General features: G+C 44.7%; 119 protein-coding genes, 1 pseudogene, 2 riboswitches and 1 other annotated feature (2 of these 123 running past the window's edge). Of the genes and pseudogenes, 29 read left to right on the forward strand and 91 right to left on the reverse strand.

Annotated elements, in window-relative coordinates:
- The 7 genes from M1J35_RS19895 to M1J35_RS19925 form a co-directional block, all read right to left on the reverse strand.
- Nucleotides 1–1262 carry the 5' portion of an FAD-dependent monooxygenase gene (locus M1J35_RS19895; protein WP_254652087.1) on the reverse strand. Its footprint begins 250 nt before the window's first position, so 1262 of the gene's 1512 nt are visible here — the first part of the coding sequence; it begins with the start codon at nt 1260–1262; the stop codon falls past the left edge of the window.
- A 506-nt stretch (nt 1263–1768) separates the two neighbouring features.
- Nucleotides 1769–2215 carry a hypothetical protein gene (locus M1J35_RS19900; protein ID WP_224522270.1) on the reverse strand — a complete coding sequence of 149 codons (447 nt, stop codon included), beginning with the start codon at nt 2213–2215 and terminating at the stop codon, nt 1769–1771.
- Nucleotides 2216–2342: 127 nt separating this feature from the next.
- Complete coding sequence (locus M1J35_RS19905) at nt 2343–2615, reverse strand: hypothetical protein (protein WP_254652088.1); 273 nt, start codon at nt 2613–2615, stop codon at nt 2343–2345.
- Nucleotides 2616–2618: 3 nt separating this feature from the next.
- Nucleotides 2619–4097, reverse strand: coding sequence for a PH domain-containing protein (locus M1J35_RS19910; protein ID WP_254652089.1), 1479 nt, complete (start codon nt 4095–4097; stop codon nt 2619–2621).
- Nucleotides 4094–4576, reverse strand: a complete 483-nt coding sequence (locus M1J35_RS19915; protein ID WP_254652090.1) for a PH domain-containing protein — start codon at nt 4574–4576, stop codon at nt 4094–4096. The genes M1J35_RS19910 and M1J35_RS19915 overlap by 4 nt, the downstream gene beginning before the upstream one ends.
- An 11-nt stretch (nt 4577–4587) precedes the next feature.
- On the reverse strand, nt 4588–5514 hold the full coding sequence (locus M1J35_RS19920; RefSeq protein WP_034756392.1) for an ABC transporter ATP-binding protein: 927 nt from the start codon (nt 5512–5514) through the stop codon (nt 4588–4590).
- A complete protein-coding gene (locus tag M1J35_RS19925) occupies nt 5514–6200 on the reverse strand; it encodes an ABC transporter permease subunit (protein WP_079533339.1) in 687 nt (228 codons plus the stop codon). Before M1J35_RS19925 ends, M1J35_RS19920 begins: the two co-directional genes overlap by 1 nt.
- Before the next feature lie 168 nt (nt 6201–6368).
- Between M1J35_RS19925 and M1J35_RS19930 the strand changes: the two genes are divergently transcribed.
- From M1J35_RS19930 to M1J35_RS19940, 3 genes are all read left to right on the forward strand, one after another.
- Nucleotides 6369–7088: a response regulator transcription factor gene (locus tag M1J35_RS19930; RefSeq protein ID WP_254652091.1), complete on the forward strand. Its 720-nt coding sequence runs from the start codon at nt 6369–6371 to the stop codon at nt 7086–7088.
- Nucleotides 7075–8799, forward strand: coding sequence for a sensor histidine kinase (locus M1J35_RS19935; protein ID WP_254652092.1), 1725 nt, complete (start codon nt 7075–7077; stop codon nt 8797–8799). Before M1J35_RS19930 ends, M1J35_RS19935 begins: the two co-directional genes overlap by 14 nt.
- A 253-nt stretch (nt 8800–9052) precedes the next feature.
- Complete coding sequence (locus tag M1J35_RS19940) at nt 9053–9622, forward strand: glycerol-3-phosphate responsive antiterminator (RefSeq protein WP_034756381.1); 570 nt, start codon at nt 9053–9055, stop codon at nt 9620–9622.
- A gap of 37 nt (nt 9623–9659) precedes the next feature.
- Here the strand turns inward: M1J35_RS19940 and M1J35_RS19945 are convergent, their stop codons facing one another.
- Nucleotides 9660–10187: an MgtC/SapB family protein gene (locus M1J35_RS19945; protein ID WP_371928766.1), complete on the reverse strand. Its 528-nt coding sequence runs from the start codon at nt 10185–10187 to the stop codon at nt 9660–9662.
- Between the two features lie 391 nt (nt 10188–10578).
- Here M1J35_RS19945 and M1J35_RS19950 point away from each other — a divergent pair, with 391 nt between their 5' ends.
- A complete protein-coding gene (locus M1J35_RS19950; protein WP_254652094.1) occupies nt 10579–13569 on the forward strand; it encodes a lamin tail domain-containing protein in 2991 nt (996 codons plus the stop codon).
- A gap of 90 nt (nt 13570–13659) precedes the next feature.
- On the opposite strand, the gene M1J35_RS19955 is transcribed toward M1J35_RS19950, so the two are convergent.
- From M1J35_RS19955 to M1J35_RS19965, 3 genes are all read right to left on the reverse strand, one after another.
- Nucleotides 13660–14205: a GNAT family N-acetyltransferase gene (locus M1J35_RS19955; RefSeq protein WP_254652095.1), complete on the reverse strand. Its 546-nt coding sequence runs from the start codon at nt 14203–14205 to the stop codon at nt 13660–13662.
- 61 nt (nt 14206–14266) lie between these two features.
- A complete protein-coding gene (locus M1J35_RS19960) occupies nt 14267–14497 on the reverse strand; it encodes a hypothetical protein (protein ID WP_254652096.1) in 231 nt (76 codons plus the stop codon).
- 93 nt (nt 14498–14590) lie between these two features.
- Nucleotides 14591–15097, reverse strand: coding sequence for a GNAT family N-acetyltransferase (locus M1J35_RS19965; protein WP_254652097.1), 507 nt, complete (start codon nt 15095–15097; stop codon nt 14591–14593).
- 518 nt (nt 15098–15615) lie between these two features.
- Here M1J35_RS19965 and M1J35_RS19970 point away from each other — a divergent pair.
- Entirely contained in the window at nt 15616–16104 is a 489-nt protein-coding gene (locus M1J35_RS19970) for a DinB family protein (RefSeq protein WP_254652098.1), read from the forward strand.
- Between the two features lie 295 nt (nt 16105–16399).
- Here the strand turns inward: M1J35_RS19970 and M1J35_RS19975 are convergent, their stop codons facing one another.
- From M1J35_RS19975 to M1J35_RS19985, 3 genes are all read right to left on the reverse strand, one after another.
- Complete coding sequence (locus tag M1J35_RS19975; protein WP_254652099.1) at nt 16400–17692, reverse strand: PucR family transcriptional regulator; 1293 nt, start codon at nt 17690–17692, stop codon at nt 16400–16402.
- An 85-nt stretch (nt 17693–17777) separates the two neighbouring features.
- Nucleotides 17778–19409, reverse strand: coding sequence for an L-glutamate gamma-semialdehyde dehydrogenase (pruA, locus tag M1J35_RS19980; protein ID WP_254652100.1), 1632 nt, complete (start codon nt 19407–19409; stop codon nt 17778–17780).
- Between the two features lie 39 nt (nt 19410–19448).
- The gene (locus M1J35_RS19985; protein WP_254652101.1) at nt 19449–20366 is read right to left on the reverse strand and encodes a proline dehydrogenase family protein; all 918 of its coding nucleotides are present in this window, start codon (nt 20364–20366) and stop codon (nt 19449–19451) included.
- A gap of 233 nt (nt 20367–20599) precedes the next feature.
- Between M1J35_RS19985 and M1J35_RS19990 the strand changes: the two genes are divergently transcribed.
- Together M1J35_RS19990 and M1J35_RS19995 are read left to right on the forward strand one after the other, a co-directional pair.
- A complete protein-coding gene (locus M1J35_RS19990; protein ID WP_254652102.1) occupies nt 20600–20752 on the forward strand; it encodes a hypothetical protein in 153 nt (50 codons plus the stop codon).
- A gap of 27 nt (nt 20753–20779) precedes the next feature.
- Nucleotides 20780–21070 (forward strand): 3-isopropylmalate dehydrogenase, encoded by a 291-nt coding sequence (locus tag M1J35_RS19995; RefSeq protein ID WP_254652103.1) that lies wholly within the window; start codon nt 20780–20782, stop codon nt 21068–21070.
- Nucleotides 21071–21454: 384 nt separating this feature from the next.
- Here the strand turns inward: M1J35_RS19995 and M1J35_RS20000 are convergent, their stop codons facing one another.
- The 11 genes from M1J35_RS20000 to M1J35_RS20045 all read right to left on the reverse strand — a co-directional run bounded on the left by M1J35_RS20000 (nt 21455) and on the right by M1J35_RS20045 (nt 31620).
- Nucleotides 21455–22240, reverse strand: a complete 786-nt coding sequence (locus tag M1J35_RS20000; protein WP_254652104.1) for an HAD-IIA family hydrolase — start codon at nt 22238–22240, stop codon at nt 21455–21457.
- A gap of 117 nt (nt 22241–22357) precedes the next feature.
- On the reverse strand, nt 22358–23098 hold the full coding sequence (locus tag M1J35_RS20005) for an MBL fold metallo-hydrolase (RefSeq protein ID WP_254652105.1): 741 nt from the start codon (nt 23096–23098) through the stop codon (nt 22358–22360).
- An 11-nt stretch (nt 23099–23109) separates the two neighbouring features.
- Nucleotides 23110–23919, reverse strand: a complete 810-nt coding sequence (locus M1J35_RS20010) for a carbohydrate ABC transporter permease (RefSeq protein WP_034756365.1) — start codon at nt 23917–23919, stop codon at nt 23110–23112.
- A gap of 14 nt (nt 23920–23933) precedes the next feature.
- Nucleotides 23934–24824, reverse strand: coding sequence for a carbohydrate ABC transporter permease (locus M1J35_RS20015; protein ID WP_254652106.1), 891 nt, complete (start codon nt 24822–24824; stop codon nt 23934–23936).
- Nucleotides 24825–24906: 82 nt separating this feature from the next.
- On the reverse strand, nt 24907–26181 hold the full coding sequence (locus M1J35_RS20020; RefSeq protein WP_254652107.1) for an ABC transporter substrate-binding protein: 1275 nt from the start codon (nt 26179–26181) through the stop codon (nt 24907–24909).
- A gap of 250 nt (nt 26182–26431) precedes the next feature.
- Nucleotides 26432–26947, reverse strand: coding sequence for an MgtC/SapB family protein (locus M1J35_RS20025; RefSeq protein WP_079533309.1), 516 nt, complete (start codon nt 26945–26947; stop codon nt 26432–26434).
- 222 nt (nt 26948–27169) lie between these two features.
- Nucleotides 27170–27643 (reverse strand): toxin-antitoxin system TumE family protein, encoded by a 474-nt coding sequence (locus tag M1J35_RS20030; protein WP_159362543.1) that lies wholly within the window; start codon nt 27641–27643, stop codon nt 27170–27172.
- On the reverse strand, nt 27624–28358 hold the full coding sequence (locus M1J35_RS20035; RefSeq protein WP_254652108.1) for a hypothetical protein: 735 nt from the start codon (nt 28356–28358) through the stop codon (nt 27624–27626). The genes M1J35_RS20030 and M1J35_RS20035 overlap by 20 nt, the downstream gene beginning before the upstream one ends.
- A gap of 147 nt (nt 28359–28505) precedes the next feature.
- Entirely contained in the window at nt 28506–28634 is a 129-nt protein-coding gene (locus tag M1J35_RS22740) for a hypothetical protein (protein ID WP_256503923.1), read from the reverse strand.
- Nucleotides 28635–28728: 94 nt separating this feature from the next.
- Nucleotides 28729–30384: a MutS-related protein gene (locus M1J35_RS20040; protein ID WP_254652109.1), complete on the reverse strand. Its 1656-nt coding sequence runs from the start codon at nt 30382–30384 to the stop codon at nt 28729–28731.
- Nucleotides 30385–31140: 756 nt separating this feature from the next.
- On the reverse strand, nt 31141–31620 hold the full coding sequence (locus M1J35_RS20045; protein ID WP_254652110.1) for an Lrp/AsnC family transcriptional regulator: 480 nt from the start codon (nt 31618–31620) through the stop codon (nt 31141–31143).
- 211 nt (nt 31621–31831) lie between these two features.
- On the opposite strand from M1J35_RS20045, the gene M1J35_RS20050 reads away from it, so the two are divergent.
- Nucleotides 31832–32758: a DMT family transporter gene (locus M1J35_RS20050; RefSeq protein WP_254652111.1), complete on the forward strand. Its 927-nt coding sequence runs from the start codon at nt 31832–31834 to the stop codon at nt 32756–32758.
- A gap of 344 nt (nt 32759–33102) precedes the next feature.
- Here M1J35_RS20050 and M1J35_RS20055 read toward each other — a convergent pair whose 3' ends face one another.
- The gene (locus tag M1J35_RS20055) at nt 33103–33816 is read right to left on the reverse strand and encodes a GNAT family N-acetyltransferase (protein ID WP_254652112.1); all 714 of its coding nucleotides are present in this window, start codon (nt 33814–33816) and stop codon (nt 33103–33105) included.
- A 13-nt stretch (nt 33817–33829) separates the two neighbouring features.
- Complete coding sequence (locus M1J35_RS20060) at nt 33830–34939, reverse strand: mandelate racemase/muconate lactonizing enzyme family protein (RefSeq protein ID WP_254652113.1); 1110 nt, start codon at nt 34937–34939, stop codon at nt 33830–33832.
- Nucleotides 34940–35025: 86 nt separating this feature from the next.
- Here M1J35_RS20060 and M1J35_RS20065 point away from each other — a divergent pair, with 86 nt between their 5' ends.
- Complete coding sequence (locus tag M1J35_RS20065; protein WP_254652114.1) at nt 35026–36276, forward strand: transcriptional regulator; 1251 nt, start codon at nt 35026–35028, stop codon at nt 36274–36276.
- A 5-nt stretch (nt 36277–36281) separates the two neighbouring features.
- On the opposite strand, the gene nhaC is transcribed toward M1J35_RS20065, so the two are convergent.
- From nhaC to M1J35_RS20095, 6 genes are all read right to left on the reverse strand, one after another.
- Nucleotides 36282–37700 (reverse strand): Na+/H+ antiporter NhaC, encoded by a 1419-nt coding sequence (gene nhaC, locus M1J35_RS20070; RefSeq protein WP_254652115.1) that lies wholly within the window; start codon nt 37698–37700, stop codon nt 36282–36284.
- A 123-nt stretch (nt 37701–37823) separates the two neighbouring features.
- The gene (locus tag M1J35_RS20075) at nt 37824–38924 is read right to left on the reverse strand and encodes an amidohydrolase (protein WP_254652116.1); all 1101 of its coding nucleotides are present in this window, start codon (nt 38922–38924) and stop codon (nt 37824–37826) included.
- A gap of 97 nt (nt 38925–39021) precedes the next feature.
- The gene (locus tag M1J35_RS20080; RefSeq protein WP_254652117.1) at nt 39022–39549 is read right to left on the reverse strand and encodes a P-loop nucleotide/nucleoside kinase family protein; all 528 of its coding nucleotides are present in this window, start codon (nt 39547–39549) and stop codon (nt 39022–39024) included.
- Between the two features lie 29 nt (nt 39550–39578).
- The gene (locus M1J35_RS20085; protein ID WP_254652118.1) at nt 39579–40391 is read right to left on the reverse strand and encodes a sugar nucleotide-binding protein; all 813 of its coding nucleotides are present in this window, start codon (nt 40389–40391) and stop codon (nt 39579–39581) included.
- 120 nt (nt 40392–40511) lie between these two features.
- On the reverse strand, nt 40512–42611 hold the full coding sequence (locus M1J35_RS20090) for a heavy metal translocating P-type ATPase (protein ID WP_254652119.1): 2100 nt from the start codon (nt 42609–42611) through the stop codon (nt 40512–40514).
- A 21-nt stretch (nt 42612–42632) separates the two neighbouring features.
- Nucleotides 42633–42965, reverse strand: a complete 333-nt coding sequence (locus M1J35_RS20095) for an ArsR/SmtB family transcription factor (protein WP_079533374.1) — start codon at nt 42963–42965, stop codon at nt 42633–42635.
- A gap of 531 nt (nt 42966–43496) precedes the next feature.
- Here M1J35_RS20095 and M1J35_RS20100 point away from each other — a divergent pair.
- The 3 genes from M1J35_RS20100 (at nt 43497) to M1J35_RS20110 (ending at nt 45582) form a co-directional block, all read left to right on the forward strand.
- On the forward strand, nt 43497–44351 hold the full coding sequence (locus M1J35_RS20100) for a COX15/CtaA family protein (RefSeq protein WP_079533285.1): 855 nt from the start codon (nt 43497–43499) through the stop codon (nt 44349–44351).
- A gap of 100 nt (nt 44352–44451) precedes the next feature.
- Entirely contained in the window at nt 44452–45369 is a 918-nt protein-coding gene (locus tag M1J35_RS20105; RefSeq protein ID WP_254652120.1) for a YIEGIA family protein, read from the forward strand.
- Between the two features lie 24 nt (nt 45370–45393).
- Nucleotides 45394–45582 carry a capping complex subunit for YIEGIA gene (locus M1J35_RS20110; RefSeq protein WP_034760392.1) on the forward strand — a complete coding sequence of 63 codons (189 nt, stop codon included), beginning with the start codon at nt 45394–45396 and terminating at the stop codon, nt 45580–45582.
- Between the two features lie 41 nt (nt 45583–45623).
- Here M1J35_RS20110 and M1J35_RS20115 read toward each other — a convergent pair whose 3' ends face one another.
- The 5 genes from M1J35_RS20115 to M1J35_RS20135 all read right to left on the reverse strand — a co-directional run bounded on the left by M1J35_RS20115 (nt 45624) and on the right by M1J35_RS20135 (nt 50951).
- On the reverse strand, nt 45624–46781 hold the full coding sequence (locus tag M1J35_RS20115; protein WP_254652121.1) for an ABC transporter permease: 1158 nt from the start codon (nt 46779–46781) through the stop codon (nt 45624–45626).
- Between the two features lie 13 nt (nt 46782–46794).
- Nucleotides 46795–48009, reverse strand: a complete 1215-nt coding sequence (locus tag M1J35_RS20120) for an ABC transporter permease (RefSeq protein ID WP_079533279.1) — start codon at nt 48007–48009, stop codon at nt 46795–46797.
- 12 nt (nt 48010–48021) lie between these two features.
- The gene (locus M1J35_RS20125) at nt 48022–48957 is read right to left on the reverse strand and encodes an ABC transporter ATP-binding protein (RefSeq protein ID WP_254652122.1); all 936 of its coding nucleotides are present in this window, start codon (nt 48955–48957) and stop codon (nt 48022–48024) included.
- Between the two features lie 146 nt (nt 48958–49103).
- Complete coding sequence (locus tag M1J35_RS20130; protein ID WP_254652123.1) at nt 49104–49760, reverse strand: response regulator; 657 nt, start codon at nt 49758–49760, stop codon at nt 49104–49106.
- Nucleotides 49761–50951: a sensor histidine kinase gene (locus M1J35_RS20135; protein WP_254652124.1), complete on the reverse strand. Its 1191-nt coding sequence runs from the start codon at nt 50949–50951 to the stop codon at nt 49761–49763. It lies immediately after the preceding gene.
- A 197-nt stretch (nt 50952–51148) separates the two neighbouring features.
- On the opposite strand from M1J35_RS20135, the gene M1J35_RS20140 reads away from it, so the two are divergent.
- Complete coding sequence (locus M1J35_RS20140; RefSeq protein ID WP_156029919.1) at nt 51149–51322, forward strand: hypothetical protein; 174 nt, start codon at nt 51149–51151, stop codon at nt 51320–51322.
- Nucleotides 51323–51613: 291 nt separating this feature from the next.
- Here M1J35_RS20140 and M1J35_RS20145 read toward each other — a convergent pair whose 3' ends face one another.
- Entirely contained in the window at nt 51614–52441 is an 828-nt protein-coding gene (locus M1J35_RS20145) for a nucleotidyltransferase domain-containing protein (protein WP_254652125.1), read from the reverse strand.
- 187 nt (nt 52442–52628) lie between these two features.
- Between M1J35_RS20145 and M1J35_RS20150 the strand changes: the two genes are divergently transcribed.
- On the forward strand, nt 52629–53375 hold the full coding sequence (locus tag M1J35_RS20150; protein ID WP_254652126.1) for a DUF2087 domain-containing protein: 747 nt from the start codon (nt 52629–52631) through the stop codon (nt 53373–53375).
- Between the two features lie 16 nt (nt 53376–53391).
- On the forward strand, nt 53392–53751 hold the full coding sequence (locus M1J35_RS20155; protein ID WP_254652127.1) for a GIY-YIG nuclease family protein: 360 nt from the start codon (nt 53392–53394) through the stop codon (nt 53749–53751).
- A 37-nt stretch (nt 53752–53788) separates the two neighbouring features.
- On the opposite strand, the gene M1J35_RS20160 is transcribed toward M1J35_RS20155, so the two are convergent.
- From M1J35_RS20160 to M1J35_RS20185, 6 genes and pseudogenes are all read right to left on the reverse strand, one after another.
- Nucleotides 53789–54238, reverse strand: a complete 450-nt coding sequence (locus M1J35_RS20160) for a hypothetical protein (protein ID WP_254652128.1) — start codon at nt 54236–54238, stop codon at nt 53789–53791.
- Between the two features lie 20 nt (nt 54239–54258).
- On the reverse strand, nt 54259–54930 hold the full coding sequence (locus M1J35_RS20165; RefSeq protein ID WP_254652129.1) for a CPBP family intramembrane glutamic endopeptidase: 672 nt from the start codon (nt 54928–54930) through the stop codon (nt 54259–54261).
- Nucleotides 54931–54948: 18 nt separating this feature from the next.
- Nucleotides 54949–55056 (reverse strand): annotated as a pseudogene (locus M1J35_RS20170) (GNAT family N-acetyltransferase); the annotation flags it as partial.
- Nucleotides 55057–55740, reverse strand: coding sequence for an HAD family hydrolase (locus M1J35_RS20175; protein WP_254652130.1), 684 nt, complete (start codon nt 55738–55740; stop codon nt 55057–55059).
- Nucleotides 55741–55845: 105 nt separating this feature from the next.
- Nucleotides 55846–58938 carry an isoleucine--tRNA ligase gene (gene ileS / locus M1J35_RS20180; protein WP_254652131.1) on the reverse strand — a complete coding sequence of 1031 codons (3093 nt, stop codon included), beginning with the start codon at nt 58936–58938 and terminating at the stop codon, nt 55846–55848.
- A gap of 49 nt (nt 58939–58987) precedes the next feature.
- Nucleotides 58988–59244: a binding site (T-box leader), on the reverse strand.
- Nucleotides 59245–59516: 272 nt separating this feature from the next.
- Nucleotides 59517–59606: a putative holin-like toxin gene (locus tag M1J35_RS20185; protein WP_219927342.1), complete on the reverse strand. Its 90-nt coding sequence runs from the start codon at nt 59604–59606 to the stop codon at nt 59517–59519.
- 317 nt (nt 59607–59923) lie between these two features.
- Here M1J35_RS20185 and M1J35_RS20190 point away from each other — a divergent pair, with 317 nt between their 5' ends.
- Nucleotides 59924–60076 (forward strand): hypothetical protein, encoded by a 153-nt coding sequence (locus M1J35_RS20190; RefSeq protein ID WP_254652132.1) that lies wholly within the window; start codon nt 59924–59926, stop codon nt 60074–60076.
- A gap of 223 nt (nt 60077–60299) precedes the next feature.
- Here M1J35_RS20190 and M1J35_RS20195 read toward each other — a convergent pair whose 3' ends face one another.
- The 9 genes from M1J35_RS20195 to M1J35_RS20230 all read right to left on the reverse strand — a co-directional run bounded on the left by M1J35_RS20195 (nt 60300) and on the right by M1J35_RS20230 (nt 69077).
- Nucleotides 60300–61622 carry a TrkH family potassium uptake protein gene (locus tag M1J35_RS20195; protein ID WP_254652133.1) on the reverse strand — a complete coding sequence of 441 codons (1323 nt, stop codon included), beginning with the start codon at nt 61620–61622 and terminating at the stop codon, nt 60300–60302.
- Between the two features lies 1 nt (nt 61623).
- A complete protein-coding gene (locus M1J35_RS20200; RefSeq protein WP_254652134.1) occupies nt 61624–62280 on the reverse strand; it encodes a potassium channel family protein in 657 nt (218 codons plus the stop codon).
- 95 nt (nt 62281–62375) lie between these two features.
- The gene (locus tag M1J35_RS20205) at nt 62376–62792 is read right to left on the reverse strand and encodes a CBS domain-containing protein (protein ID WP_254652135.1); all 417 of its coding nucleotides are present in this window, start codon (nt 62790–62792) and stop codon (nt 62376–62378) included.
- Nucleotides 62793–62804: 12 nt separating this feature from the next.
- Complete coding sequence (gene kdpDN / locus M1J35_RS20210; protein WP_254652136.1) at nt 62805–63956, reverse strand: KdpD-like non-kinase potassium sensor; 1152 nt, start codon at nt 63954–63956, stop codon at nt 62805–62807.
- 72 nt (nt 63957–64028) lie between these two features.
- Nucleotides 64029–64604: a potassium-transporting ATPase subunit KdpC gene (gene kdpC / locus M1J35_RS20215; RefSeq protein WP_254652137.1), complete on the reverse strand. Its 576-nt coding sequence runs from the start codon at nt 64602–64604 to the stop codon at nt 64029–64031.
- 24 nt (nt 64605–64628) lie between these two features.
- Entirely contained in the window at nt 64629–66644 is a 2016-nt protein-coding gene (kdpB, locus tag M1J35_RS20220) for a potassium-transporting ATPase subunit KdpB (protein ID WP_254653813.1), read from the reverse strand.
- A 129-nt stretch (nt 66645–66773) separates the two neighbouring features.
- Nucleotides 66774–68405: a potassium-transporting ATPase subunit KdpA gene (gene kdpA / locus M1J35_RS20225; protein WP_254653814.1), complete on the reverse strand. Its 1632-nt coding sequence runs from the start codon at nt 68403–68405 to the stop codon at nt 66774–66776.
- 61 nt (nt 68406–68466) lie between these two features.
- A complete protein-coding gene (locus M1J35_RS22870) occupies nt 68467–68544 on the reverse strand; it encodes a potassium-transporting ATPase subunit F (RefSeq protein WP_371928767.1) in 78 nt (25 codons plus the stop codon).
- A gap of 122 nt (nt 68545–68666) precedes the next feature.
- A complete protein-coding gene (locus M1J35_RS20230) occupies nt 68667–69077 on the reverse strand; it encodes a hypothetical protein (protein WP_254652138.1) in 411 nt (136 codons plus the stop codon).
- Between the two features lie 412 nt (nt 69078–69489).
- Nucleotides 69490–69631, reverse strand: a riboswitch (cyclic di-AMP (ydaO/yuaA leader).
- 241 nt (nt 69632–69872) lie between these two features.
- Here M1J35_RS20230 and M1J35_RS20235 point away from each other — a divergent pair.
- Complete coding sequence (locus M1J35_RS20235) at nt 69873–70241, forward strand: Na-translocating system protein MpsC family protein (protein WP_254652139.1); 369 nt, start codon at nt 69873–69875, stop codon at nt 70239–70241.
- Nucleotides 70242–70292: 51 nt separating this feature from the next.
- Nucleotides 70293–70432: riboswitch (cyclic di-AMP (ydaO/yuaA leader) on the forward strand.
- A gap of 295 nt (nt 70433–70727) precedes the next feature.
- Here M1J35_RS20235 and M1J35_RS20240 read toward each other — a convergent pair.
- The 13 genes from M1J35_RS20240 to M1J35_RS20300 all read right to left on the reverse strand — a co-directional run bounded on the left by M1J35_RS20240 (nt 70728) and on the right by M1J35_RS20300 (nt 78617).
- Nucleotides 70728–71807 (reverse strand): DUF3626 domain-containing protein, encoded by a 1080-nt coding sequence (locus tag M1J35_RS20240; RefSeq protein WP_254652140.1) that lies wholly within the window; start codon nt 71805–71807, stop codon nt 70728–70730.
- A gap of 36 nt (nt 71808–71843) precedes the next feature.
- Nucleotides 71844–72191 carry a VOC family protein gene (locus M1J35_RS20245; RefSeq protein WP_254652141.1) on the reverse strand — a complete coding sequence of 116 codons (348 nt, stop codon included), beginning with the start codon at nt 72189–72191 and terminating at the stop codon, nt 71844–71846.
- A 29-nt stretch (nt 72192–72220) separates the two neighbouring features.
- A complete protein-coding gene (locus M1J35_RS20250) occupies nt 72221–72772 on the reverse strand; it encodes a dihydrofolate reductase family protein (RefSeq protein ID WP_254652142.1) in 552 nt (183 codons plus the stop codon).
- Between the two features lie 36 nt (nt 72773–72808).
- Nucleotides 72809–73156 (reverse strand): YciI family protein, encoded by a 348-nt coding sequence (locus M1J35_RS20255; protein ID WP_224522215.1) that lies wholly within the window; start codon nt 73154–73156, stop codon nt 72809–72811.
- Nucleotides 73157–73183: 27 nt separating this feature from the next.
- The gene (locus M1J35_RS20260; RefSeq protein WP_254652143.1) at nt 73184–73651 is read right to left on the reverse strand and encodes a DUF3291 domain-containing protein; all 468 of its coding nucleotides are present in this window, start codon (nt 73649–73651) and stop codon (nt 73184–73186) included.
- A gap of 204 nt (nt 73652–73855) precedes the next feature.
- Complete coding sequence (locus tag M1J35_RS20265; protein ID WP_254652144.1) at nt 73856–74605, reverse strand: ABC transporter permease; 750 nt, start codon at nt 74603–74605, stop codon at nt 73856–73858.
- On the reverse strand, nt 74595–75368 hold the full coding sequence (locus tag M1J35_RS20270; RefSeq protein WP_254652145.1) for an ABC transporter ATP-binding protein: 774 nt from the start codon (nt 75366–75368) through the stop codon (nt 74595–74597). The genes M1J35_RS20265 and M1J35_RS20270 overlap by 11 nt, the downstream gene beginning before the upstream one ends.
- A 138-nt stretch (nt 75369–75506) precedes the next feature.
- On the reverse strand, nt 75507–75851 hold the full coding sequence (locus M1J35_RS20275) for a DUF1048 domain-containing protein (protein ID WP_254652146.1): 345 nt from the start codon (nt 75849–75851) through the stop codon (nt 75507–75509).
- A 1-nt stretch (nt 75852) separates the two neighbouring features.
- Nucleotides 75853–76191 (reverse strand): PadR family transcriptional regulator, encoded by a 339-nt coding sequence (locus M1J35_RS20280; RefSeq protein WP_224522210.1) that lies wholly within the window; start codon nt 76189–76191, stop codon nt 75853–75855.
- 138 nt (nt 76192–76329) lie between these two features.
- A complete protein-coding gene (locus M1J35_RS20285; RefSeq protein ID WP_254652147.1) occupies nt 76330–76758 on the reverse strand; it encodes an SMI1/KNR4 family protein in 429 nt (142 codons plus the stop codon).
- A gap of 22 nt (nt 76759–76780) precedes the next feature.
- The gene (locus M1J35_RS20290; protein ID WP_254652148.1) at nt 76781–77284 is read right to left on the reverse strand and encodes a hypothetical protein; all 504 of its coding nucleotides are present in this window, start codon (nt 77282–77284) and stop codon (nt 76781–76783) included.
- Nucleotides 77285–77327: 43 nt separating this feature from the next.
- Nucleotides 77328–77993, reverse strand: coding sequence for a Type 1 glutamine amidotransferase-like domain-containing protein (locus tag M1J35_RS20295; RefSeq protein WP_254652149.1), 666 nt, complete (start codon nt 77991–77993; stop codon nt 77328–77330).
- A gap of 156 nt (nt 77994–78149) precedes the next feature.
- Nucleotides 78150–78617, reverse strand: coding sequence for an NUDIX hydrolase (locus M1J35_RS20300; RefSeq protein WP_254653815.1), 468 nt, complete (start codon nt 78615–78617; stop codon nt 78150–78152).
- A 231-nt stretch (nt 78618–78848) separates the two neighbouring features.
- On the opposite strand from M1J35_RS20300, the gene M1J35_RS20305 reads away from it, so the two are divergent.
- On the forward strand, nt 78849–79193 hold the full coding sequence (locus M1J35_RS20305; protein ID WP_254652150.1) for a PadR family transcriptional regulator: 345 nt from the start codon (nt 78849–78851) through the stop codon (nt 79191–79193).
- Nucleotides 79184–80437, forward strand: coding sequence for an FtsW/RodA/SpoVE family cell cycle protein (locus tag M1J35_RS20310; RefSeq protein ID WP_254652151.1), 1254 nt, complete (start codon nt 79184–79186; stop codon nt 80435–80437). Before M1J35_RS20305 ends, M1J35_RS20310 begins: the two co-directional genes overlap by 10 nt.
- A 162-nt stretch (nt 80438–80599) precedes the next feature.
- Here M1J35_RS20310 and M1J35_RS20315 read toward each other — a convergent pair whose 3' ends face one another.
- Nucleotides 80600–81565 (reverse strand): quinone oxidoreductase family protein, encoded by a 966-nt coding sequence (locus M1J35_RS20315; RefSeq protein ID WP_254652152.1) that lies wholly within the window; start codon nt 81563–81565, stop codon nt 80600–80602.
- Between the two features lie 159 nt (nt 81566–81724).
- Between M1J35_RS20315 and M1J35_RS20320 the strand changes: the two genes are divergently transcribed.
- A complete protein-coding gene (locus M1J35_RS20320; RefSeq protein ID WP_254652153.1) occupies nt 81725–82156 on the forward strand; it encodes a MarR family winged helix-turn-helix transcriptional regulator in 432 nt (143 codons plus the stop codon).
- A gap of 65 nt (nt 82157–82221) precedes the next feature.
- A complete protein-coding gene (locus M1J35_RS20325; protein ID WP_254652154.1) occupies nt 82222–82878 on the forward strand; it encodes an SDR family NAD(P)-dependent oxidoreductase in 657 nt (218 codons plus the stop codon).
- Between the two features lie 42 nt (nt 82879–82920).
- On the opposite strand, the gene M1J35_RS20330 is transcribed toward M1J35_RS20325, so the two are convergent.
- Together M1J35_RS20330 and M1J35_RS20335 are read right to left on the reverse strand one after the other, a co-directional pair.
- On the reverse strand, nt 82921–84018 hold the full coding sequence (locus M1J35_RS20330) for a flavin monoamine oxidase family protein (protein ID WP_254652155.1): 1098 nt from the start codon (nt 84016–84018) through the stop codon (nt 82921–82923).
- A gap of 133 nt (nt 84019–84151) precedes the next feature.
- Nucleotides 84152–84301 carry a hypothetical protein gene (locus tag M1J35_RS20335; RefSeq protein WP_224522202.1) on the reverse strand — a complete coding sequence of 50 codons (150 nt, stop codon included), beginning with the start codon at nt 84299–84301 and terminating at the stop codon, nt 84152–84154.
- 108 nt (nt 84302–84409) lie between these two features.
- Here M1J35_RS20335 and M1J35_RS20340 point away from each other — a divergent pair, with 108 nt between their 5' ends.
- Nucleotides 84410–84862, forward strand: a complete 453-nt coding sequence (locus tag M1J35_RS20340) for a universal stress protein (RefSeq protein WP_034756224.1) — start codon at nt 84410–84412, stop codon at nt 84860–84862.
- 101 nt (nt 84863–84963) lie between these two features.
- Here M1J35_RS20340 and argH read toward each other — a convergent pair whose 3' ends face one another.
- Nucleotides 84964–86358, reverse strand: coding sequence for an argininosuccinate lyase (gene argH / locus M1J35_RS20345; protein ID WP_254652156.1), 1395 nt, complete (start codon nt 86356–86358; stop codon nt 84964–84966).
- A complete protein-coding gene (locus tag M1J35_RS20350) occupies nt 86355–87566 on the reverse strand; it encodes an argininosuccinate synthase (protein ID WP_254652157.1) in 1212 nt (403 codons plus the stop codon). Before M1J35_RS20350 ends, argH begins: the two co-directional genes overlap by 4 nt.
- Before the next feature lie 211 nt (nt 87567–87777).
- Here M1J35_RS20350 and M1J35_RS20355 point away from each other — a divergent pair, with 211 nt between their 5' ends.
- The gene (locus M1J35_RS20355) at nt 87778–88089 is read left to right on the forward strand and encodes a hypothetical protein (RefSeq protein WP_254652158.1); all 312 of its coding nucleotides are present in this window, start codon (nt 87778–87780) and stop codon (nt 88087–88089) included.
- A 27-nt stretch (nt 88090–88116) separates the two neighbouring features.
- Here M1J35_RS20355 and M1J35_RS20360 read toward each other — a convergent pair whose 3' ends face one another.
- From M1J35_RS20360 to sppA, 8 genes are all read right to left on the reverse strand, one after another.
- On the reverse strand, nt 88117–88956 hold the full coding sequence (locus tag M1J35_RS20360; protein ID WP_224522198.1) for an EcsC family protein: 840 nt from the start codon (nt 88954–88956) through the stop codon (nt 88117–88119).
- Between the two features lie 315 nt (nt 88957–89271).
- Entirely contained in the window at nt 89272–90507 is a 1236-nt protein-coding gene (locus M1J35_RS20365; protein ID WP_051758302.1) for an acetate kinase, read from the reverse strand.
- 296 nt (nt 90508–90803) lie between these two features.
- A complete protein-coding gene (locus M1J35_RS20370) occupies nt 90804–91790 on the reverse strand; it encodes a class I SAM-dependent methyltransferase (RefSeq protein ID WP_371928690.1) in 987 nt (328 codons plus the stop codon).
- Between the two features lie 131 nt (nt 91791–91921).
- A complete protein-coding gene (tpx, locus tag M1J35_RS20375; protein WP_034756208.1) occupies nt 91922–92422 on the reverse strand; it encodes a thiol peroxidase in 501 nt (166 codons plus the stop codon).
- 128 nt (nt 92423–92550) lie between these two features.
- Nucleotides 92551–93027, reverse strand: a complete 477-nt coding sequence (gene ytfJ, locus M1J35_RS20380; RefSeq protein ID WP_224522194.1) for a GerW family sporulation protein — start codon at nt 93025–93027, stop codon at nt 92551–92553.
- Between the two features lie 15 nt (nt 93028–93042).
- Nucleotides 93043–93753, reverse strand: coding sequence for a DUF2953 domain-containing protein (locus tag M1J35_RS20385; protein ID WP_254652159.1), 711 nt, complete (start codon nt 93751–93753; stop codon nt 93043–93045).
- Between the two features lie 328 nt (nt 93754–94081).
- The gene (locus tag M1J35_RS20390; RefSeq protein WP_254653816.1) at nt 94082–94534 is read right to left on the reverse strand and encodes an RDD family protein; all 453 of its coding nucleotides are present in this window, start codon (nt 94532–94534) and stop codon (nt 94082–94084) included.
- A gap of 92 nt (nt 94535–94626) precedes the next feature.
- Nucleotides 94627–95637, reverse strand: a complete 1011-nt coding sequence (sppA, locus tag M1J35_RS20395) for a signal peptide peptidase SppA (RefSeq protein ID WP_254652160.1) — start codon at nt 95635–95637, stop codon at nt 94627–94629.
- 150 nt (nt 95638–95787) lie between these two features.
- Between sppA and M1J35_RS20400 the strand changes: the two genes are divergently transcribed.
- Entirely contained in the window at nt 95788–96588 is an 801-nt protein-coding gene (locus M1J35_RS20400) for an NAD kinase (protein WP_034756196.1), read from the forward strand.
- 87 nt (nt 96589–96675) lie between these two features.
- Here M1J35_RS20400 and rarD read toward each other — a convergent pair whose 3' ends face one another.
- The 6 genes from rarD to M1J35_RS20430 form a co-directional block, all read right to left on the reverse strand.
- Nucleotides 96676–97590: an EamA family transporter RarD gene (gene rarD / locus M1J35_RS20405; RefSeq protein WP_254652161.1), complete on the reverse strand. Its 915-nt coding sequence runs from the start codon at nt 97588–97590 to the stop codon at nt 96676–96678.
- Nucleotides 97591–97663: 73 nt separating this feature from the next.
- Nucleotides 97664–99259: an amidohydrolase gene (locus M1J35_RS20410; RefSeq protein ID WP_254652162.1), complete on the reverse strand. Its 1596-nt coding sequence runs from the start codon at nt 99257–99259 to the stop codon at nt 97664–97666.
- A gap of 114 nt (nt 99260–99373) precedes the next feature.
- A complete protein-coding gene (gene mbcS / locus M1J35_RS20415; RefSeq protein ID WP_254652163.1) occupies nt 99374–100957 on the reverse strand; it encodes an acyl-CoA synthetase MbcS in 1584 nt (527 codons plus the stop codon).
- A 722-nt stretch (nt 100958–101679) separates the two neighbouring features.
- The gene (locus M1J35_RS20420) at nt 101680–101883 is read right to left on the reverse strand and encodes an alpha/beta-type small acid-soluble spore protein (RefSeq protein WP_034765764.1); all 204 of its coding nucleotides are present in this window, start codon (nt 101881–101883) and stop codon (nt 101680–101682) included.
- An 86-nt stretch (nt 101884–101969) separates the two neighbouring features.
- Nucleotides 101970–103181, reverse strand: coding sequence for a tRNA uracil 4-sulfurtransferase ThiI (gene thiI / locus M1J35_RS20425; protein ID WP_224522187.1), 1212 nt, complete (start codon nt 103179–103181; stop codon nt 101970–101972).
- Nucleotides 103178–104329, reverse strand: coding sequence for a cysteine desulfurase family protein (locus M1J35_RS20430; RefSeq protein WP_224522186.1), 1152 nt, complete (start codon nt 104327–104329; stop codon nt 103178–103180). The genes thiI and M1J35_RS20430 overlap by 4 nt, the downstream gene beginning before the upstream one ends.
- A gap of 325 nt (nt 104330–104654) precedes the next feature.
- Between M1J35_RS20430 and brnQ the strand changes: the two genes are divergently transcribed.
- Nucleotides 104655–105995 carry a branched-chain amino acid transport system II carrier protein gene (gene brnQ, locus M1J35_RS20435; protein WP_224522185.1) on the forward strand — a complete coding sequence of 447 codons (1341 nt, stop codon included), beginning with the start codon at nt 104655–104657 and terminating at the stop codon, nt 105993–105995.
- 62 nt (nt 105996–106057) lie between these two features.
- Here brnQ and ezrA read toward each other — a convergent pair whose 3' ends face one another.
- Nucleotides 106058–107755: a septation ring formation regulator EzrA gene (gene ezrA, locus M1J35_RS20440; protein WP_254652164.1), complete on the reverse strand. Its 1698-nt coding sequence runs from the start codon at nt 107753–107755 to the stop codon at nt 106058–106060.
- Nucleotides 107756–108246: 491 nt separating this feature from the next.
- Here ezrA and hisJ point away from each other — a divergent pair, with 491 nt between their 5' ends.
- Nucleotides 108247–109038, forward strand: a complete 792-nt coding sequence (gene hisJ / locus M1J35_RS20445) for a histidinol-phosphatase HisJ (RefSeq protein ID WP_254652165.1) — start codon at nt 108247–108249, stop codon at nt 109036–109038.
- 41 nt (nt 109039–109079) lie between these two features.
- Here the strand turns inward: hisJ and refZ are convergent, their stop codons facing one another.
- The gene (gene refZ / locus M1J35_RS20450) at nt 109080–109733 is read right to left on the reverse strand and encodes a forespore capture DNA-binding protein RefZ (protein ID WP_224522182.1); all 654 of its coding nucleotides are present in this window, start codon (nt 109731–109733) and stop codon (nt 109080–109082) included.
- Between the two features lie 280 nt (nt 109734–110013).
- Here refZ and M1J35_RS20455 point away from each other — a divergent pair, with 280 nt between their 5' ends.
- Both M1J35_RS20455 and M1J35_RS20460 read left to right on the forward strand, forming a co-directional pair.
- Nucleotides 110014–110499, forward strand: a complete 486-nt coding sequence (locus M1J35_RS20455) for a GAF domain-containing protein (RefSeq protein ID WP_254653817.1) — start codon at nt 110014–110016, stop codon at nt 110497–110499.
- A gap of 205 nt (nt 110500–110704) precedes the next feature.
- Nucleotides 110705–111346 carry a phosphatase PAP2 family protein gene (locus M1J35_RS20460; protein ID WP_224522181.1) on the forward strand — a complete coding sequence of 214 codons (642 nt, stop codon included), beginning with the start codon at nt 110705–110707 and terminating at the stop codon, nt 111344–111346.
- Between the two features lie 66 nt (nt 111347–111412).
- Here the strand turns inward: M1J35_RS20460 and M1J35_RS20465 are convergent, their stop codons facing one another.
- From M1J35_RS20465 to M1J35_RS20475, 3 genes are all read right to left on the reverse strand, one after another.
- The gene (locus tag M1J35_RS20465; RefSeq protein WP_254652166.1) at nt 111413–112312 is read right to left on the reverse strand and encodes a TIGR03943 family putative permease subunit; all 900 of its coding nucleotides are present in this window, start codon (nt 112310–112312) and stop codon (nt 111413–111415) included.
- Nucleotides 112313–112326: 14 nt separating this feature from the next.
- Nucleotides 112327–113337, reverse strand: coding sequence for a permease (locus tag M1J35_RS20470; RefSeq protein WP_254652167.1), 1011 nt, complete (start codon nt 113335–113337; stop codon nt 112327–112329).
- 216 nt (nt 113338–113553) lie between these two features.
- On the reverse strand, nt 113554–114735 hold the full coding sequence (locus M1J35_RS20475) for a GTP-binding protein (protein ID WP_254652168.1): 1182 nt from the start codon (nt 114733–114735) through the stop codon (nt 113554–113556).
- Nucleotides 114736–115100: 365 nt separating this feature from the next.
- On the opposite strand from M1J35_RS20475, the gene M1J35_RS20480 reads away from it, so the two are divergent.
- A protein-coding gene (locus M1J35_RS20480) for a metal ABC transporter solute-binding protein, Zn/Mn family (protein WP_254652169.1) crosses the window boundary here: on the forward strand, nt 115101–115343 show its 5' portion. 768 nt of this gene lie beyond the right edge of the window; only the first 243 of its 1011 coding nucleotides appear in the window; it begins with the start codon at nt 115101–115103; its stop codon lies beyond the right edge, outside the window.

Below are 115343 nucleotides of genomic sequence, written 5' to 3' on the forward strand. Positions count from 1 at the left end.
TCATAATTATCCATAGGACCATTCTGGTAATAAGGAAGCCGGTCACCACCGGTAATCTTACCTGAAGTCCCTTTACTCAAGCGACTATCGTGATAATGAATTCTCGTTTGTGATATCACTTTGAATGCGGCCTTCCTGGTAGTCGAGAATCCGAGGAGGAATGGAGCAATATAAGGCATGATGACCGTTCGAATCACTTTACTTTTGAAGGTTTCTCCCACAATGTTCTGAAATGCTTTATCGGTTGTATCCACAAGGGTCCTTGCAAAAGTGATTCTTTCTGTTTCATAAGTATCCAAGATATCAGGATGTGCCTTTTCCTTAAGCACCTCTGCCAGTTTCCATGACAGATTTACTGCATCCCCAATCCCCGTGTTCATTCCCTGTCCTCCTGCAGGACTGTGTAAGTGCCCTGCATCCCCTGCAATAAAGACCCTTCCCTTTCGAAAATGATCACTTACACGATGATGAACTTTATAGGTTGAGAACCAGTTTTCTTTTTTCACATCCAACCCGACCTTTTCTTTTACAAAACCGCTGATGGATGAGAACGTAATATGTTCTGCTTGAGCGAGCTTCTCAGGAATGATCCCGATCACCCTGACCATCCCGGAACTTCTTACAGGCATGTAGGCACAAAAGCCCTCTGCGTCCAGATAAAGGTTCATAGAAGCATCATGTAGTGTTTCTGCTTCCACATCAGCTACATAAAAGAGCTTATCATATGTTCCACCGGAAAAACCCAGGCCCAGGGTTTTACGAACAGGACTGTGAGCACCATCGCATCCGCAAAGATAAGCGGTACGGAGGGATGTTTCATGTCCATCCTTTGAAAGGACGGCTTCAACATAATCCCCTTTATCTTCAAACGAAAGAAGCTCCGTATTCCACTCAATCTCTATTCCAGCCCGCTTTAACTTTTCACCGAGAAACTGTTCATGATCATCTTGTGGATAGCTAAGCATATACGGGTATGGACTCAAGTCCTCTCCTAAATCCTTAAAGGTCAAGTGGGCTTTTTCTCTGGAACCTTCACGAATATGAAGGGATTCCAGTTTAATCCCTAACTCTGATATCTCATCGCCAAACCCAAGCTGGCGATAGAACTCCATCGTTCTTGCATGGAGCACCAGTGCTCTGGAGGCTTCCCCATGACCGCTGTTTTTGTCTATAATGCGGAAAGAAACATTGTGTTTCAACAACCTTAGAGCCATGACCAGACCAGTCGGACCAGCTCCTACTATCAGAATATCCGGGTTCATTATGATTCCTCCCTTAATTTGAACTGCTTATTATGGTTAAAACTATCACACCGGTCGGACTTTCCCTTACACCCTTCATGATCGTCCAAGCTAAAATCAACAATCCTTTTCTTCACACTGTCTAAATGCTTGTCTTTACTTAAAGTATTTCCAACTTATTGAAATACATCATTGTATACTTTTTTTAAAAATATTTATCCTTTCGTACATTTAAACCATAATAAAAAAGTGAGTAATCACTCACTAAAAATTTTAGCATAGATATTTCATGGTCGCAACTGATTGAAGACCAACCTACTATTTTATTAAATATATCTGTAATAAATGGAAATCTGGGACCACACCTACAAAGGGCGATTAATTATGAAGCTAAACAACTGTTAAATTTAATGCATTAACCTGCCCTTCAATCAATTAACTTCATAGGAAAAAGCGTTGATCCTTTTTAGATCAACGCTTCCTTTCATTTATCTATTTATTATTGGATTACGCCTGGTATGGACCGTTTACTCACTCATATCTTCTTCCATATCCTTTTCATTCAAGTGATCCTCGACCTCCTGCATGGTTTTGAAGCTTGAAACGTCTGTTACTTCAAGACCATCCGTTTCAACTGCGACAAACCCGTCTGAGGATTGGAGGATTTGTGCTTTAATTTCTTCATTCCCGGTCAAGTTGTACTTTTTAACGAGGGTGGTTTCTCCTTTTTCCTCCATTGCTGTCAATTCAGCAGAATAGGAATCAAGATCCATCCCCTTTTGAATTCGTTCCTGCAGCTTTTCACTGCTGAACAGGTCTGCTGTGGGCTCCTCCATTTCCTGGGTATCCTGCTGATCATTCATTTCTGCCGTATCATTTGAAGTGTTTTCTTCGGGTTCGGCCTCGTCAGAACCGCACGCTCCCAGGATCGAGAGGGCGAAAAAAAGATTTCCTGCTATCAGTAGTTTTTTCATGTCGTTCTCCTTTCTTGGGTTTCTACGATACTAGCTCTCATTTATTCATTATCCTCTCAGGGTTTTTGTTAAACATTGGAACATTCTCCATCAACAGAAAAAAGACAGCCTTGATCTGGCTGTCTTCTCATCCTTCATTGCCTGAACCGAACTCTTTCCATAGTTCTTCTAAAATCCCCTTATCCGTTAGCAGTTCATATTCCGTCAGCGCAAGTGCCTTTGCCCCGATCACCAGGGCACGGTCACCCTCGGTGGATTTCACCGATTCCCTGAATTCGTTCGTGTGGATGACAAAGGAATTCAGTGCCAATTTTGTTGTAGGGATGGATGGTCGACCACCCGGCTGACGTTTCCGTTGATGGATGAACCGAGTCCCTTCCCCTTGTACACCCTGTTCCACCTGTCACACCTTCCGTCCCAAATACCAACGATAAAACTCTTCCCCCACAGAAAAAGGAATATCCCTGATATCCTCGACCCGGATCGGTTTGGCCCGATTGATGGTCGATATGGATGCGGCTCCGATCAGTTTCTGCAGCCGAGACTGGCTCACTTCGACTTCAATCACTTTTTCCCGCTTCGTATAGAAAATCGACGATTCAAAGAAGCCTTTTTTGAATTGGACAAAGTTGTCGCGCAGGAGATAGCCGGTGTGAAGGAAATTGAGCCATCTCCACACCAAGATCGCAATCAGCAGGGAGATCGATACGTAGATCCAGGAGGCGGCTATCCCAAAGACCGCCGGCTTGAACCAAAAGAGTGCCCCTGTAGCGATGACCCAGATCCAGCTGGGCTGGATCATTCGGATCGCCAGTGATTTTAACGGCAGCGGGTTCATCTTCTTCTCCACCTGATAGCCTGGCAGAAGTTCCTCTACCAATTCATACGCGAGGTCGGTCGGGAGAAATGGATAGAGCGACTTAATATCAGGGCTGTCTTCTGAAATCACACCTTGCCCGATACTGATCAGCTCGACCTCGGTCATGCCGAACATCCGCTTAATCAAGGACTGCTTCAACTCCACTGCTTGCACTCTTTCCTTTAAAATCGAGAAACTCTGCAGCTCGATGACGCCGTTTGTGATGTAGATCCGGTCCTTGTCGGAGGAAAGCTCGTACGCTCCATATTTCAGATACGTCCGGACCACCCCCAGGACGGCGGATACAATCAGAAGCCCTGCCAATACGATGATGAAGGTCAGCGGAGACTGGGCAATCCAAGAAAAGATGCCCTTTGCCTCTTCGTCCACATTCCAGATGTCACTGATATTCGAGTAAAAAGAGAACAGCAACGGAACCAGGAAGAGAAAGCCCAGCGAAATGAAAGACGCTTTGATGGTATCCTTTTTTGTCGGCCGGAAGTGCAAGGTCCTTTCGCTCGGTAGAACGGGGGCAGCATCCTGCCCTTCCTCTGTTTCCTCAAGGACAGCTTCCTTTTCTTCCTTGTTCGCTGCCAGCTCCTCCAGCTTTTCCGCTTCCTGGAGAGTCAAAGCCTCAAACGTAACGGATGCATCTTCCCCTGCCGCCGCCGTATCGAAATGGAGGGCCGTCAAGCCGAACAGCCGGTGAATGACCGATACGTGGCGATTCACATTTTGAATCTTTGAAAAAGCTATCGTTTGTTCTGATTTGAACAAAATTCCTTTATTCAGATAGAATGCCTTTTTATCATAAGCGTAAGTCTCAAACAACCACTTCAATGGAATCGCCAGAAGGGAAATTCCGATGACGGCCAGCAATCCCCACCTCGCATAATAGACGATGGTCGAGTCGGACCCTGCCTTGATGACAAATAGAAATAGTAAGAAGAAGAAAGAACCGCGGACCAAGCCCCAGAGCTTGAGGACCATCATGAGTGGATGATAGCGCTTTGGGGAACTCATTGTTCCACTTCCTTGACCTTGGCAAAATGAGCGATGGTGTCCCTGATTTCAATGGCCAATTCCTCTGACAAGGCGGGTATCTCGTGAGTAGATCCCATCGTTTCGATCCCGATGGAACGCAGCCCGAATTTACGGAGCAGCGGTCCTTGTGAAGTCGACACCGCCTGGATTTTCGTCATCGGCACGAGGTGATGCTGTTCCTGCCAGAAACCCGATTTCAATTGTAAAAATTCTTCATCAAAATCAAACCGCCAGCTTCTGTACAGAAATCCGGGCTGAAAAAACGACCAAATGAAATCGATGACGGAATAGACAGCCAGTGCGATCAGGATCCAGCCTATCCACTCTGTCCATTGGAACCGGTGATCAAGGTAAAACAGCATTCCAAGGACGGCAAACCCGACAACACATGAAATGATGTTACTGGCCAGCCAGACCTGGACAACCTTTTTTGCTAATTTTTTCTGTGGCATTTCCATACTTCTTTCTCCTAACCGTGATGTGTATTTTGTTGTTCATCGAGGAAGATTTCCTCCAGGGATGGTTCCTCAACCTCCACCCGATAGACATCCACCTTGCACTCATTGCAGGCCCGGATGATTTCCGCAATCTTCTTCTCCTGTTCGACAGTGATGTGTATATACCCATCCTGAATCTCCACGTCTTCCCCCGCACCTTCAAGCCATTGTGTTAACCGACCTTCTTCTGTTGCCGGGATGTTTCCGTGCTTTATTTTCACAACGATCCTGGATTGATAGAAGGATCTGAGTTCATCCATCGAGCCTATTTTTACGATCTGCCCCTCTTTCATGATGGCGATCCGGGAGCAGAGCTTTTCCACTTCATCTAAATTGTGTGACGTCATGAACAACGTTTTTCCCTTTTGGTGCAGTTCGCGGATCAAGGTATGTATGTGAACGACCGATTCTGCATCCAGTCCGGAGGTAGGCTCATCCAGGAAGATCAATTCGGGATCATGGATGATGGCTTGGGCAATGCCAAGCTTCTTTTTCATCCCGAACGAATATTTTGCTACCTTTTTAGCGGCATCGGTTTCCAGTCCCACCTTTTTCAGGACTTCCAGGCACCTTTCAGTCGATGCTTTTTTCCCCGACACCTCTGATAAAAATTTTAAATAACTGATCCCGGTCATGGCGCCGTCAAAGCTTGTATAGTCGGGCATGACCCCAATTCGTTTTTTGACGTCATCCGTGACTCCAGCCGTCCCCAGCAGGGAGAACGAACCCCCGCTCGGATGGATGATCCCTGTCAGCGTATTGATGAAGGTTGATTTTCCTGCTCCGTTCCTTCCGAGGAACCCAAAGATTTCCCCTTTATGGACAGACAGATCAATTCCTTTTACGACCTTCACTCTTCCATACGATTTAACAAGTTGTTTCGTTTCAATCGCAGCCATCAGCACTCTCTCCTTTTAAATACAAGATGGGATAGTATGAACATGACAGCGGCCAGCGGCAAGATCAACAAGAACATATAATCCTCTTCCAAGTAATAGAATGGGGTTAGAAATTTCAGCCAGCTCACATAGGAATTGCTGGTGAATGATAACCACAGACTTACAATCGGAAACGCCAGGCCAATGACAATGCTGAGAAACATTGTGAATGCCGGCTTCGGGATCAAAGTTGACAATAGGATGGTCAGCGCAATTTGATAGATCAATAAACTCATCGTCTGAAAAAAACTGAGAGGGTCCATGGTCCCTGTCATGAAAAAGATGATCAGGTAAGATACAGCGACACATACCAGCCAAAACAGCACAATGCCGGAAAATTTTCCGAGCAAGATCGACAGCCTCGATGTCCTTGTAACCAGAAACCGTATCGTCCGGTCATGGGTTTCCCTGTTCATCGCATCATGTGACAGCCCCATCACAAATAGCTGCCCCAGGAAAAGCAGCAGGATCAATAACCCCGCATATTCAATCTTATCGGAATCCTCAGTTGAGAACTCTTCCAGCGAGAGCAACAGATTTGAAAACTTAGCAGAATAGTAGGACGTTGCAACCAAAATCATAATGATGATCATCGACTTGATTCCTTTAAATAGTTTTAGAAATTCTCTCTTTCCAATGGCAAACATACCTTATCTCCCTTCAATATGAACACTTTTTTCTGTGATATCCTGATCATACATCGGGTATCTTAAGGTCCGTGAACCTCTTCCTTAATTTTACCTTAATTCCTACTTTTTCATAAAAATAATTGATATGATGGAGCTATGAATTCAGTAAGAATAGGAGATTACAAGATGCATGACAGCAAGATTCTGATTGTCGATGATGAAGTGTCCATTGTCCAGATGCTTACGACCATATTAAAAAAAGAACAGTTCACATACATAGATTCCGCCCATAACGCGGAAGATGCGTTAGCCCGCAGCCGTGATAAAAGATATGATTTGATCCTGCTGGATGTCATGCTGCCGGACCGGAGCGGCTTTGAGATCTGTCCGCTGATCAGGGAAACAACCGACGCCCCCATTTTCTTCCTGACTGCCCGCACCACCGATTTGGATAAGCTGTCAGGCTTTGCTTTAGGAGCCGATGACTATATCACCAAACCGTTCAATCCGCTGGAAGTCGTCGCCCGGATCAAGGCACACCTCAGGCGAAAGACCGTCGCTCCTTCCATGAAGCCTAAGATAAAAACGTATCAATTCGGCGGTCTTATCGTCAATACCTCTTCCGGGGAGGTAACGGTAAAAGGAAGGAAGGTCGAGCTGCCGGCACAGGTTTATCAGCTGTTGATTTTCTTTTGCAAACATCCCAACCAGCTGTTCAGCAAAAATCAGCTGTATGAACAAGTGTGGGGCGAGGAATTCCTTGGCGAGGACAATACGGTGATGGTGCATATCCGGAAACTCCGGGAAAAGATCGAGGAAAACCCAAGCGATCCCCGGTATATCCTGACGGTTAGAGGCCTGGGATACAAATTCATCCCGCACGGAGCGCAGCATGAACATTCATAAACGGTTTGTCGTCCAGCTCTTTCTGCAGCTCATGCTCATCTTCTTCCTAAGCGGAGTGCTGCTGTTCTTCCTTTTCGGAATCATCGGCTACTTCCTTTCCGACAGTGAAGCAGAAAACGATTTGTCCTTGGCGGAAGACTATTTTATTTCGCAAAATATTACGGTTGAAGATGGAAAAGCCGGCATTTCCGACCGTTTGAAAAAGCTGGTGGGAGAACAGCACGGCCGCCTGCTGGTCGTGTCTGCGGATGGAAAGCTCCTCGGAGGATATCCCGAGCTTGACGACACCCCTTCCACTTTTAATGAGGGAGAACTCGCCGGACTCTTATTGGAGAATGACCCAACGCTCGACTACTCCTACTGGCGGTTGAATGAAACCGAACCTGATGCCCCGCTGGTCTTCTTCAGAGAAGAAAATGGAGAATCACTTCTCCTGGATTCTGTGAAACAGCACGTCAATTGGAAGAAGGGAAAATTAGACTTTCGGAAAGGAGTCCTTTCAGAACTTCAGACCACTAACGCCTGGGTCCAGCTCGTGGACAGTTCTGGAAAAGTGATAGACAGCTATAATGCCGGGAACAAGCCCAAGACATACTCTCATCAAGAAATCCTCACCATGACCCAAACCAAGGAAGAATCCGTTTCTTCCTATTATAATGAGGGTACGCAGCAAACGATTTTGATGGGAATGCCTCTCAAGGACATGGCAGCTACATTGGAAGAGAAAATCGACAGCAAGGTTGGAAACAGCATCATCCTTGTTTCTGTCCTGCTCATTCTACTGCTCCTTCTCATCACCTTTTGGTATGCCCGCAAATTCGGCAAACCCCTGATGACCATGATGCAGTGGATCGAGAAGCTCGGGAACGGCGTCTATGAGCAGCCCGTCAATCACGTCGAACAGCCCCTCCTTTTTAAAAAGAACGGAAAGATCAAACGAAAATACAAGCTGTATCAAGAGCTGATCACGAACCTTTCACAATTAACGGACACCTTGAAAGACAACCAGGATCAACGAAAAAAAATCAAAGTGACCCGCGAGGAATGGATCAGCGGCATTTCTCATGACCTGAAAACACCCCTCTCCTCCATCGCAGGCTACTCCAAGATGCTGGAGTCAAAGGAATATCACTGGTCCGAGGAGGAAGTGAGGGAATTCGCTGAAATCATCGGAAACAAATCGGCGTATATGAAGGATTTACTCGATGACCTGACGCTGACCTACCGCATCAAAAACGGTGCATTGCCGATCGTCCGTGAAAAAAAGAATATCACCGAACTCATACGGCGGACCATCATCGGTTATATGAACAACCCGGACTACCAAGAAATGAACATTGATTTCCAGGCAGAGGACGAAACCGTCACAGCATCCGTCGACCCCAAATGGTTTCAACGAATCATCGACAACATCGTCGAAAACGCACTGAAATACAACCCGGTAGGAACGACGATCACCGTCTCCCTTGATGTCATCGAACATCACCTGTGCCAAATCACCATCACTGACGAAGGAATCGGCATGGACCCAAAAACCGTCAACAGCCTTTTCCAACGCTACTACCGCGGCACCAACACAAGCGACTCAGGAAGCGGAACCGGCTTGGGGATGGCCATTACGAAGCAGTTGATCCAGCTTCACCAGGGAAGCATCAGCGTGAAGAGCACGCCTGGGGAAGGGACTTCGATTCGGATTTTGATGCCGGTGTGAGGATCGTCTTTCCAAACAAAAAACGCTTTGATATCTTTGTATCGAAGCGTTTTTTCTCTTTTCTATCATTACTATTTGTTCATGATTAATGACCATTCTCATGCATTATGACGAATTAAGCGGAATGCTTCCGTCTATTGATCAGCTCTGGTTCTTTACCGGTTCTTACAACCGATAATTGTATGAGGCATCTTTTACAACTATGCTATACTAAAAGAAAAAATATTCAGACTTTTCAAAGGGGGCCAATTTCATGAAACCAAATATTATCGACATCGTCCAATCCCAGGTCATCGCTTCCATCAAAGAAGAAAAGGACCTGGATAAAGCCATACAGTCAAACGCCAACATCGTCTTCATCCTTACGGGCAATTTGATTACGATGAACGGCTATCTGAAAAAGCTGAAGGAAGCCGGTAAAACTACGTTTATCCATATTGATTTCATCGACGGGCTGTCTAATACGAAGAGTGCCATTAAATACATAGCAGAAATATGGAAGCCCGCTGGCATCATTACGACAAGGAGTAATCTGATCAAGTATGCGAAGGAAGAAGGCTTGATGACAATCCAGCGTCTCTTTCTGATCGATCGCAATGCCCTTGAGAAGGGGATTGACATCTCCCATAACTGCAAGCCCGATGCCATTGAAGTCCTACCTGGTCTCATGCCTTCTATTATTGATAAACTCACGACTATGACAACCCTCCCCATCATTGCTGGTGGCTTGATCAGTAATAAGCAGGATATTCTGAATGGGTTGAGTGCCGGCGCCCTCGCCATTTCTTCGGGGGATCCGAAGCTTTGGAATCTGGATGTTTGACTAGAAAGGACTGAAACTCCTCTGAGTTCCAGTCCTTTTAGGTCCCTACCTTTTTTTCTGCATCGTCTTCTTTTCTTTTTTTCCCGACCCACGGGAGGCGAACTCGTACGATTGTGATCTCACGCTCTTCAAAGATGTTTCCTATTTTCGTAATAATGAAGGTTACCAGTGTGGCAAAGATGACGATGGAATAGAATCCCGCTCCAATGCCGATACCGACTCCCCCCACGTAGAAAATCATCGCTGCTGAAGTGAGTCCCTTTACCCTCAAACCGTCCTTCAGGATTACGCCTGCCCCAAGGAATCCCAAACCGGATACGATCTGAGCTGCAAGACGGAAAGGATCCATCATCTTACCACTGCCCGGTTGACTGAGCATCTCGGCGCCTTCGATCGAGACGATTGTGATCAAGGTACAAGCCACTGATACATACGTGTATGTTTTCAAACCCGCGGGCTTATTTTTGGATGTCCGGTCCCAGCCTATGATGAACCCCAATATTGCGCTCACGACAATCCGAAAATAAATATCATGCTGCCAGAAGAATCTCGTTACTTCATTCATGTAATGCGCCATGCCCTCTTCCTCCTTAAATGAAAAAAAGACCGCGCCACAAAACGAATACATGATTTCTCCACATTTTGTGAAAAAAATCATACCATTCGCTTCATAGGGGATCTCTTCTACTCTTCCTACCAAGCTTCTTCTTATTCCTTTCATCATACACCAATTCCCTCTTCATTTCAATAATATATCTAAAAATTCAAAATATACACTAAATTAAATCTAAATGCCCATTTCCTCAATCGCGGGTCTATTGTATGATGGAATTAAACAGTGAATATAGCGGGTAGAGATGAGGAGAACCCTGTGTCAATCGTGTGTACGGTCATCGTGCACCCCATTGCCATGGGGTTCTTTTCTTTTTTACATAAACAATAGAAAAAAGGAGGAAATGATGTTGAAAAACCACTCAATCACCCGGATAGCCGCCCTTCTTGCTTTCGCCATTACTGGACTCTTATTGCTTCAGGCCCACAACGCAAGTGCGCAAGAAACCAATCCGCCCCTTATCATTACGGAAATCGTCACCAAATCTGCAGGGTCAGGACAGCCCTATGAGTACGTCGAAATCTATAATACCACCACAGAAGCCATCAACCTGCAAGACTATCAGCTTCAATACTTCACAAGTAACTTCTCAAGCCCGGCCAACCGCTGGCCCATCGAAGATAAAATCATCCAGCCAAAAGATTCCCTCGTCCTTTGGTTAAAGAAATTAGCCTATCCTGATGTACCCCTTTGGGACTTCAACTCCAACTATGAGATGTACCTCACACCTGAGGATGTATACGAAGTCAAGCTGACCTCAACTGGTCAAGGATTGCATGACAGCAGCCTGCGTCAGGTAGGAATTGCGGACGCCGATGGCACGATCCTCAGCACCGCTCTCATCAATGATGGCGAAGTAGATGGCATCACGAACCGGAGCATCACCTATCAGGCCACCGGCTCTGCTGCGATGACCAAGATGAAAAACGATGAACAGCCGACTCCAGGCGTCGTTCTGACCGGACAGGTAGCTGGTCCCTCGACACCTGCAAACCTGACCGCAACTCCTTCCAACCAGTCGGTTACCCTTGAGTGGGAAGCGACAGATGGTGCTGTTTCTTATCAAATCTACCATTCTGACGGATCGATTACTTCCACGGACGCTGCCACATCAATCATAAACGGGTTGGAGAATGGAAAGACCTATACATTCCGGGTGACATCCGTGGACGCAGAAGGAAATGAATCCCCGGCAACTAAAGAAGTCCGTGCTGTCCCACAAGAGGTCGTGGACAGCGTAGCCCCAGCCACGCCTTCCGGATTGAAAGCAACTCCAGGCAAGGATCATGTCAAGCTGCTTTGGAATGCCAATCCTGAAAGAGACCTTAGCGGATACCGCGTCTACATCAACGGGACGCTTTACGGGACAGTTGATGCTGACCAAAATAGCCTGAACGTATCCCCTCTGGAATTGAACAGGGAGTATTCTTTCAAAGTAACGGCAATCGACCACGTCGGAAACGAATCGGAACCGACCAAACCACTCGTCACAGGCCCGAGTGAAAATGTCCCGACACCAAACCTGCTGATCACGGAATTGATTCCGAATACAGATAACTATGCAGGTTATGATGCATTTGAATACTTCGAGCTTTATAACAACAGCCCCGACCCAATCGATTTAAAAGGATATCGGTTCGCGTCCTACAACTGGGATGAAGAAATCGGGGACACTCATATCTTAAAGCCTTGGGATACGGTGGTGATCTGGACCAGGAACACTGCCATCAGCCCTATCTCCCTTGAAGCGTTCAACTATAACTATTTTTATTCTTATAGTAGTAAGTATCTTCAGGAAGAGGATATCATTGTCATCGGTGATATCGCCGGCCTGGTCAACGGCGGCAATACACTGACCGTTTACGACCCTGATGGACGTGAAGTTGTAAGGGCCGATTATTCAGGAGAGGACGTTTCCCTAAAACAAACCGTCACCTATTCCTATCCAAAGGATAATACCCGGACGATGGAAAAATTGGCAGCGGGTCAAAGTCCGACACCTGGATGGGTCATAGAAGATCAAGCACCGGATCGTCCCGTGTCAGATGAAGCAGCACCGCAAACACCGACCAACGTGAAAGCCACTGCAGGCAACGGGGAAGCCGTTTTAACATGGGACGCTTCCAGTGAAACCGATCTATATCGCTATCACATTTACAAAGATGGAGAACTTGAATATTCCGTCGATCCATCCCAGACCGACTTTACTCTTTACACGCTAGTCGGTCATCAAACATACACGTTACAAGTAAGCGCTGAGGATACATCAGGAAACATATCAGAGAAATCAGATCCCGTAACCGTCACACCGGATCATCAGATCATCACCCAGGTGGAACGGTCCCAGCATGAAAAAGATCCCGCCTATCAGGACCTTTGGGATATCAGTACCGACGGCCCGGTGATCGCCGGACTATCAGAAGGTCTTGTTCCACAAGGATTGTCCTATTACAAGAAAAAAGACTGGCTCCTTACCATCGGCTACATCGATGATGGGATCCGACCGGGTACCATAACCGTTACAGACCGCACAACCGGAGCACTAGTGAAATCCGTTGTCCTCTACAACAGGGACGGCACACCTTACACCGGGCATGCAGGCGGTGTAACCGTCAGTCGTGATCACGGCTGGGTCGCATCAGAGAATCACTTATTCAGCTTCAATTTAAGCGACCTGGTCAATGCACCAAACAACGGCGAAATCCAGTTCACCAAACAGATCCCCATCCCCGTCGAAGCGGCATACACCGTCTATGATGAAGGCATCCTTTGGGTCGGGGAATTCTATGAAGCAAGCTCATACCCGACCGATCCCTCCCATCACATCGAGAACAGGGACGGAGACATGCACTACGCATGGATGATCGGATACGATCTAGAACGAAACAACGACATGCTGAGTAAAGAGCAGTGGAATGGCTCACCTGACGTCAACGCCGTACCGGATTACGTGTTATCAACGACAGGAAAAGTCCAGGGAGCCATCATGCAGAAGGCAGCAAGAAACGGTGTCACTCTCAGCACTTCTTACGGCAGGGCAAACGACAGTGTTCTGTATCGCTATGAATATCCGTTGAAGGAAGAACCACATGCCTATGCCACTGTAGAAGGAAAACAAGTTCCATTATGGTTCCTGGATGGTCACACGGCCAAACCACGCCAGAGTGTCGAAGCCATCCCAATGCCTGAGGGAATAGTGGAAATACAGAAAGAACTGTACGTCGTATTCGAATCCGGCGCCAACAAATACCGCTACACCACCACCTACCCGATGGACCGGATGCTTAAGATTGATATGAAGAAGTTGATGAAGGATGATAAGGGGATTGAGTAGCTTAAAGGCGTCATAGAAGAGAAGGATCTCAGTAAGTGAAAAAACCAGACCTAAATGGATCTGGTTTTTTCTTATGCGGTTAAAGCCCCGTTACTTGAATAACTTATACCAATACAAAGTGGTTTCAATATTAGGATTATAGGACTGCTTCAATGTATCAACTCCACCTAGTATGAATCCTTGTTTTAGATAAAATCTGCATGCACCAAGATTATCATCTTGTGCTTCCAAGGACATTCCTATAAGTCCTCTTTGTTTCGCCCAGTCCTCAGCTTTATTTAATAGCAGCTTTCCGACTCCACTGCCTCTATACTCTTTTTTAGTCGCTATGTTTTCAATATAGCAGAAGCGATTCCAATCCTTCACGACTCTAATTTGCCCAATGCATTCATTATTCTTATATGCTAAAAATAGAGCTTTATCTTCACTGTTTATATATTGGCTCCAATCAAGTTTGTCATCCGGGAAACGGATATCTTTGGTTTTATCAAATAGTTTCTCTTCAAAAGACCATTTTCCTGATTGAAAACTGGGTACAAGCTTACCAAACACTTTAAAAGAATCATTTGTTTGATTGATGTCATCAATTAATTCATCCTTTAATGGAGAAATAATGAGTTTACCTTCACTACCCAATCATACGCACTTCCTTTATTGATGTTTTGAAACTGCATTATTTAATGATCATTCAACCCTATCATCCAAAGTGATGATGAAAATACCAAACAACAAGAATCATACAAACAATTCCCCAAACAGTCGTACTCGCTATCCACCAAATAATGGATCTAGCCTTCCGTGGGCTCTCCTCATCTTCGTAATTTGCTGATATAGAAGCAAGCTTATTTTCCATGCTTGTTTTCATAGAAAGCAGCACAATAAATCCAATTATGATGAAGCCAATAGTGATCCAGAGTAATAAGTCCACTCGATATACCTCACTTTGTTTAGGAAATAGTTTTCTCTTCCATTATCCAGCCCAACAATTTAATAAGGGCAAAAGTCGGATCAAATAATTGATCTAAAGATCACGCATGTTCCAAACAACTTCTTCTCCATCTTCTTTCCAGGTACTATGGTGGCGTATGAAACCAATCTTTTCAAGAACTCGAAAGGAAGCAATATTCCAAGACCCAACAGTAGCCCACAGACGTTTACGTCCAGTTGCGCCCGCAGCTTCTATAATTGCTGATGCAGCTTCTGTTGCATAGCCTTTCCCGTGGACACTTTTGAACAGTTCATAAGCAATTTCCGGCTCTTCTATAGTAGAACGACCAATAATTAATCCACAATACCCAATCATATCTCCTTCCTCTTTGCGTCGGATTGTAAGTGCACCTATACCACTTTCCAGTGCTCTATCACGTAAACTGATAACATGTTTGCGAGCATCTTCAAGAGTTGGCCTATCAACTCCACGTTCCCCAACAAGTTCCCTATACCAAGATGCATCCGATTCCTCCCATATACTCAAGTAAAGCCGTTTAGTCATTATTTCAAAATCCATTATTGAGAATCCACTTGTCATCTGATAACCTCCTTGTCTATTTTTTGGGGGACGGGCGATAGGAAAAGGTAGAGTAAAAACCGTCTCCACTCTACTCTTAAATCACATCAAAATTAGCAGCAGATATAGCAGTGTAAATATCTCTTCACTTTACAGTAAAAAGTTTTAAAATCAGACCTAAAATGAATCTGGTCTTTTTGTCTATATTCCTTCTTATGCTGTTAAAACCCTCTATAACCTAAAAACAATTTTCAATCATATGTTTTCTTTTTTCGGTATATTTCACTTCATACGCCTCAATAAGTTAATTCCATTATTTTCAAAAGGGGTCATCACTCTACTCTGCGCCGTAGCTCAATCTTAAAACAGTTGTTCTTTTTCATTAATACAACATATGGTAAAATATTATTAGAATATTTTGAATAATGTTGCCTTCATTGTTCTAGTGAAGAACAGATTAATTGCTATATACATCACGTCAAAATAAATTTTGAACTAGGGATTATCTATTTAAGGAATTACATTGGAGGGAATAGAAAATGGATGTAAGGACAGTTTTGTTACAGCAATGGGCAAGCTGCTTAGATCGAGAAGACTGGTTTCCACCACTTGAAAAAGTTCTGGAGGATATCACCTTAGAACATGCCATTTGGAAACCAGCTGAAGGGGCCCATTCCATTTGGGAATTAGTGTGTCATTTGCTTTTCTTTGAAAAACGAATTCTGTTACGATTTCTTGGTGAAACAGCCAATGAACCACAGGCAGAAAATAATGACCCTACATATCAATTACCAACTGAAACATCTCAAAATTGGCAGAAAACAAAACAAGAATACTTCCATGTTCATCGTGAACTAGAAAAAATTCTAGCAACATCAGAACTAGAAGATTTGTATAGAGAAATTCCTGATGACAATCCATTAATGATTGAACTGAAGAGTTTAGCGATGCACGACGCCTATCATATTGGACAAATTGTATTCCTCAGTAAAATGCAGGGAGTTTGGGCAGCAAAACGCAGTTTTTAGGGCACCCCGGGGACGGTTGTCACTCTATTCTTTGAGATGAATATGATGCGATGATCGACAGGAGATCTCCTTAAACAAAACGCGTTTTTTTTAGATTTTTACGACTTACGCTAATCAGTTGATTGGAACGGAAGGTGCTCGACTCCTGCGGGAATTGCGGGAAAGTTGAGACCCCACAGGGCAAAGCCAGAGGAGGCTCAACTCACGCCCCGCGGAAAGCGAGCACCTGGAGTGGAAATCAACCAGCACTAGCTTCGTTAATACAAAAGTGTTTTTAAAAACTCAATAAGCTCAATCAAATCCCCTTCAAAGCATCCTTATACCTCTGATAATAAGCCTCCACATTATTCAACAGCAACAACTCTGTATACAAATACACCTTCATATTAAAATCATTAAAATCAATCGCAGTCAGTTCCTGTATCTTCTTGATCCGGTAATTCAACGTATTCGGATGGATAAACAGTTCGCTTGCCGTCTGTTTCCCCTTCCCATCATTCGCCAGGTACACCTCAAGTGTTTTAAGCAAATCTGTCTGCTTCTTTACATCATTCTTGATCAATACCAACAGATCATCACTGTAATAATCCTTTGACGTGTTCTTCTCATAGAGCGTCGGCAAGTACCGGTAAATACCAAGATGAGCGAATTCCCGGGGCATGGATTCAGGACGCGGGCTGATGAAGTTAGCCGTTTCAATGACTTCTGATGCTTCCAGGAAGCTTTTTCTCATTTGATATAACGTGGTGTATTCCTTCCCGATCCCGATCAGGAAATTGTAGAATTCTTTCTCACCAGTTTGTTCTTTTACTTTTTCAACAAGGTCTCTCGCTAGTTCGAGGGAAGACGACGGTGTGTCTGCCTTTCCGTAGAGAACGAGGATCACCTGATATTCCGTCCGTAGTGAATAAACCTTTGTGTTGAAGCTGGATTCCTGGACCAGTTTCTCCAGTTGGTCCAGCATAGGCTTATAGTCCGACGATGCAATCGAGTACACCGCTACCGTGAACCGTTCCGGCAGGGTCAACTTGACGAGGGACGCATCATGGCGGAGCTGGCTTTCACTTCCGTATTCGTGCTGTAGGAGATGCCACAGTACTTCTTCTTTTCTGTCTTTTTTGATATTGACCTTCGCGTACATATCATTGATCAGGTTTCCAAGATGTGCGGAGATTTCTTCAAGGAAACCGAGCTCTTCATTTTCGAGAAGGCGGTTGGATTCCTGAACCCAGATGTATCCCATCGTGTTTCCCAGATATTTTGCGGCGATGACGACGCGCTGGTGGAATCCTAACTCTTCCATCGCCTGCACCCGGATCGGATCCGTATGTTTTTCGAGCTGGTGGACGATGCCCTCTTTTTTCAGTCGATCAATAATGAAGACCGGACATTTTTTCGTGAGGATTGTCTTTAGCTGTGTTTGATCGAATTTATTAGAAGAGGAACTATATGAAATCAGCTCGAAATTTTTGTTTTCGATGATGACGGGATTGCCCAGTTTTGAGCTGATCAATTCCGTCGCTTTATGAATATCTTCTGTTTGGAGGATGATATCTATTGCTTCCATAGGAATCGTACCTTTCCACAAATGTTTGTGACTCCTATTATAGCGTTAAATCCCCCAATAAAAAATGAAAAGCTCCCCCATGTCGGGAGAGCTTGTCGTATTCGGTTTATTCCTCATCCATAAACGGATAAGTAATATCGGTTGTTGGCGCGAAGTTTTCTTTGATGATACGAGGACTGGTCCAGCGAATCATGTTGAAAACAGAGCCTGCTTTATCGTTTGTACCAGAACCGCGTGAACCGCCGAATGGTTGTTGGTTGATCACGGCACCAGTTGGTTTATCGTTGATGTAGAAGTTACCAGCTGCACCGGATAGACGGCGTTCTAAGTGCATGATCGCTTCACGATCCTGTGCAAAGATCGCACCCGTTAATGCGTACATGGAAGCTGTATCCACTGAAGTAAGGGTTTCTTCTAATTGATCGTTTTCATATACATAAATCGTTAAGACCGGTCCAAAGATTTCTTCGGTCATCGTTTTGAAGTTTGGATTCGTTGTCACGATGACAGTCGGTTGAATGAAGTATCCAACAGAATCATCATACGTACCGCCGGCAATGATTTCAGCTTCTTCTGAATCAGCCGCGTAGTCGATGTAGCTTGTGATGGAATCAAAGGCAGGTTTATCAATAACCGCACCCATGAAGTTCCTGAAGTCACGCACATCCCCTACTTTAAGCTTCGACGTTTCTTCCACAACTCCATTTTTCACTTCTTCCCACATGCTTGCTGGGATGTAAGCACGGGAAGCTGCTGAACATTTTTGACCTTGGTATTCGAATGCACCACGAACAAGTGCAGCGACTACTTTGTCTGCTTGAGCGGTTTCGTGAGCGAAGACAAAGTCTTTACCGCCTGTTTCCCCAACTAGACGAGGATACGATTTGTAGTTAGTGATGTTTTCTCCTACTGTTTTCCAGATCGTCTGGAACACGCTTGTTGATCCAGTGAAGTGGAATCCTGACATACGTGGATCTGTTAATACCACTTCAGAAACTTGAGAACCGCGAGATGGGACGAAGTTGATAACGCCCTTAGGCAGTCCAGCTTCTTCCAGGATACGCATGAAGTAGTAGTTTGATAGTAAAGCCGTTGTTGCCGGTTTCCACACAACTACGTTCCCCATGATGGCAGGAGCTGATGGCAGGTTACCACCGATTGCTGTGAAGTTGAATGGAGAGATTGCTAGTACGAAACCATCTAATGCACGGTATTCTAAACGATTCCAAATGTTTTTCATGCTGTCCGGCTGCATTTGATAGATTTGGTTGGCATAATCAACGCCAAAGCGTAGGAAGTCAGCTAATTCTTGTGCTGCATCGATTTCCGTTTGGTATGCTGTTTTAGATTGCCCCAACATCGTAGCAGCGTTGATAACATCACGGTATGGACCAGAGATTAAGTCAGCCGCTTTCAGGAAGATGGATGCTCTGTGCTCCCATGGCATATTGGACCATGATTCCTTCGCAGCCATTGCTGCTTCTACTGCATCACGAAGCTCTTTTTCACCTGCTTGTGAATAGGTAGCCAATACATGTTTGTGATCATGTGGCATGACCACTTGCTTCACTGTATCTGTCTTGATTTCCTCGCCATTGATGATGACCGGGATCTCAACCTCAAGACCAGCTTGACGCTCTAATTCAGCTTTTAGCGTTTCTCTTTCTTTCGTACCTGGGGCATATGTATTACCAGGCTCATTTGTAGGTGTTGGGATGTTGTAAATTCCGTTACTCATTCTCTTCACGTTCCTTTCTGATTTCATTCTGTCTGGATGTTACTTGCTGAAGATTCCTTTTAATGCGAATGCGATGTTCGCCGGCCGTTCCGCCAGACGTCGCATGAAATACCCGAACCAGTCCTCGCCATATGGCAGGTAAATGCGAACGGTATATCCTTTTTTCAATAAGTCGGTTTGCAGTTGGTTCCGCATTCCGTAAAGCATTTGAAACTCGAAGCGATCATTCGGGATATTATGTTCTTTCACTAATCCGATTGTGTAATCGATGATCGCTTCGTCATGGCTTGCGATCGCTGTATAATGGCCGTTCAAGAGCTGCTTCTTGATGAGATGCTTCAGGTTCTCATCCACCTTTTTCTTCTCCTGGAACGCCACTTTACCCGATTCGTTATATGCACCCTTCACAAGCCTCAAATAAGGGGAGAACTGATTGAGATCATCCACATCCTTATCTGAAACATATAGATAGGATTGGATCACCGTCCCCACATTGTCGTACTTTTGACGGAGCTTCTTGTAAACATCAAGGATGGCATGGCACCTCGAGGAATCCTCCATATCGAGAGTGACCGTGATTCCGCTTTCTTTTGCCTTCGACAGAATCAACTCCATGTTTTCCATGACAAGATCTTGACTGATATCCAACCCCAGGGAAGTCAGTTTGACAGAGATTTCAGTGTTTAGCCCATGATAGGCGATGGCACTGATACTCTGGATACATCCTTGGACATTCTCCCGCACCACCTCTGTGGAATCGACGAACTCACCAAGATGATCGACCGTTACCTGGAATCCCTCCTCGTTCAATTGCGTAATCAATGGAATCGCTTGTAAAAAGGTTTCTCCCCCTACAAGATTGTTAGCCCCAAATTTCGATCCCCACCGTTTGGCCATCTTATCCAATGCCTTATTGTGAGAAAGAAACATGAAAAAACGCTTACTGATTGCTTCCATGATTACAACACCTCCTTATAGTGACTGTTACCTCAAGTGTGAGGTGATTAAACGAAGAAATGTAAATCTTAAGAAAATTATAACGGGAAAAGTGGCTCTGAAACAACGTGCTCCGGACACAAATATTTGTGGGTTGAGTTATGGTGGGAGCACAAAAGAGGGGCGAATAAATTGAAACTATCTGTTATCGGTTTCCGTCTAATTAATAAACATATGATAAGGGGAAGTTGGAAATGAAAAAGGGCATGATACCGTCCATCATCTTCGGTTTTATTATTTTGTTGTCTATTCTGGCATTGACCTTCTTTATCTTTAATGGAGAATCCTTTATTGAAAGTATTAAAGACGGATTCACGGACGAGGGATCCATATCAGTTCAAGATTAATTTATATTAGTTAAAAGGGAGGATGTAATGACAAATTTCTTCATCATACTTATAGGATTTTTTATTGTAATTTCAAATGTTATTGGATTTATTTCATACAAGAAAAAGAAGAGTCTATATTCTGTTGCCTTTACTATACTTCTTCTAGCAGCTTTATTTGCGTCCATAGGAGGAATATTGGCTCTGTTCATCATTCGAGATCCTTTTGCCATATTTTATGGTCTGCAAGTTGGGTACTATTTACTGATTAATAGTCTGATTGTTTTATTGATTGCAATTGGAGTAAGTGTCGTAAAAAAATACAACATTGAAAATTGAGTCTGTGCAAAACCCATTGAACATTCAGTGCGCAAGATTAATTTCTATTATTTTCCAAAAGACGCAAATACGAACGAAAATGACGCAATAAACAAAAAATCGACGCAATTATCCGGAAAATGACGCATTCCCCAATGAAAATGACGCAATTATTGAGAGTGGGAGGTTCCATCTCTACCATTTCCATTCGATCTTCTTCTGAAATCACTCGAAAAGCAGAGTAAGAAACCGCCCCCCTCCCAAATACGACACTGACTTCCCCTGTTAGGGACACAAAAAGAGGGTGTGGAGCACAAAAAGGGCGTGTGGAGCACAAAAAACCAACGAATTTGACGTTCAAACTCGTTGGTTGCTAGGTGCCCAGCGAAACAGTTTCCCTATTTCTTATATCATCTTTTCCGACAACAACCCCTTAACCGACTCCAACACATAATCCGGCGTCCAAACCGTCCCCCTCAAATCCTCCTCCGTTGTGATCCCGCTCAGCACAAGGGCCGTTCTCATCCCGGCTTCGATCCCCATCCGGATATCGGTCTCCAGGCGATCACCGATCATGACGCATTCTTCCGGCTCCAATTGTAATATTTTCAATGCTGCTTTAATGGTCAGGATGGACGGTTTTCCAACCTGCACATCAATCTTTCTCCCGACCACAGCTTCCACAGCGCCGATCATCCCCGCACAGTCCGGCACATCCCCCATCTCTACCGGACAGGTTCTATCAGGATTGGTCGCAATCATCTTCGCACCGAGCTTGATTGACTGATAGGCAAAATTCAAATGGTCATAATGAAAATCCCGATCCCATGACAGTACGACGATATCCACCTCGGCAGGTGTCATTCCTTCCCTGAATCCCGCAAGTGTCAGCTCATCCTTGATGGGCTGCTCCCCGATCACATACAACGTCGCTTGGGGATGATGTTCCTTTAAATAGTCAATCAGCGTAACCGTCGGATTCAAAATGTTCTCAAGGTTAGCCTGTATATTGAATCCATGCAATTTTTCCACATAGCGCTGACGAGACTCAATGGTCTTATTAGTAAGGAACAACACCTTTTTCCCTTCAGCGAGAAGTGAGTTGATGGTGGTGTCTGCTCCCTCTATCAACTGTTTACCGAGATACACGGTCCCATCCAAGTCGAAAATATACCCCTTTAAATTCTTCATTTGTACCCCCTCCAACAAATAAAAAATTCCTTGAGCATGACGATTTCTCCAATTGAATAATTGGATTTTTCGTCATACCCAAGGAATCTCCTCATCTTTATCCTTGTACCTATTCATTTACAAGTGCTGCGTCATCAAATCTTCGCCGATGATGACCTTTGAAGTCTTGAGCTTCTCCACCTCTTCCTCATACGGTTCGCCGTCGGATAGGTGGACAAGAACAATTTTCCCGATTCTATCCACGTCATACTTTTCAACGATTTCAACAAGACTGCTATGATTACCTGCCACTTTTCTCGCAGACGTTGCTTCATGGATTAACACATCTATATGGTCATACCCACCAATACGTGCGTTGATTTCCGAATCGCTGGAATATACGAGCACCCGTCCGGCACAACGTACTTCAAGCCCGACTGTGGGAACAGAATGTAAGGCCTTAAAGCAGGAAAACGTCATTCCCCCTCCAGACAGAATTTCCGTTTCCCGATTACCATCAAATGTCTCGATTTCAATCGGAAAAGCAATCGGCCATTGATCGGCTTCCATCGTCTGTAGCCATTCCTGAAGCTTCCTCTCATTCCGCACGTCACACAGAATCCTTAAAGGCTTTCTCCGATCCTCAAGCCACATCCCCCATAGCAGGGATGGCAGGCCGTAAATGTGATCAATATGAAAATGGGTGAACACGACTGCATCAAGTTCCTTTAAATCCACCTGCAGCTGCTTCAGTTTCCTGCAAGGATTGCCGCTGACATCGACCAGCACATGATACTCATCATTCGAGAAGCAGATGGAGGTATTGTCGCGTTCCGAGCCGGGATACGCACTCCCCGTTCCTAAAAAGTGAATGTCCATCAGATCCCCTCCTATTTAATTCCTGAGTGCATAAAGCTCGATACGAATTGTTTTTGAAAAAGGAAGAAGGCAATGACCAATGGCATGATGACCATGACCGTACCTGCGGCAACCATCCCCCACTGTGCCCCTGTTTCATAGGATTGTGCAAATAACGCCAGTCCGACGGTCAATGGGCGGGACTCCACGGAATCCGTGATGATCAACGGCCACATGAAGTTGCTCCAATGGTGACTGACCGAGACCAGGGCAAAGGCTATATACGTCGGTTTCGCAGATGGGATATAGACATGCCACAGGGTTTGATACCATTTACATCCGTCCATTCTTGCCGCTTCATCCAGATCAAATGGAACCTGCTTGAACGTCTGGCGCATCAGGAATACCCCGAACGCCGATGCCCAATACGGCATCATGACGGCAAGCTTTGTGTTGACGAGTCCCAGCTGGCTGATGACCTGGTAGTTTGGGAACAGCAGGATTTCAGGCTGAATCATGAGCTGTAGCAGGAACAGGATGAACAAGACATTCTTTCCTGTGAAGTTCACCCGTGCAAACGCATAGGCTGCAAGGGTAACCGTGACGATCTGGACGATCAACACGCCAAATACGATCACGAACGTATTGAAATAGTATTGCAAAAATGGTGCCGTCTCCCACGCCTGGATGTAGTTTTCAAACGTCGGATTGGTGACCCAGAACGGAAAGCCTCCATTAATCACTTGATTCCCCGGAGAGAAAGAAGTGACGACCACCCAAAGCAGGGGGATGAATGAAAGAATCCCTAGAACAATAATGATGCCATAGTTCAATTTTTTCATCGTTGCTTCCCCTCCTAGTAATGGATTTTCCGATCAAGGTATAGATAGTTGAAGGCAGTGATACCGAGCATGATGACGATTAGGATCACGGTCAGCACCGCGGCTTTCCCATGATCCCAGTTCGTAAATGCCGCTTCGTAAATATGGTAGAGTAATAGATTACTGGCATTATCCGGTCCACCTTTGGTCATTATGTACAGGTGGTCGACGTTTTTGAATGAATTCGTGATCGCCACGATCATGACGAACAACGTCGTCGGCATCAACAGTGGGAACGTGATATGCCGGAACATCTGGAACGGTTTCGCCCCTTCCATCTCAGCCGCTTCGTACACGTCACTAGGCAAATTCTGCAATCCTGCCAGATAGAAGATCATAAAGAAACCTGCATCTTTCCAGATGATCATGACAATCATCGCAACCATGACGGTACTCGGGTCCCCCAACCAGCTTGTATCACCGCGGCCGAACGTATGGAGAAAGTTATCAAGCAATCCATACTGAGGCGTGTAGATGAATAGCCAAATATTTGCTACTGCGATGAGCGGTACAATGGTCGGGTAAAAAAAGGACGTACGGAGCAAAGCGCTTCCGGCCATTTTCTTATTCAACCAGATGGCAAGATACATCGCCAGGAACAGACTCGTGGGTACGGTGCCGATCATGAAGAGGATGTTATTCAATATAACCTTCCTGAAAATTTCATCTCCGAAGACTTCCTTATACTGTTCCAATCCGGAAAATTGGAGCCTCGTCATCGGACCGCTGTAGAAGCTTAACTGAATCGACTTGAGCGTCGGATAAAACGTAAACAAGGTTAAAAAGATAAATGAAGGTAACAGCAACCCGTAGGCGAACAGATTATTCCTTGCCCGGGAACTGAATTTTCTATGCTTCGTTGACATCGATCAGTCCCACCTTTCTTGTGAAAGGAGCCCAAGGTCGGCGCTTGAGCTCCACTTCTTTCAATGCTCCACCTGTTGCCCTTTACTGAAATGGCTCCAACACGTCTTCTGCTTTCTTCTGTGCGTTATCCAATCCTTCATCCACAGGGCTTTGACCCGTTAAGATCGATTGAATGTTATCATTGAATATCTTCTGTACTTCACCATTTTGATAGGTGGCGAGTTCACTTTCTGCATATTCCAGCTGCTCACGAGCAACCAGTGCAGGAGGGAATTCTTCTACATACTTCTTCAACACGTCTGTCTCATAAGCCGATTCCGTGGTGGCGACATATCCTGTATCGATGGACCACTGAGCCACACGCTCCGGTTCGGTCAGGAACTTCATGAACTTGACGGCCGCTTCCTTGTTTGCTTTAGGCAGGTCTTTGAACAAGTAGATGTTTCCGCCTCCTGTAGGGGAACCGTACTGCTCATTCGCCGGCAAAAATGACACACCGAAATCAAAGTCCGCATTGTTCTTCACATTCGTCAAGTTCCCCGTCGTATGGTACATCATCGCCGTTTTTCCACTCAGGAAGTCAGAAGGAACCGTCGCCCATTCAATGACACCCTCCGGCATGATTTTATGTTCCTTCCCAAGGGATAGCCAGAAATCCATTGCTTCTTTTGCATATGGGGCATTGAAATATACTTCTTTTCCATCCTGGGACATGATATTCTTTTCTGTCTGAAGAGCCAGCGCCTGGAACATCCAGTACTGATAGCCGGTACTCGGAATTTCAAGACCCCACTGGTCCTTTCCGCCATTCTTCGTCAGCTTCTTCCCGTATTCCACGAGCTGATCCCAGTTTTCAGGTGGAGCTTCCGGATCAAGACCGGCTTCCTTGAATGCATCTTTATTGTAGTAAAGGACGATCGTACTGCGCTGGAACGGCAAGCTGTACACTTTATCACCGATGGAAGAGTTCGCCATGAATCCATCATAGAAATCATCCAGATACTTTTCATCGAACATCGGCGTCAATTCCTCAATCAGGTCATTCTCAAGCAATGTGAAAAGGTCGATGGAGAATAATACGGCAAGCTCAGGTGAATTTCCTGCCTGTGCCGATGCCATTACCTGGGTCATCGTCTCGGCATAACTGCCTCCGTATTTCGCATTCACCTTGATGTCAGGATTCTCTTTCTCGAAATCCGCCACAAACCCATCCACGATCTTCGCTACATCCCCGCCAACCGCTACCGGAAACCAGAAATCAATTTCAGTCGTTTCGCCTCCAGCGGTATCACTGCTGCTGCATCCGGCAAACACAACCATCAACACTAAAACGAATGATAAAAGCCTGATCTTCATGTCATTTCCTCCCCTTTTCTTCATAAAAAAACCCATGAACAATAAACTGCAGCACAAAAATGTGGCATGCATTTTATTGGTCACAGGGATTCTCCGCATCTCTACCCTTAGACTAAAACCTGTCTAATATATATGTCTGATTATTCACAATAATACAACATTAACTAAAAGTTGGCAATTAAATTATTCTTATTTACATATCTTTTACAAAATAAAAAGCGGGAACAGATCATCTGTTCCCACCTTTCATTTAGTCGTCTTTCTCATCGCTTTTCTTCCGCAGCTTAGGCAGACTCATCGCCTTGATCTCCCGTTCTTCAAAGAAGTTACCGATCCTCGTCATGATGAAGGTGACAAGGGTGGCGAAGATGACAATCGAATAAAACCCTGCTCCGATGCCGATTCCGATACCCCCAACGTAAAAAATCATCGCAGCCGACGTGAGCCCTTTCACCCGCAGTCCATCTTTCAGGATCACCCCTGCACCCAAGAACCCGAGCCCCGATACGATCTGGGCAGCGAGACGGAGTGGATCCATCATCTTCCCGCTATCCGGTTCACTCAGCATATCGGCGCCTTCGATTGAAACGATCGTAATCAACGTACATGCCACCGAAACATACGTATAGGTTTTCAAACCGGCCGGCTTGTTCTTCGAAGACCGGTCCCATCCGATGATGAACCCCAACACCGCACTCACCACAATCCGGAAATAGATGTCATGCTGCCAGAAGAAGTCCGTAAATTCATTTATGTAATGCGTCATGATGGCATCCTCCTTAAACAAAAAAGGGCCACTCCCAAAACGAATCTGCCTATTATGAAAAAATCATACTGTTCGCTTTGTGAGTGTCCCTTTATACTTTCCATTATGATTCGTTCGTTAAAATTTTCTTTTTATCGTACACTAATTATTTTATGATCGCAATGGTGTATTTAGTTGGGTGGATGTTCGTGGGAAGAAAAAACCTCTCTAGTTTAGGGGCGATTATATGAATCTATGATTACTGTGGTAAGGGTCTCCACTTATAATATAATCTCTTAAAATAGTAATAACATCCTCTAAAGACTGAACAAAAGTTTCAGTACGCAGAACCTTATTGCCTATTTCATAATGATGGTGATATGGATCAGTACTAATATTGTTATAAGGCGGTTCTGGTTTATGTTGTTTATCAAACGCTGTTAGAAATCGTGATGAAACACCCAACTTGCGTTGACGTTGGGAAATCTCCCAGCCATATCTAAACTCCTTTAAGTCTTCATTTTCAATTTTTTCATTTATAAAAAGGACAGTTTCACCATACACGTCATGATGCAATAAGGGAAGAACAGCCGTTACTCGTTTAGAACCTTTTGCACTAATTTCAAGTACCTCGGGTTTATTAAAATCAAATACATCCGGATTTGATTCGAAGAGTCGTTGAATATGTTGAATCCGATCATTCTGATTGATCTTCATTTGTAAGTTCCTCTAACTCATCTATTATGTCTTTCCAGTCATAATATTTCTCGGGATCTTCTAATTCATCTGGATTCTTAACTTGGGCGTAGACTTCATAGAAGGATTTATTCCCGTGGCTCTTTTCATACGTACGTTTTTCTTCTTCCAACTCTTTGATGATGTCCAACCGGGTACGGTTACGGATCTTAAATGCCTGAAATATGGCTTGTATGCGCGATGACCACAAGCTTTCCTTCCAATAAAATAGTACATGAGCAGGATATCGATTATGTTTATTTGTATCAACCACCTCTAAGCCAAGATTTACATAGCGACTTAGAGTAGCCTTAGAAATTTTCAAGCCATTGCAGATCATATTGGAAGAATAAAGATAGTCATGCTGGTAATCATATTTCAAAGATCCCTTGTCTGAGATAAGTAAGAACAGGGAATCGAGAAAGTATTTCGTGACAGCCAAATTCTCCACAGGATGCATCGCCGTATCCCTCAATGCTTCTGACAGTGACACGAGCAAGTTTTTATATTCATCAAGAGCATTCATTTTCTGTTTAAAAACTGTATCTTCAGTGTGTAGTATTTTCCGTACAAAACGATGATGTTTCATTTCAGTGGCATGCGCTAACATAAGAAACACAAATGCAGGGTCTTTTTCATAATCGATGTTATCCAAAATCAAGGCAGCAGAATTTATTTTACCTTCTTCAATAATCATCACAAACCCCTCCTTCATCTATATTTTACCACAAAATGAAACAAAAAATACTTTTCGTTTCACTCAGCGATAACCTCATTTTTTAGCAATCCTACTATTTAATATAATTTGTGCACTTACTATTATCATTAGTAGACCAATAAACACCTATACACTCAACACATCCATAAAGAAACTAAAAGCAATCGTCCATATCCCCATGACCATAAAGAATATTCCATTCACTTTTCCAAACGCAGCTTCATTCTTGATGCTGCCTTCCACATATCCTGCCATCAATTTGTAGCAACGTTTTTTCCATACCAACAACCCCATCATAATAGTGAGTATTCCTATTGAAATGAATATTATTTGAGCTACAAACATTTAATCATATCCTCGTAATGGAGGTTTTGGGAACCTTCCATTCTCCACTTTCCTCAAACTCATCAGCCAACCGATAAGCTTGTTCTGTCACATCTCTAGGATATTTCATTTGTTCCAGCAGCTTGATGGCATTTTTCGTCTTGGAAGGACCTTTATGTATTTTGTAGTCGAAATAGACGCTGTCTTCCTGAACCGTTTCACGGAAATGATAGTTTTCAAATCCTTCCACCATCGTTGTGAGTTCGATATCGTGTGAAGCAATCATCGTCATGCCCTGGTAATTTTTGAGCCATTCCATAATGGAAGCAGATGCCGCGATGCGCTCAACCGTATTGGTACCCCGAAGAATTTCATCAATGAAAGCGAGACAAGGAACACCGGACTGAACTATATTCATAATCCGCTTCAACGACTTGATCTCTGCTTTGAAGTAACTATCTCCCTCAATGACATTGTCCTGAATCGCCATGGATGAGAGTACGTATCCAGGCTTCATCCTCCAACGGGTGGCAAGCACAGTGTTAATTGTCTGTGCCAGAATAGCATTAATGGCGATAGCCTTCATAAAGGTGGATTTACCAGAGGCATTCGAACCGGTAATCAGCGATAATTTATTCAGCTGGGAACCATTTTTCACGGGATCTTCAATCAAAGGATGAACCATATCTTCAAAGAGCAATTCCTCACTGCCAATAAAGTCAGGAGTGCAATAGTCCCCGATCGTACGTCTGTAAAATGCTACAGCTATACCCGCATCTATTTTTCCAATTGATTTCCACACTGCCTCATATTTATCCCTATGTTCCTTCAGCATCCGGATGATAAAGAAATAGGAAATAAAGTCGAGCAGGAAGATAATCCGTATGTATTCAAATAATCCTTCTAAGTCCCCTGACCCCTTCCCAAGTGAGACAACCCTTTCCAGGATCAGCATCTTCCGGATAGGTTCAACCGATTGGCTAATGCTTTTGGAATAAGGCCTGAAAGAATCATTCTTTATATTTGCCATACGTTTACCGGTCCTGATGATGCCGGCTACATACGAAATTTCATACAAGCTGATATCAAGGTGTCGGCGATTAGTGTAATAGATGACGATATTCAAACAGATAGACATTATGAGTGAAAGCAGACCGTACTTTATTGAGAAAAATATGACGCCGATGCTTGCAATCGGTAATATTCCACAAATAAAATACAACCAGATATTCTTAATATTTGTATACTCTTTATGAAAAAATGCAGAAGAATTTGTATGATTCCGTTTTCCTAATAACTTCAGGTCATATAATAGCCGAGTTCGTAACGGCTTATTATCTTGCATCAGTTTATAAAGTGGTTCATCACGGTCTTGATCCGTGAGTTGGATAGTATGTAATTGTTGATATAAGTACTCCGAACCTACGGAGGTTTGAGTGTAATTGAGCTTTTGAAATACCTCATTCATTGATAAATCGCGCCATGTGATTTCGTCCACACCGTGCCGTTGACCACCGAGATTCTTCCAGAATGTACTGACCGAGTCGACTGGTTCGTCAATTGAGAAGCTCTTCTTCTCCTGCCATTCTTTTTCTATTATTCTTTTAATCCGTCTTTTTTTCATGAGGTCGCTGAGAAATATGATGACGAGTATAGCTGTTATGATGAATATGTATTTCACTGGGTTTCCTCCTTGCAGGCAATTCTTAACAGTTATATTTTACCATATTCATAGATCTAAGTTTTTGAAATTATAAAAAGCTGTTGAGACTATCTCGACAGATTTTTAAATATGAAGCAACTATTGATTTGTTATCTCCAAATACGACTTCCCATTTTCCAGCAAAATTCAATGGAAATATATCGGTCAAGTTTAAACTAAATTTTTCAAAATAAAAAAAGCACTCATCCCAGATTGGGATAATGCTGATGACATCACTAAATTAAGCCCTATGGAATGACAAAGTCGTGAATCGCCAGTGTCTTACAGCACACATTGACATCAGTCTCCAAATGATAAATCATAAAGTAAGATTCTTAACTTCAAAGACCAGAAAAATCATAACGAAAAAATAATCAAACATAAGGCAGTTGGATAAAAGAAAGGATGTTAACCATTCTCAATTACATACGAATTCTTTTACTAGTAACCGGATTTTCTACCATTCTACTGATTCTAGCAGACACAGCTGTTGAATACTCCGTTGGCCAAAGTGAGGGTATTTTACATTATCTAGGCATTGGATACCTTATCCCTTATCTAATTGGTGTTTCGGCTTTCATTTTTTTTATGATTAACCTGGAAAAAGGGTCACGTGCCCTTTATCTGATTCCATCCATCATTGGTCTGCTGATTTTGCTGTTGCTCGGATTCCTATATGTATTATTGCAACTCTACATATATTTAAGTTTCTGAATGTTGGGGGCTAATCCCCACTTAATCCTCCATTATCGGTAGCACCGTCGAATCCTTAATCTCCCTCAACGCCAAACTCGTCTGTATCTTCGTGATCCCCATCTCATTCAACCTTCTGATAAAGATCTCCAGCCCCTTTCGATCCTTGCAGGCGACTTTTAGAAGATAATCATATTCCCCGGTCAAGCAATGACATTCCAGGACTTCCTCCATTGATTCCAATGTCCCTTCCACGGCTTCCAGTTTTTCGGTGCGGTGTTCGTTCGTGCTCATAAACACGAAACATAATAAATCAAACCCCAGTTTTTCGTGATTCAGAATGGCTACCTGCTTCTTGATATACCCTTCTGTTTCCAAACGCTTTATGCGTGCGTGAACGGCCGGTGCCGATAAATTGACCCGTTTTGATAATTCAAGATTGCTTAACTGCCCGTCCTTTTGCAGCAAATCCAAAAGCTTGAGATCCATTTGGTCCAATACCCTGCTTACCACTGATTCCATGATTCAACCACCCTTTTCAATTGTTCCAAAAACCCCTGATAAAACGATGTACAAATGAATTTCTATAACCATTTATTCTATCATACTTTCAATTATTTCGATTAATCCTCATTATACAATATGTTCTTCTGTAAATCTGATTAAATGTTAAAATTATTCTTATAGTAAATGTCATTGTGCACAGTGGCTCTGTGAAAAGGGGCTGAATGACGTGAAATATCATTATCTATTATTATTGACCAGTCTTCTCTGGGGAGGCAATTTCATCGTGGGCAAAACCCTTGTGGAGCATGCATCCCCGGGAACATTGACGATATTAAGATGGGCGATCGCCATTGTCTGCCTGTTTCCAATGGTCTGGTGGAAGGAAAAGAAGCTCGTTCCACCCGTACGATCGATTCTGCCATTATGTTTAATGGGGCTGACAGGGGTAGCCCTTTTTCAGGCACTCCAATTCATGGCCCTTGAGAAGACCTCTGCGACCAACGTTGGCTTGATTTCCACGTTAAATATGTTTTCGATTGCCGGAATTTCGTTTATTTTTCTTAAGGAAAAGATGAATGCCTTTCAACTGTCTTCCATGTTCTTGTCACTCTTTGGCGTGTTGCTTGTCCTGTCCAAAGGAAACCTGGAAATGGTCTTTTCCTTAGAGTTCAATGAAGGGGACCTGTATATGCTGGCTGCGGTGGTGATGTGGGGCTTTTATTCCGTTTGCAGCAAGTGGGCGATGAAGAGTGTCACGCCCATGATGTCGATTGTTTATTCAGGGATTTTCGGACTTCTCATCCTGCTGCCTTTCAACCTTCATGATTTCCACGTGACGAATGTCGATGCTTCGTTCATTCAGTCGATCTTGTATACGGGTGTGATTTCCACGGTTGTCTGCATGGTGCTCTGGAATATCGGGGTGAATAAGCTGGGGCCGAGTACGTCCGGGTTGTTCTTGAACTTCAATCCTGTCTTCACGGCTTTGTTGGCGTTCGTCTTTTTGGGAGAGAAGATGAATGGGCTGCAGGCTGTTGGAAGTACGATTGTTTTGGCGGGTTGTGTGTTATTTTCGTTGTTGAAGACGAAACCTCGGATGTTCAAGGAAGTTCCCTCGAGCATGCTCTCAAATGAGCCTGTGAAGACATCATAAGGAAAATTAAAATGCTTGGAGACAGATGCTCCAAGCATTTTCTTGCGACTTCTATATATCCATAAAACAACACACTTTCATAAGCGGACATATTCCGCTTATTGAGGAATTCTGCACGAAATATCGAGTAATAGACGGAAATATTCCGCCTATATACTCAAAAAGCTTTAAGTTGGGCCATTTATCCTTGCCTTAAACGGAGAAATTCCGCTTATTTCCCCCAAGCCTACCCCTATTTTGCATGATAACCGGAAAAAGTCCGTTTATTAATCAGGGGACACTCAAAATGAAGGATGAATTCATTTGCCTTTCACTCCAAGTCCGCTAATTTAATAGACGGAGGTTTATCCCATTGACTCTCTTCTCACATACAACACCCGATACCCACCATCATCTTCCTCCATCGAAATGCCACGCCACCCTTCATCCAATAACGCCTGCTGTCCCTCGACATCCCCCATCGGAACTCTTGCAATCTCGGAAATTTCTTCTCCTCCGCCATCTCCATCAAGGCGCTTGATGAAAACATAGCGCAATTGATCGACGTACTTGATCTTAAGGGCAGCAATCTCCATTCCCTGCTTGAACTTATCTTTTAAACTGGGAATATTAAAGGGAGCGACGGTGCAAGCCACATAGGTGAACTTTTGTTCCAGCTCCCCCAGCTCCTGCATGATCAAATGAGCCAGTGTTTGCTGGAGGCGGTTGCCTCTGTAATCCGGGTGGACGTTCGAAATTTCCTGGTAGATGACCCGTGGCAGTTCTTCTGCATCCAATCCAACATCCAGCCCCAGATGTTCTTCGTCAATAGGCGGGACCAACAAAGCGCGGAATGCGATTAATCCCGTCTCTGTAAAGGCTCCGATCATCAGCCCGTTTCCGGTTAGAATATAGTCCAATTCCTCATACGTCAAGGGTTGCAGGTTCTTTTTTTCCGTCAACGTATCCACCACAAGTTCCTGCAGCTGCTGTATTTGATTCATATCCTCTTTACTTAACAAACGGACGGTGTATGATTCATTTTTATTTTCAAGAAACCCTTCGAATAGATAATCCATGATTCCATGCTCCTTAGTCTACGATACTCTTAAACTCAGTCAACTCTTCCAAAATAGCTTTATCTACTGTAACACCGAGGCCCGCTTTATCCGATAGTCGGATAAAGGGAACGTCATAATGCAGGTCTCCGATGTCCTTTGAAAACTTAATCGGTCCCGTCAATTCTACACTAGTGATGACCTTTTTGGAAAAAGCCACATGGAATCCCGCTGCTGACGCGATCGATGACTCGACCATCGAACCGACCTGGCATTCCATCCCTGCCATCTCAGCCATGTGGGCAAGTTTCACTGCCGGGTAGATCCCTCCGCTTTTCATCAATTTGATATTCACTTTATCCGCTGCCTGCTTCCCGATGATTTCACGCATGTCACGAACGCCTTTCAGCCCTTCATCGATCATGAGGGGGATATCTGTCTTCGATTTGATCCGGACCATCCCATCCACATCATCTGCCAAAACGGGCTGCTCCAGCCAATCGATGTTCAACTCTTGAAGATGCCGCAGTGCCTTCAGTGTCTGACTGCTGTTCTTCCAGCCCTGATTCACATCGACCCTGATCGGCACGTCCCACCCGACGCGTTCCCTGACCTTCCGTATTCGTTCAATGTCCTGGTCGATATCGGTTCCAACTTTCATTTTAAAGGATTGAAACCCTTTCTCGATCATACTGGCCGCTTCGTCTGCCATCGTATCCGGCTCTGTTATGCTCAGGACATGGGTAATCTGGAATTCTTCGTGATACCGGCCGCCGAGCAGCTGATAGACAGGCTGATTCACTTTTTTCCCCATGGCATCATAGCAGGCGATATCGATGGCTGCCTTGGCTGTCGGGGCATTGTAAATGGCTTGATCCATCTGCTCATGGATTTTTTCAATATGAAATGGATTCTCCCCGATCAGTTTCGGAGCGAGGGTGTGCTGAAGTACTTGAAATGTGCTTTCCCACGTTTCCCCTGTCACATGTTCATCCGCCACCGCTTCACCGTATCCAATGATGCCTTCGTCCGTCTCCATTTCCAAAATGATTGAAGGCATATCCTCATAGGTATGGTAACTGATGATAAAAGGCTGTTTCAGTGGTAATCGAATCGCATACAGATTGATTTTTTTTATGATCATATGTTAAACACTCCTTAAACTAACAAATTTTCTTTCCTCTTGGTATAATGTCGTTATATAGTCGTTAATTTAGAAAGGAGATTGCCATGAAAACGAAAATCGCCCTGATCGGGTCCAGGGAGTTCATCGAACGGGTCGAGAAGTCCATCCCTTATAACTTGAACAGTATCGAACTGGTCCCTTATATTTACGATGAACCTCAGGAAGCAAGCAAGCTTATGAAAAACCTCACACCTTGTGATGCCGTATTGTTTTCCGGAGCACTGCCTTACTTTTTTTCACAACAAGAATGCAGCACACTATCCATCCCGGTCCTTTACCTGGAACAGGATGAAACGGCCCTTGTGACCTCACTGCTTTATATCCTGCACCATCATGGGATTGAACTAGACCGTGTGTCCATCGATTTGATGGATCGTTCTCTCATCGATCACGCCCAGTCAGACCTACACTTCAAGAACCCGCCCCGATATGTAAAGGATTATAAAGAGAGCCTGCCCCACAATTTTCATATCAACGACTATACAGAATTCCACCAGCAGTTATTTCAGGACGGTCAAACAGAGATGGCTTTAACGAGCATCCATGCGGTTTACGACCAGCTTGTCGAGTTGCACATCCCTTGCATGAGAATGATCGACCCTGCCAAATCGCTCATACGTGCCATTGAGAAAGCTCATTCCCAGTCCCTTCTTTCTAAACGAAAAGCAGCCACGATTGCCGCAGCCCGTCTTTCCGTTCAAGATTGTGAAGGGGAACATGAACGTCTTCATGAACTCGCCCGCTTGATGAAGGGAACACTCCAAAAAAATGAGGATGATGCTTCCCACACAATTTACAGTAATAGGGGAAGCATTGAACATTTCCTGGAAAGCACCGACTTCCATGAACATTCCATGCTTGCAGGGTTCGGATATGGTCATACGGCAGCGGAGGCAGAGACAAACGCAGAGATTGCGTTGTCATTTGCCAGAAAGGCTGATTCTAATAGCTGCGCCTTCATTTTAAATGAAGAAAAAGAGTTATCAGGACCTTTTCCTAATAAAAGCAAGAAACAGCATCTGAAGAATGATACTCCCGACATGCTGTCCCTTGCCAAGCAATTAAAATTAAGTCCGGCGAACTTATCCAAAATCGTTCAATTCTACAAATCCCGTTCGGCCCGTGATTTCACGGCGGCAGAGCTATCTGACTACTTACAAATCACACGACGCTCCACAGAACGGATTTTGAAGAAGCTGGTCGACAATGGTTCTGCCAGGATCATTGGAGAAGAAATGACCTATGCACAAGGAAGGCCACGGGCCATTTATGAACTGACCTTCCCCATTTATTGACCGGTTCAGGAGGAAAGTGTGGCATCCTCCTGCTCCATTGCCTTCATTTCGGTTTCGGTCAGTTTGGTAATGCTGAAGCCCGTGAAGGCATAGATGATGGAAATGATCGGCACGATGAAATTCAGCACCGCATATGGCGCATATTCAAATGCATGGACCCCGAGCGTCCCTAAAATAAAGACCCCGCATGTATTCCATGGGATGAAGACTGATGTCAACGTCCCCCCGTCCTCAAGGGCACGGGACAGATTCTTTGAATGCAGCCCTTTTTCTTTATAGGCATTCGCATACATCCGTGAAGGCACCACGACGGAAATATACTGCTCAGAGCATGATGCATTTGTGGCAAAACAAGACACTACAGTGGAAGCAACCAGGCCTTTCGCTGTCTTTGTCACCTTAAGGATCTGGTTGACGATGGCTTGAAGCATACCTGTGTGCTCAAGGATCCCCCCGAAGGTCATGGCGACGATCGTCATGGAGACCGTGTACATCATGGAGTCGAGACCTCCGCGTGAAAACAGATCATCGACCATCGTATTTCCCGTCTCGATCACGTATCCGCTTTGAAGAGCCGAAACAGCATCCGCAAACGAATCGTGCTGAATGAATACCTGGGCTCCAAATCCAAGAATGATCCCCACAATCAGAGCCGGGATGGCCGGAACTTTCCGGGCAACGAGTACAATGACAAGCAGTGGTACAATCAGTAAAAATGGTGACACGACAAAGCTGTCCTGCAGCACCCCGATTGTTTTTTCGATGTCCTCCGTATTGACTCCGCTTTTTCCAAAGTTCCTTCCTAAATACGCATATACAGCCAGGGCAATCACAAAGCCTGGTATCGTTGTGTAAAGCATATGTCGGATATGTACAAAAAGATCTGTGTTGGTCAGACCCGAAGCCAGGTTCGTTGTATCTGACAGGGGCGACATCTTATCACCGAAATAAGCCCCGGAGATAATGGCACCTGCAATCATCGGAGCCGGGATCCCCATACTAATGCCGATTCCCATGCCTGCAACACCGATGGTCCCCATTGTTGACCAGGAACTTCCGATCGCAAGCGACACAACGGCGCAGATGACCGCAATCGATAATAGGAAAAGCGAAGGTGTGATCATCTTCAAACCATAATAGATCATCGTCGCCACGACTCCCCCACCGATCCACGCACCGATCGTCAATCCCACAAGCATGATGATGACGACGGCCGGTAAAGCAAGACGGATCCCCTTATACATCGCTTCCTCTATATCCTTCCATTTGAATCCAGTAAACCATGCGACTAGTGCAGCCGTGACCGTACCGATGATCAGAGGAATGTGCGGCCCCTGCTCCAACACGACGATTGTGATGGCCATTACGGTGATCATGACTAACAATGGTATGATGGCCAGCCAAAACGACATTTCTTTCTTCATCCAAATTCCCCCTTGATACCCCTTTGTTTTTTGACTATTCCTAATTGTCGTTAAATAGTCGCTATATGAGTATCATAAGGGGAGAAGCTGGAGACGTCAATCCGTTTTTGGTACCGTTTACAATCAGGATGATGTCTTTTTTAACGTCTCAGCTAGTATTTTTGCCGCTTGATTCAACGCTGAAACATTAAACGTCATGTCCGGATGATGCAGTCCTGGAGTCAAATCCGCCCCGACCCCGATCATCGCCGCCTTCACTTCCGGATGCTTGATCGTGTAAAAGTGAAAATCATCACTGCCCGAAGTAATGACCGGCGGAGCCAATGCTTCTTCACCCGCGATGGATACAATCGCTTCCCTCGTTATGCTCTCAGCTTCATCCGACACCTCCGCTCCAGGAGTATAGTCAGTCCAATCATACTCAATCGTGACTCCATACAGCTTAGCAATAGCATCGACTCCATCATTCAGACGGCGTTGTATTTCTTCCATCACCTCATTCTTCTGTGCACGCACATCGATGGCAAACTCCGCATTTCCCGGAATGATGTTTAGGTTCTCCCCTCCGGCAGCAAGCTTTGTCAGTTTGGCAGAATACGATTCAAATGGAGACAAATAGATCGTTTTTAAAAAGGAATGAATGGCCATCAACACATCGATGCTATTCTTTCCCTGATGGGGTCTCGCCCCATGGGCATCAACACCCTTAATTTTCCCTTCCATGTAAATGCCTGCCCCGTGATGAACGGAAGGCGAAAAGGACCCATGTTCCAATTCTTCTTGCGGTCGCAAATGAACCCCGAATAAATAACGGACGTCCTCAAGCGCTCCTTTTTCAATCATGGTCAGCGATCCATTCCCCTTCTCCTCTGCAGGCTGAAAAATGAAACGGATCCGCTTATTTTTCGGAGGATCCTGCAGGCAATAAAGAAGTGCTCCGAGAACCATCGACATATTGGCATCATGACCACAGGAATGATTCGCCTTCATCCCCCCGTCCACCTCTTGCCACAGGGCATCGATGTCCGCGCGAACAGCCGTCACTTCATCCCCTTCCCCTATCTCAGCAATCAACCCTGTCACATCAGAAAATCTCCTGTAGCCCACATTCAGTTCATCCAAAATTGCTGCAATCTTATTCGTCGTTTCAACTTCCTTCCAGCTCACTTCCGGATGAGCGTGGAAATGGGTGAACCATTTTAGTATCTGTTTTTCAATGTTCATACTTTTTCTCCTTTCAATCCTTTTCACTATGTATTCTGAGATGGGGAGGGGAAGTCCTGCTTTTGTAGCATAGATCTGCACTGTTACTTACCACCTTTTAATTGTCTATCACTATTTCCCCTTCTCCTTGAGGTATTTCAAATCCATTAAGATATGACGTTAAAAGTTCTTCAGAAATCGGGAAGGAATTTGCATCAAAACGCTGGCTACGTACCTTAAGTCGTTCACGCAAATCACGTTCTTGAACTTTCAAATAAACAAGCATCCATTTACCTCCGGAATCCTCGATCAGCTTTTTATATCGATTCCTTCTCTTACGGTCCCAAAAACTAAAGTCAATCACCACCTGCTGTTTATCGTGGATTAACTTTATTAAACGGTTGCGTAATGTTACTTCTGCCTCTTTTCTATATTCCTCAAACTTTTCCATTGGGAAATCAATCCCCCAGCGACCATTCGTTGTCCATATTTCTTCATCGATTGAAAGGCGGACAAAACCGGATCGCTCCAATATTTGTGAAAAAGTCGTTTTACCGGAACCCGCCACCCCACACATCATGACCACTAATGGGGTTACATCATTTCGTTCACGGTAGATCAGGTCAAAATTAAACGTATCAAACATGTGTAAGCCCCCATTTCAACAGAATCTGCCTAAACTAAATCCCTTATCAATGCTCTATTCGTCTTCACCAAACGACCCGGAATATCCTTTCGAATGCTCTTCAGCCCGAAATGAAATGTCTCCGGTTTATCTTCAAGCAGGCAATCATGAAACTTAACATCCTTATTCGTAAGGTTGCCCACTAGTTCCTCAACGAATTGAGACTGAGCCATCATATCGACCGCACCGAGATGAAAAACTCCTTTAAGGTGATGAAGAATGATGTATTTTAACTGTTTGGCCAATAATTCATCTGTGAGATGATTACACTCCAGATTGCTGTATACATCAATGGAGCCTTCTTCAATCCCACTTTTGATCTGGTCCAGCCTAGGAGAGTTCTTCCCCCATATTTGCGGAATGCGTATTGTAACGGCCCGTTCCTGTAATAATTCATGCAACAAGTTTTCACACTCTATTTTAAACTGCCCATAAGGTGATGCGGCGTTAGGAGCGTCTTCTTCTGTATGATGCTTCGTGAAGTCCCCATCGAACACATTGGCCGTGGAAAAGTAGTAGAGTGTGCTTTCTGTATGTTGCATTTCCTTTGCGAGTTCCCTGTGAAATTCAAGCTGTTGATCGAACTCGCCTCTTAGGCATGAAATGATGCTATCGGGTCTTGTAGTTTTAACAATGTCTTTCATTTGGTCCGTATCGCTGATTTCTAATTGAAATTGTTTTTCTTGAGGGAGATCTACGGGTCTGGTTGCATAGGTTCCGTATACATCGAAGGAGTCTTTGCATTCTTTTACCAGTGCTTTTCCCACTAATCCGCTTGCTCCGAAGATAAGCAGTTTTTTCATTCTGAAATGCCTCCCATCTTGGAATTGTGTTCTCTCTTGTTTATTCTACTAAACAGCTGCAAAAACCCTTTAATACCCAATAAAAAATGAAAGGAGCAGGGATCGTCCCGCTCCTTTCATTTAATTTGACACTTTTGACTTTTCCCCGATCATAACCGTCAAACTAATCAACGTAACCAAAATGGTTGCACCCATATCAGACAGAATGGCAATCCATAGTGTGAGTAGTCCTGGGATGGTCAGGAGCAGTGCAATCAGTTTTAACCCCAATGCCAGGGAAATGTTGATTTTAATGATATTATTAACCCTTTTCGCAATCTTGATGGCAGAAGGAAGTTTTCCGAGGTGATCCTGCATCAGCACGATATCGGCGGTTTCAATGGCGCTGTCGGTTCCTTTGCCCATGGCGATTCCAAGGTCGGCCGTGGCAAGAGCAGGCGCATCGTTGATTCCGTCACCCACCATGGCCACTTTTCCTTTGCTTGTGAGTTCTTTTACTTTCGCGACTTTTTCGTCCGGAAGGAGACCTGCATAGTAATCGGTCAACCCTACTTGCTGTGCCACTTTTTCTGCGGTCTTGTCGTGGTCTCCTGTCAGCATCACGGCTTGTTTGATACCGGCAGAATATAGGTCCTGTATGATTTCCTTACTTTCTTCCCTGATTTCATCCGTGATGCCGAATAATCCAAGAACGTCTGTATCGCTTGAGACAATCACCAGCGTATACCCATTCGCTTTCATCGTTTGGATCTTTTGCTCGACTTCAGACGGAACGGAACATTCGAGGCTTTTCTCGTTTCCGACTCTGTAACTTTTTCCTTCAATCATGGCAGCTACACCTTGACCTGAGATGGTGTTGATGTCTTCAGGTTCCGAGAATGCCTGGTTTGCTGAGTCGTCGCTTATCTTCTTCATAACCGCTTTGGCGATCGGATGTGAAGATGATTTTTCGATTGAACCGGCAATCCGGAAAAAGTTTTCTTGATCGTACACGGCCATTTCTTCTACATAAGGATGGCCTTTGGTCAGCGTACCCGTTTTATCAAATGCAACGGTATCAATTTTCCCAAGCTGTTCTAGGAAGACGCCGCCTTTTACAAGGATTCCGTTTTTTGCATTGCGGGCAATCCCGGACACGATGGCTATCGGAGACGATAGGATCAGTGCACACGGACAGCCGACTATGAGGACGGCCAGCCCTTGATAAAACCATTCTCCCCAGTCCCCATTAAATAGAAGGGGCGGGACGAGTATCACCAATGCGGACACGATCATGATGATCGGTGTATAATACCGGGCAAATCGATTGATGAATTGTTCTGTCGGGGTCTTGGTTTCCTGAGCCTCTTCGACTAAGTGCAGGATTTTCGCAAGGGACGAGTCTTTGTATTCTTTCGAAATCCTTACCTTGAGGACCCCTTCGTTGTTAATGCTTCCGCCGAAGACTTTCTCATCCTTTTCCTTCTCAACCGGCATGGCTTCACCGGTGATGGCCGCTTCATTTACGGAACTCTTACCGGATTCGACGATCCCATCTGACGGGATTTTCTGTCCTGATTTCACAAGGACGAGGTCCCCTGCTTTCAATGAACTGATCGGGACGACCCTTTCCTTGTCCCCTTCGATCAGGATCGCTTCTTTCGGTGCGACCTTCATTAATTCCTCCATGGACTTCCTTGCCTTCTCCATGCCCATTCCTTCAAGCAGTTCGTTGACGCCGAAGAGAATGGCTACAAGTGTCCCTTCTTTCCATTCCCCAATGGAAAAGGCCCCTATCAAGGCAATTGTCATCAGCGTATCGATGTTGAACTTGAATTTCAGCAGATTCTTTGCTCCCTTGATGAAGGTTGGATATCCGCTTGTCGCAGCAGCGGTCAAATACATGATGATCGGGACCAGATTATCCAATTGCGAATCAACATAGATCGCTGAGAAAAAGATGATGGCCGAAATCCCTAGCAGGATCTTCATTGTGCTGCTGTTCGTATGCTCGTGTGAATGATCATGACCATGTTCATCCCCATGCTCCTTCACAAGGGCCGCTCCATCAGCGGAGAGGATTTTCTCCACTTTTTGCATATCAACGCCTTTATTCAGGACTAATTTGCTGCTATTATAAAGAATTCTCGAGCCTTCCCCGTTTTCCAATTTATTGATTTCCTCTTCCATTTCCCTCGCACAATTGCTGCACGAGAGCCCTTGAAGCTTATATTCATCCATCTTGAACTCCCCCATTGTTTCCTAGTGGTGTCTCGCATGGTGCATCGTTTGCTGAAGCATATTCATGACATGATCATCATCGGCAGAATAGTATAAAGTCGTGCCTTCGCGTCTGTACTTGACCAATCGTAAATTTTTCAAGAAGCGCAACTGATGAGATACGGTCGTTTGAAGCAGCGACAGCTTTTCAGCGATATCATTAACAGAGTGTTCCTTTTGCGCCAATAAATGAAGAATCTTTACACGAGTCGGCTCGGACAATGCTTTAAACGTCTGAGTGACGATAAATAACGTTTCTTCATCAATCTCCACGCACGGTTCATCTATTTTTTCATCCTGTTTACGCCCATTCATCTCCACTATATTTTCCTCATGATTATTATTCTTTCGCATGTCGACACTCCTATTCTATTTCAATATATGACAATGTGTTCATGTATTCTTATTTATATGATAAAAAAAAGAACATGCCACTGTCAAACAGTAATCATTGTTATTTTCAAACAGTTAAGAAATCTGGATTTTTAAGAAAGCTTTTTTTCATAGAAGGTGGTTTCTGATGGATATGGAAGGAAATTTGTCCTCCATACCCTCATAAAGTTGATTGGAGCGGAAGGTGCTCGACTCCGACGGGAATAGCGGGAAAGTTGAGACCCCACAGGGCGAAGCTCGAGGAGGCTCAACTCACGCCCCGCGGAAAGCGAGCACCTGCAGCGGAAATCAACCACCACTCGCTACCATTAATATTCTTTCCAATCTTTTCTAACGATAGATGAACGTTATGTGACATCGACGTTTAACGATTGTGTTCCATCTCACAATCCTGTTAGTATATGAACAGATATCAATATATGATTGATTCTAACACGAAAGGACTTCAATGATATGAAAAATAGATTCTCATTCTTTACGATCATCGTTACCATTGCAGCATTGGTGCTCGGCAACCTGGTCGTAGCGACACATTCAGGTGATGCTTGCGGGAGTGATTGGCCGATCTGTAACGGAAAAATCATTCCGGATATCACCAATTATCGCGTCGTGATTGAATACTCTCACCGGTTATTCACGACACTGCTCGGCCTGGTCATCCTGATCAACGCCATCCTTGCCTGGAGAAAGACAACCGATAAAGCCGTGAAAGTCATCTCATTACTTTCATTGGTTCTGTTATTTACTCAGGCGATGATTGGCGGAATGAATGTCCTGCTTGGCACACCGACCGGTTTCACGACACTCGATGTCATGTTCAGCCTCTTTCTATTAATCTCTCTTATTTTCCTTCATGAAGGATTACAGAGAGGAACTGGGAACATGAAATTGAATGAAGTGAAAAAACCTTTAGTGATTGGGTTTTCAGCCCTTATGCTCGAGGTGTTAATCGGGGCACTCTTTAAACATTTTCAACTCAGCCAATTACTATTTGAAGTAAGGAATACGGATGTAGAACTTGCCAATTTCACGTATGTGATCCACGGATTGCTCGGTATGATTGCTTTATTCTTCATCGGATATGCCGTTTTCCTAGCGTTAAGGTTTAACGTCATGAGGAAATCCGCCTTACTCTTGATCCTCCTAGCCATTTTGACAACCTTTGGTGGATTTGTCGTAAAAACTGAAGAACTGAGCCCAGTGACATCGTCCGTACACATGATCCTGTCCATTTTGACAGTCGCTTTATTGAGCCGGATGACGGCAGTGAGTTATTTTAATCAGAAGAAGAAAGCCAGGCAGATTTAAGTGCCTGGCTTTCTTGTGTCTTCGCACCACCACGTCGCATAATTCACATTCACGTTTCCCATACTAATCCAGATAGACCCATTGAATCGAGGTGAGATCTATGGAATCTGCTGGATTGACTGCAAACGAACTCTATACCATAACAAGCGCGATCATCATTGGAACCATGACAAGGATCCTGACGATCAAAGAAGACTTCAGACAGTATCCGAGCTACCCGAATGGCTATTTCATTCAAATCATTACGGGTTTTGTAGCAGCGGCACTGGGAGCCGTGGCCATTCCCGCATTATTAAGTAAAAACTTCGTAGCTGTGACGTTCCTCACCCTGGCCCTCCAGCAATTCAGGGATGTCCGGAAGATGGAGAAAGAAAGCCTGAGCGACTTGGAAGAAACGGAATTCACTTACAGGGGGAAAGCCTACATAGACGGGATCGCCAAAACATTCGAAGCCAGAAATTATCTTGCCTTTATCGTAGCACTCGTCACGTCTCTTACGATATCCATTCTCCAAAACGCTTTCAATCTGGAGAATCTATGGATCTGTATTGCCGGAGGTGCCTTGATAGGTTTTGCTCTTCTTTACTATTTGCAGAGATTCACCAAGGGTAAAACGATTGGCGACATTGCAGAAGTCAAAGAAGGCAAAGTGGTCGTAAAACATTCCTCCTTGTATGTGGATGATATGTATGTCAGCAACCTGCTTGGTACGGACAATGCTGAGAAGCTGTTTTCTGAAGAAGGAATGGCCGTTGTCATCTATCCGAAAGAAAATCATTTCAGGATCAACCTTGATAACTTCGGTCAGCGTCAGGCCGCCTTATTCGAAGCATGCCGGGCATTGGGGGTCAAACGGTATCAGTTTACAAGAAAAGATTATGAAGACGGCAAGGTCATGATCACCCTTGTGCCGATCAAACGCGACATCGATGCGTTCATTGAGGCCGTCAAAAAATGTCCATTACTCGAAAGCACGAAAAAATCTCATGCTGTCATGAAAACCAACTTGAAAGGGTGATGCTTCTTGGGCAGGGAAAATTCAATGAAACCACCTTATCAAATACTAGCTTACTTAACGTCAAACCGTGACAGAGTCATCAACGGGGGACCGCTTCTACTATACAGTGAGGATCTTGAGGAATTAAAAGAGATGACCGTTGATATCGCAAAAGGATTAAAGGCTGACGTTGTTCAGATGACCAACGGGGATTACTTGGTTATCAGGATATAGAATAAGCCATGGGGCCATGGCTTATTCTTGATTCGTTCCTTCTATTCAAACCTCACTTTTCTCAACCCAACCATCAAAAACACAACTGCAAACCCGAGCAGGATCCCTACAGGTGTAACGATATCCGTGATATCTCCGCCCCTTACCGTCAACTCAGCAAACCCTTCCATCCCCCAATACTGTGGAAGGAAAGTTGAGATATGCTGAATAAAGTCCGGCATGATTTCAACCGGCCAGTAGACGCCGGCGATCATACAGGTGGAGATGATGATCAGGTTCCCGAAGACCGATTGCTGTTCTGACGTTTTGACGAATCCGGCAAGGAAAAGTCCAAGTCCGATGCTGCAGAGAAGCAGACTTGAAACGAGAATCATATTGGCGAACATATTCCCCCATTCGATGTGAAAAATCTTCTCTGACAGAGTCATCAAGATTCCGAATTGGATCCAGCCGATGACGAAGAATGCCAGCATGTATCCACATAATACTTCCACTTTGGTGGCAGGAGTGGACATCATCCGGTACCATACCCCGTTTTGTCTCGCCTCGAGTAGGATACCGGTGCTTGATAGCATGGCGATCATGACGAACATGATCGTGAAGCCTGCTGAACGCGCCGTCAAATTGTTCATCGATTGCCTATTTTCATTTTTCGTAACAGAGACGGTTTCAACAGCTACAGGTACCAAGGTCCGTTCATCCGAGATTTTCTCCTGGATGAGGGCCGGACTTTCTCCCGTTGTCTCTTGATAAAATTTTGCAGCAGCTGTACTTACCTTCTGTTTCACGAGGCTGTCATTGATGAGCTGTTCCACAAGTGCCGCCCCTTCGAAGGAAGGTCCTGAAACAAAGACGACTTCCGGTGTTCCCTCATTTTGAAGCGTTGATTCGAATCCTTTTTCCACCGAAAGATATCCCGTTATTTCCTGGTTGTCGAACTGTTCGGCAACTCTCTTGCTATTTCCTTTTGTAAATGTAAAAGAATCGCTTGCTTTCATTTCATTGATCAGGGTCTGTGACGCCTCCGTCTGGTCTTCGTCCACTACGGCAATCTCCGGCTTATATTCCCCGTCTCCGGTTATGACTCCCCCGAAGATGAAGGTGAATAACAGGGGCATTCCGAACAGCAGCAGAAAGGCACGGCGATTTTGAAAAAGTCGTTTCACTTCAAATCGGGCTATGCTGATGATTTTTCTCATCCTATTTCTCTCCTTATCTAAGCTTTAATTTCAATGAACCGATCCACAATGCCAGAAGACCGCTCAGTACGAGTACGGTGACAGGCAGGACAAGACTATTCCACGACGTTCCGTTCATGATATCGAGAAAGCCGCCGAGGGCCCACTTATTGGGGGCGATGGAGGCGAACTTCTGTAAGGCGTCAGGGAACGATGCCAGTGGGATCATTGAACCACCAAGCAGGGCGAGGACCTGCACGCCGATTCCCCCGATGGAATCTGCTGTTTTTTCATCCGTAAGGAATCCCGCAAGCAACATGGCAAGACCCGAAACCGTAACGGAGTACGCGAGGCCCAACAGGAGAAGCTGCCATCCATTGCTGCCCCAGTCCACTCCAAATAACAACCGGGTGGCGATGATGAACACCGTGAACTGGAGGATCGTGAACGAGAGGGTACCCAGAAACTTCCCTCCCATAATGGATGAGTGACGAATCGGACTGACCATCAGCCTTGCCAATGTATCGGTATTCCGCTCCTGAAGGATGGTTTTGGCCCCAATCGTGGTGTTGAATAGAATGAACATGACACCCATGGCAGCAGCATAGTATTGCATGCCTGAAAGAGGCTCCTTGCCGTCTTTTTGAGTGATGACCCCGTTTTCCTTTGAATCTGCAATCGTAGAAAGTTTTTCTGATAGATCCTTCATGGCAGCGGAAAGATCGATATTCTGATTGGACACCGGCACAGCCGATCCCAACTCCTGACCCATGGTCCGTGTAGCCGCCGATACCGTAGCCACGCGGTTCGTGAAGGATTCGGTGATAGTGGAAAGGATGGTGTACTGAATCTCCTTACCAGGATCTTTGTAAAGTTTGACCGGTACGGTTTCCCCGTTCACTATCCCGTCTCCCCAACCGTCCGGGATGACGAGGCCGCCATCCACCTTCCCCTCCTCGATGGCGTCCCGCAAATCGGATTCTGTTTTATAATTTTTTAAAGTGATACTGTCCTTCAATTCTTTTCCCTGCAGGGTGTCGTGCAGGAATTGATCTGTCAGCTCATCTTGTGAGGTAACGACGACTCCTGCAGTCAGTTCTGGCAGCGATCCATTTTCACTGAAAGCGCTGCTTAAAGCAGATCCAAGGATGGCTGTCAGGACGATCGGCATCAATAATAGTGTGATAAAGGACTTGCGATCCTTGAGGCGGATCCTGATATCTTTCCATGCAATGGTGAACATGCTCATGTCTATCTCCTCCTAATCCCGTAACGTTCGTCCTGTCAGCTGCAGGAATAGCGTCTCAAGATTTGATTCTTTAATTTCAACAGATTCAATCTTCAATCCCGCATGGACGGCTGACGTGATGACCGAGGCCACGGCTTCCTGCGGGTTCGGTGCAAATACTTCGATGATGCCGGCTTCCTGTTGAAAAGCGATTCGTGGTATATCTTCCGCCTTTTCCAACTCCCGCATCACATCATCCGATAGATTTTCCACCTTTATCTGAATGAAGCTGCTTCCCGTTAGTCGGCTGCACAATTCCGACTTCGTCCCGAGGGCAATCACTTCCCCATGATCCATGATGCCGACGCGATTACAAAGGAACTCCACTTCCTCCATGTAATGACTCGTGTATATGATGGTCATGCCTTTTTCATTGAGTGCTTTGACGGTTTCAAGGATGTGATTGCGCGACTGTGGATCGATCCCCACCGTCGGCTCATCCATGATCAATAATTCCGGTTCGTGCATCAAGGCGGCTCCGATGTTGATTCTCCGCTTCATCCCTCCGGAGAAGGTTTCAATCCTATCTTTCCCCCGCTCCTTCAGACCGACGATTTCGAGGACTTCCTCCACCCGACTCTTTGCCTGTGCTCCGGTCAGACCGTACATCTTCCCCCAGAACAACAGATTATCCCTTGCTGACATCGTTGGATACAGGGCAATTTCCTGAGGGACCACCCCGATTTTCTTTTTAACCAGCAACGGAAATTGTTTCACCGATTGACTGGCCACGAGCACTTCCCCATGATCATACGGGACAAGTCCGCAAATCATGGAAATCGTCGTTGATTTCCCCGCTCCGTTTGGTCCCAGCAATCCGAACGACTCCCCCTTTTCGATCATAAAGGATACATTCTTCACGACCTCGTTTTTTCCATAGCTTTTCTTCAGCTCTTTCACTTCCAACATATCGCCACACCCTTTTTTCATTGACTATAGCTTAAGTATAGCGGGGATCTTCCTTTTCCAAATCCCTCCTGCGATAGAATTTGAACATAAAAAAATACAGCTTTGATAGCTGTATTTCATAGGAGTACTATGCTGAAAGTCATGGTTCAATAATGTGTGATGTGATAGCGGACGGCAAAGATCGCCGCCTGGGTGCGGTCCCTTAACTCGAGTTTGCTGATAAGATTGGACACATGATTCTTTACGGTGCCTTCGGATATATACAGTTTCTCCGCAATTTCCTTGTTGTTCAGTCCGAGACCGAGCTGTTGAAGAACCTCCAGTTCCCGTTCCGTCAGTTCCTTCACGATTTCCGGGACTGTGTGGATTTGTTCTGCCGGCTGATTTCGTCTCATTTCCCTTACGATATCCGCCGTCAGCTCTTTCGGTAGCACCATGCCCCCCGATTGAACCGTCATGATCGCCTGGACGATGGCATCCGTCGGCATATCTTTCAGTAAGTATCCACTCGCCCCTTCTTCCAGTGCTTCAAAAATGAGCTCGCTGTCGTTGAAAGTAGTGAGCATGAGGACCTTAATGTCGGGATAGTTGGTGGTAATCAGTTTTGTTCCTTCTACTCCGCTAGCAATTGGCATGCGGATATCCATTAGTACGATGTCCGGACGGAGCTCCCCGGCTTTCTCGAACGCTTCCTTTCCGTTTGACGCAACCCCTGCCACTTCGATTTCCTGTCTTAAATCCAATATTGTGGCAAGTCCGTCCCTCATTAATTCCTGATCATCGACGATTAGAATTCTGACCATTCATGATCCCCCCATTTGCCATTTCATCTCTATTAACGGCACCGTTGCTTTCACACGGAACCCTTCTTTCGTACTTTCAAAGACGGTGGTCCCTCCATGTTCGTGGATTCTGTCCCTCATATGCTTCAAGCCGAATCCGGGATTGATATCCGCCGACCCTTTTCCGTCATCCTGAATTCGGATTTCCACCTTAGATTCAGAAACTTCCAGCATGACACTACATTCCTTCGCCTCCCCGTGCCGGACGGCATTGGTGATCGATTCCTGTATGACCCGGGTCAGGTCAAGCTGGATGGAGATTGGGATGGTGGTCACATCCCCTTTAACGGTAAAACTGGAGAGGAGACCCGTCATCACCTGATAATCCTCCAGCAGTTTGCGGACTGTTGGGATGAAGGATTGCGGCTGATCGTGATCCTTCAAGGTCCTGACCGACAGGCGGATTTCCTGGAGGGTCTCCCTCGCCAGGTCTTCACAGAGCTCCAGCTTCTGTCTGCTCATGTCAGGACGTGAATCCATCAGCTCCTTCGCTACCTGAAGCTGAACAAGAAGCGCCGTCATCTTATGACCGACCGTATCATGGATTTCCCCGGAAATCCGGTTCCGTTCACGGATCAGCGTCAACTCCTCCACTTGCTTTGAGTAGTGATGTAATTGTTCATGGGCGGACGTTAACGCTGTATGAGTTTCCTGCAACTCCCCGTACTGGGTTTCAATTTTTGCCCGTGCATGGAACAGTTTATGTATGAGCCGTCCGACGACTGCTTCGAACACAATCAAGCTGAAATTGATGAGATTTTCCAAGAGTGAAAATGTGCCTGTAACTTCATAAGTATAGTACATAGAGCTGAACCAAATGATGAAAAAGGTTAAGCTGAAGCCCCATAGGACCCGGTTATCTTTAGCAGACAAGAACAGTGTCACTGCATTTACGCCAAACAGGATCAAATACAGAGACGATCCAGGATAAAAATAGACAAACCCTGTAATGAGGATGAAATCGAGGGCAAGGGGATAATAGGTCTGATTTCGAGTAGACGCCAGTAAAAAATGATTCAGTATAAATCCGATTCCCGCTATGATCACATACATGGTTTGTGCCGTTGATGGTGTACCAACAGAAGAATAATAGATGTAACTGATCATGGTGAACATGACCAGACGGAGAATGCTTAAGAAAGTCAGTTTCATGGAATCACCTCTATCGTGAGATCTCTCTTCATGCCTGTACATAGAGGTAGAAGATATTACCATTATAATCTTATTTGGGTGGTTTGGTAAGGTGGGGTTTGTAGATAAGATACTATGACACTAAAAGATTACAATCCCTGTAGTTGGGTAAAAAAACCATAAGTGAAAATTACAAAAATTAACAAGGAGGCGTTCCGATGAATCGCTGGTACTTTCCATTTGTTGTCGGGATCATTATATTTATGTTCTTATTCCTACTTGGAGATTATGAGATGGGTTTGATTCTGACATTGAGTGGTGGATTTACTCTCGGTTTTTTTCTTATGTATTGGTTTAATCGGGGGAGTGATAAGGGGGAAGGTAGGCGTTAGTTAGAGGTGAGGCTTAATGGGATCATTTGGTAAAATACGCAATTAATTTGAAAATGACGCAATTATTCTTAAAAAGACGCAATCATCGTCGATTATGACGCAATTAATCCCTCTACCCCTCCCTCTTCAAGACCATTACGACCAAAAAGGAGCACCAACCCCATGAGCAGGGTTGGAACTCCTGGGTCTTACGTATTCTTGAACCCTTTCACCCTATTATCCTATGATTTTTTAACATTTTTAACAAAAACCAGTCCCTGATCAGTGGTTGTATAATCTTCCCCTACTCCTTCACCATCCCCGTTGTCCCAACTCCTTCCACTCTTCATCCCAAACTTCCCTCAACGCCCCCCTGAACAGCATATCCAATTCACCCGTTGGATCCGGAATGTCTTTTTTAATCGACTTCGCATACGCTTCTATATGTTCAATTTCTTTTTGAAGATGTTCATTGAGGGCATCCAGCCTCGGTTCGAGATAGATCTCTTCTCCCTCTCTCTTCTGTTTTAACAAATTCCCAATCGAATCCTTCCATTCACCCTCTAGCCACAGTTCTTCAAACAGCTCTTGAAATTCAATCGGAGGGATCGAATCATATTTCTCGATCCATTTGGCAGCCAGCAGGGGACGGAGCACATTCAAATACTTTTTGACCATTACATCTTCTCCCTGAACTAAATCCCGAAAATTCCCCTTTGCCATGCTCACATAATGATGCATACAGGAAACGGGGGAAAAGGTCTTCTGCTCCAGTTCCTCCATTTGATCAATGGTGGTGTAAGACTGGTAGTAGACAATCGTTGATTGTAGCCACTCGAGAAGAGGAGGATTCGATTTCCGGAATAACCTCAGTGCCTTCGTCAGCTCCCATCCGCTTATATCCAACAACGGCTCAATCGGAATCGAGACGGAATCCCTCGCAGGAATTTCGATCACATCTCTCTTTTGATCAATGGATAAATACCAGTCTGGCTTATGGATATAAATGAAGCGGACATCATAGTCGCTGTCTTTAGAGTGAAATCCCCACGCCCTGCTTCCGGATTCACAGGCAAATAAAATTTTTACATCGTGATCGATTTCGATTTGATGGATGACGTCGACGATATGTTCTTTCATGTTTTTGACCTCCAGTCGATGGATCTTGTAAGTTTAGATTCTACTTCAAATGATCAATCTCCTTTAATTTCACAAAAAGCTCCCAGTTGACAAAAACCAAACAAAAATATAATATGTTTATAAATTAACCAACGAATTTAATTATAGTTTATATAATAACCAACAAAAGATTAGGACGTGTGAAGAAATGGAACTTTCCAACCTGTTTTGGAGTGCCTCTTTGGAAGAAATGAAAAGAGGCTATATGGAAGAAGAGGATGCATTTGTTTGTCTTTTGTGCGGAGAGAGTATTGAAAAAGGCATGGTCTATCCACACGAAGATCGATTTTACCTGGCAGAAAAATATATGGGGGTTCATATTGACCGTACGCATATTTCTGTGTTCGATTATTTAATCGGGATGGATAAAAAGCTCACGGGTCTGACCGATCACCAAAAGCGTTTATTGACCCTCTTTTATCAAGGGAAAAATGATAAGGAAGTTCAAGAAGAATTGGAGATCGGCAGTGCGTCTACGATCCGCCATCACCGGTTTGCGTTAAAAGAAAAGGAGCGTCAGGCCAAGACCTTTCTGACCATGATGGAGTTACTGAAAGAAAAAGATGAGAACGCCCCGACGTTTGTACCCGTTCATCAAACCGCCACCATGGTAGATGAACGGTACAATATCACACAGGACGAACAGGATCACATACTGAAGAAATACTTCTCCGACGGGACATTGACGAAATTTCCGCCAAAGGAAAAACAAAGGCTCGTCGTCCTTCGTGAGATTTCGAAACAGTTGAAAAAAGACCATGTGTACGATGAAAAAGAGTTAAACGAGGTACTAAGAGGTATTTATGAAGATTACGTTCTCATCAGAAGATACATGATTGAATACGGCTTACTCGACCGGAAATCCGACGGAAGCCAATATTGGGCAAAAAAATAAACGGGAGGTCTGTACCATGGATCGAAAACGGGAGTTAAAACAACAATACAAAGAAACACCGGTTGAAGCGGGTGTCTTTCAAATTACAAACAAGCAAAACAATAAAATGTATATCGGAAGCACGAAGAACTTGAAGACCTTGAACGGGATTAAGTTCATGCTTGATAACAATGGATTCACGACCAGTAAAGCGTTACAAACTGCATGGAAAGAGTTTGGCAAAGACGCTTTTACCTTTGAGGTGCTGGAAAAATTGAAAAAGAATGATGATCCATTTGTTACGGAGAAAGAAGCTCTGGCTGAGCTGGAGGAAAAGTGGTTGGAGAAAATGCAGCCTTATGGGGAGCAGGGATATAATCAGAAGCAGGCAAGATGATCACAAGGACGCTCAGAGTCATTTTTTCTGAGCGTTTTTAATGGGCTTTTTTCATTAACTCCTGCAAAGATCCATTAAACTCTTCCCAGTGACCGTCCTCACATATTTCTAACACTTCCCCATGCCCTGAAATAAACTCTATGTTCTTATCCCCATCTGTAAACGTGGTTATTGGCAACTTCACTTTCAAAGAAGTAATCTGCTCGTTGTGCGCTAATAATATTTCGTAATCAGAAGCCTCATCAGCCCCTTTTCGTACTTCATCCCCTATCCTTGAATATACAATCGTGTCTTCCAATTCTGCTGCCACTTCTCTTTGTTGGTACAACCTCTCGAACATGTCCCGATACGTTATGGTTTTGGTTTCGGTTGAAACGTTCTTGTTATGCTCAAATGAATACCATTTGGCTGAAGCGATGATCGTATGGAGATTGGCCAGTATGGCGACCAGCAGGATCACGCCCAGTACAATACTTATTATTTTCAAGTATCGCTCCCCTCCTGTCATCAAAAAAATAGAAACAACTGCACCATATATAGATTCCACATTGAATGAGCCACCATTGCCGGCAGGATCGATTTGGTTTTATAAGCGGTCATCGTTAAAAGGAAGCCAGCCAGTACAGTGAAAAGCCAAATTTCCGATGGGTGGATGAGTCCAAATAAGATCGATGTAATGCCTACTGCCCAAAATGGCTTTACGAATTTTAAAAGGACCGTCAACAAAATGCCCCTAAATATAATTTCTTCAGAGATTGGTGTCAGGACCGCCACATCGACCGTCTCTCGCCAGCTGCTTGCATGGAGCATATGATTGTTGAAGTAAAAAATATAGTATTTGTCGATCAGTACTTCGAAATGGAGACTTACGTGCAATAATACGTAAGGAAGCATAAAGGTGAGAAAAATCCATAGGTAGGTTTCTGGTTTCTTGAAGACTTCCACTTTCAATAGTGGAACGATGAATGTCCTGATATTCTTATAACCCAGCGTGACGGCCATAAAATATAAAAACCAAATGAGCCCTTTCAGTCCGTCATAGTTTTGAAGGGGCAGTTGATTGATGACATAACCCGGAAGAGCCAACATGGTCAAATAGATTAATAGCGTTTTAAATCTAATGTTCGATGCATCTGTTGTAACAGGTATTGGTTCATGTGCAGGTGAACTGTTTAGCATGGAATCCCCTCCGCTCTGCTATAACTTCTTTTCCAGAATGATCTTATGCAAGCCTTTCACATCTGTATACGTATCGATGACATCAAAACCATTCTTGTTATTGAGTATCAGCATACTGCGCCATTTTCAAGTAAATTGTTTAGGAGAAAGATAATGTAACAGTTCATCCAACGATTGAATCTCTTCATCTGGCTTTGTATCAGAATCGTTTTCCATCCCACTTGGATTGAACCATATACCCTTGAGGCCAGCACCTTGAGGCCCTTGAACATCCTTCTCGAGATTATCCCCGACGAATAATGCGTCTTCCGGATGGACTTGAAGTTTATTCAGAGCCAATTGGAATATTCGTGGATCCGGTTTCTCCAATCCGACTTCCTCGGAAATCAAGATAACATCAAAACATTTATGTAAACCGGAATTCATGATCTTTGCGTTTTGTCTATATACGGTGCCGTTTGTGATGATGGCCACTTTCATATGCTCCTGGACCCTCTTCACCAGATTAACGGTATGCTCACTGATCGAAAAACATTGAGGAAATTGTTGATTCCAGAATTCTTGAGGCTCCGGCAACCGGTATACCGGTGGGCATTCATCAAAAAAAGATTGGAATACAGCTGTTTTATCACTGACGCCATAACCATCATGATCATACTCCTTGAACTTACGCAGCATCTCCGTTTTCAACCTATCCTCTACATTCCCATAACACTCTTTCAACATGATATGAAATATGCTATCCACTGCCTGATTTCGATCGAGTAAAGTATCATCTAAATCAAACAGAATAGCTTTGTATTTCCTCATATCCATCACTCCTTACTACCAATTATTTCAAATTCCCCCCGCATACTCAAGATAAATTTAACTAGAGAAGGGCTCACCCTGATTTTGGGTAAGCCCTTCGTTACATTACACTCTTACAAAGATCCCTAATCGAGCTCCATCCAAATCAACTGTCTTCATGCTTTCTCGTTTCTCAAACGTCATGCTCTTGATCAAGAGACTGCCCTGCAGTAAATCTTCAAATTGCTCCACTACCTCTTTCATCGAATCATCCACATCCAACACCAGATGCACACGCTGTTCCACCGGCAGATTCAGCTCTTTACGGTACTGCTGGACGGCACGAACCAGTTCCCTGGCCTTCCCTTCTTTCCGCAGATCTTCTGTGATGGTTGTATCCAGGAATACGCTGAACTGAGAGTTTGAAGCCATTTCCAGTCCTTGATGGGTTTTTTGATGAACAATGAGATCATCTTTCTCGACTGAAACCTTTTCTCCTGCTGGAGATTCAAAGTCAACATACCCTTGTTCCACAACCTTCTTCGCTTCTTCAGAAGATAACGTTTGTAAATGCTTCTGAGCGACACCTACGAGTTTTCCGAGTTTCGGACCGGCAGTCGGGAAATTCAGCTTCACTTCATACTGTACGGAATCTCCTGCGGTGTCCTGTAGTTGAACGCTCTTCACGTTGATTTCATCTTTGATGATGTATTCATATTTCCATAGAGGTTTTGTATCTTGTTTAGACCCAACAACCGTAAGCTCGGATAGGGGCTGTTTCGTTTTAATGCTTGTCATATTCCGGGCGGACCGGGCAAGCTCGACGACTTGCAGCACATGGTCCATTTCCAGTTCAAGGGCCGGGTTGATCTCCTCTTGTTCAGCTTTAGGGAAATCGGCCAGATGCACGCTTTCACCCGTCAGGTTCATATGGATATCTTCTGCGATGAACGGCGTGAACGGTGCCAGTAACCGGCTCACACTGACCAATACCCGATGTAACGTGTGATACGCCGCCAGTTTATCTTCATTCAGCCCTTCACTCCAGAACCGTTCACGGGACCTCCGGATATACCAGTTACTCACCTGATCCACCAGGATGGATAACTCTCTTGCTCCTGCCGTAAAGTCATACCCATCTAAATGTTCCGTGACAAGTCTGGTTACCGAATTCAATCGTGATAACATCCACTGATCAAGCAGGGAAGGTGTTCCGGCTGCATGCTTTTCAGGATCGAAACCGTCGATCATGGCATACATGGTGTAAAAGGAATGCACGTTATTAAGCGTGTCGACGAGCTTTGATTTTGCCTGACTGACGACGTTCTCTGAGAAGCGCTTATTATTCCATGGGGCGCTGTCTGCAAGCAATGCCCATCTGAGAGCATCGGCACCAAACTTATCGACCAGTTCCATTGGATTCATGACATTCCCTTTACTCTTAGACATCTTACGTCCATCTTCATCGAGGATATGACCGAGTGATAAGACGCGCTTATAAGGCGCTTTCCCTGTGAAGAGCGACGAAACCGTCAATAGGCTGTAGAACCATCCCCTTGTCTGATCCACTCCCTCCGCGATTACATCCGCCGGGAATTGTTGGTGGAATAACTCTTCATTCTCGAATGGGTAATGATACTGGGCAAATGGCATCGAACCGCTGTCGAACCAGACATCGATGACTTCTTTTGTCCTTTTCATCTCTTGGGAACAGGAGGGACATTCCACCGTCACTTCGTCGACATACGGTTTATGAAGCTCAAGACCCTCTCTCCAACCGCTTTTCGCATGTGCTTTCAGCTCGGCAACACTTCCCGGGACGAACTGTTGGTCACAATCCCCGCAAACCCATACGTTAAGAGGTGTTCCCCAGTAACGGTTCCTGCCAAGGTTCCAATCGACCATATTTTCAAGGAATTTCCCGAAGCGGCCATCTTTCATATGATCTGGATACCACTCAACGGATTGGTTGTTCTTGATGATCGTATCTTTCACGGCCGTGGTCTTGATGAACCAGCCTTCCATCGCGTAGTAGATGAGCGGTGAGTCACAGCGCCAGCAGTGCGGATAGCTGTGTTCATATTTTTCTTTGGAGAAAAGAAGGTTGCTGTCTGCCAGCATCTTGATGATTTTAACATCGCTATCCTTGGTGAATTCCCCTTGGAGAGGCTTGAAATCACTGGTGTAACAACCCTTCTCATCCACGAAATTCACGAAATCCAATCCGCTTTCTTTGATGGCATTGTAGTCATCTTCCCCGTGAGCAGGAGCCAGATGAACGATCCCGGTTCCGCTGTCGTCGGTTACAAATTCTGCGGAAATCACTTCATGCCCGCGCTCAAGTGTAAGATTGTCGAATGGCGGTTGATAGGAAACGCCAACAAATTCACGTCCTTTATGCTCACTGACCAATTCGTAGTCGTCTCCGATCACCTCGTTCACAAGGTTTTTCGCCAGGATATAGGTCTCTTCCCCGCGCCTCGCTTTCAAGTAATCCACGTCTTCATGAACGGCGAGTGCCACATTTGAAGGAAGTGTCCACGGGGTCGTCGTCCATCCAAGAAAATACTCATTCTCGCTTCCTTCCACCTTGAATTTAGCCGTCGCGGAAAGATCTTTTACATCCTTATATCCCTGAGCTACCTCATGGGAGCTGAGAGACGTTTGGCAGCTCGGGCAGTATGGGACGACCCGATGCCCCTGATAGAGCAAACCTTTTTCATGGATTTTCGAAAGGATGTGCCAGACACTTTCGATATAATCATTTTGAAGGGTCACATAAGGATCATCCATATCCACCCAGTATCCGATGGCTTCTGTGAACGTACGCCACTGTCTCTCATAATCAAATACACTTTTTTTACATTCTTCAATGAATTTCTCTACCCCATATTCCTCGATTTCCTGTTTACCCGAGACGCCGATTTTCTTTTCAACGCCGAGTTCCACCGGGAGTCCGTGGGTATCCCATCCTGCCTTCCGTTTCACTTGATACCCCCGCATCGTCTGATACCTTGCGACGAAATCTTTGATCACACGACCGAGGACATGCCCGGCATGCGGAAGACCGTTGGCCGTCGGGGGACCTTCGTAGAACACGAATGTCTTTTCACCTTCACGGTTTGCCACTGACTTTTCAAAAATATGATTCGAATTCCAGAAACCCTGGATTCGCTGCTCTCTTTCGACCGACTTTTCGTTTACATTTACCTTCTCCATGTCATCACACCTTCTTTTATATAAATAAAAAAACCCGCCCCTAACCTAAGTTAGGGACGAGTTTGTAACCCGCGATACCACCCTGATTCTGTCCATAAACCCGACTTCAAGTTTACGTGACAGCGCTCATTCAACGTACAATCATACGCGTTCCTTGTAACGGCGGAAATCCGTCAAAGCTTAAGAACCCTTCAGCTTTGCTTCTCGGAGAGGATATTCAATATGATCTGAACGTTGACTTCCACCAAATCGTCAACTCTCTGTAGAACAGACTCCATACCTACTCGTTCTCGTCATAGAATGTAAGTGTTATGTTACAATTAATCTATACGAAACAGGTTAATTTTGTCAATACTTTATTTTATTCTTGGCGGAAAATGATTCATTTATTCACTATTCTTTACTAACGAATCACATTATGTATATAATAAAAGTAGTTAAGTACACTAAAAAAGGAGCCCTGACGGCAATCAGGACTCCTCCACAACATAAACTGCATGGAAAGTGCAGCGGCTCACTCAGAGTCAATCGAAACAGAAGTAATCATCAATGATCCTCATGAGCGGTGGGGACGATGGTTACTTCTTTTTTTGTGTAACCGCGACAATTGCTACAATCAATGTTCCAAAGGCAATCATAATTTGCAATACATCTCCTACAGCAATCATTAGCGTATCACCTCCCTTCACTTGGGAGTGTGAGCCGCTACCCCATCTTCCGTATTATGTTGTGTCCTTCCATTATATCACAGACGAACGTCCGTTTGCTCCCTTTCGAATGGACCAATCTGAAAATTTGGTTAGGTAAGCGTACACATTCTTAAAAGAATATTTCAATGTGAATAACGACGTTCACAGGTGATTCCATGGAGTAGTCTCACCTAAAATGCCTAATACCAAGACCCAAGGAACAAAATTAGTTCTAAAGTAATGGTACAATATACACCTGTCACTGAGAATGGATCGATCTTCCTCAAGGAGAGACAATGAAATATAATTTAGGCGATACTGTAGAATACGAAGATGAGTTGTACACCATATTCTGGATTTATGATTCTGAATATGTGGAATTGGGTTCTGAAGATAAGAAATGTGTGTTGGCGAAGGCGGAAGATATTAGGTTGATTAAAGCAAAGTAAAGAGGGACAATTGATTTTTAGTATTGAAGTAATGCGGTAAGATCGCCCATCTCAGTGACTATCTTTAATAGAAGCGGAATCGTTTGTATACCACCGCTTCTCGCTTCATGTTCATCTTATCTGCCAGATCAAAAGACACAACTAGCTTCTCTCTCTAGTTGTGTCTTTTGATGCCTACTGGTCAAGACCCCTTCACTCTGTGTTTTTCCCACAATAGTTAAACTTACCCAGTAAGAATATCCTCTTTTGGATAACGGATTTTATCCTTGGTCGTCTTCGCCAAAGAGAAGGCCAATGTCAATGGACCAAGCTTCCCTGTAAACATGATGAATATAATGACTATTTTACCTATCCATGACAATGAACCTGTCAATCCCATGGAAAGCCCAACCGTCCCAAAAGCTGATACCACTTCAAATATGATTTGGAGGATGGGTGAACCATGCTCGCTGATGGTCAAGATAAATATCCCGGTAAATACTAATAATATACTAATCATCGAGATGGCCAATGCCTTAAAGATGAATGCTCGATCTATCGTTCTGCGGAAGACTCTGATTTCACTTCGATCATTTAAGAACGAAACAACCGACAGAAGAATGACGATGAAAGTCGTCAGCTTAATCCCTCCACCTGTTGAGGCACTGCCTGCTCCGATGAACATCAGGAATATAATAAGGAGGATGGTCGAAGGTTCCATACTTCCTATATCCAATGTATTGAATCCGGCGGTCCTTGGGGTTACCGCCTGGAAATAAGAACCCAGCAGTTTATCCTCCAACGGCATACCACCGATTGTTTTTGGATTACTGTATTCCAATACAAACACAGCCAACATGGCTGCTATGTTTAGAATCAGGGTGCCTATGAGCATTAATTTCGTATGAAGGGAAAATGTACGGATGGTTTTTGAATACCAAAGGTCTGTCAGAACCGTAAATCCAATTCCACCAATAATAAATAGACCTGTAATAACAAGATTTACGATAGGACTACCCACGTATCTCATTAAGCTGTCTGGCCATATCGAGAAGCCGGCGTTATTGAAGGCAGAAATAGAATGAAATAATGAATAATAGAGGCCTTTCCCCCATCCATATTCAGGGATCCATTTTGCTGCGAGTAATGCAAGTGCAATCCCTTCCACTATGAAAGAAAAGAAAAATAAGTGCTTAACAAGTCGAATGACTCCACCCACCGAGGTTTGATTAAGTGCTTGTTGAATCAAGAGACGTTCTTTGAAGCCGATTTTCTTTCCCAGCATTAGATAGATTAATACAGCAAATGACATGATACCTAGTCCACCGATCTGGATGAGGCACATTATGACCACTTCGCCGAATAAAGTATAGGCAGTCCCTGTATCAACGACGATTAATCCTGTTACAGTCATCGCAGATGTGGCTGTAAAAAGGGCATCCAGCCATGAGAGAGAAATGGTAGAGGCAAATGGAAGCTTTAATAGTAATGTTCCCAGGATGATAAAGAATAAAAATACTAAAACAAGTAACTGTGGAGGCGTGACGTTTACCCTTCTTCTTATCATCTTACACCCCTTCTTTCTCAAACCGGTGTAAGTCTCGTTTATGACCAATCACGATCAGCATATCCCTGTCCTGGACCAATTCATCTGCAGGAGGTGAAACCAGAATTTCTCCATTTCGTTGAATGGCTATGATATTGCATCCATACCTTGCCCGAATATCCAAGTCAACCAATGTTTTCCCTGCTACTTTCTTTGTTGCCACGACCTCTATGATGCTATGTTCGTTTGAAAGTTCGATATAATCGATGATTTTTTCCGATGTTACATGATGGGCGATTCTTTTAGCCATATCTCTTTCGGGGTGAATAACCTTGTCAGCACCAATCTTATCCAATACCTTTTGATGGTACACATTCGATGCCTTAACCCACACTTCTTTGACACCCAGCTCTTTTAACTGGAGTGTTGTAAGGATGCTTGCCTCAATGTTCTCCCCGAAAGAAACAATGACGTGATCAAAATTCCTTAATCCCAGCTGCCTTAGAACGGATTCTTCCATCGCATTTGCCTGGACGGCATGAGTGGCGATGGAGGAGAATCTTTCAATCACTTCTTCACTACGATCGATTGCGAGGACTTCCACCCCCAATTCAGACAGTTCCATCACCAAATTCCCTCCAAAGCGGCCTAAACCGATAACAGCAAATTGCTTCTTCATACTCTTCCCCCCTGTTGTACGGAGTCACAGGTATTTTGCCCAAATAGACGAATATGTTACTAGCTGAATTCGGTTCGTTAGAAAAAAAGTGTTCTTTACATCGATTCCCCATTTATCATCTCTCCGAAACAATAAGCAATGATTTCCCTTCTTCTGATGATTCCTATGAAATGATCTTGATCGTCGACAACCGGGACAAAATTCTGTTCCAAAGACTTAGAAATGATATCTTCCATTTCCGCATCGATGTGAATCGGTTTATTCTGTCTGTTCAATGGGATGTCAGCGACCATCACATTGCTTGTATTTTGGAATGTCAGTCCCGGTGTGTTTTTTATTTTCCAGAGCAGGTCCCCTTCTGTAAGAGTACCAGCATACACTCCATTTTTATCGACCAATGGTACAGACGTGTACCGGTGATATTCCATCTTTTCCAGCGCCTGCCTCATCGTCGATTCGTACTTAATATAAGCTACGTCCCGCTTGGGGACTAAGAAAAACGCGATGTTCAAGTTCTTTCCTCCTTATGATCTTCCATCTGCCACGATGTGTATATCAATATTGGTCGTCTCCCTCATGATCATATTGACAATCGAACCTTTCCATATTTCCTCCCACCTGGTTCTTGCTGACTGCCCCAGCAGGATTTGAGTCACATTATATTTTTGGGCGACTTCGATGATGACAGAAGCAGGTTTTCTCTTTCCTTGTTCTTCAAACAATAAAGTCGCATTAAACTGTTCGGCAAGCCCCTTCCACTCTTTCATCTTTGGTTCGTTAACCTGATGGGCATGTGAAACTTTATTCGCTACAATGTTCAAAATATACAATTCTGCCTTCAGCCGGTGTGCCATTCTCCAGCCCCTTCTGATGAGCTTTTCTGATGTGGGACCGTAATGGATGCATACCAGGATTTTCTCATTAACCCCGATTGGACCATTCTTAAGATCACCGCTTATTTGTTCAATTCTTTCGTCCACATCATTGGCAACCTCCCTTAAAGCCAGTTCACGGAGTGCTGATAAATTGGCCGTGGTAAAAAAATGGGTCAGACTTTGTTGGATTTTCACGGGAGCATAAATTTTTCCTTCCTTCAGCCGCTTTCTTAACGCTTCAGGAGTCACATCAATCAATTGGATTTCATGTGCTTTTTGTACAAACGTATCCGGTACCCTTTCCCTTACTTTCACTCCTGTAATCTGTTGGACGATATCATTGACACTTTCCAGGTGCTGGATGTTGACGGCTGACAGGACATCAATCCCGGCATCAAGGATCAACATTACATCTTCATATCTCTTCGTATGAACGGAAGCGGAAATATTCGTATGGGCAAGTTCGTCGATAATGACGAGATCCGGTTGTCTTTTGATGATTCCTTCTACATTCAGTTCATAGAATTTCTTCCCTTTGTACTCCATGACCATTAATGGTACCTGCTCAAGATCTTTCAGTTGAGCTTCCGTTTCAGCCCGTCCGTGTGTTTCAATTAATCCGATGACCACATCTTTTCCTTCTTTTTTTAAGTCTGCAGCGTCCTGGAGCATCTTATATGATTTTCCCACTCCCGGAGCAGCGCCGACATATAATTTCAGTTTGCCCCTTGCTGATTCTGTGATGTCATGGAGAATTTCTTCAGGGGTCTTTCTCCTGAAATATGGGTGATTTTTTTCCACTCTTGTTCACCTCCGAGCAGCACACATCAACTTGATACCCCGACCAACGAGTTGGTCAGGGTTCTGTTTCACTTATAATAACTTCTGTAAATCCAGATTAAGCAAAAGGACATTGACTCGTTCTTCTCCGAAAATCCCCCATTCCTTCCCTTGGGTATTGTCTTCTATCAATTTCTCCAACTTCTCTTTGGATACGCCGGTGAGCTCTGAAATTCTGTTCACCTGCGCCATGGCAGCCTGAACGGAGATATGTGGATCAAGACCTGAACCTGAGTCTGTCACAAGATCGACCGGAACCTCACTGATCGGTGTATCCGGGTTGGCTTTTTTCCACACTTCCAATGATTCCTCTGTACGGTTGATCATATCCTCATTGGACGGGGCATAGTTATTCGATCCCGAACCAGAAGCATCATATTCAATGGCGGATACCCTTCCATGAAATAGGGTGGGATCACTCACGCTCTGCCCGATCAATTTCGAGCCCACCACTTCATTTTCTTCATTATAAACCAAGCTTCCATCCGCCTTGTCCGGCATGATTGCCTGTGCGATTCCGGTTGACGCTAGTGGATACACTAAACCTGCAAGCACCATGATGGTGAAGCTGGACCGGATAATCGGTCCGGCAAATTGACTGTTTTTCATTTTACATCTCCCTTTCTATCCTCTTTATACGAATAATGAAATCGCCATATCAATCAATTTAATTCCTATGAATGGCACCAATACACCGCCAAGACCATAAATCGTTAAGTTGCGTCTCAATAATGAGTTGGAACTCATCGGTTTGTATGCGACTCCCTTCATGGCAAGCGGAATCAATAAAGGAATGATCACGGCATTAAAGATGAGTGCCGACAGGATGGCCGATATGGGTGTAGACAGACCCATGATATTCAAGGCTGTCATCTCCGGAATCGCAAGCATGAACATGGCAGGAATGATCGCAAAGTATTTCGCAATGTCGTTGGCAATACTGAATGTGGTTAGCGCTCCCCTGGTCATGAGTAATTGCTTTCCTATTGAAACCACTTCAATGATCTTTGTCGGATTCGAGTCTAAATCCACCATATTCGCCGCTTCTTTTGCCGCTGTCGTCCCGCTGTTCATGGCAAGCCCCACGTCTGCCTGGGCGAGTGCAGGCGCATCATTCGTCCCATCACCTGTCATCGCCACCAATTTCCCTTGGGACTGTTCATATTTGATCACTTCAATTTTGTCCTCTGGTTTACATTCCGCTATGAATTCATCCACCCCTGCTTCACGTGCAATCGTGGCAGCCGTTAGAGGATTGTCACCTGTAGCCATGATCGTCTTGATCCCCATCTGTCGTAACTTTTCAAATCGTTCCTTCATCCCCGGTTTCACAGTGTCTTTCAGGTAGATTAACCCAAAGATTTGTCCCTCTACCGCTACAGCCAATGGGGTACCGCCTTCTTTCGCAATTTCATTCGCTTCCTCGTCAAGATCGGCGGGGATTGTGCCGCCTTTAGCTTTCACCCACGTCTTGACTGAATCAACGGCCCCTTTACGCACCTGTCTGCCATCTTTTAAATCCACCCCGCTCATTCTTGTCTCAGCTTTAAATTCTATGAATTGTCCTCCTGTTGCAAGGGAAGCATCAAGCTTGGTTCCCTTCTCTTTCAACAGTTCTATGATGGAACGTCCTTCAGGTGTTTCATCCTGTAACGAACTGATCCCCGTCCAGTGGAAAAGCTCTTCCTTCGATGCATCTCCCACCGCTATGAAATCACTGGCCAGCCGGTTACCGAATGTAATGGTACCTGTCTTATCCAGAATGATCGTATTGATATCCCCTGCCGCTTCCACTGCCTTACCGGACATGGCGAGTACATTATATTGAGTCACACGGTCCATCCCCGCAATCCCGATGGCTGATAACAATCCACCGATGGTCGTCGGGATCAGGCAGACGAGGAGTGAGATCAATACAGGGATTTCAATGGAGAATCCCAGATAGTTCGTAAAGAATGGAAGAGTGACCACCACAATCATGAAAATCAGCGTCAGGCTTGTTAATACCGTATTCAATGCGATTTCGTTCGGGGTCTTCTGACGCTCTGCCCCTTCCACCAATGAAATCATGCGGTCTAAGAATGATTCACCAGGGTTGCTGGTGATCCGGACTTTAATCTGATCACTGACGACTCTCGTTCCTCCGGTGACAGAATTGAAATCGCCACCGGCTTCTTTGATGACCGGAGCTGATTCACCCGTGATCGCGGATTCATCCACCGAGGCGAGACCTTCTATCACTTCCCCGTCACCTGGGATCATCTCACCTTGTGAAACGACAACCACGTCCCCTTTCTTGAGCGAAGTTGAGGCCACTTTTTCCGTTTTTCCATTTCCCCGAAGCAGGTTGGCGGACATCTCCTGTTTGGACTTTTTCAATGAATCGGCCTGTGCTTTCCCGCGGCCTTCTGCCAATGCTTCGGCGAAATTGGCAAAGAGCAGTGTAAATAATAGAATCAGGCTGACTGTCACATTGAACCAGGGTGCTACATCACTGGGTCCAAATGCATCAGGTGCCATACACAATATGAATGTAATGATGAATCCAATCTCCACTACAAACATGATTGGATTTTTTATCATGATTCTTGGATCAAGCTTAACGAAAGAATCCTTCAAGGCCTGCTTGACCATTCCTTTATTCTTCATGTCATTTCCATCCTTCTGTTCTTTTGGATTGGGCTGCTCGGGGGAAAGACGGTTTCGTTCTTTCCCTCTAAATTCAGCGACCTTATTTGTCTCTTTCAATAATGGATTTGCCACTTCTTCCACTCCCATCTACAATGTCAGATATTCTGCTACCGGCCCCAATACAAGTGTCGGGAAAAACGTTAACGCCCCGACGACAAAGAATGTTCCAATCAGGATCACTCCGAATAGGGACGTATCTGTTCGGAACGTTCCAATCGTCTCGGGAACCATTCTTTTGGATGCGAGGGATCCTGCAACAGCGAGCATCGTCACCAGACCGAAGAATCTTCCAATATACATCACGACGCCTGTCGAGATGTTCCAGAATGGAGTGGCATCCCCAAGTCCTTCAAATCCCGATCCATTGTTGGCAGCGGATGACGTATATTCATAAACGACTTGGGATATCCCATGAAATCCACTGTTCGAAATGGCTTCCACCCCAAGAGGAGTATACAGCGCAAGGGCAGATGCCCCCAGTATCAACAGGGGATGCATAAGCATCGTTATGGCAATCAGCTTCATTTCCCTGCCTTCGATTTTTTTGCCCAGAAATTCTGGAGTGCGTCCAACCATCAACCCTGAAAGGAACACAGCGATCATGGCGTACATGAGCACATTGATGAAGCCTGCGCCAACCCCTCCGAAAACGGTGTTAAGCAGCATATTCGTCAGTGCCAGCATTCCGCCGATCGGGGTTAACGTATCATGCATCGTATTGACGGCACCTGTTTCCGTCGCCGTCGTGACCATGGCATAGAATATAGATTGACCGGTACCGAACCGTACTTCCTTCCCTTCCATACTTCCTTGATCGGTCTGGATACCCATGGCATTCAGTGCCGGGTTTCCTTGCGTTTCATAAAACAGAGCAGTAGAAAGGAATACAATGAAAACGATTACCATCGATACAAACAGGACACGTCCTTGCTTTGGATTCCCGACCATCTTTCCATACGTAAAAGGGAGTGCGGATGGAAGCAGGAACATTAGCAGAATCTGAATGAAATTACTGATGGCGTTCGGATTCTCAAATGGATGGGCCGAATTGACACCAAAGAATCCTCCCCCGTTATTCCCGAGTTCTTTAATGGACAGGAACGTTCCGACAGGACCACGGGCGATCTCCTGGGTACCACCTTCAACCGTATTCACTGTAACCGATGGCTCAAGCGTCTGTGGAACTCCGAGAGCTATGAAAATAAAGCCCGTAATAAAGGCGATCGGTAAAAGGACGCGGGTAATGGACCTGAATAAATCGACAAAGAAGTTACCGATTTCAGCTCCAGATAGTCCCCTGACAAAGGCGATGGCTACTGCCAGTGCCGTTCCCGGGGCAGCGAACATCATGAACAGAATCCCGATCATCTGTCCGAGATAGGAAAGACCTGATTCCCCGCTGTAATGCTGTAAATTCGTATTGGTCATAAAGCTGATCGCTGTATTAAAGGCAAGAGTAGGGTCCATCCCCGGATTGCCACTCGGGTTCAGGGGAAGGATCCCCTGCAGCCTGAAGACCAGATACACAAGGAAAATCATGAAACCATTCGTGAAGACAAGGGCCAATGCGTATTGCTTCCACGTCTGGTTCACTTTTTTTATTCCACTGACTTTAAAGAGTAGTTGTTCGAATGGTCCAAAAACTTTATCTAAAGGCGTTTGATTATAATCGAACGCCTTTGCCAAATAGACCCCTGCAGGCTTTGCAATCAGAATCATTGCCGTTAATATAATGATGATCGATAGGATGGTCGTAATCACCTGTGATACCTCCAACTAATTAGAATTTTTCTGGATGAAACAATACATAAAATAAATACAGTGTCACGATGGCCGTAATCCCAAGTAACAGCATCATGAGTCCTTACCTCCCTGCTCGACAACAGTGGAAGACCAATTAATAAGTCCCGACATAAGTGCCGGAAGGATGATGAATAGCGAGATCATTATAATATCCAACATGCGTAAAACCTCCTGACATTATTTGAAGAAACACGAAACATTCCGGCTCTTTGTATACACCACATATCTTGCTCCGATGGATTGATACAGGCGTACCGGATACCCTGGTGTCATCGTGACGACAATGATCGGGGCGGACGTACTGTTTTGAATGAACCGCATCATCGGTAACGTATCGAAAAAGTCATTCTCAAATACGATAACCTTATGGAAGTGTTGGCGGTGATCAAGGAATTCTTCATTCACCACCAAACCCATGACATGTTGGAACCCACGCCCTTTCAGAATCTCAACAACTTGTGGAATGGGGGAAACAAAACAGCAATCAAGTGAAAGATCTAAGCAGTCCTCTATTTCCTGCAGCATTTCATATGTCGGAATACAAACAAGCGTCGTGTCCTTTGGCCGTTCCTGCGTACACACATACATCCTCCTTTTGTTCTGCATCATCACACCTCTACCATTTCATCCTGCAGAAAGTCATACCCTCGAAAAAACATGGGCCTTTTCTTCCAACAGATCCCCTCATCAGGAAGAAAAATCCGTCTTCAGAAACAAAAATAGACCAACGTACACTTCTCCCCCAGACGATTGACAAAAGCAAAGAACAATCAGCATCCTGTATAGATGCGATCTTCTATCATCTCTTGTTCATCTGGAGAAAAAGTACACATTGGTCTACTTAATGCCTAGCAGGCTCCTTTAAGCCTTCTATGCATTCTGTCTTCCATGTTCACTTTTTCGAAAATAGGCATTATAAAAAGACCTACTTGATCATCAGGCTGCCCTTTTTGCCATTATAAAACAACAAAAAAAGCCCCCTGAAAAAGGTGGTCTTTATGACCTCCTTCGCTTTAGCCGACGAAGTTAGCTGACGGGTAGGATGGCGAAAGAGTGTAATCTCATCCCTTCTACACTTGTAGAATTAACCCCACTTGATTGGGTCCTCCGTTCTCGTTTCCGAGACTAGGCCGATATATTGAGTTGTGCTTTACAAGGACTATATTACTCCCGGCTTATGAAATTTGTAAACGGATAAAAAGTGCCGAATCCTGCTAAATTGGATTGTTTTTCTAACAAAAACCATCGTTCTCTTAAAATTCCTAATTGAATCGTACTTTTTCTCTTAGTCTATTTAACTCAAAATTAAAGATTGACAACTTTTAACACACCTGAGTAAGATAGTCCATGAATTGTTACTTTAGTCATTAGGGGGAAGAAAATATGAAAACGACTAAACGCCGATTAGAGGCTGAATTGAGTGAAGCATTTATAAAGATGCAGAGGGAACTGATCGGCCGCGGTCCACAGGAAACACGCACATACATCCTGGAGGACATGGTCATCGCACGATTCAAGGGTGTGTTAACGGTAGAAGAAAAACACCTTGTCGAACACGATAAAGGCAGGGTGCTCGTGAAGCAGATGAGACAGGTACTGCGGGAAATGTATAGCCAGAACATTGAAGAAATGGTTGAACAGCATACCGGATGCAAAGTACTCTCGAGCCATAGCGACATCAGTACAAAAACGGGAGAGCGCATGGAAGTGTTCGTGCTTGATAAGAACCTGGAAAAGCAGTTGGAAAACTAACCAAAATTGTATAATTATCCATTTACTAACGATGATTGTATTCATCGCATCTGAACTAATTCGCTGAATCCGACAGGAGCGGAGAAACCAAAGGAATGGATGAGACTATTCATGGGGTGAAGTCATGTGACCGGGAGACTTATACCTTCCGAACCCGTCAGCTAACTTCGTAAGCGTTGTAAAAGAGAGGAGATTAACAAGCTTTTATCAATTAACCAAATGCAAGCCCTGAATCTTTGTGTGAAGGACTCAAAGATTCAGGGCTTTTACTAACGATTATGATATACTGCGGCTCTGTATCTGTTTTATTTACATGATACACTCCAATGAAAAGATAGAAATGCTTTTTCTACGGTTGGAGTTTTATCATGTTTGATACAAGACTGCTTGGCATGATGAAACGAGTATTCATTTGATAGAACACAGATTACTATAATACTTAAAGCTACTGTTGCCACAGATGTTTTTTTCACCTCAACACCGCCTTCATACATTCCCTACCGGTTCTCCATACTTAACGAGAACATGCCACAACAGCTTCAATTCCTGCAGCACAGCTTCATTAGCACCCCGATCACTCCAGGAATCAGGATCTTGTCTCAAACTCATGACGGCTGATCCGATTGTGCGGGCATCAATCCTATCTTTATAAGCGATTCGCTTGGCCAGGGACGGCATGGATGGTCCCCTGAAATCAGAAAAGACATCCTTTACATCAAGGACAAAACCCATATGCCATTTAAGATTGATGGAATACTTGGAACACATTTGCTCCAGGGTTTCACCAACAGTCGTGTCCTTATAGGACGGATCGGCAACCAACACTTCCACATCTTCTTTCAGGGAAATGGGACCATGAATCTGTGATTCTATGTAATGGTTCAAATTTCGATTCGCCAAGCTTTCTTTCCTGCCATGTTCAAGATGATGCAGTACATGTTGCATAAACCTCGTCGGTGTCAAATCCTTCTCTCCAAGTGCAAAATCCCTTAAAAACATTTCTTCCAAAAGCGCGGCCAGGATCATATCAAATTCTTGATACGTCCCCTTCTCAAATGGGTTTTGATGCGAGTCCAGATATGTAAAGGTCGCTCGTGATGAAACGTTAGGGGATAACAAAAAGTAGCATGAGCCGAACCGCGGAGAAGGCCCATCCGGATGCAGCATCAGATTCAATGCCCCGTACTTTGGCCGTTCGCTCATCAATGTACCGTCCGATTGGTAAGCCCCTCCAAACATACTCTCCTCCCACCTATCCCGGTCACCACCTGAATGAGGGGAGACCTTCCCATTCGATATGAATGTTTCAAACTGACTCTTATATTCCCCTTGTTCGAGCAGGGACTGGGCAACGTTCTTCATAGTGGAAGCCGGTCGATCCGGATGGAAGTGCAAACCGATCTGTGCGTGAGTTTTAATATGATTCACTGCCTGTTCAAACACCTCACCTGAAATATTGGACATGTTCAGGACATGATCAATGGTAGCCTTCGCATCCGCTTTATGCTTCAGTGCATAGGCAGTAAAATAATCGATTGCCTGACGCTGTGACGGTGTTAACCCCATAAAGATCCGACCCTCCTTCCCGTATGATTTCAACCATTATTTCTCCCATAGCTCAATCAGTCTGCCTTCAGGATCTTTAATCCAAATAAACTGACCGAATTCACTCACTTCTTTTTCCTTTGCAAGGGATACACCCACCCGTTCAAGATGTTCCATCATTTCGTTAAGATCATGTACTTGAAAATTCAACATCACCTGCTGTTCTGTCGGGAAATAGGGGTCATCTTCTTTAAAGAAAGAAAAGATCGTTTCATTTTCTGGATCGGGTTTAATCATGGTTCCGTTCCAATCCCCCATTTCAATCTTCAACACTTCACTGTACCATTTCTTTAAAGCATCCATGTTTTTTGTTCTCCAGAAAATTCCTCCAAAGCCTTTGATCATGATAGGTTCTCTCCCTTTCTTCTTTTCATTTATGAATACATAAACGTATATTCCGATCTAATGACGCCGCTTGCATATGGTTTTACGTCCAACAGCTTTAGGTTTACTCTAAGTTCTTCGCTTCCGAATAACGGAGTGCCCTTCCCGACTAGGATAGGGTTAACCTTTAGAATCAATCGGTCTAAGAGCTGATGTTTAAGTAGCGTCCCAGCCAACTCCCCGCCTCCGCAGAGCCAGATTCTGCCCTTTTCTTGTTGCTTAAGTTTCTGAATAAATGAGACTGCGTCTTCCTTTATGAGTTCTACTTCTTCGTTAGAGTCAAATTGAAGGGACTTGGAAAATATGTAATGCTTGATTCCCTTATAGCCGGGTTCACCAGGCTTAGCCCCCAGCAGGAATCCGAACTCATAGGTTTTCCTGCCCATTAATACGGCATCATAACCTTTTATGTCTTCTAAGAATTCTGGTACATGATCACCATCAAATAGAAAGAGAGAACGTTCGATATCCCCGTCTATCAATGCTTGATCCGCGATAAAATGGTCCAGGGAAACGGCAACGTGATAGATCAATTCACACACTTTTCTTCCTCCTGTCATGTATCGTTTACTTAGAACTTAGAACACCTGACGCAATTCCACCCTGCCTTCCCCATGCCCTTGTGGATCGGGTACGCGCATGGCCCACTCGATCGCTTCTTCCCTCGACTTCACATCGATCAGGAAGAAACCTGCCACTAATTCATCGACTATAAAAGGGCCCTCCGTTACCACCGGCTTTCCTCCTGGTTCCGGGTACGAGATGCGAATACCGTCCGAGCTCGGATGAAGTCCCTTTGCCATCACCCGCACACCTGCTTCCTCTAAATCCTCATTGTACTTCTTCATCGCCTCCATGAGCTCGGGACTCGGAAGGTTACCCGCTTCCGAATTTTCCGAGGCTTTGACGATCATCATAAAAAGCATAGAATGAACCTCCTTCACTACCTCAGATTATGACTTAAGAATGGACGGCTTACCACTCTCATCAAATGCTTGCTTTAAGTCAAACGCATAAGGAGTAGCTTTATGTTCAAGATAATATTCGTACCTTTTGAACGCTTCCTCCCATGAAACATCCTTCACCTTCTCTGTCCACCAGATGACATAGGAAGAATGATTCCCATCATGGGACTCCATCCAATTGTTTCTGTTCCGCAGTGCCTGACTGTGCTTCCCGCCATAAGTAAAACGGTACAACGATTGAAGGCTTTTCCATATGGTTAATGTCAGGACCGGGTATCCACCTGCATTGGCCTCTTCAGGAATCGTGATACCCTCTGAAGAAAACTCCTCAAGGAGATGTCCCGAGGCATAAGCCTGACGCATGACTTTATATCCCATGTCATAAAATCCCCGGGAAGACGGGTGATCATAAGGATTACGCAACCGGCCAATCGTGTAAATTGAAATGAATGCCATACACAGCCCTCCCATTACAATCTTAATAAAAGACCGAGATCTAAGCCTACTTCATACTAAAGGTATTCCATCTTTATCGTGCATCTTCCTCTATTATGCAAAAAAAAGAAGACACAAAAGGACGATTGGTTACTAAGCCGTCATCCCCAATCCTTTCGTGTCCATCTGATATATTCTTACATTTACAATGCATGAACCTTCCCTTTATCCAAGCTGCCTTTTAAATATCCTGCCTGCAATAATATATGAAATGACCATGATACCTACACACCAGGCAAGGGATATCCAAATCTCGCTGCCAACCGTTCCATCATAAAATAGGGCACGGATCGCATTCACGATGGAAGTCACAGGCTGGTTCTCTGCAAACACCCGAACAACGGTTGGCATCGTTTCCGTGGGAACAAAGGCCGAGCTGATAAACGGCAGGAAGATCAATGGGTATGAGTATGCCGTCGCCCCTTCCATCGAGTCTGCCGTCAATCCCGGAATAACCGCAAGCCACGTCAGAGCGAGCGTAAACAGTACAAGTACCCCGATAACCGCCAGCCATTCCAACACATCAGCACCAGTACGAAAGCCCATCAGCAGTGCAACAAGAATGACCACCATAACGGCAAGCAAATTGGATACAAGGGAAGTCAACACGTGTGCCCATAAAATCGATGTGCGTTTAATCGGCATCGTACTAAAACGCGACATCAGCCCGCTCTTTGCATCCATAAAGAGCCGATGCGATGTATAAGCGACACCTGACGCAATCGTAATCAGCAGAATTCCGGGTAACAAGTAATTCACATAGCTGTCCGTCCCTGTCTCAATGGCACCGCCAAATACATAAACAAACAATAGTAGCATCATGACCGGAGTAACGGCAACCGTGATGATCGTGTCAGGACTCCTTAATATACCGCGCATCAAACGTCCAAATAATACCCCTGTGTTACTGTTCATTTTCATTTCCCCCTTTTTTGCCAATGATCGAGAGGAAAATTTCCTCCAGCGTCGGCTGCTTCTCGATATACTCCACTTTCGCAGGTGGGAACATTTCCTTCAGTTCAGCAAGAGTACCTGTCGTAATGATTTCCCCTCCATGGAGGATGGCGATGCGGTCCGCCAGCTGTTCCGCTTCCTCAAGATATTGAGTCGTCAGTAAGATGGACGTTCCACCACCCGCAAGCTCCTTGACGGTGTCCCAGACTTCCATCCGGGCTTCCGGGTCCAGCCCTGTCGTCGGCTCATCGAGAAAGATGACAGGCGGCGCCCCGATCAGGCTCATGGCGATGTCGAGCCTGCGCTTCATCCCCCCGGAATACGTATCCGCACGTCTGTCCGCCGCGTCCGTCAGACTAAATCGCGTTAAGAGATCACCTGCGATTCGAGACGGATTGGACACTCCCCGTAATTTCGCCATCATGATCAGATTTTCCCTTCCTGTCTGGATACCATCCAGGGCAGCAAACTGTCCAGTCAAACTGATACTCCGACGAACCTGATCAGGCTGATGCTGCACATCAAAGCTATAAACACTCCCACTGCCACCATCCGCCTTCAACAGCGTCGAAAGAATATGGACGATCGTTGTCTTACCCGCCCCATTTGAACCAAGAAGCGCAAATATCTCCCCGCGCTTCACCTCAAAATCCACACCCTTTAAGACTTCCTTGTCTTTGAACGACTTTTTCAACCCTTTTACTGAAATCGCTGCATGACTCATCTGTTTTCCTCCTTATATTTTAAACACTACTTAGTGTTACAGGTAATCAGTATCACTTACTACTATGGTAAAAAAAACAACTGAATAGTCTTGGTTCTGCATTTTCACCCGCCATTCAGTCGGTAAAACCGATTGGATTCACTTCTTTCCACGACCGATCGAATCGTTCAACTTCACCCGGTACTTGTCACTCCACGTTTCCGAGTCTTTCACCAGTTCATCACAAAATCCGGCTACGTCTTCCCCGGTGAGGTCAGTAACTTCCTTGCCTTCCGCTGCCCCTTCTTCGAACAGATCCAGAATGCCATTAAAGATTCGGCTCGTGTCTTTCCAGTCGGTAAGACCGCCGGCTGTCCACATATATTTTTGAATCGCCTTGTAGGCATTGAGGTATTCACTTGGCAATGTCTTCGCACGGGCTTCCATCGCTCTCCATTCACGCTTGTCGGCCATACTTCCAGTAATCTTTTCAATAAATTTCATCTTAACCTCTCCTTATGATTTCTTTTGTTTTGAGTTCGTTCATCTTGCTTGAAAGGAAATCCCATTTTCCCCAGAATATCTCGAGCTTCTCCTGACCCGCTTCATTCAAGGTGTAAAATTTTCTTGGCGGCCCTACTGTGCTTTTCTTCTTTTCAATATTTACTAGGTTATTTTTTTCAAGGCGCATGGTAATGGTGTACACAGTGCCTTCCACCACATCCGTGAACCCCAGTTCTCTCAGCTGCTGCGTGATCTCGTACCCATACGTTTCGCCACGGCTGATGATCTCAAGGACACAGCCCTCCAGGACCCCTTTCAGCATTTCTGTTAAGTTTTCCAAACATTCACCCCCTATATTTCAGTTTCGTACTCAGTAATACTAACTACCACTATATAGTATGACGAAGTAGTGGTTTTGTCAACCCAATTTATAAAAGCTGAAGGTTGTTTTTTCATCTTCAGCTTTTGCCGTAGTTATTTAAACATTCAATTCTCCTGTAATCCATCCTTCAATAAACTCGTCTAGAGACGTTGACACTATTCGTTGACTCCGATCTTCGTGATTCCATATGTAAATATTCTCAGAATGTATTCTGCCCTTTACAATCGAATAACCAAATAAATCACCATTTCCTGCATCGGAGAAAAATAACCAAGAGTACATATCATCACTAGATGCATGAACGGTCCTATAACATATATTTTCCCTAACCACCTGTTCTGTTGACCAAATATATGATATCCCATAGTTCCCAAAGACTCCATTGGTCTCGTTGTATAATTGGGCAAGTCTCTTCGGCAGTTCAAGCTTTAAGGTTTCTTTGATTGTCGAGATCTCAGGTTCAGTTGCGGGTGCTTTGAACTGACATTCTTCCGATAAACTGCCAAGATAATTTCTCCACATCATTGCTTCTTACCACCTGGTTTTTTTATTGAAAAGACTCTGCCATTTGAATCAACTGTGTTTTACTTATTTCTTCTGGGGTTACTTTAGGATAATAAATAATTTCATAATATATTTCGTCTTTCCAGGTAAGAATTCTTCTGCCAGAGTCATTCGGGATGAATTCTCCATAAGTGTCATGTCCGATTTTCACCCTTTCGATGTTATCTGCTTCATACTCTGGTTTGGAGGAAGAAATTCCGATATCCATCATATTTATATCAGCGTTTAATAAAGACATTTCCGCTTCCTGTTGCTCTAGTCCAACTGAAAAATTATTCACTTTCATTTCCGCAAATGGAACCTTTGTGGGTATCTTGAATTCAAATGACATCTGGCTTGCCTTTGGAATGTAATGTAGATCGTACATCCTGCCACGAAGCTCGGACCAGACAAGTATAATCGAAATTATTGAAACCAATGCCAATAATATGGCAGTGAATATTATTTTCCGTTTCGTTACATTCAGTAATCCTATCCTGTTAATCATCGACCCACCTATCATATTTATTTTATTAAAGAGGTATCAACCCTTATGAAAATAGTCTCCAATTCCCCTCCGAAACCACTTCTACTTCACCATCAATCACTTTGATGGCTGTCTGATCATCAATGGCATACGACGGTCCCTTTATTCCTCTTGCCCATTTCTCTGCATCACCCATCGTATTTTCAGGCAGCATCTCGTGGTCCAGATGCGGGAAAATCGAAAAATCAACCATTCCAAGGGCGGTATCACCGCCGTTCGGAGGATTCCAGCCAACAAAGTCTTCTCCTATGTTAGGCGCCATCACCATACTTCCTGCACTCATTCCCACATAGACGGCGTCAAGCGACGACAAAAGATCTGCAAGTCCGGACTGTTTCATCCAATGAGCCAAGTAAAGAGCGTCTCCGCCAGATACAAGAAAGACGTCTGTTTCTTTTACAAGGGGTTCCCATCGGTCTCGATTGATGCTTGGCAGCGCTGTGAGCTCCAGCACGCCGACAGACTTCCATCCGAGCTCCACCATGGGATTCTCGGAATTCCCGCTGATGAACTCCCATGTCCTGACGCCGGGACCGACCCAGGGGTGTCCGTACATGGCGGTGGGGATGCACAGGGCCGTGCAATCGGCAATCGGTTTGTCGAGCATGGCAACCAGGGCTTCGTGTATGCTTTTGTTATTGACGCCTGCTGATGTAAGCAGTAATTTCATGTTTTTCATCTCCTTTGTATGATCAAAACGGATTTTCACTTTTGCACTAAATCTTACCAGAGCTACTTGTACCATAAGGAATTCAACTAAAACGGCCATTTATCCTCCCTGGATAAACCATGTGCTATTGCTCCGTTCCCCTATATCTGCCATCATTTATACACCTTTTCTATAATGTTTGGACAAAAATTCACCCACTATCTCTTTATGGCTTCTAACCATATTGGTTGGCAGTTCATCAGGATAAAAGAACTCACACGTAATCGATTCAGATGGATCGATGTTCAATTCCCCTTCATACCCCTCCGAATAATAGGCGACCGTTACGACGTAAAACTCATCACCATTTTCGGCCTTTACATAGTGTTCGGGTCCTGAATACACATTGATTAAATGAAGTTCATTGACTCTCAACCCCGTTTCCTCATATATTTCCCTTCTCGCAACCTCTTCAGTGGATTCCCCAAGTTCCATCAGTCCGCCCGCAATCCCCCAAACACCCTTTGGAAACGTTCGCTGTTGAAGGAGTAACCGTCCCATATCATCCACTATAACCGTAACAGCTCCTACAAAAAGTAATGGCCTGTGACCCACGATTTCCCTCAGTTCTTCTATGTATCCCATCATCTAAACCCCATTTCATGTTATTTTAACTTGATGTCGCATTTCAAACCTGACCTTTAACTTAGTACCAATTATTTCAAATGACGGAGATTTGGGCAAGACTCTTCATGATGTAAAAGAATGGCTTCACTCTGTACCCAAAACCAATATTGACAGTTGCCATTATGGCGTATACAATACACATATAAATACTATGCATAGATTTACTATGTATGAGAAGGGAGCCTATCTATGAAAGTAAGTAAAGAACTGCTGAAAGGGAGCACCACTACCCTAATATTAAGCTTGCTGGATGCCAAACCGATGTATGGCTATGAAATTATTAAAGAGCTGGAATTAAAATCTGACGGGATTTTCAACTTGAAAGAAGGGACCATCTATCCCATCCTGCACACGCTGGAGGATAAAGGCTTCATTTTGTCTTACTGGGAGGAAGGGTCTGGAAAAAGAAAAAGAAAATACTACAAGTTAAATGACTCCGGAAGAGAATTTATTCAGGAAAAGAAAAAAGAGTGGTCCACTTTTAAACAAGCTGTGGACCAAGTCCTAAATGGAGAGAAACGCGCATGGGAATAGAAAAAAAGGTTGAATTATATATTGAAAGAATCTGTAAGCGGGTCAGAAACAAAGATGTTCATGCTCAAATAGCGCTTGAAATTCAAGATCATCTCCTTTCATTGAAAGAGGAAGGCATGAGCAGGGGACTCTCTGAGGAAGAGGCAATCGACTATGCGCTAACTCATTTGGGAGACGCAGAGGCGTTGGGAGACCAGTTAAACAAGACCCATAAAGCTCCGCTGGATGTCAAAACCATTCTTCCAGTACTGGCCGCTTCCCTGTTCGGTTTGGTGGTCATGTATTATTTGCAATTCCATTCCACTATTTCAGCCCTTAATGAAATGAGTGTTTTCAATAAAAGTCTTGTTTTTTATATAATCGGTCTTCTAATCATGTTGACTTTATATACCTTCGATTATCGGAAACTATTAACCTACTCGAAGTACGTTTACGTGGGGACGGTCCTTCTTCTACTTTTGACCGTTATAACTGGCGATAGAGTGGATGGTGTGCCATTTTTAAATTTAGGTATTGCCCATGTGAATGTAACGGAAGTGGCTCCCTTTCTTTTGATCATTTCCTTTGCAGGTATCTTTCATTCATGGAAGTGGAGGAGTACACGATCGTTATGGTTTGGGGTAGGAATGATTTCAATCCCCATCGCTTTATTGTCGACGACTGGTGCCTTAGCCACTACCTTCATCAGCATTCTGGTCTGTACTGCCATCATGCATGCTTCGGGTGCCGGCCTTAAACAAGTGATAACATTTGCAGCCGTCTCCACTATATGGCCAGTGGTACATTTGATCAGTCATGCCCAAACACATACGATGGTCAGTCCATATGCCGACCTACCATTTAAGCAAGCAGATCTAATAGGGAGTACAATCCAGACCGCTCCAAGTTTAATGTCCGAAGTTCATACAGATTTCATCCTGGCGTATACCATCTACTCATTTGGCTGGTTGGCCGCCATCGCGGTCTCCGGGACGATTGTCTATTTTATTTACAGAGCCTTTACCATATCAAGTAGCGTGAATAATGCCTTTGGTAAACTGCTTGTGGTTGGCCTTGCCACTACTTTTACAGCTCAATTTACAGTAAGCATCCTTGCAAATATGGGGTTATCGGCTCTTCCTGGGGTTTCCGTTCCATTTCTCAGCTTTGGCGGCTCCCATATCATCATTGAAATGCTGGCAGTAGGATTGTTATTGAGTATATATAGAACACGAAATACCGTTGATCTGGTTGTGGCAAATTAATAAATTCACAGATAAAAAGGAACAGCTTGAGTTACTGTTCCTTTTTATTGTACATATAACATATTACTCAAAGTATTTTATAAATCACCAAACTGTTCACTTCTAACATTCTTCTAGATCATACTTTTACCACAAGAACTCGATATCTTATTTTAACCATCCTTATGCTTTAATCAATACCTTCCCCTCATACGCACGACTCTCGATCAAATCATGAGCCTGTTTGGCTTCACTTAAATCGAATACCTTGGCAATGGGGAGCGTTACTTTGCCTGCTGCAAATAGCTCAATCACTCTTTCAGCAGCAGGAGCCAACATGTCCGGGCGATGTTTCCTCGTTGTCCCCAGGCTGAACCCTTTTACATTTCGGCAGGAGGAATGTACATCGCTCGTTTTGAAGTGACCCGCACTGCCGCAGCTGTTGCCGAATTGAACGAGGGTTCCGTATAGACCCAGGCAGTCCATACTCGCCATAGTGACTTCTCCAGCCACGGAATCAAAAACGACTTGCGCCCCTCTTCCATTCGTCATTTGAAGCACTTCTTCTGAAAACGTGTCGTATGTACAAACATGGTCTGCCCCCATCCTCTTTACATAGTCTTCCTTGTTCAAGTTGCCTACTGTTGCCATGACTGTCTCAACCCCTGCAAGCTTCGCTAATTGAATGAGCATGGAACCGACACCACCTGCCCCGCTGTGCACAACGATCGTATCACTCTTCTTCACCTGTCCGATATCGTGTAACAGAATGTATGAAAGGATCGACACAGTCGGCATGGCAGCCGCCTGTTCAAAGGAAAGTTCTTTAGGAATTTTAAACGTAAGTTGTTTATGGGCTCTTACATATTCTGCGTATGAACCACCTAACGGAAACGCAATGACCCGGTCGCCGGCGTCAAACCCGGAGAATTCGCCTGCTTCAACGACGGTCCCAGCTGCATCTAGACCAAGTGTGAAAGGAAATCGCCCCTTTCCTTTTTTGCCCTTCCTTGATTTAATATCTGCATAGTTCACACTCGTATATGCCGTTTTAATCAACACTTCATCTTCACTAATAATTGGAGTCTCCATTTCCGCTAATTGAAGGACATGGGAATCCCCAAATTCATGTTGAATCACTGCTTTCATCACAACACCCCTTCTCCACTATCTCCATTTTATTTTAATGTAAAAGTCTGGTATCTGCACAATAGAAAATCTGAAAGGAGCATCATAACTGCCGCTTATATTGACAAGGAGTTCTTCCCTATGTTAATTTGTATGTGCAAATGAAAGGATGTTGACCTTATGAATCAAGAAGAAGATGTTCTGATTCACTGCTTATATTTCACGGCAAGCCGTTTTTCCCGCAGCATCACCAAACTTGCTGAAAAACACCTGGATGCCGGGGGACTTGCTCCATCTTACTTTTATATGATCATGGTTATTCACTTCAAGCCTGGAATTACACAGAAAGAACTATGTCAAAAGCTGGCCATTGCTCCTTCAACCAGTACACGTTTCATTGATAAACTGGAAAAGCGAGACATCGTCGTTCGCAAAATGTCCGGTAAGCAAACCTTCATTTCGTTAACGGAGGAAGGGGAAGAATTGTACCGTGAATTCCGCGTGTCGATCAAAGAAATGTTCCAGGATTATTCCGAGACACTGGGGAAGGATTTCAGCCTGGATTTAAGTCGGATGCTGCATGAAGCAAGTCTAAAGCTTGAAAAAGAGTGAGAATGTTTTACGCTCTTTTTTTACCCATTCATTTGCATATACAAATATAAAAATTGGAGGAATACATGATGAATAAAACGATTGTCATCATCGGAGCCGGTAAAGGGATCAGCTATGAGACAGCGAAGAATTTTGGATTGAAAGGATACAAGGTCGCACTCCTTTCTCGTACCCTCTCTTCACTGCAGGAGCTTGAAAGTGATTTAGCGGCGCATGGTATCATAGCAAAAGGATTTCAAGGTGATGTTTCATCCGGATCGTCCATGAAAAATGCCCTTTCTGAAGTAAGAGCTGCATTTGGTGATGAAATCGAGGTCCTGTTGTATAATGCAGCGTCCATCCGACCTGGACAACCGACTGCGATTAACGTGGAGGATTTCGTTTATGACTTTAAAGTGAACGTGGCAGGTGCACTAGTCGCCGTTCAGGAAATCCTTCCTTTCATGAAAAGAGACTCCGGATCCATTCTTTTGACAGGTGGAGGTCTTGCGCTCTATCCAAGTGCAGACGTTGCTTCATTATCCGTTGGAAAAGCGGGCTTAAGAAACCTCGCTTACAGCCTGAATCAGGAACTGACGCCGAAAGGAATCTTTGTAGGGACTCTGACCATTAACGGATTCGTTCAGGAAGACACTTATTTCTCGGGGGATAAGATTGCCGGAGCTTTATTCAAGATGCATGAGGATAAAGGAGACGTTGAGGTTGTGTACGAAGAGGCGTGACAGATCAAGAGCCATCACAGGGTTGATGTGATGGCTCTCTCTTTATTTATATGGGTTCTCCAGTAATCTGGAAACCGCACGTTCAGCCGATCGGAGAGCACCTTCGAGATGACCGCCACTTTCGGCTGCTGTTTCGGTTCCGGCAAATAGGATTTTCCTTTCCCACACACCTGCATGCCCAAGTGGACCATATTCAGGAAAATTCATCAGCGGTTCAGCATCTTCTTTTACGGCAGTATGTGGGTCATCTGACCAGTCCTTGTACAGAAGGGAGATTGGCGAACCCGCCTGCTCACCGAATAAGCGTTTCAGCTGTTCCAAGACAAGCTCCACTATTTTATCCTCACCCAGCTCCCTGCGCGTTGCAGCCGGCATCCCGAAGAATCCAAACAAAGCACCTGCCCCTTTATCTGGTGAAGCGTCATGTATTTCCTGAAGAGGACCTGCCCAGCTCGTTACCTGACCCGAAAGACCATCCTTCCGCCAGAAAGGCCGTTCATAAATGGCTATTGCCTTTGCCTGTCCCGCCATCCAAGTCGGCATTTCAAGCATGCTTTGGATAAGGGCTTCCGGAAGAGAAGGTGAGAATGAAAGATGTCGTGCCACAAGTCGTGGTGGCATGGCAAGGATCACAGCTTCTGCCTTCCATTCCTTCTTCCCGCCTTGCTCATCAGCTTCGACCGTGATGCCCTCACTGTTATCCATCCGGATTGCCTTTACTGCTGTATTCAACTGAACAGTTCCCTGCGGAAGAGTATCATAGACGGCATCAATGAGTGACTTCACACCGCCGTGCAGCCTGAAAGATCTTTGCACAGCTCCTTCCGGTAACACATGCTGTTGCGGGACAACATTTTCTGACTGCTCATAGAGAAGGGCTCCTTCCGTATGCTGCAGGAACGTCTGTAAACCGAGCTCCTTTACAAGACGTGTGATGAGAGGCTCATAGTCAGGCCAGAACCACGTCGGTCCGAGGTCCACTTTCGCAAGGTCCGTCCCTCCGATGGTCTCGCTTATGACTCTTCCGCCGATTCTTCCCCGGGCTTCAAGGACCACACACTCAACGCCTTTCGAGTGGAGGAGGGAAGCGGCTCTGAGACCGCTCAGGCCAGCCCCGACAATGATCACAGGTTTCTTCATGCCGTGACCTCCTATTCTCTTTATAATATAGAGTATTGTAGCAGAAGGGACGGACCTTTTCATTCAGGGGAGCTTAAGCCATAAAAAAAGAGCTTGCAGAAACATTAACTGTCTCTACAAGCTTTTCCTTTACCTACTCTTCATATTGCTCGTTTTCATACGTACCATACTGACCATTCTCCGTATCGATGACACCGCTCGTATACGAATCCATGATCTGCTGGCTTACCTGTTGGTTCGCATTTTCATCATATGTGAACTGCTCTTTCGGATCCTTCTTCATGGTGATTCCCCCTTAAAAATAAGTAGTCGATTCTCCTTTATTGTTCGAAAATTGGCTACAGATATAAGTGGGAAAATATAGTATGATGAATGTAAGGAGGGGATCACAATGAGTTTAAAATATCACAACATATTAGTAGCTGTAGATGGATCAAGGGAAGCAGAATGGGCCTTCAAAAAAGCGATTGCCATCGCCAAACGGAACGACGCCGTTCTTTCCCTGATCCACGTCATCGACACCCGCTCTTTCGCGGCCATCGAATCCTACGACCGCACAGTAGGAGAAAGAGCCATCAAGTATGCTGAAGAATTATTAAACGAGTACAAAGAAGAAGCGGGCAAAGCCGGATTGACCAAAGTCAAAACCTATGTCGAATACGGCTCCCCGAAAGTGATCATCCCAAGAGAAGCAAACAAAAACGTCAAAGCAGACCTCATCATATGCGGAGCCACCGGCCTCAACGCCGTCGAACGCTTCCTCATCGGCAGCGTCTCCGAACACATCACCCGAGCTGCCCACTGCGACGTACTGGTTGTCAGAACGGAAGAAGTGGAAGATTGATTTTACCATCTTCTCCCAAAAAAAGAGCGGTTGAAGGAGAAGGTTCCTTTTCAACCGCTCTTTTTGGTGATATTAGAAAGGAAATCAATCAGCACTATCAATTACACAGATTGAGCAGCCAAAGATCCCAACTCAGCCTTCCCCTTCCCAATCTGCACCTTCACCTGCTCAAATCCCGTACCACCATACGACTTCCGTCTCTCCACAGCCGAATACGGAGTCAAAATCGAATAAATATCCTCCTCGATCAACGAAGAAAACTCACCATACTCCTCAAGCGATACATCCTTCAGATAGCAGCCCTTCTCGATGCAATACAGCACAAGCTTCCCAACGATTTCATGGGCCTGTCTGAACGGAATCCCCTTCGTCGCCAGGTAATCCGCAAGCTCTGTCGCATTGGAAAAATCATTCCCGACCGCTTCCTTCATCTGTTCACTATTCACCTTCATCGTCGAAATCATGCCCGTAAAGATCTTAAGCGATCCCACGACGGTTTTCACCGTATCGAACATGCCTTCCTTGTCTTCCTGCATGTCCTTGTTGTATGCAAGGGGCAGACCTTTTAACACAGTGAGAAGAGAAATGAGATTTCCATTCACCCTGCCCGTCTTCCCTCTGACAAGCTCCGCCATATCAGGGTTCTTTTTTTGCGGCATGATACTGCTACCCGTCGTGAAACTGTCATCAAGCTCGATGAATCGGAACTCCTCTGTGGACCACAGGATCATCTCTTCCGCGAGACGGGAAAGATGGGTCATCATGATCGAGCTGTTGCTCAGGAATTCCAAGATGAAATCACGGTCACTCACGGCATCGAGACTATTCTCATAGCACGCACCGAAGCCAAGGAGCTCGGCTGAATATTCCCTGTCGATGGGGAATGTCGTCCCGGCAAGCGCACCTGCACCCAATGGAGAGATATCAATTCGTTTTAACGAGTCGACAAGTCGCTCCTTATCACGGTTCAGCATCCAGAAATAACACATCAGATGATGAGCGAACGAGATAGGTTGGGCACGCTGTAGATGAGTGTACCCTGGAATGATCGTTTCAACATTTGCTTCCGCCTGGGCGATGATCGCTTCCTGAAGGTCCTCAACCAGCTTGACGATTTCCTCCACACGTCTTTTTAAAAAGAGATGCATGTCTGTCGCCACCTGGTCGTTACGGCTTCTGCCCGTGTGGAGCTTGCCGCCGACCTCACCGATCAAATCGATTAGATGCTTCTCCAGATTCAAATGAATATCCTCATACTCAACGGAAAACTGAAGCTCATTCTTTTCAGCTTTTCCATACAGCACATGGAGGCCATCGAGGATCTGATCGGATTCACTGTTTGTCAGAATCCCGCACTTTTTCAACATTTTCACATGGGCGATGCTGCCTTCAATGTCCTCCAGTACAAGCTCCTGGTCGAATGAGATGGATGCATTAAATTCATCCACCCACTCTTCAGGCTTTTTGGTGAAACGCCCTCCCCACAGCTTACTCATAGAGTGACTTTCTCTTTCTTCTCAGCGTTGACCATGGAAGACACCTTCGTCGGCAGACCCCAAAGTTGAATGAATCCAATGGCAGCATCATGATCAAATTCATCCGCTTTTGTGTACGTTGCAAGGTTTTCATCATACAGGGAGTTCGGTGATTTTCTTCCTTCGACGATGGCATGACCTTTGAATAATTTCACGCGTACGACACCATTTACATACACCTGCGTTTGATCAAGGAAGGCCTTCAACGCTTTATTTAATGGAGAGAACCAAAGTCCCTCATAAATTAATTCTGTCATTTTTTTCTCGATCACCGGTTTGAAATGGGCAACTTCTTTCACCAATGTCAGGTCTTCCAGTTCCTTATGAGCTTTTAAAAGAGTCATGGCAGCCGGACATTCGTATACTTCACGTGACTTGATGCCGACAAGACGGTTTTCCACATGATCGATACGTCCGACTCCGTGCTTACCGGCCAGCACATTCAGTTTCGCAATGATTTCATCAAGAGGATATGCCACGTGATTCAGTTCCACAGGCACGCCTTTTGAGAACGTGATTTCAACTACATCCGCTTCATTTGGCGATTCTTCGATGCTTGATGTTAGATCGTATGCATCTTCAGGTGGTGCCGTCCAAGGATTTTCGAGCACCCCGCACTCATTGCTTCTGCCCCAAAGATTCTGGTCGATGCTGTATGGAGAATCCAAATTGATGGGAATTGGAATCCCCTTGTCCTTCGCATATTCAATTTCCTCTTCACGTGACCATTTCCATTCACGAACCGGGGCGATTACTTCTAGATCAGGATTCAATGCCGCGATGGACACTTCGAATCTCACCTGGTCATTTCCTTTTCCCGTACAGCCATGTGCCACAGCCGTTGCATCTTCCTGTTCTGCGATCTCTACAAGCTTTTTAGCGATCAACGGTCTTGAGAGAGCGGACACCAGTGGGTATTTTCCTTCGTACAGCGCATGACTTTGAAGGGCAAGAAGCGCGTATTCATTTGCGAACTCTTCTTTTGCATCGATCACATAGCTTTTAGACGCTCCAACCGTCAATGCTTTTTCCTGTACAAAATCAAGATCTTTTCCTTCCCCGACATCCAGGCAGCATGCAATGACTTCGTATCCTTTTTCCTTTAACCATTGAACTGCAACCGACGTATCCAAACCACCTGAGTAGGCTAATACCACTTTTTTATTCATCCGTATCTCCTCCTGTTGATTTTCTATATAAATGAATATTTATTCTTTAAGATGAATTTATATTAGCAGTTTACGAGAAATACATCAATACTTATTCATGAATTTGTATAATTATTTTATGGACAATTGGTGACATCCCCTTCGCACTGGGCTTCAGCGGGAATTTATTGTAGGATGAAAGAAGAATGAAATGTGAGGAGCATCCAGATAGATGAGGAACGAATTTTTTTCATATGATTCAAGACTGGGAATCCACCTCCCATTGCAGTTGAAGGAATGGCCGAAATATTCATCAGAGGAACAGGAAGTGATTCTCCTGGAGTGGGAGCGTGTCCGGGGAACCATTCCAGACCGGATCGGGGAAATTGATGGGGAGATCGAGCGCCTTCAGGATGAACTGGCTGGGGAAGATGATTTTGAGCGGTCCTGCAAGATCAATCATGAAATCTCTGAACGTGCTTCGGAAATCAATGATCTATGGCTCTGGTACCGGACCAATCCGGAAAAAACAGAAAGGGAATGATGCGTTGAACGCATCATTCCCCTTTTTTTATTGTTCATTTTTCTTATCGCGCAGATAGCGGTATTGATAATATTTTTCGGCAAAATCAGTGATCTTCCTGGAAAGCTGATAATTGGATCCCGCTCCGATGGCAATGCTGACAAGAGGCAGACCCGACCACTTCTTACCCTTAAACATGGTGATGGCCATCGCTTTCAGTGCCTGCTTCATGGACCCCTCAAGCCACGTATAATCCGTCAGCTGCTCCGACCCGTCGTAGAAGTAATTGGAATCCTTCTTGTTCAAGTCCTCCTTCAGATCCTCCCAAGCAAGAGCCCGGAGCCTTGCCGGCAAGGTTGCGGCATGGAACACCTTCAGCGACGTCATCATTTCAAACGGCGTCTGAACATCGAATCCATACGTGATGGCGATGAGCTGCACCGAACGGAGATTGATGACGAGCATGGCAGGCAGATCCGAACCCAGAGCCACCAGCCCCCCGGTACCCGTCACCCCTCCTTGCAACAGGGAGTAGATGCGATGGCGTCCCGCATGCTGCTCCGCTATGTAATGAAGCTGGTCAATCGTTAAATAATGAAGATCCTCGACCGTCTGAATGTCCTGATTGAAGGCACGAGCCGTCACAAGGATCCGCTCCCGTGCATCATTTTGCATCTGTGAACCTTGAATCAGGGAATGCATATGAAACAACCAGCCATCAAGACGCTGAAAAAACTGATCCTGAACATCTTCAGGAATCGATTCAAACGCGTAATCCAGCCACTTCACATATGTATGCTCCAAATCATTCGCTTCATATTCATACAACTCTTCTCTCCAAGCCTTGATCGACTGCCATACCTGATTATCTCGTTCTGACCAGTTCACTTCTCCCCACTCCTTACATTCCTTAAATTACGTATAGTATACCATATATGGAATGGACAAATCCTTTGTGACGGGGATAATGGTGGGAATAGTCAGTATACTCTATTCGTAAAGAAAATCCGACAATCCAGCATGATTCATTGGTATGTCGCATGATAGAAGTGGATCTCGCATGAAAGTTTAAATACACGCATGATTATCGTAAATCCGGCATGATTCAGGTCATTTTCCGCATGATTCCTCATTTTGAGGTCCGTCCCTCATTTTCTGAACAAAAAAACAGGACCACCATAGCTGGCGATCCCGTTTCATTTATTAGATATTCCCTTTTTCCACAACATCACGAGCAATCATGACTTCTTCATTCGTAGGAATGATCATGACTTTTACCGGTGAATGCGGATAGTTGACGAATGCTTCTTTACCACGGACCTGATTGCGTGCCGGATCCCAGTATACGCCCATGAATTCCAAGCCTTGAAGGACTTTTTCACGGATCAGTGTACTGTTCTCACCGATACCTGCTGTGAAGACGATCGCGTCTACACCGTACATGCGTGATGCATATGAACCGATGTATTTGTGGATACGGTTAGCGAACACTTCAAGAGCCAGTTCCGCACGCTCGTTACCTTCTGAAGCCTGCATCTCGATATCACGAAGGTCACTTGAGAATCCTGATACACCAAGCATACCGGACTTCTTGTTCAGGATATTTAATACTTCATCAGCCGTTGATCCAGTTTTCTCCATGATGAACGGGATAAGGGCCGGGTCAATATTACCTGAACGTGTTCCCATGGCAACACCGGCAAGTGGTGTGAAGCCCATGGATGTATCGATGGATTTTCCGCCTTCGATCGCTGCGATACTTGCACCATTCCCTAAGTGACAAGAAATCAGGCGCACTTGCTCTTCCGGACGGCCAAGCATTTCAGCTGCACGCTGAGATACATACTTGTGGGAAGTCCCGTGGAAACCATATTTACGGATTCCGAAATCTTCATAGTACTCATACGGAAGGCTGTATAAGAATGAGCTTTCAGGCATCGTTTGGTGGAAAGCTGTATCAAACACAGCAACCGCAGGAACAGTCGGCAGTACGCTTTGGAATGCCTTGATTCCCGTTAAGTTTGCAGGGTTATGAAGTGGTGCCAGATCAGAAAGTTCTTCGATTTTGTTAATCACTTCGTCAGTGATCAGAACGGATTCATTGAAGACTTCCCCACCGTGTACGACACGATGTCCGATTCCTTCGATTTCATCAAGTGAGTTGATGATGCCATAGCCTGTCAGCTTTTCTAGCAGCATTTTAACCGCTACTTCATGGTTCGGGATATCCGTTACTTCTTCACGTTTCTCATCGTTCACTGTTATATTGAAAACCGCATCGTTCAATCCGATACGTTCAATTAGACCTTTAGTAATGACTGTTTCTTCAGGCATATCAAAAAGCTGAAACTTTAAAGAAGAGCTTCCAGCATTAATTGCAATCACTTTTTTTGCCACGTTGTATCGCTCCTTTTGTTTTCGATCTATCGACTCTACCATTATTCTGTTCATTGAATCGTTTTTTATCTCTCAATTCCCCATTAAATCACTGACTCCACCCTATTTCAAGAAAAAGCTTGAAATGACATCGTTTTCATGTTAAATTAAATGTTTTCACAAAAGTTTGAAAACAGCACGCCGTATTTGGTTGCATGCAAAATTTGTCGTTCTATGTTGAGTGTTCGATAAATTTAAATGACGGTCGAATAACTCTTCATTCTCTGCATACCCCCACCACCTGTCCAATAAAACACCAATTAAAAAAGACCGCCAGAAGGCAGTCTCGATTCATACGATTATTTATTCTGCACAAGCCACTGATCAATCTTCGACAGGATATCCTGAAGGGCTCTCTGATTCGATAGGCTTGGCAGTTGAGCAAGCAATACCTCTTTAGGAGGCTTGATTCCTTCCTTTTTCTTCTGAAGGATCAGGATGCTCTTCGCCGAGTTTTTATTTTTAAACAGTGAAAGCGGCAGCTGCAGGAAGCCCTGGATGTCTGCTTTCTCTTTCAGGTATCCTTGAAGCTGTGCACTGTGCGGCGATTCGAAAAGGCCGTTCGGCACGATGAAGAAGAGGTATCCACCGTCTTTCGTATGCTTCAAGCTTTGTTCGATGAACAGATGGTGGGCATAAGAGTGGCCCTCTTCCGCTTTCAGCTCATAATCCTGGGCGCGCAGGTCGTTCGGGTAATACCCGATCGGCAGGTCGCACAGGACAAGGTCGACGGGATCGATGAACAACGGCTCCAATGAATCCTGGTTAAAGAGCTGCAGTGGATGCTTCTGAAGATCGGCTCCCACATAGGCAAGTTTGATGAGCACTTCATCGATTTCGACACCGATGGACTGGGTTTCTTTACCCGGCATCTGGTTCAACACCGTCGTCAGGAGATTCCCCGTTCCGATTGCAGGGTCAAGGACGGTCAGCTTATTCATGCCCGCCGTGAATTTATTCACCAGGTAGCTGATGAACAGCCCAAGTGAATCCGGCGTCATTTGATGATTCGGTTGCACGTTTTCCTTCATTCCTTTTAAAATAGCGAATTGGAATGCTTTACGGATATTTTCATTCTCAAGTTGAGAAACGTTTGCTTCGTCGTATTTTTTGTTCAGGCGCTTCTTGGTCAGTTCACTGACTTCTTCCTGAAGGACATCCCCTTGAAAAAGGTTCTCCCCCGTTTCCGCAACGGCTTCTAAATAACTGCAGGCAAGTTCATCCTTCAGCAGGGTAGCCGTTTCGTCGATTATTCCAAATAATGATTCGACTGGCGAATTAATCATCGGCATTCATTCCTTTATCTCAATTTCATTCATCTATTTTACCTTTGTCCAAGACGTTTGTAAAAAAAACAATGCTGACCATCCGAGAATCAGGTCAGCATGTCTTAAGAAATATTCTGGTTGGGACAGGATTACTTCGCGTTTTTCACTGCTTCAACCGCAGCGTCATAATCCGGGTGATCAGTCGCTTCGCTTACATATTCCACATACGTTACTTCATCATTGCTGTTTACAACGAATACAGCACGTGCCAGAAGACGAAGTTCCTGGATGTGTACACCGAATGCTTCACCGAATGAAAGGTCGCGGTGATCGGATAACGTTTGGACATTTTCGATTCCGTTCGCTCCGCACCAGCGTTTTTGCGCGAATGGAAGGTCCACTGAAATCGTCAATACTTCCACGTTATCAAATTTCGTTGCTTCTTCATTGAACTTACGTGTCTGTGCATCACAAACACCGGTATCGATGGAAGGAACGACACTGATCAGACGTACCTTGCCCTTGGAATCATTCAGTGTGACTTCCGATAGATCATTAGCTAATACTGTGAAGTTGGGAGCTTTGTCGCCTACTTTAACCTCATTACCTAATAGAGTGACAGGGTTATTCTTAAACGTGATATTTGCCATTATTTGTTCCTCCTCTATGAATAGTATGTACCCTTTCATAGTACAGAAAAAGGGAGGGGGAAAGCAAATCATAGGGGTCCTTTTCAAAAAAAAGATGAGCTCACTCATTCGAGTAAGCTCACAATCATTTACAGCTCCATCTTATGATTTTGATTGTGCTGTCCGTTCTGATCCTCTTTATTGCCGTCCTTTTTCATCATGCCCTGGATCTTCTCGATGGCACCAGGAGCAAGGTCCAGCAGGCGATCGATCAGGTGAGTGCTTTCATCTAAATGAAGCATCTTGATTCCTTTCGAGCTGACTATCAGGAACGCGATCGGGGTAATGGAGACACCGCCACCGCTACCTCCGCCAAACGGCTGCTGCTTAGGGGATGACTTGTCACCGCCGCCTTCTCCGCCTTTACCGCTGTCGTCTTTTCCCTTACTGTCGATGATGAACTCACTACCACCTGCAGCAAACCCAAAGCCTACCTTTGAAACGGTAAGGATGACACTTCCATCGGGTGTTTCAACGGGATCACCGATGATCGTATTCACATCGATCATTTCTTTTAAATTTTCCATTGCCGTGGTCATCAGACCTTCAATCGGATGTTCTGACATATGAAGACCTCCTAGTTAAACTGAATGTTTTTCTCCAGAAATGGTGGAAAGGGGCTTTGTCTTGAACTTAGCCATACCGCCTCTCCAGTACCGAAGTATCTTGAAACCTACTAGGATAGCATTCCCTATGCGAAACTGGATAATACATGAAAATTGCGTTTGGATCACTGCATGCTGAAAAGTCGGGGTCACCTCGATGACAGGCATAGATTGAAGGCGCATATACCCGCTCAGGATGCCGATGATGCTCCCTTTCATTCCCCAAATCGTCCCAGTCAGCGTCCCCGTCGATGCCGCATCCCCGGTTCCGAATAAAGTTTTCCACTCGATCTGATCCAGTTTGACTTTTTTCAGAAACCCCCGGATGATCCGGTGCATGGACTGGACGTGGATGACGATTTCCTTTGTATCATTTAAACTCGCAATGAAATCGTGAGGCGTGATTTTCTTTTTGGAAGCCTTTTTCTTGGAAGGGTCGCTCTCCTTCCCCTTCTTCGTTTCCTGTTCGACCACAACATTCGGACCGTCGTCATCAAGCTTCACGAGGGGGATATCGATCGTATACTTGATCAACCCGAACCACGCCCTCAGCTTCACCTTGAAATGATCATTGTCATTTCCATGGTATAGGGAGATTGTGATGGTCAGCTTCGTGATAATAAGAATGAATAATAGAAAAATAATAAGTGCCGCGATAATGATTAACGTCCAGATCCACCAGCTCATAAATTCACACCCTTCAACCTCTTATTATGGCCTTTGTTGGGGAAAATAAACTCCGGTGGGTGGAAAATGCAGGGGAAAATCGGCTCTTGGGGAGGGGGCCTGACGGGGATTGCGTCATTTTGGGGGGTGATTGCGTCGTTTTTTGATTAATTGCGTCATTATTCCTGTGATTGCGTCATAATTTATTTAATTGCTTCATTTCACCAGGTAATTGCGTTATTTTCCATAAAAAGGTAACGTTTCACAAAGTCATCTCATTTTCTTCACAGAAATCCAATTCCGCATAAAAAAAAACAAACCCGCCCCATCAGCAGGTTTGCCTCTCTTTTTACACAGCCGGAGTAAATTCCAGCTTCTTCTTTTCCTGTACCACCGTCGTATCAGCAAACAGGTCATGAATGCCCTGCTTCTTATTGGTAAACGCCACCACCACATATAAAATAAAGACGGTCGTGGAGATGAACCGGCCGATCAGTTCCCTGAAAAGGATGGTTCCCCATGATGGCTTCGTGCCTTTCAACTCGATGACCCGGATGCCGAATACCATTTTGCCGATGGTCTGGCTGAAATATTTCGTCATCAGGATAAAGTATCCGTAGAAAACGATACTCGTCAGAATCGAGATCGGGGCAAACATCGAGCCGTCGGATAAGGAAATGTCCAATAGTTTAAAGATTGGATTCACAATCAGCCGCGTGATGCTGCCGATGACGATCAGATCGACCAGATACGCCCAGAAACGAATCCAGAATCCCGCCAGGTAATAACCGTCGTGGGGGATGGTCTTTGAAAAGTCAGGAGAAGAAGATTGGACTTCGATATGCTCCCGTGTTTCATTATGTTCATAGCGATCACTCACTTCATTCACCTTCCTTATTCAGAATAGAGATACATCAATCGTGGAGATCCCGGGTTTGAAAGAAGCTTCATCAATGCCGCTACTTCCATATCCTGCCCCATCATTTTCTTTGCACCCATACTGAAGAACTCGGAGAAAGGATCGCCCGCCGTGTATTCAAATACTTGTGCATCTTTCAATTTATAATCCTTTTTCATCGCGGCAATCGTATCTTCCACATAGCCGAATTCATCAATCAGATTGACTTCCTTCGCCTGGATTCCATCGTACACACGTCCGTCGGCAATCTTCTTCACTTCCGCTTCCGACATATCACGGCCTTTAGCGATGACATCCACGAAACCTTCATACGAATTATCGATCATTGATTGAATGATCTTTCGTTCTTCATCAGTCATTTTACGGGTCGGACTCATAATGTCCTTATACGGGCCACTTTTGATTGTGACAAAATCGACGCCGTATTTCTCAGCAAGTTCTGAGTAGTTGATGCTGTGCATGATAACACCGAGTGAACCCGTGAGCGTTTCTTTGCTGGCAAAGATTTTTGTAGCCGGTGCTGATATGTAGTAGCCTCCGGATGCCGCCGTACCACCCATCGATACATAGATCGGCTTCTTCGTTTTTTCCATGATTTCAACCAGCTTTGAGTGGATCTGTGCACTCTCTACCACGCCTCCGCCTGGGGAATTCACTTTTAAAATGATCCCTTTGACTGATTTGTCTTTTTCAACGGCATCAAGCTTATCCATAAAGAGCTCGTGGTTATAGCCCGGGCTTTCGAATAAGGAACTTGCACCACCCGTATCCTGGATGACACCTTCCACTTCCAGGACCGCGATCCGTTTATTCGCATTCCCTTCATCGATGATTTCCTCGGAGAATGGATTGTCCGTCCCTCCGAACATGTCTTCAAATGCTTGATTAACATCACTTGTCACAGCAGAGGTCGCAAAGTTGACGATTACCGAAACAAAGAATAATGCGCCAGCGATTCCTAATGCCGTCCACCTTTTTGCATTCATCTGTATATTCCTCCCTCGTTTACCCTATCTTATGTAAGGATATGAATATCATTCTCATGGGGAAACATGATAGAATATTCACTAAGTTAGATTCTAGCAAAATTTCATGTAAATGGGAAAAATTATCTTTTATCCTGGGAGGTACATACGATGAATAACCGTCGAAATATCTTTTTCTATGCCCTTCATCAAGAAGGAATGCAGGCCAAACTTGATCAATTATATGAACTGGCAAGGCGGTATGATTTCAATATAGTAGAATCTTCGAAGAACGCGAATATCATCGTCAGCATCGGAGGCGACGGAACATTCCTTCAGGCCGTCCGGCAAACCGGCTTCAGGGAGGACTGTCTGTATGCAGGTATTTCAACCGGCGGTACGCTGAGCATGTACTGTGACTTCCATATCGATGACACATCCAAGATGATTGAAGCCATGACAACCGAGCAGATCGAAGTACGTAAATACCCGACCATCGAAGTGACCGTCGACAATCAGACGTCCTTCCACTGCCTGAATGAATTCAGCATCCGCTCCGGCATCATCAAAACCTTCGTCATGGACGTCTTCATCGACGACAAACATTTTGAAACATTCCGTGGCGACGGCATGATCTTCGCGACTCCGACGGGTAGCACCGCTTATAACAAATCCGTCAACGGTGCCGTCGTCGATCCGATGCTCCCTTGCATCCAGGTGAGCGAAATGGCTTCCCTGAACAATAACCGCTACCGTACACTCGGATCTTCCTTCATCGTGAGCGGCCAGCGCCGACTCGTACTGAAGATCGTCCAGGACGGAAACGACTACCCTGCCATGGGAATGGATAACGAGGCGCTGAGCATTCAGCATGTGGAAAAAGTCGAAGCCAAACTGAGTGACAAAGTCATTAAAACGGTAAAATTGAAGGATAACTCGTTCTGGGAAAAAGTGAAGCGTTCGTTTTTGTAGGTTAATGGGTTCTGAAAATGGTGTATGACAATACTAACTAAATCCCACACAAAAACGCTCCAGTCAAAATGACTGGAGCGTTTTTCATCATGCCGACAATCTGGCATCCCGTCTGCGTTTCCTCGCATACTGTACACGCGATGCGGTGAAGACCGTCAATGCGAGCCAGATGAACATGAACGAAACGAGATGGGTAACAGAAAACTCTTCATGATACATGAATATACCGAGTATCAATGTGATGGTCGGGGCGATATATTGCAGAAACCCGACCATGTACAGCGGGATCTGCTGGGCACCCTTGGAGAAAAACAATAATGGTATCGCTGTCGCTGCCCCGGCTCCCATCAGTAGAAGGTCCGTCCCTATTGAAACGTGAAAGAGGGAAAGGGTTCCTTCTTGCCACATGTAGCCAAGGTAGATCAGGGATATTGGTGCGATGGTCATCGTTTCGAGTGTGAGGCCGATGGATGATTCCACCTGGATGAGCTTTTTGGCTAATCCGTATAGGCCGAATGAGAACGCGAGACCGATGGCGATCCAGGGAAATTCCCCGTATGAAAGAGTCAGGATCAGCACCCCGATGGCGGCTAATCCAAAGGAAATGACCTGTGCCTTCGACAGGCTTTCCTTCAGGATGAATACGCCGAGCAGCACGCTGACCAGTGGATTGATATAGTAACCTAAGCTTGCTTCCACCATCTGGTTCGTATTCACGGCCCATATGTAGATGAACCAGTTCGTACTGATCAACAGTGAAGCAAGCAGCAAAGCGAATAACTGCTTCTTTTTGGTTAGAGATGTTTTCAGATAGTTGGTGAATTCCTTCCAACGCTTGCTGACGAGCAAGAATAGTAGCATGAACCAGAACGACCAAAAGATGCGGTTGGCGAGGATTTCATCCGCCGACACATGATTGACCCATTTCCAATAGATCGGCAGAATCCCCCACAATAAGTATGAAAATGCCGTATACAGGATCCCGGCTTGATCTTGCTTCATAAAAACACCCCCAAAACTATTTCCATTTCCGAAATATCTCCATTATATCGGTGAAAAGTTTGGGGGGCAATGATTATTTATTTTTTTTATAGACGATGGTCTCGTCAACAATCGTCATATCGACGACTTTGCCCAGTATTTGGTCCGTTTCGACGTTGAATGGGTCGATATCCAAGACGGTGAAGTCTGCTGTGTACCCTTCACGGATCTCCCCTCGGTCTTCCTCATGGTGACAGGCGTACGCGCTTCCCTTTGTGAAAAGGGATATCGCTTCATACATCGACAGTTTTTCTTCTGGACGATACACGGTCCTGTCGGGGTCCAAGGGATTCGTACGGGTAACCGCCGCATGGATTCCCCAAAGCGGATTGATCGGTTCGATCGGTGCATCCGAGCCGCCTGCACACGGGATACCTTCGTCAAGGAGCGTTTTCCACGCATAGTTGTACTTCATGTTTTCTTTTCCGAGTCGTTCAACGACCCACGGGAAATCCGATGCCACAAACCTTGGTTGGATATCCAGGATGAGAGGCAGCCCTTTGATCTTCTCGATCAGTTCATTTCGGAGGATCTGGGCATGGATGAGCCGGTCCCGTCTGCCATGAAGGCTAGGTGCCTCCAGGATGCTGTCGACGACATTTTCAAATGCCTGATCCCCGATCGTATGGACGGCAATCGGCAATTCATACTTCCTTGCCTTTTTCACAAGCTCAAGAAGTCGCTCGTTCGTGTGGATGCTGACTCCATTCGTGCTTGGATCATCGGCGTACGGATAGCTCAACAGTGCCGTCCTGCCACCCAATGCACCATCAGCGAAAATTTTCATGGCGCCGAACTCAATGAAATCATTTCCGCTCAGGAACTTATGGCCATCTTCCTTCCAATCCTCAATCACTTCATGATGGACGAGAAGATGAGCCCTGAATTTCCTATTGCCTTCATTGATGGCCTCGAGGAACGCATTGTATGTTTTCTTGAAGTTTCCATAATAGCTCAGGTCCTCCGTATGTCCACCGACCAATCCATGCTCCCAGCAGCTTTCGATCCCTTTGGTCAGGGCTTCGACGAGATACTCGGAGGAAATGGCAGGCAGGGCATCGACCATCAGATCCTGTGCCTTATCCTTTAATAAACCATTTAAACCGCCTTCATCATCTCGTTCGATCAAGCCGCCTGCAGGATTCGGGGTGTTCTCGTCGATGCCTGCATGGTTGAAGGCAAGTGAATTCACCACCATGGCGTGCCGGCAGATTCGTTTTAGAAGCACGGGATGGTTCGGAACGACTGCATCGATTTCCTGCTTGGTCAAGACCGCCGCATCACTCCAAAGATTCTCATTCCAGCCTTCCCCGATGATCCATTTTCCTTCTTCGACCCCTTGGGCTTTTTCCTTGATGGCATCCAGCACTTCACGCTTGCTGTTCATATTGGAAAGATCAAGCCTCATCAGCGTCTCACCGTGACCGATGAGATGCATGTGACTATCGACAAATCCCGGAAACATGATCTTTTTCTCTAAATCCACGACGGAATCAATCGTGAACTTCTGCTCTAATTCTTCCGCTGTGCCCAACCCCTTGATCAGGCCGTTCTCTGTAAAAACCGCTTCCACATGATGTCCTTCGTGTTGCATTGTATAGATGGTGCCGTTTCTCCATAAAGTACCCATGATGCATTTCCTTCTTTCCTAAAAGTCTATTTCTCAAATGTATCATATTATAGGAAGATTCTGAAATGAAAAAACCATAAAAAATAGAGAGCCTTATAGGCTCTCTATCCGTGATCAGTTTTTCACTGAACTCAGTTCTTTTTGTCTCAATTCGATCCTTCTGATTTTTCCTGATGTTGTTTTCGGCAGTTCCTTCACAAATTCAATCTTGCGCGGATATTTGTAAGGGGCCGTTAAGTCTTTCACATGCTGTTGAAGGGAAGGGATCAGTTCGGGATCGTTTTGATCCACATCTTCACGTAAGACGACAAACGCCTTTACGATCAGTCCCCTTACTTCATCGGGACTTCCCACGACGGCACATTCCTGAACCGATGGATGCTTCACGAGGGCATCTTCCACTTCGAAAGGTCCGATCGTGTAGCCTGAGCTGATGATGATATCGTCCCCACGGCCTTCAAACCAGAAGTAGCCGTCTTCATCCTTCTTCGCTTTATCACCCGTAATATAGTAATCTCCCCTGAACTGCATGGCCGTACGTTCGGGATCTTTATAATAATTTTTGAACAGGGCAGGCGTTTCTACGTGAACCGCGATATCTCCCACTTCGCCGACTTCACAAGGATAGCCTTCATCATTGATGATTTCTACCCGATTCCCAGGGGTCGGTTTCCCCATGGATCCCGGTTTCAGTTCCATCCCTTTCATGATCCCGACAAGGAGGGTGTTCTCCGTTTGACCATAGCCGTCACGGACTTCGATCTCGAAGTGTCTCTTGAAGGCATCGATGACTTCCCTGTTCAACGGCTCCCCAGCCGACACCGCGCTGTGCAGGTGGTCGAGCTTATAGGTGCCCAGATTATCCACTTTCGCCATCAGGCGATACTCTGTAGGCGTGCAGCATAGGACGTTGACATGGTTATCCTCGAGCATCTGAAGATATTTGTTCGGGTCGAATTTCCCTTGGTACACAAGACCTGTGGCACCTGAACCGAGGACAGAAAGGAACGGACTCCAGATCCACTTTTGCCAGCCAGGACCTGCCGTCGCCCAAACCGTATCCCCTTCTTCGATGCACAGCCATTCACGCGCCGCTGTTTTCAGGTGAGCGTATGCCCAACCGTGCGTGTGGACAACCCCTTTCGGATTCCCCGTCGTCCCTGACGTGTAGGAAAGGAAGGCCATATCGTCCCGTTTTGTATCAGCGAAAGCCAAATCTTCAGAGACTGATTTCATTTCTTCTTCAATGGCAAGCCATCCGTCCTGCTTTTCCCCTACTACGAATTTCTTAAGATTTTCCATACCCCTTACGTTTTCAAACTGCTCGACGAACGGAGAATACGCTACAATTCCTTTCACATCCCCGTGATCGATCCGGTATTCGAGATCCTTTGTCCGAAGCATCTCAGAGCTTGGAATCACGACAAGCCCGGATTTCAGTGCGGCAAGATAAACTGCGTATGCCTCAATTAAGCGGGGAACCATGACAAGGATGACATCCCCTTTTTCAAGGCCCTCCCCTAAGAAAACGTTTCCAATTTTATTTACATTCTTCAATAATTGTTTGTATGTAATATCTTCTTTTTTACCTTCTTCATTCTCCCACTTGATGGCAAGCTTCTCACCGTCACTTGCAAACTTCTCAACTTCTTCCACCAAATTATACTTTTCCGGTGCGATCAATTCTTCCCTCTTCACTTATGACTCCCCCTTGTTTGTCGATTCTTCTCTATTATACAAAATAATTTAAATTTTTTAAATTATTTGGTTATAATTCACTCACAAGCAAAATGTGAGTATTTTCGACAAACGCAACTGGGATTTAAATAAATTCAATCTAAATACAATCAATCCCTATAAAATGATCACTTGTAACACCGCTATTGATTTCCGTGCAAGACTTCGCTTTCCTCGGGCGGAAGGCAAGCCTCCTCGTCGCTGACGCTCCTGCGGGGTCTTACCTATTCCGCTTTTCCCGTAGGAGTCTTCGTCTTGCACTCCAATCAATAGCTAGAACCTTCTGTAACTGAATGTGCTTTAGATTGCAAAAGGGTTTTGGTTATTCATACACAGTCTTTAGTTTTCGAATGTTCGGTCGTTTGGAAGTATTAGCAGGATGAGTTATTACTGCAATAAAAGGATAAGAGTGGTGTATCAATTACGTCATTACATTGTTTTAGTTAAACACATCACTTGGAAAGTTGATTGGAGTGGAAGGTGCTCGACTCCGACGGGAATAGCGGGAAAGTTGAGACCCCGCAGGGCAAAGCCCGAGGAGGCTCAACTCACGCCCCGCGGAAAGCGAGCACCTGCAGCGGAAATCAACCACTACTGGCTTCTTAAAACACGAAAACAACCTTCTTTTTTATACAAATAGAAAAGGAGCGGGGAATCCCGCTCCTTGTAGCCATTGTATTTAATTATTTTGAATATCCGCCACCGATTTGTTGTTCAGCCATTTGAACTAAACGTTTAGTGATTTCACCACCTACAGAACCGTTAGCGCGTGCTGTTGCATCTGGACCAAGTTGAACTCCGAATTCAGAAGCGATTTCGTATTTCATTTGGTCGATTGCTTGTTGAGCTCCTGGAGCTACTAATTGATTTGAACTGTTGTTTGCCATGTGTTTTCACCTCCTTGTTGAATATAGATTGTGTAAAAACACATGGCTTCATACAAGGAAATTCGTTGGTAAATTATCCTAAATTTTTAGAGTAATTCGTCAAACGTATTTTCTACATTCGAGCCTGTAGATAAGTCGATTGTCATCGTCTCTGTACCTTCCACGGCTTCTGTAAGGAGGGTTTCGAAATCAACGAAGCTTTCATAGTACTCCACTTTTTCTTTTTTAGGTCTTGTTTTCGGTGCAGGTGGTGTGAAGATCGTACAACAGTCTTCGTAAGGAAGAATGGAAATGTCATGGGTATCGATCTTCTGGGCGATATCGATGATTTCAAGCTTGTCCATGGCGATGAGCGGTCGTAACACCGGTGTATTAGTGACGTCGTTAATCGCCTGCATGCTCTCAAGCGTCTGACTCGCCACCTGGCCGAGGCTTTCCCCGGTAATGAGTGCCAGTCCTTCATTCTTCTCACGGATTTGATCCGCGATCCTGAGCATCATCCGTCTCGTCGACGTCATCGTATAGTTTTCAGGAACCTGATCATGAATCGTTTGTTGCACTTTCGTAAAAGGGACGATATGCAGTTTCACTTTTCCGCTGAAGGCAGAGAGCTTCTTCGAAAGGTCGATTACCTTTTGCTTCGCCCGTTCACTTGTAAACGGAGGGCTGTGAAAATGAACGGCTTCGATCTCCACTCCTCTTTTCATCGTCAGATAACCGGCGACAGGACTGTCGATCCCGCCTGAAAGCATCAGCATCGCTTTCCCGCTCGCTCCGACAGGCATCCCTGTGGATCCTTGATAAATTTCAGAAGAGAGATAGACACCTTCTTTTCTCACTTCCACATTCAGTTGAATGTCTGGATTCTTTACATCCACTTTTAATCCATCCATATTGCGGAGGATATAGGACCCTACTTCATAGTTTAATTCATTCGTGTCGAGTTCAAACTTTTTATCCGCTCTTCTGGCAGCCACTTTAAAGGTTTTGCCGGGGGAAAAGCTCTTTTGGACGAGAGCAAGTCCTGCTTTCATGATGTCCTCCATATTTTGAGGGACTTTAACGACTGGACTGAATGATTGGATCCCGAAGATCTTTTCAAGTCTCGGAATGATTTCTTCTGCGTTTTCGTCCCCCAATTGAATGTGTAGGCGATCCCGGCTCGCTGCAACGGAAATCGTCGGGAAATCCTTCAGCGTGTGCAAAATATTTTCACGGAGCTTGGCTGTGAACATCTTACGGTTTCTTCCTTTGGTTGAAATTTCACCGTATCGTACGAGTATGCGATTATATTTCATCTTGATCTCCTCATTGTATGTTGTAAGTATTGAATTTCTTTATTTAGTAAACCAATAAATTCTTGGCATTCCTTCATCGTATTATGAAAGGACAGGCTGATCCGGATCGAATTCGCGGCAAGGTTGTCCGGTACACCCATGGATAAGAGGGTCTGACTGGGCTTGCTTTGCTTCGATGAACAAGCACTTGTCGTCGATACATACACTTCATGCCGGTCGAGGGCATGAATGAGTACTTCCCCTTTAAAATCCGCCACTGAAAAATTCAGGATATGGGGGGCATGATCCCGGGCCGGTGTATGAACCGTCACACCTTCGATTTTCTCAAGCTCTCCCTTTAGGAATCGCTGATTTTCTTCCATTATATCCAACTTCTGTTTACTTTCTTCCATATGCATCCGGAGTGCCTTCGCGAAGGATACGATTCCGCCGGTGTTTTCCGTGCCGCTTCTGAGGTTCCCTTCCTGCTCGCCGCCTGAGAGGATAGGCGAAATTTCAAGTCCGTCCCTCACATACAGCATGCCGGTTCCTTTGATGCCATGGATTTTATGAGCGGATAGGCTGCATAAATCAATGAGCTTTTCGTCGAGAATAAGAGGGACCTTCCCGCATGCCTGTACGGCATCGACATGAAAGAGTATCTTGGGATAATTATTCAGGATCTCAGCAATCTCCCTGATGGGCTGCACGCTCCCGATTTCATTATTCACCTGCATCACCGAAACAAGAATCGTGTCATCCTGGATCGCCTCTTTCAATTCTGAGGGACGGACCTTGCCCTCTGGATCCACATCGAGATACGTCGCTGTGTAACCAAATGATTCTAACTGCTTAAAGGCATTGATGACGGAAGGATGCTCTATTTTGGTCGTAATGATATGCTTCCCTCTGTGGCCGTATTGCAGTGCGGTTCCTTTTATCGCCAGATTATTCGATTCAGTCCCGCCAGAAGTGAAGAATACCTCTTTTGTCTTTATCCCTAAGAGGGAAGCAATCTGCTCCCTGGATTGTTGAACTAACTTTTCCACCTGACCACCGAACGAATGAATGGACGATGGATTGGCATAATAGCTTTCATTAACTTTCAGGAATGTGTCTAGCACTTCCTTATATGGCTTGGTTGTCGCACTATTATCAAAATAAATCAAGTTTACACCTTCTTTTACATGACGCTTTTATACTCAATCATTAATCTTACCATAAATCCTGCCCATCCCAAATGAAATTCATTTTGGCATAAGGATTCATTATAGTAGAAAAATGATTTATCACATCATTCACAAATATTTTTTCATTTTCCAAAAATTATTATTGAAAAATGACAGAATTTTTGCGAGAATCTAAAAGGTAGCAGAAACGGAAGTTATTTAAATATACTAAATTGTAAGATTATTTAGTTTTTCGACATTTTTCTACAAACTTATGATAAGATATTTTTTGCTTATGATAACGATTACAAACGGAGGGGTATATATGAACGAGAAAGCGCTATCATTCAGTCAGATCTTGACGATTGGATTAATGCTCTTCGCTCTTTTTCTTGGAGCAGGAAATATGATCTTCCCGCCATTCCTGGGGCAGCAGGCCGGAGAACATGTCTGGACCGGTATCATCGGCTTTCTTATTACGGGAGTGGGGCTACCACTGCTTGGTGTCATCGCCATTGCGAAGTCCGGAGGGGACCTTCAGACACTCGCAAACCGCGTACATCCATTATTCGGACTTATCTTTACCATTGTTATGTACCTGGCGATCGGGCCGTTCTTCGGAATACCACGGACCGGAACCGTCGCCTATGAAATCGGGGTCATCCCCTTCTTACCTGAAGATACAGCGAAATACGGTGTTTCTTTACTGATTTATACGGTTATCTTCTTTGGATTGACCGCATGGCTTGCGATGAATCCGTCAAAGCTTGTTGACCGTATCGGGAAGATTTTGACTCCTTCCCTCATTGTCATCCTGACAGTTCTAGTGGTCAAAAGCATCATCAGTCCGATGGGAGACTTCGGTGCACCGCATGAAGCCTATCAGGATGGACCATTATTCAAAGGATTCATCGAGGGATACCTGACCATGGATACGATCGCTGCTTTAGTGTTCGGGATCGTCGTCATCAATTCCATCAAAGACCGCGGCATTACCAATAAGTCCAGCCTGACACGCATCACGATCATTGCCGGATTTATTGCGGCCGCAGGACTTGCCCTTGTGTATTTATCTTTAAGCTATATCGGTGCGAGCAGTACGGATTCCATCGGCGTGCAGGCAAACGGTGGGGCGATCCTTTCAGCTGCAGCGAGCCATTTATTCGGATCAATGGGGACGATCATCCTGGGACTTGCGATTACGTTTGCGTGCATTACGACATCAGTCGGACTTGTATCGGCGTGCTCACAATTCTTCGCCAAAATCCTGCCGGTATCCTACCCTAAATTGGTGATCATCATTTCTCTATTCAGCATGATCATCGCCAATATCGGATTGACTCAGTTGATTGCCGTCTCTTTACCTGTTCTAATATTCATTTATCCATTGGCGATCGTACTGATTCTTCTATCATTCATGCATAATGGATTTAACGGTTACTCCCTTGTGTATGTTGGGGCATTGATTCCAACGGGTCTGATCAGTCTGATCGATGGGATCAAGACCGCTGGCGTCGACGTGACGGCCATCAGTCAATCTCTTGAATTCCTTCCGTTCTATACTCAAGGAATTGGCTGGATTGTTCCGGCTATGATCGGTGCCATCATCGGATTCATCATTGCCGTACTCGCAGGTCAAACCAAACGGACGATTGAAGCCAGTTAAGTTCAATCGTCTTACAAAAAAGGACTGATGTAGATTGAAACGTCTACATCAGTCCTTTTTATTTATGATCTTTCTTCAAGATCCATCATCTTCTCAATTTTCTTCAATGCGCCCGGCTCCACCTTCTCGATGGTCGTGGCCGCTTCTTCCAACGCCCTGCGGTAATCATATTGACGGAAGGCTTGTTCAGCCGTCTGAAGACCTTCCCGTACCGAACTATATTTGCTGCGGTAGCGATTTCCGTACTGAATGATCTTCTCGGATAAAAGAACATTCTCGATCAGATCTCCCGTTTTCGTATAGAAATGGTCGACCGTATCCTCGGCACCCAATAATGTTTCCTGGATGAACTTCATGTTTAAAGGCTTTTCCGTTAAGCTCGCATTCACTTGCTCGATCTTGCGATGGACTTCATCAAGAAGATCCTTGTAATCGGCAGGCAATCCCGGTACATTGCTCTTTGAAATCATTCGGCTTGCTTCAGCCACCTTTTTCTTAAGCTCCTGGATTTTTTCCCTTGTAGCCAATTCATCCTTGCGGAGGTTCTGCAGATAGACGGAGAATTCACTTTGCTGTTGATTCAGTTCTTCCAGTCCACTTCTGATATCTTTCAGCTCATCACTTAAATTCGAGAAAGCCGTCGCATTCGTTTCTTCCTTATGCATCAGCATTTCATGTCGCTTGGAGAGCTGGATGATCTTCTTATCAATCTCGTTCGGTGTACTAAGGTCCGCATCATGTAGATGGTAGCCTTGCTTCACGATGCTTACTTCCGATTGAATGTCATCATTGTCTTCTTTTGCCTTGATGAGCCCTTCCGTCGTTTGGTCTCTATACTGCTCTACAAAATGTTTGGCATGGACTTCTTTTTCCAGTAAATCGTAAAGGCTTTCGACCTTCACTTTTATTTCCTGTATGCCTTCTTCCACTTCTTCGACCTGAAGCTCCTCAAGATTTTTATTAAAGTGTTGGAGGGTTTCCTTCAATGAGGCCACTTCCTTGTCCACTTCAATATGATCAAGGGTGTAGCCCTGATCCTTCATCTCGATGTATCCTGCTTCAAGCTCGGACAATTGGGACGGCAATACGTTCTCAAAGTCGGTGATCAGCTTCGGTACCGTCTCCATTTTGTAGGCAACCAATTTCATTTCCTCTGCAAGGCCCAGCACGATCTCCCTTGCGTCCAGATAGTTCCCCTGCTCCGTCAGCTCATTGAACTGATTGATTTTTTCAGAAAGCTTATCAAGGACTGCTTCGATATGCTTTGCCGTTTGACCGTATGTATGACGATAGGCGAGCAATTGTTTCTTGCTGTTCCGGAATTCTTCTTGAAGGGCCAGGATTTCTTCGCGGTTCTTCTCTTCACTGCCGACCAGTTCATTTAATTCGCTCAAGATCAGTTCGATCTTCTTTTCGATATCAGTGAGAACCTGATCGATTCTTGACAGGACCTCTTTGGTTTTATTAAAGCGAAATTTATCGGTGTACTCTTCTGCATCGAATAGTAGTTCTTCAACATCAGGAAGCTGCACAGCAACAATCTCATCCCAACCCTGTCTCCAGCCGTCAAACAATTCTTCCGTCTGACCTGTCATATTCAGTTGCTTCACTCTGGAAAGTTCGTCTGAAACCGGTTTGTTCATGATATCGATTTTCCAGGCTTCATACCGATCGATTTCGGCGTAATATTTCTTTCTAGAGATAAATCCGATTAGGAATACGATTAAGATAAGTATTATTCCAGCGATGACGTATTGCATCTTAAGCCCCCTGTTCAACTATTCAGTAGACATCTATATGAATGTGAATGTTTCATTAATAATTTGTCATTGCTATAATGATACCATGTTAACGACATTTTTTGACTATTAATTTCTGATTTTTTAGTGATAAAAGTCAATTTTAGCAAATTTGAGGGGAAATGGGTATGATTATTGGGTTTGGTGCTTAATAGAATGGGATTGTAACACCGTTTTAATGAGCGAGTAGTGGTTGATTTCCGTTCCAGGTGCTCGCTTTCCGCGGGGCTGGCGGTGAGCCTCCTCGGCTGCGCCTGCGGGGTCTCACCTGTCCAGCGTTTCCCGCAGGAGTCGAGCACCTTCCACTCCAATCAACTTATTTAGTTTCAATTTGCTTATCTAATTGGGGCTAATATTCCCATACTGTTTTATTTCACTATCAAATTTACAATATCTCTATCATATTCAATTTAACAGCACAAATGATTATTTTAACAAGGATGTGAAGTCTGATGGTTAAGGTTGATGGGCATGTGCATACGCCGTTTTGTCCGCATGGGAGTGGGGATTCTTTTGAGATGTATGTGGAGAGGGCGATGGCTCTTGATTATAGTGCTATAACGTTTACGGAGCATGCGCCGCTGCCGGTCGGGTTCAGGGATACGACGCCTGATCAGGATAGTGGGATGGATCCGTCGCGTATCAGGGACTATTTTGATGCACTGGACATCCTGAAGGAGAAATATAAGGACAAGATCACCATCCGCTCCGGGCTCGAAGTGGATTATATTGAAGGGTTTGAGAAAGAGACGGAAGACTTCCTTTCAACCTATGGGCCACGGATGGATGACAGCATTCTTTCTGTTCACTTCCTGCATCAGCAAGGAACATGGGATTGTCTTGATTTCAGTCCCGAAGTGTTCCAAACCATGATCGGTTATTATGGATCGGTTGATGAGATCTATAAGCGGTATTATAGGACGGTCCTTCAATCGATCCAGGCAGAGCTCGGCCCCTATAAGCCGAAGCGTATCGGTCACATCACTCTCGTAAAGAAATTTCAGAAGCTGTTTCCTGCATCCCAGTCGTTTTCCGATGAGATTTCCCTCATCCTTCAGGAAATGGCCGGAAGGGATTTGGAGCTTGATTATAACGGGGCGGGGTTCGTGAAACCTCATTGCGGGGAATCCTATCCGCCACAGGATGTCATCACCCAGGCCCGCGCCATGGGGATCAAGATCGTCTATGGATCGGATGCCCATACGGCTGATGGGCTGGATCAAGGAAGAGCCTTGATGAAATAAAAGGAAAGAACTCTTCTTCAATCGGAGAAGAGTTCTTTCTTTCAGATGATCAGTTCTTTTTTCATGACCTCTTTCGCTTCAGAAACGAGTAAGAGATCGATCCATTGATCAATGTTTTTATAATATTGATCAATGAAGTAGTATTCCTGCGGGAACATCTGCCACACTTCCCTTAACTGCTGGCTGTTAAGGAATGGCATCGTCAGCATGGACTTGAGCTGGATGACGAGGAAGCTGACGGGCTGCTTTTTCAAGGCATGGTCCTTCATTCCCTGCTCGAATAATCGTTTCATATAATGCCTTTCTTTCATTAAATACGAAGAAATGATTTCCCGGACCACCTGGGAATCGATGGATACTTCCCTCCAGATGAATCGGGATAGTTGATGATTTTCACTTTGAAATTTCAATATTTTATAGACGGCCCGCTTCAGGCACAGATCGGCACTGACATAATTCAGCGCCTCCACTTCTTCCTGAAGGAAACGCAGGTACGGTTCAAAGAAATGGGTGAAGCACGCTTCCAATACACCCTGCTTGCCTTTAAAGTAATAGGAGATTGTAGCAGGATTCACGTCCGCCCGCTTTGCAATGTCCCTGACGGACGTTCCATCGAATCCATGATCATAAAAAAGGTAGACAGCCGCTTTAAAAATGGACTCTTTCGTCGACTTGGAGGTATCTAGTTTTTTCATATTTCCCCTTCTTTCATGTATATTAGGCGAATGAAAAAAACAGTGGCGAGGATCAATGTATAAAAACTTTTCAGAAATAAACTAAATCATTGAAGACGATGAAGAAATATGCTAAAAATGGTTCAATAGATGTTTCTATTATAATTTGTTTACACTAAGATTTCGTGTTTTCGTATGGATTTCCTTTAAGTATTTCTCGACAGGATTTGTCGCTTGGAGTTCCTGCGGTAACGCTTAGACATGAAATAGCGCAGAATATGTAGAATTGGGGGAGTTTATGATGTTTCAAGTAGAAAAATATCAAGGTACAAAGGAACAGGGCTTTGGTCTTGTCACGAAGCAATTGAAGGCTTTACTGGAAGGTGAACCGAATCAGATTGCGAATTTAAGCAATGCTTCCGCCTTATTGAACCAATTCATGGACCGCATTAACTGGGTTGGCTTCTATTTAATGGAGGAAGAGAGCAATCAATTGGTGCTCGGCCCCTTCCAGGGACTGCCTGCATGTGTGAGGATTCCTTTAGGAAGAGGCGTTTGCGGTACGGCTGCAAGTGAACAGAAGACGCTGCGGATCGAGGATGTACATCAATTCCCCGGGCACATCGCATGCGACGCTGCCTCCCAATCCGAAATCGTCATCCCTCTCGTCAAAGATGGAAAACTGATCGGGGTCCTCGACATTGACAGCCCTGAAAAAGCACGATTTGATGAAGATGACCAGAAGTATTTGGAAATCTTCACAGATGAACTTTTAAGACATCTTTAATCCTGTATAATAGGGATAAAGCCCTGCCGGGAATAGGACATTTCCGTCAGGGTGTTTTTTTGTGCTGGGAAAAATTCGGTTACTTGTTAAAAAGTTCACGTTTCCCTGCTCCTTTTATAGGGAAAAGAGTACCGTACATGAGAACTTTACCCTGTGATATCCCATACAATATCCAGAATGGAGTACAGGTAAAAAGAGGTGTAATATGAGAGCTAAGAAAAAAGACTTACCCTACTTACTATGTTTGCTGGTGATGCCGGCATTAGGTTTTATATACACGCTATTAAATACGGATACCCGTGAAGCAGTCATTTTATCTACCCAACTCGATGAATGGATCCCATTCGTGCCGATTTTCATTGTGCCGTATATATTATGGTACGCCTTTATTTTAGGATACCTTTTTTACTTCTGGTATAAAGATGTCCCTACATTCCTGAAAACCCTCGGCATTATTTTCATCGGAGAATTGGTTTGTTTTGTGATCTACTTTTACTTTCAAACGACCGTACCTCGCCCGGAACTGACGGGTGATGGATTGTTTATCGACCTGGTCCGGATGATCTACAGCCATGATCAGCCTTATAATGCTTTCCCGAGCATCCATGTCTTAACGACATTCGCCATCATTCTCGGCAATTTCAATATTCAAGATAAACACCGTTTCCACTCGGTCTTTGTGCCGGTCATGGGATCGTTGATCATTGTATCGACCCTCTTTGTCAAACAACATTTCGTACTCGACATGGTCAGTTCGATTTTCTTGACGACGTTCATCTACGGCTTTATGTTTGAACTGTATGGAGTCAGTGCAAAGAAGTCGAAGCAGGCTTATTTAGAAGATTAAAACCCAAAAACAGGAAGGAACCCATTATATCGGGTACCTTCCTGTTTTTAATGCCATCAGCCAAGATTATTCAATTTTAATATAAAATTCTTCCACATAAGGATTCTCGGGCTGTTTGACTTCTTCAAATACCGGATGGGTAATGACCGGCATCTTCCGACCATTAAAATCCACGGCATCCAGGATCCCACTTACATTCACCCATGTATCGGGCTCCAGGTTCGCCATATTCGTGTCCTGGACCAATAATCCGTATACCGATGCATCGGCCACACAGCAGGATACTACATATCTTGAAATGACAGCCTGGTTCCCGCTGAAACTTTCATCTTTATAAATGAATCCTGTCAGCTGCACTTCTTTTCCAACAAGCTGTTCAAGCTCCTCATCCACTATACTGAGTGTTTGAATATACTGTTCATCCCGTACAATGATTTTTTCTTTGCTCCCGACGATGTCTTTGAGCTTTTCGAAGTCTTCCTCGACAGGGAAGTCTTCATATGAATCCAGTTTTGGCTGCAAACCATGCATGGAATTTTGATTTAGCTCCCCGGTCTTTTTCGATTGACCGTCAATTGCCGGTGGGGTGGAAAACATCGTATTGCCGATCTTCACGCCTCTTTTTGCCGCAGCGGCACTATCCAATACATTATCAGGCAGCAGGAACCCGAGAACGACAGGGAAGACAAACAGTGTATAGATCATGAAGGACTTCATCGCCCCTCTCGGCAGTTCATGTCCTTCACAATTACATGAATGACTCTTTGCATTGGATGATGTTCCACGAATGACCTGAATGGCCCCGAGCAAAAGAAACACCCCTAATGCAAAATACAGATATCCATTCATTTTCGGGGCGATGAAGTACTGAAGATTAAAGGTCAAAAAAAGCTTAAGTAAAAGTAATGCATAACCCAGCAGGATGATTCCCCTAATATACGTATGAAATCGAACGGATGAATTCATTTTACGATCCCTCCCTATAACCAAATTTGAGAACCCACTGTTATGACATAAACGGTAACGGTGACGACTGCCATAAATAATAAGACAAAGCGCTTTTTAAAATAGGCAAGCATCAATAAAGTATTCTTGAAATCGATCATCGGACCGTACACAAGAAATGCTAGAAGGGATGTCGTTGAGAACAGGTTGCCTAACGAAGATGCAACGAAGGCATCTGCTTCGGAGCATAGGGACATAATGTACGCAAACCCCATCATGACTCCAGGTCCTGCCCAATTGTTCGAGCCTAATGTCACTATGGCTTCACGGTCAATATACGTTTGAAACAAAGCTGCCAACAAGGCTCCGATGATTAAGAATTTCCCCATATCAAAAAATTCATCACTGGCATGGACGAGGGTTTGCATCAGTTTATTCGATGAATGGTCATGATCATGCTCGTGATGATGTTCGTGATCGTGACTTCTTTGCTTAAGAGGATTCTGCCTGCCAAACAGCTTGTACAATAACGCCCCAATGATCAGTGCTGCAATGAACGCAATCGCCATTCTCCCTATGACGACGGTAAGGTTATTTTGAAACGCATAGTAGGTAGAAAGCAGGACGATCGGGTTCAGGATCGGGGCTGTCACCATAATTACGATGGCCAGGTGTGTCGGCATACCTTTCTTTATCAGCCTTCTGGCCACGGGTACGATGGCACACTCACAAACCGGGAGCAGGGCACCTACAAAGGCGGCAGGCAACAACGCCAGATAAGGGAATCTCTTCGGAACCAGCCTTTGTAATAAACTCTCTGACACAAATACTTGAATGAGAGCCGAAGCAAATACGCCAATTAATATAAAGGGGATGGCTTCTAACAGGATGCTTAAGAAAATCGTGATGACATTCACCAGAGAACCTTCGAAAACGTCATCCGGTACCCAACCTTTTATAAATTCACCGGCTAAAAACATTCCGATGATCAATATGAATAGAAAAAGCCCAGTCAGGTCCTGTCCTATTTTTTTTAATCCTTTCAAAGATTCTAGAACTCCTCTCTTAACAAAACGAAATCATTACGTTTTAAGCTTTATACTACTTCTATTCTTCCTAGGCCTGCATTATGACTAATGTATTGATATATCGTGATAGGGTCCGCAGATTTTCATGTAGCTGAAGAAATCATTCAGTGGAACTCTTTCATTTTTTTATCCCAGATAGTATGAATATGTAAAAACCGCTTACGTGCATCTCTATTAATCTTCTACAATAAATCCTGGAATTGGATCATGGAATGCAGTCCAATCCTCTCCCATTTCCCTGTCTGTTAATAAACAACCGTCTAATGACTGCTCTATTTCTTCTTTGTTCATCTCCAGCCCGATAAAAACGATCTCGTTCATTCGATCTCCATAAATCGGGTCCCATTTCTCTCTCAATTCCACTTCTTCAGCAAGAATTTCATTTCTTTCAACTTCAGGGTACGCAGCCACCCACTCTCCTGCTCCCTGGATGATAATCGAGGGACCAGCCTGCGATAATAAGCCTGTCATGTCATTACGGGTCGGCAGCCAAAAGAAGCCCTTTGCCCTTACAATATCCACCGGCCATTCTTCCATCCACTTCATGAAGCGTTCAGGGTGAAAGGGTTTCTTTCGACGGTACACAAAGGAAGATATTCCATACTCCTCCATTTCAGGAGTGTGTTCTTCCTGTAATTCTTTTATCCAACCAGCTCCCTGGCTTGCTTCTTCAAAATCAAACAGTTTCGTATCGAGTACTTGATTCAACGGGATGTTGGAGTGAGTAGCAGAAATGATTTGTGCACCCGGGTTCAGCTTCTGAAGCATCGCTTTTAATTCAATGACATCCTCGTCTTCCACTAAATCGATCTTGTTTAATACAATCACATTGGCAAACTCAATTTGATCGATCAGTAAATCCACCACTTCCCTTGTGTCTCCTTCATCTGTTGCCTGCTTCCGGTCCAGCAATGTCTCCCCACTGGCGAAGTCGTGCCAGAAACGATTGGCATCCACAACCGTGACCATTGTATCCAGCCTTGTTTTACTCGTAAGGTCAATGTCCATTTCCTCATCCAGATACGTGAAGGTTTGGGCAACCGGTATAGGTTCAGAAATCCCGGTGGACTCAATGACGATATAATCGATATCCCCCTGATCGACCAGGCGCTGTACTTCAATCATGAGGTCTTCCCTTAACGTGCAGCAAATGCAGCCATTTTGAAGCTCCACCAATTTTTCTTCTGTTCTGGTAAAACCTCCGCTCTTGACGAGGGCCGCATCAATATTCACTTCACTCATATCATTCACAATAACCGCAATTTTCTTATTCTCCCGATTGTGTAAAATATGATTTAATAACGTCGTCTTCCCTGATCCTAAATAGCCGCTTAAAACTGTTACTGGTACTTTCATGCTTTCCATTCCTTCCTCACTAAAATCAAAATCATTACGATTTAGATGACGTGGCAAATTACGGACACTATCCTCGCACCGTAAATATTCCATGATACAGGACTGATTTTCACTCCATTTTAAACTTGTTCCGTTTCACTAGGTATGATGTAGATCTATGTATATCTTCACCAATGAGGAGCCACTCAATCAAAGAATCACCAACAGTATCAACTTAAATCGTAACAATTACGCTTTAAAAGTATTTAACCACACAAATGATTGACGCGCAACGAAAAATCGGATTTAAATCGGAATTATTCTTATTTACAAAACGGAATGATTACGATAAAGTGATGATTACATTCAATTTAAAGGAGTTAACAATGAGAAAATACCTGTTCATTTCACTTGTACTTATGTTATCCACTTTTCTTTCTGCCTGTAATCAGACTGCTAAAAAGACAGACGACAGTCAATCTGCTGCTGAACCAATAAGCATCATGACGTCGCTTTATCCACTTCAATATTTCGCTGAACGTATAGGAGACGATATGGTAAAGGCGGAGTCCCTGCTCCCATCCGGTTCTGACGCCCACACCTTTGAACCGACATCTAAAGATATGATG

This window comes from Rossellomorea sp. KS-H15a, from assembly GCF_024195245.1.
GTDB classification, from domain to species: domain Bacteria; phylum Bacillota; class Bacilli; order Bacillales; family Bacillaceae_B; genus Rossellomorea; species Rossellomorea vietnamensis.

What these genes read in the sequence shown, in the direction of transcription:
- M1J35_RS19900 (WP_224522270.1), bottom strand. Translation starts at nt 2,215, where the DNA reads ATGAAAAAACTACTGATAGCAGGAAATCTTTTTTTCGCCCTCTCGATC.
- M1J35_RS20110 (WP_034760392.1), top strand. Translation starts at nt 45,394, where the DNA reads ATGAAACCACCTTATCAAATACTAGCTTACTTAACGTCAAACCGTGAC.
- M1J35_RS20465 (WP_254652166.1), bottom strand. Translation starts at nt 112,312, where the DNA reads ATGAATTCATCCGTTCGATTTCATACGTATATTAGGGGAATCATCCTG.
- M1J35_RS20255 (WP_224522215.1), bottom strand. Translation starts at nt 73,156, where the DNA reads ATGCTTTTTATGATGATCGTCAAAGCCTCGGAAAATTCGGAAGCGGGT.
- M1J35_RS20145 (WP_254652125.1), bottom strand. Translation starts at nt 52,441, where the DNA reads ATGAAAGAACATATCGTCGACGTCATCCATCAAATCGAAATCGATCAC.
- M1J35_RS20085 (WP_254652118.1), bottom strand. Translation starts at nt 40,391, where the DNA reads ATGAAAAAACTGCTTATCTTCGGAGCAAGCGGATTAGTGGGAAAAGCA.
- M1J35_RS20060 (WP_254652113.1), bottom strand. Translation starts at nt 34,939, where the DNA reads ATGATCATAAAAAAAATCAATCTGTATGCGATTCGATTACCACTGAAA.
- M1J35_RS19945 (WP_371928766.1), bottom strand. Translation starts at nt 10,187, where the DNA reads ATGAATGAAGTAACGAGATTCTTCTGGCAGCATGATATTTATTTTCGG.
- M1J35_RS20245 (WP_254652141.1), bottom strand. Translation starts at nt 72,191, where the DNA reads ATGATCAAAGGCTTTGGAGGAATTTTCTGGAGAACAAAAAACATGGAT.
- M1J35_RS19970 (WP_254652098.1), top strand. Translation starts at nt 15,616, where the DNA reads ATGGATGTAAGGACAGTTTTGTTACAGCAATGGGCAAGCTGCTTAGAT.
- M1J35_RS20080 (WP_254652117.1), bottom strand. Translation starts at nt 39,549, where the DNA reads ATGTTTGATACGTTTAATTTTGACCTGATCTACCGTGAACGAAATGAT.
- M1J35_RS20460 (WP_224522181.1), top strand. Translation starts at nt 110,705, where the DNA reads ATGAGAGCTAAGAAAAAAGACTTACCCTACTTACTATGTTTGCTGGTG.
- M1J35_RS19965 (WP_254652097.1), bottom strand. Translation starts at nt 15,097, where the DNA reads ATGACAAGTGGATTCTCAATAATGGATTTTGAAATAATGACTAAACGG.
- M1J35_RS20365 (WP_051758302.1), bottom strand. Translation starts at nt 90,507, where the DNA reads ATGGTAGAGTCGATAGATCGAAAACAAAAGGAGCGATACAACGTGGCA.
- M1J35_RS20155 (WP_254652127.1), top strand. Translation starts at nt 53,392, where the DNA reads ATGGATCGAAAACGGGAGTTAAAACAACAATACAAAGAAACACCGGTT.
- M1J35_RS20340 (WP_034756224.1), top strand. Translation starts at nt 84,410, where the DNA reads ATGAGTTTAAAATATCACAACATATTAGTAGCTGTAGATGGATCAAGG.
- M1J35_RS19910 (WP_254652089.1), bottom strand. Translation starts at nt 4,097, where the DNA reads ATGAGTTCCCCAAAGCGCTATCATCCACTCATGATGGTCCTCAAGCTC.
- M1J35_RS20370 (WP_371928690.1), bottom strand. Translation starts at nt 91,790, where the DNA reads ATGATTAATTCGCCAGTCGAATCATTATTTGGAATAATCGACGAAACG.
- M1J35_RS20305 (WP_254652150.1), top strand. Translation starts at nt 78,849, where the DNA reads ATGAAAGTAAGTAAAGAACTGCTGAAAGGGAGCACCACTACCCTAATA.
- M1J35_RS20260 (WP_254652143.1), bottom strand. Translation starts at nt 73,651, where the DNA reads ATGGCATTCATTTCAATTTACACGATTGGCCGGTTGCGTAATCCTTAT.
- M1J35_RS20025 (WP_079533309.1), bottom strand. Translation starts at nt 26,947, where the DNA reads ATGACGCATTACATAAATGAATTTACGGACTTCTTCTGGCAGCATGAC.
- M1J35_RS19920 (WP_034756392.1), bottom strand. Translation starts at nt 5,514, where the DNA reads ATGGCTGCGATTGAAACGAAACAACTTGTTAAATCGTATGGAAGAGTG.
- ezrA (WP_254652164.1), bottom strand. Translation starts at nt 107,755, where the DNA reads ATGCAATACGTCATCGCTGGAATAATACTTATCTTAATCGTATTCCTA.
- M1J35_RS22870 (WP_371928767.1), bottom strand. Translation starts at nt 68,544, where the DNA reads ATGATGCTGTTACTTGGGATTACGGCCATCGTGACACTGTATTTATTT.
- M1J35_RS20005 (WP_254652105.1), bottom strand. Translation starts at nt 23,098, where the DNA reads ATGGACATTCACTTTTTAGGAACGGGGAGTGCGTATCCCGGCTCGGAA.
- sppA (WP_254652160.1), bottom strand. Translation starts at nt 95,637, where the DNA reads ATGAATGCAAAAAGGTGGACGGCATTAGGAATCGCTGGCGCATTATTC.
- ytfJ (WP_224522194.1), bottom strand. Translation starts at nt 93,027, where the DNA reads ATGTCAGAACATCCGATTGAAGGTCTGATGACCACGGCAATGGAAAAT.
- M1J35_RS20065 (WP_254652114.1), top strand. Translation starts at nt 35,026, where the DNA reads ATGAAAACGAAAATCGCCCTGATCGGGTCCAGGGAGTTCATCGAACGG.
- M1J35_RS20270 (WP_254652145.1), bottom strand. Translation starts at nt 75,368, where the DNA reads ATGAGTCATGCAGCGATTTCAGTAAAAGGGTTGAAAAAGTCGTTCAAA.
- M1J35_RS20290 (WP_254652148.1), bottom strand. Translation starts at nt 77,284, where the DNA reads ATGATTAACAGGATAGGATTACTGAATGTAACGAAACGGAAAATAATA.
- M1J35_RS20385 (WP_254652159.1), bottom strand. Translation starts at nt 93,753, where the DNA reads ATGAGCTGGTGGATCTGGACGTTAATCATTATCGCGGCACTTATTATT.
- M1J35_RS19935 (WP_254652092.1), top strand. Translation starts at nt 7,075, where the DNA reads ATGAACATTCATAAACGGTTTGTCGTCCAGCTCTTTCTGCAGCTCATG.
- M1J35_RS20140 (WP_156029919.1), top strand. Translation starts at nt 51,149, where the DNA reads ATGAATCGCTGGTACTTTCCATTTGTTGTCGGGATCATTATATTTATG.
- nhaC (WP_254652115.1), bottom strand. Translation starts at nt 37,700, where the DNA reads ATGAAGAAAGAAATGTCGTTTTGGCTGGCCATCATACCATTGTTAGTC.
- M1J35_RS20410 (WP_254652162.1), bottom strand. Translation starts at nt 99,259, where the DNA reads ATGGGTACTTTATGGAGAAACGGCACCATCTATACAATGCAACACGAA.
- M1J35_RS20165 (WP_254652129.1), bottom strand. Translation starts at nt 54,930, where the DNA reads ATGCTAAACAGTTCACCTGCACATGAACCAATACCTGTTACAACAGAT.
- M1J35_RS20230 (WP_254652138.1), bottom strand. Translation starts at nt 69,077, where the DNA reads ATGTATGTGTGTACGCAGGAACGGCCAAAGGACACGACGCTTGTTTGT.
- M1J35_RS20195 (WP_254652133.1), bottom strand. Translation starts at nt 61,622, where the DNA reads ATGATAAGAAGAAGGGTAAACGTCACGCCTCCACAGTTACTTGTTTTA.
- M1J35_RS20150 (WP_254652126.1), top strand. Translation starts at nt 52,629, where the DNA reads ATGGAACTTTCCAACCTGTTTTGGAGTGCCTCTTTGGAAGAAATGAAA.
- M1J35_RS20135 (WP_254652124.1), bottom strand. Translation starts at nt 50,951, where the DNA reads ATGAAACTGACTTTCTTAAGCATTCTCCGTCTGGTCATGTTCACCATG.
- ileS (WP_254652131.1), bottom strand. Translation starts at nt 58,938, where the DNA reads ATGGAGAAGGTAAATGTAAACGAAAAGTCGGTCGAAAGAGAGCAGCGA.
- M1J35_RS20475 (WP_254652168.1), bottom strand. Translation starts at nt 114,735, where the DNA reads ATGAAAGTACCAGTAACAGTTTTAAGCGGCTATTTAGGATCAGGGAAG.
- M1J35_RS20235 (WP_254652139.1), top strand. Translation starts at nt 69,873, where the DNA reads ATGAAAACGACTAAACGCCGATTAGAGGCTGAATTGAGTGAAGCATTT.
- M1J35_RS20120 (WP_079533279.1), bottom strand. Translation starts at nt 48,009, where the DNA reads ATGAGCATGTTCACCATTGCATGGAAAGATATCAGGATCCGCCTCAAG.
- M1J35_RS20125 (WP_254652122.1), bottom strand. Translation starts at nt 48,957, where the DNA reads ATGTTGGAAGTGAAAGAGCTGAAGAAAAGCTATGGAAAAAACGAGGTC.
- M1J35_RS20020 (WP_254652107.1), bottom strand. Translation starts at nt 26,181, where the DNA reads ATGAAGATCAGGCTTTTATCATTCGTTTTAGTGTTGATGGTTGTGTTT.
- M1J35_RS20325 (WP_254652154.1), top strand. Translation starts at nt 82,222, where the DNA reads ATGATGAATAAAACGATTGTCATCATCGGAGCCGGTAAAGGGATCAGC.
- kdpB (WP_254653813.1), bottom strand. Translation starts at nt 66,644, where the DNA reads ATGAAGAATAAAGGAATGGTCAAGCAGGCCTTGAAGGATTCTTTCGTT.
- refZ (WP_224522182.1), bottom strand. Translation starts at nt 109,733, where the DNA reads ATGAAAAAACTAGATACCTCCAAGTCGACGAAAGAGTCCATTTTTAAA.
- M1J35_RS20420 (WP_034765764.1), bottom strand. Translation starts at nt 101,883, where the DNA reads ATGGCAAACAACAGTTCAAATCAATTAGTAGCTCCAGGAGCTCAACAA.
- M1J35_RS20105 (WP_254652120.1), top strand. Translation starts at nt 44,452, where the DNA reads ATGGAATCTGCTGGATTGACTGCAAACGAACTCTATACCATAACAAGC.
- tpx (WP_034756208.1), bottom strand. Translation starts at nt 92,422, where the DNA reads ATGGCAAATATCACGTTTAAGAATAACCCTGTCACTCTATTAGGTAAT.
- M1J35_RS20075 (WP_254652116.1), bottom strand. Translation starts at nt 38,924, where the DNA reads ATGAACATTGAAAAACAGATACTAAAATGGTTCACCCATTTCCACGCT.
- M1J35_RS19915 (WP_254652090.1), bottom strand. Translation starts at nt 4,576, where the DNA reads ATGGAAATGCCACAGAAAAAATTAGCAAAAAAGGTTGTCCAGGTCTGG.
- rarD (WP_254652161.1), bottom strand. Translation starts at nt 97,590, where the DNA reads ATGAAGCAAGATCAAGCCGGGATCCTGTATACGGCATTTTCATACTTA.
- M1J35_RS20045 (WP_254652110.1), bottom strand. Translation starts at nt 31,620, where the DNA reads ATGGAATCAGTGGTAAGCAGGGTATTGGACCAAATGGATCTCAAGCTT.
- M1J35_RS20200 (WP_254652134.1), bottom strand. Translation starts at nt 62,280, where the DNA reads ATGAAGAAGCAATTTGCTGTTATCGGTTTAGGCCGCTTTGGAGGGAAT.
- M1J35_RS22740 (WP_256503923.1), bottom strand. Translation starts at nt 28,634, where the DNA reads ATGGCAGGATATGTGGAAGGCAGCATCAAGAATGAAGCTGCGTTTGGA.
- M1J35_RS20055 (WP_254652112.1), bottom strand. Translation starts at nt 33,816, where the DNA reads ATGGATTATCTATTCGAAGGGTTTCTTGAAAATAAAAATGAATCATAC.
- M1J35_RS20275 (WP_254652146.1), bottom strand. Translation starts at nt 75,851, where the DNA reads ATGAAATTTATTGAAAAGATTACTGGAAGTATGGCCGACAAGCGTGAA.
- M1J35_RS20090 (WP_254652119.1), bottom strand. Translation starts at nt 42,611, where the DNA reads ATGGATGAATATAAGCTTCAAGGGCTCTCGTGCAGCAATTGTGCGAGG.
- M1J35_RS20455 (WP_254653817.1), top strand. Translation starts at nt 110,014, where the DNA reads ATGTTTCAAGTAGAAAAATATCAAGGTACAAAGGAACAGGGCTTTGGT.
- M1J35_RS20330 (WP_254652155.1), bottom strand. Translation starts at nt 84,018, where the DNA reads ATGAAGAAACCTGTGATCATTGTCGGGGCTGGCCTGAGCGGTCTCAGA.
- brnQ (WP_224522185.1), top strand. Translation starts at nt 104,655, where the DNA reads ATGAACGAGAAAGCGCTATCATTCAGTCAGATCTTGACGATTGGATTA.
- M1J35_RS20240 (WP_254652140.1), bottom strand. Translation starts at nt 71,807, where the DNA reads ATGGGGTTAACACCGTCACAGCGTCAGGCAATCGATTATTTTACTGCC.
- M1J35_RS20035 (WP_254652108.1), bottom strand. Translation starts at nt 28,358, where the DNA reads ATGATTATTGAAGAAGGTAAAATAAATTCTGCTGCCTTGATTTTGGAT.
- M1J35_RS19940 (WP_034756381.1), top strand. Translation starts at nt 9,053, where the DNA reads ATGAAACCAAATATTATCGACATCGTCCAATCCCAGGTCATCGCTTCC.
- thiI (WP_224522187.1), bottom strand. Translation starts at nt 103,181, where the DNA reads ATGAAATATAATCGCATACTCGTACGATACGGTGAAATTTCAACCAAA.
- M1J35_RS20095 (WP_079533374.1), bottom strand. Translation starts at nt 42,965, where the DNA reads ATGAATGGGCGTAAACAGGATGAAAAAATAGATGAACCGTGCGTGGAG.
- kdpA (WP_254653814.1), bottom strand. Translation starts at nt 68,405, where the DNA reads ATGATTCTGATTGCAAAGCCTGCAGGGGTCTATTTGGCAAAGGCGTTC.
- M1J35_RS20175 (WP_254652130.1), bottom strand. Translation starts at nt 55,740, where the DNA reads ATGAGGAAATACAAAGCTATTCTGTTTGATTTAGATGATACTTTACTC.
- M1J35_RS20335 (WP_224522202.1), bottom strand. Translation starts at nt 84,301, where the DNA reads ATGAAGAAGGATCCGAAAGAGCAGTTCACATATGATGAAAATGCGAAC.
- M1J35_RS19930 (WP_254652091.1), top strand. Translation starts at nt 6,369, where the DNA reads ATGCATGACAGCAAGATTCTGATTGTCGATGATGAAGTGTCCATTGTC.
- kdpC (WP_254652137.1), bottom strand. Translation starts at nt 64,604, where the DNA reads ATGAAAAACAGTCAATTTGCCGGACCGATTATCCGGTCCAGCTTCACC.
- M1J35_RS20265 (WP_254652144.1), bottom strand. Translation starts at nt 74,605, where the DNA reads ATGAACAGTAACACAGGGGTATTATTTGGACGTTTGATGCGCGGTATA.
- M1J35_RS20300 (WP_254653815.1), bottom strand. Translation starts at nt 78,617, where the DNA reads ATGGGATACATAGAAGAACTGAGGGAAATCGTGGGTCACAGGCCATTA.
- M1J35_RS19985 (WP_254652101.1), bottom strand. Translation starts at nt 20,366, where the DNA reads ATGGAAGCAATCAGTAAGCGTTTTTTCATGTTTCTTTCTCACAATAAG.
- M1J35_RS20315 (WP_254652152.1), bottom strand. Translation starts at nt 81,565, where the DNA reads ATGAAAGCAGTGATTCAACATGAATTTGGGGATTCCCATGTCCTTCAA.
- M1J35_RS20100 (WP_079533285.1), top strand. Translation starts at nt 43,497, where the DNA reads ATGAAAAATAGATTCTCATTCTTTACGATCATCGTTACCATTGCAGCA.
- M1J35_RS19990 (WP_254652102.1), top strand. Translation starts at nt 20,600, where the DNA reads ATGAAAAAGGGCATGATACCGTCCATCATCTTCGGTTTTATTATTTTG.
- M1J35_RS19995 (WP_254652103.1), top strand. Translation starts at nt 20,780, where the DNA reads ATGACAAATTTCTTCATCATACTTATAGGATTTTTTATTGTAATTTCA.
- M1J35_RS20355 (WP_254652158.1), top strand. Translation starts at nt 87,778, where the DNA reads ATGAGGAACGAATTTTTTTCATATGATTCAAGACTGGGAATCCACCTC.
- M1J35_RS20310 (WP_254652151.1), top strand. Translation starts at nt 79,184, where the DNA reads ATGGGAATAGAAAAAAAGGTTGAATTATATATTGAAAGAATCTGTAAG.
- M1J35_RS20295 (WP_254652149.1), bottom strand. Translation starts at nt 77,993, where the DNA reads ATGAAATTACTGCTTACATCAGCAGGCGTCAATAACAAAAGCATACAC.
- argH (WP_254652156.1), bottom strand. Translation starts at nt 86,358, where the DNA reads ATGAGTAAGCTGTGGGGAGGGCGTTTCACCAAAAAGCCTGAAGAGTGG.
- M1J35_RS19925 (WP_079533339.1), bottom strand. Translation starts at nt 6,200, where the DNA reads ATGTTTGCCATTGGAAAGAGAGAATTTCTAAAACTATTTAAAGGAATC.
- M1J35_RS19950 (WP_254652094.1), top strand. Translation starts at nt 10,579, where the DNA reads ATGATGTTGAAAAACCACTCAATCACCCGGATAGCCGCCCTTCTTGCT.
- M1J35_RS20130 (WP_254652123.1), bottom strand. Translation starts at nt 49,760, where the DNA reads ATGGTCAGAATTCTAATCGTCGATGATCAGGAATTAATGAGGGACGGA.
- pruA (WP_254652100.1), bottom strand. Translation starts at nt 19,409, where the DNA reads ATGAGTAACGGAATTTACAACATCCCAACACCTACAAATGAGCCTGGT.
- M1J35_RS20320 (WP_254652153.1), top strand. Translation starts at nt 81,725, where the DNA reads ATGAATCAAGAAGAAGATGTTCTGATTCACTGCTTATATTTCACGGCA.
- M1J35_RS20190 (WP_254652132.1), top strand. Translation starts at nt 59,924, where the DNA reads ATGAAATATAATTTAGGCGATACTGTAGAATACGAAGATGAGTTGTAC.
- M1J35_RS20400 (WP_034756196.1), top strand. Translation starts at nt 95,788, where the DNA reads ATGAATAACCGTCGAAATATCTTTTTCTATGCCCTTCATCAAGAAGGA.
- M1J35_RS20350 (WP_254652157.1), bottom strand. Translation starts at nt 87,566, where the DNA reads ATGAATAAAAAAGTGGTATTAGCCTACTCAGGTGGTTTGGATACGTCG.
- M1J35_RS20000 (WP_254652104.1), bottom strand. Translation starts at nt 22,240, where the DNA reads ATGAAGAATTTAAAGGGGTATATTTTCGACTTGGATGGGACCGTGTAT.
- M1J35_RS20285 (WP_254652147.1), bottom strand. Translation starts at nt 76,758, where the DNA reads ATGATGTGGAGAAATTATCTTGGCAGTTTATCGGAAGAATGTCAGTTC.
- M1J35_RS20185 (WP_219927342.1), bottom strand. Translation starts at nt 59,606, where the DNA reads ATGATTGCTGTAGGAGATGTATTGCAAATTATGATTGCCTTTGGAACA.
- M1J35_RS20115 (WP_254652121.1), bottom strand. Translation starts at nt 46,781, where the DNA reads ATGAGAAAAATCATCAGCATAGCCCGATTTGAAGTGAAACGACTTTTT.
- M1J35_RS20030 (WP_159362543.1), bottom strand. Translation starts at nt 27,643, where the DNA reads ATGAAGATCAATCAGAATGATCGGATTCAACATATTCAACGACTCTTC.
- M1J35_RS20010 (WP_034756365.1), bottom strand. Translation starts at nt 23,919, where the DNA reads ATGAAAAAATTGAACTATGGCATCATTATTGTTCTAGGGATTCTTTCA.
- M1J35_RS20015 (WP_254652106.1), bottom strand. Translation starts at nt 24,824, where the DNA reads ATGTCAACGAAGCATAGAAAATTCAGTTCCCGGGCAAGGAATAATCTG.
- hisJ (WP_254652165.1), top strand. Translation starts at nt 108,247, where the DNA reads ATGGTTAAGGTTGATGGGCATGTGCATACGCCGTTTTGTCCGCATGGG.